The following is a 112,533-nucleotide window of genomic DNA, read 5'->3' as shown; positions in this document are numbered from 1 at the left end:
GGCCTACTTGTTCTGATGCTGTTGCCACTGTCGTCGTGCCCTCGGGCAGCGCACCTGTGCGCACGCCAGAGCTGACCGCAACGCCCGACGATTACACCGGCACGCCCACGGCTCCCGGCGGCAAAACGCCCAGCGTCATCACCAACGACAGCAGCAACGACGGCAGCACCACCACGACGCTGACGCCTACCGACATTGGCAGCAGCGTCACCGTCAAACTGGTGGGCGAAGACCCAGGCCAGTTCACCATGAACCCGGATGGCTCCATCACCGTGGGCACCTCCGTGCCGCCCGGCAACTACACGCTCACCTACGAAGTGTGTGCCGAGCCTGCGCAGACACCGGCGAACTGCAAAACCACCACGGTCACGATCCTGGTGCAGATGCCCATCGACGCGGTGGACGACGACTTCAGCGCCGCGCCCACCGAACCCGGCAAATCCACGCCTTCGGTGCTCAGCAATGACACCTTGAACGGTGCTGGCAACCCCACACCGAACACCGACGTCATCGTGCGCCCAGACACGGTGACGCCACCGCCTGCCGGCTTTACGGTCAACCCCGATGGCACGATCGCAGTAGACTCTTCCGTTCCGCCCGGCGACTACTCGGTCAGCTACAAAATCTGCGCTTCCAGCAATACGGATTTGTGCGACACCGCCGTGGCCAAGATCACCGTGGCCAACCCTGTGCCCACCACGCCGCCCACCATCCTGGCGACCGATGACGACTTCACTGGTGCACCCACCGTGCCCGGCAGCAGCACGTCATCGATCTTGGGCAACGACACGTTCAACAGCGTTGGCAACCCTTCGCCGGTGACCGATGTGGAGTTCAAAGCTATTCCTGATGTGACGGTTCCTGCAGGCTTCACGATCCAAGCTGATGGAACGATTGCGGTAGACGCCAGCGTCACCCCAGGCTCTTACGATGTGCCCTACCAAATTTGCGTACGCGGCTATTCTCCAGCGCAGTGTTCCACTGCGGTAGCCAAGATCAAGGTCAGCAACACGGTTGGCAGCGCCACCCCTGCGCCGACCATCCTGGCAAATATCGACGATTTCAGCAGCACGCCCGTGGAAGCAGGCAAACCCACGCCATCGGTGCTGAGCAACGACCAGCTCAATGGCGTGAGCAATCCGTCGGTAGGCACGGGCGGCGTTACCGTGGTGCCAGACCCGAACAAGCCCAAGGTCACTGGCTTCACGGTCAACCCGGATGGCACGATCACCGTCGACCCGAGCGTGACGCCTGGTAACTACGAGGTGCCCTATCAGATCTGCTCGGTCAGCACCACAACCCAAGTCTGCAGCGAAAACATCGCGAAGATCACGGTAACTACGCCCAACTCGGGAGGTACAACGCCTGCGATCGGTGTACCGGTGGCCAACGACGATGATTTCAGCTCCACGCCTGTCGCCCCCGGCGGCAAGACGCCGACCGTGGTGAGCAACGACGATGCCGATGGCAAAACCACGACCGCTGTGCCCGGCACCAACGTGACGGTAGAGCTGGGCGACAACCCGCCAGCAGGTTTCAGCATCAACCCCGATGGCACGATCAACGTCCCCACGGGCCTGCCCGCTGGCGACTACACGGTGCCCTACAAACTGTGCGTGTTGCCCGCCACCACGCCAGCGACCTGCGATGAGGCCAATGCCAAGATCACGGTCACCTCGCCCAATACGGGTGGTGGCACAACGCCTGCGATCGCTGTACCGGTGGCCACCGACGACGACTTCACTTCTACGCCTGTAGCGCCTGGCGGCAAGACGCCGACCGTGGTGAGCAACGACGACGCCGATGGCAAAACCACAACCGCCGTGCCCGGCACCAATGTGACGGTAGAGCTGGGCGACAACCCGCCAGCAGGTTTCAGCATCAACCCCGATGGCACGATCAACGTCCCCACGGGCCTGCCCGCTGGCGACTACACGGTGCCCTACAAACTGTGCGTGTTGCCCGCCACCACGCCAGCGACCTGCGATGAGGCCAATGCCAAGATCACGGTCAGCGCTATGACCCCGGGCGGTGGTGAGAACGGCGGAGAAAATGGTGGTCTGCCCCCTCTCACTTCGCCGGCCAATGTTCAACCGGTTCCTGGCTTGCAGACCTGGAGCCTGGCCTTGCTGAGCCTGCTGCTGGGCGCAGCCGCTGTGCGTCGCCGCAGCCGCGGTTAAAGCGTTTGCGCGCCGGGCAAACCGGTGCGCAACAGCTTGAGAGGCCTGGTTGTTTTGCAACCGGGCCTTTTTGTTTGATGGCAGAACGCTTGAGTTTCGGTAAGCGTTGGATGCTATATAAAAGATAGTGAATGCATCTTGCATACAATGCCGCTGCACTACCGCACTCGCTCTTGTTCACCGGAGAAACTGCCATGTCTGCAGGCCAGCGCCAAGCCGTTCTTGTTATCGATGTTCAACAAGCCTTGTGCACTGGCGCAGATGCAGCCTGGGATTGTGCGGGCCTGATCCAGCGCATCAACCAGGCGACAACGGCCGCGCGGGCCGCGCAGCTGCCGGTAGTGTGGGTGCAGCACGAAGAGCCAGGTTTGGAACACGGTAGCGCAGGCTGGCAATTGGCCGATGGGCTGCAGGTGGTCAGCAGCGATCTGCGCAGCTACAAAACCACGGGCGATGCGTTCTGGAAAACCGATCTGCTGCCGGTGCTGCAGCAACTGGGCGTGCAAGAGCTGGTGGTGTGCGGCATGCACACCGAGTACTGTGTGGATGTGACTACCCGCGCCGCTCTACGCCATGGTTTTCCCGTGGTGTTGCTGCAAGACGCGCACACCAGCAGCGGCAACGCCGCTCTCAGCCCGCAACAGGTCATTGCGCACCACAACATCACGCTCAGCAGCACCAGCAGCTTTGGCGTGCGTGCGCGTTTGCAAACGGCGCAGCAGTGGGCAGACAGCGTGGCTGACCAAGGCTGAAGCCGGCGTTGCTGCCAACGCGCCCGGCTGTCAAGCGCGCAGATTGCATATGCATCTGCGCAATCGGCAGTTGGTTTGCGTAAGCGGCGCGTGCACAGTTCGTTCAAGCGCTGCCGTGAGGGCAGCTTTCCAATCCCCTGGTTTTGAAGGACGAACTGCAATGAGCCATATCTCTTTTGCGCCTTGGCGCGTTTTGATCAGCACGGGCGCAGCAGCTGCGTTGTGGACAGCCGCTGCGGGCACGGCGCTGGCCAATACGCCGCAGGCCGTGCCCAGCGGTGCTTTGGTCAGCACCGAATGGTTGGCAGCCAACTTGCAGCGCCCCGATGTGCGCGTGATCGAGGTCAGCGTGAACCCGGGCTTGTATGAGCGGGCGCATATCCCCGGCGCGGTCAACTTCTCGTGGCACAACGATCTCAACGACAAGGTGCGGCGCGACATCGTCAGCAAAGAGGCGTTTGAGCAGTTGCTGTCCAAGGCTGCGGTAAGCGACAACACCACCGTGGTGCTTTATGGCGACACCAACAACTGGTTTGCCGCCTGGGGCGCCTGGGTGTTCGATGTGTATGGCGTCAAGAACGTCAAGCTGCTCGACGGCGGCCGCAAAAAGTGGGAGGCCGAAAGCCGCGCCTTGAACAACCGTGCGCCTGATTACGCGGCCACCACTTACCGCGTGGGCCAGGTCAACACCGCTTTGCGCGCCCGTTTGGGCGATGCTTTGGCCGCTGCCGAGGGCAAGAGCGGCACGCAGCTCATCGACATTCGCTCAGCTGACGAATACCAAGGCAAGGTGTTTGCGCCTGCCGGTGTGCCCGAGCTGTCGGTGCGCGCCGGCCACATTCCCGGCGCCGTCAACGTGCCCTGGGGCAAGGCGGTCAATGAGGACGGCACCTTCAAATCCAAGGCCGATCTGCAAAAGCTCTACGCCGACGTGGGCGTGGACGGCAGCAAGCCCATCATCACCTATTGCCGCATTGGCGAGCGCAGCAGCCACACCTGGTTTGCGCTGAGCAAAATTCTGGGCTACCAGGTGAAAAACTACGACGGCTCCTGGACCGAATACGGCAACAGCGTGGGCGTGCCGATCAACAACCCGGCGGGCACGATCTGGGCGGCCAAATAAGCCTCCAGCGACTGAACTCTCTTATCTCCGCATGGGCTTGCCTCGTGCTTGCAACCCGCCGTGCGCGGGTTCTTTTTTCTTCATGCCATGAACGAATCGACTTTGCGCCTGGGCGCCGCTGCGCCGCTGCCTGCCCGGTTGCAGCCTGTTGCCGCCGTGCTTTTGCTGCTGGCGCTGTGGCCACTGGCCCAGGCCCTGCAACAGCGTGATGGCGGGCGCACCTTGGTATTTGCCTTGGCCGTTGGCCTGGCGCTGGGCGTGGTGTTGCAGCGCTCGCGCTTCTGCTTTTATTGCCATGCACGCGATTGGCTGCAGCGCGACGATCCGCGCGGCATCCTTGCCATCATCGCTGCGCTGGCAGTGGGTGTGGTGGGCATGACGGTGGTGCAGGGCAGCTGGGTGCCCAACCCGCAAGCGGGCCAGTTGCCGCCGGAGATGCATATCGGCCCGGTCAGCTGGGTGCTGGTGTTGGCCGGGCTGGCTTTTGGTGCCGGCATGCTGGTGTCGGGCTCGTGCATCAGCGCGCACTGGTACCGGCTGGCTGAAGGCTCAGCCACAGCGCCCTTTGCACTGCTGGGCACGGCGCTGGGTTTTGCCTTGGGTTTCCAAAGTTGGAACCCGCTCTACAGCCTGGCCGTGGCCGATGCGCCCGTTGTGTGGTTGCCGCAGCACCTGGGTTATGGCGGCGCCTTGTTGCTGCAATTGGGCGTATTGGCTGCTTGGGCGGCGTGGATCTGGCAGCGCCACATTCAGCAGCGCCGGCGTGCCGGGCGGCCTGCCGTAGCCACCTCTAGTAATGAGCCGCGCGATCTGCGCGCACTCTGGAACAGCCTGTGGCAAGGCCGTTGGAACTATGCATTGGGCGGCGTGCTGGTGGGCTTGATTGCGGTGGCCGCGATTGTGCGCATGCGGCCTTTGGGCGTCACCGCCTTGCTCGGCAGCCAGGTGCGTGGCGCGCTGCAAACCCAAGGTTGGGTGCCAGACCGGCTCAACGGCCTGGATGGTTTTGCGGGCTGCGCCACCTTGCCCGCTGCCACCTGGGCTACGCCCAATGCGGTGGTCTTGCTGGGTTTGGTGGCCGGCTCGTTCATCGCCGCTTTGGCCAGCCGCCAGTTCAGCCCGCGCAAGCCCAGCGCGCAAGAGGCTGGGCGCGGTTTGCTCGGCGGCGTATTGCTGGGCTGGGGCGCCATGACGGGCTTGGGCTGCACCGTGGGCACCTTGCTCTCAGGCAGCATGGCTGGCGCACTGAGTGGCTGGGTGTTTGGTGCGGCGATGTTGCTGGCTCTGTGGCTGGGCTTTCGGCTGCAGTCCTGGCGCGACAGCCAGGCGTAATGGATATTGCTCAAATGTAGCTAATTGCTGGTCTTGTTGCTTTTAAAAATGTAGCAAACTCAGCGCCGCCAAGGCGCGGCAGCTTGCGCGTATAGGTGCCGCTGTCATCAGCAGCCTCGGGTTTTGGCGCTATGCTTTGGGCAACTTTGCCAACCGATGGAACCGACCATGCTTTTGGGCCTTGCCGCCAACCGCCTGCACCACCAGAACGAGGATGGAGCGCTGTTCAGTTTTCTCCGCGCCTGCGAGCCCGGCATTCGTGAGCTGGGCATCGGCTTTCACGCCGTGGGCCGTACCTACGACGCGATTGCGGCCGCCGAAATGCTCAAGGGCTACAAAGGCATCGTGCGCTACCCCTATGGCCGCGAAGGCGGGCTGATGAAGCTGGTGGCCGAGGTGGTGGGCATGCCCGGCGAAGGCCGTGCGCTCGATGGCGCCATCTACCTGACCGACCCGGTCGATCCCTCGTCCATCTTCCCCGAAGCGCTGGCGCTCAAGCGCCAGTGCGTCATCCACGGCAAGCCGTTCTTGTCGACCGTGGCCAGCGCACGCGATTGGGTGGAGATGGAGCGCATCCACGCCGGCCTGCCCAGCGACCGCAATGCCGACAGGTTGCACGACTACGAGGCGCAAACCCTGGCACTGATCGCCCACGATGCGATGAAGCCCGCGATGATGGATTTTGCGGCGAAGAACTTCGATCTGCTCTCGCGCTACCGCCGCCGCGTAGGCACCGGCACCACCGGCCAAAAGCTCAACGAAATGGCCTGGAGCAAAGGCTGGCCGGCCGACAAACCCTGGGTGGACCGCTACAACAGCGGCCCGCTTGGTGGCGATGCCCAGATTGCCGACCTGGTGCTGGAGCGCCGCTGCCAACGCGCCATCTTCTTTGAAGACCCGCACGTGGCCCGCCAACACGAGGCCGACATCCAACTGCTGGAACGCGCCGTCACCACGGTGACGCACGAGGTGGTTTGCATGACCGCACCTGGCGTGGCACAGCGCTGGTGTGATGCGGCTCTCAAGCGCAACTGATTCTTGGCTAGCACCGCGCTCGCAGAAACGACGGTGCCAATCCCGCCAGTTGCATGGAGGCACTGCGCAGAGCAGGCAATATGTCTTTAACAGCCTGCTCGCGACTGAAGTCCGAGCGAAGCAAGTTGGCACTGATTGCTGCTGCGACCTGGTTGTTCTCGTCGTAAATAGGGACGGCCAGCCCTGCGACATGGGGGTCAAATTCTCCCTCCACCCAGGCGAATCCGTCCTTGCCGACGCGATCAAGCGCGCTTAAAAGATCCTGTTCACTGGCCAGTGTTGCGGGAGTCAATGGTTTGAGCTCATGGTCATGCAAATAGCGGGTCAGGATTTCCTGTTCGCTATGTGCCAGAAGCACTCGGCCGGGGGCTGTGGCATAGGCAGGCAGCCTGCTGCCCATGCCCAGGCGCAAAGACATGATTTTGCTGGACGGAATGCGCAATACAAACACCGCTTCGCTACCGTCAAAAACGGCAACGGCACAAGATTCTTGCAGTTGGGCACAAAGGGTTTCCAGCACCCGTTGCGCATGTCCCCAAAACGGCAGGGATGTGAGATAGGTGGTGCCCAGGTTCAGTACTTTGGGCGTCAGGTGGAAGCTTTTGTCGCTGGTTCCCACGGCATAGCCTAGCTCGCACAGGGTTAACAAGATCCGGCGCACCACAGTGCGGGGCAACTCCGCGGATGCGGCAACACTGGCCACCGTATGGGGTCCATTGGTGCCGAGCACTTCGATGACGGACAAACCGCGCGCAAATGCTCGCACAAAGCCTTCGTTTTCCGGATTGGTCATGTTTTCCTTTCTGCGGCCAATGTCAGATCTATGAATCCTAGGTGAGTCCTGGTGCGACCGCCGGCTCCAATGAAGCTCCCCTTCACGATACCCAAAGAGGCAGCGGCTGCATTGTGTTGACACAACGATAAAAATGGACTTCAATAGTGTTTAAACGGATATATAAATCCGCTAGGCGGACATTATAAGCAGCCGCATCGTTAGGAGACAAAAACATGGAATTGGGTACGAGGTCTGTGCATTGCGCACGCCGTGGACTTTTCTCTGCGGAGCACCAGTTGTTTCGCGACACTGTTCGTCGCTTCTTGGAGCGCGATGTGCTCCCCTTCCACGCTGCGTGGGAGCGTGATGGACTGATCCCGCGTGAGACTTGGCGCAAAGCGGGTGCGGTCGGAATTCTCCTGCCCATGACGCCCGTGGAATACGGCGGAGGAGGGGGCGATTTCTTACACACGGCCATCGTGGTCGAAGAGATTGCGGCCGTGCTTGCGACCGGACTCACCGGCTTTTCGACCCATTCCGACATCGTCTCGCCATATCTTCTGCACTTTGGCTCAGAGGCGCTCAAACAGGAGTGGCTCCCTCGCATGGCCTCTGGCGATTGCGTAGGCTCGATTGCCATGACCGAGCCTTCGGCAGGCAGCGATCTCAAAGCGATCCGCACCACCGCAAAACGCTCCGGTCAGGGCTGGCGTATTGACGGCCAAAAGACCTTTATCACCAATGGCTACCACGCGGACCGCGTGCTGGTGGTGGCAAAGACCGACCCTCAAGCGGGTGCCAAGGGGATGAGTCTGTTCTGGGTAGATGCCAACACTCCAGGCTTCGCCAAGGGCCAGCCATTGGACAAAATTGGTCACCGGGCGCAGGACACGGTCGAATTGTTCTTTGACGGTGTTCTGGTGCCTGATAGTGACCGGGTCGGTGAAGAGAACAAGGCGTTTTCCTATTTAATGCACGAACTGGCACAAGAGCGCCTGATGATTGCATTGCGTTGTGCCATTTCGCTGGAGGCCTCTTTGGAATGGACGATCGCCTATACCAGCGAGCGCAATACCTTCGGCAAGCCGCTGATCAAAAACCAGCACATCAGCTTCCGCCTGGCAGAGATCAAGACTCTGGCCGCCGCGACGCGCGCATTTGTGGATCAGTGTGCAGAGGACCACGTGCGCGGCGAGCTGACAGCTGATCGGGCGGCCATGGCCAAGTTATGGGCGTCAGATGCCACTCGCGCCATAGATGACTTGCTCCAAATGTTTGGCGGAAACGGATTCATGCGCGAGTACCCCATTGCGCGCATGCTGACGGATATCAGAGGCAATCGCATCTATGGCGGCTCCTCCGAGATCATGAAGGAAATCATCAGCCGCACTTTGTGAGGTAGTCATGGACATCTATCTGACCCAGTCATTGCATCGAGTAGTGCAGCAGAGTCCGGCAGCGGTAGCTTGTCGATTTGCCGACAGAACCAGCACGTACAGCCAATTGAAAGAGCGAGTAGCGCGACTGGCCGCCGCCCTGATCGGCCTGGGTGTAAAGCCGGGGGACCGGGTGGCCATGTTGGCGCTGAACTCGGACCGCTATCTGGAGTACTACCTGGCCACTTGGTGGGCTGGCGCAGTGGTGAATCCCGTCAATGTGCGATGGAGTGCCAAAGAGGTTGCGTTCTCGCTGCAAGACTGTGACACACAAGTGCTTTTGGTCGATGACGGGTTCACAGCCCTGGTGCCAGAGTTGCGCAAGTTGGTTCCCGAGCTGCGCGAGGTGATCTTGCTCAGCGATTCAGACAGCGTGCCAAAGGATGTGGCGGGAGCGCATTGCTTCGAGAAGTTAATAGCCGAGTCGCACCCGGTTGAAGACTTGCGTGTGGGTGGCGATACATTGGCCGCCATTTTCTATACCGGTGGCACCACCGGCCAACCAAAGGGCGTAATGCTCTCGCATGCCAATCTGTGGGTTTCCGGGCTGGCGCGCATGGCACAAGTTTATTCATCGGCGGGCAGTACTGCCATACATGTAGCGCCTCTGTACCACCTGGCTTCTGCCGGCCGTTTGATCACGCAGCTCATTCACGGCGGTGAAAGCGTTATCTTGCCGTCTTTCCAGCCTGCTGCCCTGATAGCAGGCATTGAGCGTCATCGGGTTCAAGAGATCACGCTGGTGCCAAGCATGATCCAGATGCTGTTGAACGACCCCGCATTCGACGCTGCTCGCTTGGCGAGTTTGCGAAGAATCTCTTATGGCGCTTCGCCGATCTCCGAGGTAACGCTCGATCGCGCTCAGGAGTTGCTGCCATCGGTCGAGTTTTGCCAGTCCTATGGGCAAACCGAGGCTGCACCGATCATCACCATCAACCCGCCTGAAAACCATGTCGGAGAGGGCCGTCGCCTCGGTCGCATGCGTGCCGCAGGCCGGGCCTGTTATGCCGTTGAGGTGCGGATTGAGGACCCCGAGGGCCGCGAGGTGCAGCGTGGAGTGGTTGGTGAGATATGCGCACGGGGGCCCAATGTGATGCTGGGCTATTGGAATCGCCCTGAAGAAACTGCGCAAGCCTTGCGCGGCGGTTGGCTGCATACCGGTGATGGTGGCTATATGGACGAGGCGGGCTATGTATTCATTGTCGACCGTCTGAAAGACATGATCGTTACCGGCGGGGAGAACGTCTACTCCGCAGAGGTCGAGAACGCTGTGCGACAGCACTCTGCGGTTGCGGACTGTGCCGTGTTTGGCATCCCCAGCGAGCGTTGGGGCGAGAGCGTACATGTTGCGGTAGTGCTCAAGCCTGGGGCTGTATTGGATCTGGAGCAATTGCAGGCCCATTGCCGAAGTCTGATCGCCAGCTACAAGGTGCCCCGCGGAATGGATGTGCGAGCTGCACTGCCTTTATCGGCAGTCGGCAAGGTCCTGAAAACTGAACTCAGGCAACCCCACTGGAGTGGCTCCGGCCGCTCCGTCCACTAAATCAGAAAAGGAGGCATCCATGACCCAAGCTGTCCACGTCGTTGGCGTCGGCATGATCCCGTTTACCAAGCCCGGCGCAAGTGAGGACTATCACCTGATGGGCGCTAAAGCCGCCAAATTGGCACTTGAAGACGCAGGCCTTGACTACCGTATGGTGCAGCAGGCCTATGTTGGCTATGTCTATGGCGACTCCACTTGTGGACAAGCTGCGCTGTACGGCGTTGGCTTGAGTGGCATTCCCATCATCAACGTGAATAACAATTGCTCGACCGGATCAACAGCCTTATTCCTGGCACGGCAGGCCGTAGAGTCGGGTGCGCTTGATTGCGCAATCGCCCTGGGGTTTGAGCAGATGAACCCTGGTGCATTGAAAGGTGCCTTTACGGACCGCCCCACGCCGTTGCAGGACTTCGTCGGCGTCATGAAGTCCATTCAGGGTTTTGACGATGCGGCTCCGCGTGCAGCCCAGCTGTTTGGAGGTGCTGGGCGTGCGCACATGGAAGAGTTCGGCACCCAGGCATCCACCTTTGCCAAGATTGCGGTAAAGGCGCGTCGTCATGCTGCCAACAACCCATTCGCCATCTTCCGCGAAGCGCTGACGGAAGAGCAGATCCTTGCATCGCCGACCGTATTTGCACCACTGACGCGTTACCAATGCTGCCCGCCCACTTGCGGGGCTGCTGCGGCCATAGTTTGTTCACCGGCGTTTGCTGCGCGACATGGTCTGGATGCACGGGTAGTGATTGCAGCACAGGCGATGACTACCGATATGCCATCGACCTTCGGAGAAGCCGATATGCGAAAGCTGGTTGGCTGCGATATGACAGCGGCGGCGGCACGCCAAGTCTATGAAGCTGCAGGTGTTGGCCCGGAAGATGTGCAGGTCGTTGAGCTGCATGACTGTTTCACGACCAATGAACTGTTGACGTACGAAGGCTTGGGCCTGGTGGCGCGAGGGGAAGCTGAAAAATTCGTGCTGGACGGTGACAACACCTATGGTGGACGTGTGGTGACCAACCCCTCAGGGGGCTTGCTTTCCAAGGGACATCCGTTAGGTGCCACTGGACTGGCGCAGTGCACGGAACTGGTGTGGCAGTTGCGTGGCCAGGCACAAGGTCGCCAGGTGGAGGGTGCGCGTCATGCTTTGCAGCATAACCTGGGCTTGGGCGGTGCTTGTGTGGTGACGCTCTATCAGCGGGTTGACGGGAGCGCAGCATGATCGATCGCCGCTTCATTGGTCACGTGCTGACACCATTTACCGCAGTAGCTGAGGTCGGTCGTTTGCGCTTCTTTGCGAAAGCTGTGGGTGAAAACAACCCGATCTACTCAGATCTGTCTGCGGCACAGGCGGCGGGCCATCCCTCGCTTCCATTGCCTCCGACCTTTCTGTTCTCGATGGAATTCGAAGCACCCAACCCTGCCGAGACACAGCAGCTTTTGGGCATGGATTTGCGGCGCATTCTTCATGGGGAGCAACACTTCCGTTATCGCCGCATGGCACATGCCGGTGAAGAGCTGCGCTTTCAACCGCGAATTACCGATATCTATGACAAGAAAAACGGTGCATTGGAGTTCGTCGTGCGCGATACCGATGTGACGGATGCGAACGGCTTGCCAGTGGCTGAGCTGAGACGTGTGATCGTTCTACGCAATGCATGAGGAGTAGCACGATGCATAAGCCAATCCAGCTTCAATTGGGAGATTTGATTCCCGCATTGACTCTCCCGCCAGTCAGCCGCACCACGCTCGCATTGTTTGCAGGAGCATCAGGCGATCACAACCCCATGCACATCGACATCGACGTGGCGCGTGGGGCGGGTATGTCTGACGTCTTTGCACAAGGGATGCTGCCCATGGCGTATCTGGGTCGCTTGCTGACGCAATGGCAGCCGCAGGCACAACTGCGCAGCTTCGGCGTACGTTTTGCGGCCATGACCCAGCTGGGCGATGAGATCGTCTGTAGCGGCCAGGTTACCGAAATGATTGAGGCGGATGGCGAGACATGCGCTCGCCTCAGTATCACGGCCGTGAATCAGACAGGAGATACCAGGCTCAGCGGCGAAGCCGTTGTAGCCATCAACCAAGGAGATAGGCAATCATGAAAAAACTGGATGGAAAGGTCGCTTTGATTTCCGGCTCTGGCCGAGGCATCGGGCGCGAGATCGCACTGAAGCTGGCAAGCGAGGGCGCGCGCATTGTCGTGAACGATCTCGACCAAGAGCCCGCGATGGAGACAGTTGGCGCCCTGCGACAAATGGGGACGGAGGCGGTGGCTTGTCTGGGAAGCGTGACGGACGCGGACTTCGGCGATCGATTTGTGAAAACTGCCTTGGATAACTTCGGTGCGGTAGACATCATTGTCAACAACGCGGGCTACACCTGGGACAACGTCATCCAGCGCATGACGGACGAGCAGTGGTACGCAATGATAGATGTGCATATGACAGCCCCCTTTCGCATATTGCGCGCTGCATCGGACTACCTGCGCAATGCGGCAAAGCAAGAAGCGGAAGCTGGCGTAGAAGTGTTTCGCAAAGTAGTCAACGTGTCGTCAACCTCCGGCGTCATGGGTAATCCTGGGCAAGCGAACTACTCCTCTGCCAAGGCTGGAATCATCGGCCTTACCAAAGCGATGAGCAAGGAGTGGGGACGCTACAAGGTCAATGTGAACAGCGTGGCCTTCGGCCTGATCAAGACCCGCTTGACAGAAGCTGTAGCTGGCGACGGCGCCTCGATCCATGTCGCCGGGCATGACATCAAAGTCGGCGTCAACCCCAATCTCATGAAAAACATCGAAGCAAATATTCCGGTGGGCCGTGCAGGTACACCCGAAGAAGCTGCGGGCGCTGTCTATTTGATGTGTATCCCGGAGTCGAACTACGTCAGCGGCCAAGTCTTGATTTGTGGGGGCGGCCGTCCCTGAGCGTCTGTTCAATGAAAACGACAAGGAGACAAACATGAACAAGGTGCTGAGGACATTGGGCGTTGCCTGCTGTGCAGTGCTGACGGCTGGATTCGCAATGGCTTTTCCTGACAAGCCGGTCAGGCTCATCGTTCCTTATCCTGCGGGCGGTGCCACTGATGTATCGGCGCGCATCTTGGCAGAGAAATTGGGAGCGGCTTGGGGGCAGCCTGTCGTAGTAGAAAACAAACCGGGAGCTACCGGCGCAATCGGGACCGACTTGGTCGCCAAGAGCAAGGCGGATGGCTATACGGTGTTGCTGCAAGTGCCGATCATGATTGCGACCGAGCAGACCAAGCCATCTACCACGAGCTATCGGACTTTGCGTGACTTCGTGCCGGTCTCAACGGTTTTCACAACGCCTATTGTTTTTCTGGCCAGTGACACCGCCCCCAAGGGGGACCTGAAAGCGGTGATGGCTGCTGCCAAAGCACAACCTGGTGCGCTGAACTACGGGCACCATGGTGAAGGAACCTCGGCTAACTATCTGGGTGAGATGCTCAAGAAAGTGGCGGCTGTCGACATGACAGGAGTCCCCTACAACGGCGATGGCCCCATTCTCGCCGACCTTCTGGGGGGACATTTGAAAACCGGATTCCTCAGCGGATCGAACGCGAAAAAGGCCGCCGACAGTGGCAGAGCTCGCATGTTGGCCATTGCCAGCGCAGAGCGCTCTCCGCTCTTGCCATCGGTTCCGACCTTTGCGGAAAAAGGCTATGAAGGGATAGATCGTGGCTCATGGGGAAAGATATTTTTGCCAGCCGGAACGCCGCAGCCCATTGTTGAACAGATGGCGCGAGACGTAACGCATGCCGTCCGCTTGCCTGATGTGCAGGAGCGATTTCATGCCTTGGGCCTGGTGGGCGTTGGCGGAACTCCGCATGAGACCTTGCAGGACGTGCAAGCCGAATACGCGTACTGGAGCCGACTGATCAAAGAGTTTGGCCAGCTGGGCAAGCCATAAGCGCAAGAGCCTGTTCGAGCAACCGGGACGGGTGGTTCGAAAGCGGAAGTGCTGCAGACATGGTGCATGGCTTGGCCAGGGGCGCAGATGTCGGGCTGACTTTTGTTTGAGAAGCGCAATATTTACGACAGCTTTTTGACTGCTTCCGCGCTGCAAGGCGCTTGTCTTGTGCCTTGCTGTGTTTACAACCTTTGCTCTACCAAGGAAAAGTATGAATCTCATTCCATTTCCTCGTCAGACGGTCTTGCTGGGTGCATTGCTGGCAGCTGCGACCTGCCATGCTTTCCCCGATAAGACGGTAACCATCATTGTTCCCTTTGCCGCTGGTGGAAGCGGTGACTTGGTGTCCCGAGCTGTAGCCGATCAGCTCAGCGCCAAATGGGGGAAACCTGTCATTGTGGAAAACCGCCCTGGTGCAGGGGGACAGATTGGAACGAGCTACGTGGCTCGACAGCCTGCGGATGGTCACACCATACTGATGCAGTCTCCTGCAACCATGATTTCAGCAGAGCTTCTGCGCGACAACGCTGGCTACAAAACACTGAAGGAATTTACTGCGGTTACGGAAGTATTTTCCACCCCCGTAGTCTTGGTAGCCAGTGCGAAAACCCGAGCGCGTGACTTTAGCGGCTTCATCAATGAGGCCCGCGCCAATGAAAAGCTGAGTTTTGCCTCTCACGGACAAGGCAGCTCTACGCACTATTTTGGCGAGCAGTTCAAAGCGGCTGCCCATGCTCCTATGGTGCATGTCCCGGTGGGCGGTGAGGGGCAGATGATCACTTACATCCTCGGCGGCCATGTCAGCTCAGGTTTTGTGAGTGTCTCTGGTGCTCAGAAGGCCGTTGAAGCAGGGGGAGCCTGGGTCGTGGCTGTGTCGGGCCTCAATCGCTGGTCCTCGTTGCCGCAGGTGCCAACTTTTCACGAACTGGGCCTGGAGGGGTTGGACCGCATGTCCGGGATGAGTTATTTGGTCCGCAGCAATACTCCACCGGAAATTACTCAGAAGCTCTCTGTAGCGTTGCGATCAGCGATTGACTCGCCGAAGACCCAAGAGTCTTCGAAATCGCTGGGGGTCAAGATAGGCAGCTCAACGCCGGAAGTGGCGCAAGAGGGGTTGAAAAAGGAGTTCGCGGATTGGCAATCCTATGTCCTGAAGTTTGGAAATCTGACGGAGACAAAGTAATTGCAGCGAAGCATTGAAGGAGACGCAAAGTGAAAGCAGTAAATATTTCTCAGCTGGGGCCATTGGTACATTGCAGCATGCACGAAAGTGGTGGGCCACCGTTGTTTGTAGAGCCTCAACCAGGAGAGCTGGGCGAGTTGGACGCTTTTCTGGCTTGGGTGGAAAAGCACCGGTCTGCCATTGATGCATTGATTGTTGAATATGGAGGAATCATTTTCAGAGGTTTCCCCATACAGGAAACACAGCACTTCAATGCAGTCATCGACTTGTTTCCCAGCTACCAAGGCGACTACAAAGGTGGCGTGGCGCCACGCAAACATCTGGCTGGAAAAGTAATGGAAGCCACGCGTATAGATCACGCCGTGCTGCTGCGTCTGCATTCAGAGATGGCCTACCTGCGTGACTTTCCTGCGCGAATCGCTTTTTTCAGCAAGAAAACAGCTGAAGTCGGGGGCGAAACTATCATTGCCGATGTGCGCGGCCTTCCTGCCAGTCTGCCCTTGGAGCTGAGCCAAAAGCTGGAGCGTCATGGCGTGATGACCGTCCGTAACTATGCGCCACGCACGGAAGATTTGGAGGCCAGCGTAGCGCATATGGATCTACGAGGGTGGAATCTGGCTTTCGAGACGGATAGCCGTGCAGATGTCGAGAGCGTTTGCGAGAAAAAGGGCCTGCAGCCGATATGGAACGCTGACGGCAGCTTGACGGTTATTAATCGGACGCCTGCATTTGCCGTGCATCCGCAGACAGGTGAAAAGCTCTACCGATCCAACCTGCATTCCTACACCGCTGACTCGCACAGCAAGGGCTTGGATCCGGAATTGGTACGCAAGATCCGCGAAAGCCAAGAGCACCCTACGGGAACCTGGTTGGGCAATGGAGAGTCTTTGTCGCCCGAAGAGGTGCAGGAGTTTGACCGCTATTTTCTGGCCAATACACGCGCTTGGAAGTGGTTGGATGGCGACGTCATGGTCTTGGACAACTTGCAGACCTGGCATGGTCGTAATCCCTACGAGGGAAGCCGGGATGTGCAGGTTGCTCTGCTCGATTAAGCGTATCGGTGCAGTAGCTGAGTGGAAGGAGCAACTCTGATGAAAATTCCCGCATTGCAAGTTAAGAAAGTGGTGTCGGACAGTGAATGGTCTTTGCGTGTTGAACTGGCCGCGTGCTATCGACTCATGGATGTCTATGGAATGACCGATTTGGTATACAACCATATATCCGCGCGCATCCCAGAAACAGATTTGCTTCTTATTAACGCGTACGGCTATCTGTACAGCGAGGTGACTGCATCAAATCTGGTGACAATCGATCTTCAAGGCAACGCTGTGCTTGAGCCGGAGAACGAGCATGGCTACACCTTTAATCCGGCTGGCTCCATCATCCATACTGCCGTACACCAAAAGCGGGATGATGTGGGCTGTGTCATTCATACCCACACCCGAGCTGGAATGGCTGTTTCGGCAATCGCTGATGGCTTGCTGCCGTTGACGCAGTCTGCCATGCGCTTTGATGGGCATGTGGGTTATCACGACTATGAAGGACCGGCTCTCAACCTGGATGAGCAGGTGCGGTTGCAGCGCGATCTGGGTGATAACGAAGTGCTGATTCTTCGTAACCATGGAATGCTGGTTGTGGGGCCCTCGGTTCCAGAGGCATTCAATCGATGCTATTGGCTGGAGATGGCTTGCAAGGCGCAAGTGGATGCCATGGCTATGACAACAGACCTGGTTTTACCTTCGCCAGAGTTACGTGCACAAACGGCACGCACTTTGCGCCCCACAGGTCGGTATATAGGTGATACCGCGTGGCCCGCCATGCTCAGACTGTTGTCGGCTCGTGGTATCTCTGACTATGAGTGCTGATGAGGGCGCAGGCCGAGGCGCATGCTGTTGGCAGTTGTATTAGCAGCCAGTTCAGAATCACATTCGCGCTCTGCAATTGTCAGCAGGCTCAGCCCGCTTCGTTGGACACTTCAATCAGGTTCTCGTCCGGGTCGTAAAAGTACAGCGACTGCAGCATGGCGCGGGCGCCGGTTGCTCGCACCGGCCCTTGCACGATGGCCACTTGCTGGCGCTGCAAATGCGCCACCACGTCGGCCAGCGGTACCAGGGTGCGAAAGCACAGATCGGCTGACCCCGGCGTGGCGTGCTTCACATTCGGGTCGACCACGGTGCCCACTTCGTGCAGGTTGATTTTCTGCTGGCCAAAGTGCAGTGCAAACCGGCCGGGTTTGAACTCTTGCGCACCCATGCCCAGCACGCGCTGGTAAAACGCGATGCTGTCGGGAATGCTGCGTACGGTGAGAACGAGGTGGTCGAGCGCGTCAACCGTCACTGGGCAATGGGTGGTCATGATGGCTGTGTGGCTTGGTTTATAACGATAACTTCCAATGATCCGCTGCTGCGTGGATATGTGAGCGAATGGCGGATTCTGCAGCCAGCGGGTCGCGGCGCTCGGCGAACGGGGTAGCGACCCAGGCTTGTCAGTGGATAAAAATGCCGCTCAGGCGTTGTTCTCCATCTTGGGCGACGCCGTTCAGCATTCTCTGCGAAGTGGCAATGTCGAAATCGACGCGCAAGCCGTTGTCTACATAGTAGAGAGAGTTGTAGCGGCCGGTTTGTAACTGCTTGCCAAGGATGCGTTTGACCTCGTCCATCAGCATGTCTTCGCGCAGCCCATTGCCCAGCTGCCATTCCATGTCCTGAAATGGTGTTCGCAGGCTGAGCTCTTGTGCCACCCGCCAATCCATCAGCATGGAGGAAAGGCGCACGCCAGCGAGCTTGCCGCCGTCAAATAAGAAACCCACGGTATTGCCATACAACATCAGCGACTTGCCAGGGCTGAGTCGTACGTAGCCGATAGCGGGGCCATGGCGGGCGATGAACTGGTCTTCGGTCGTACCCAGCGGTGTGCCGAAAATCGTCTTTTTCTGCAGGTCAATCACTGGTGAGACGGCTGTGCTGGCTGCTGCTGGAAATACCTTGTTTCGCAGGTCTTGGGCATAAGTGATGCTGGTGTGAGCAAGCGCGCTGCCCATCAAACCAGCCACTATGACCGTTCGGGCAAAGCGGCCACAATGAAATTCAGACATTCAAATTTTCCCCTCGTAGTGGTGTTTTTACGCTAGCGCACATGCGCATAAGGCGCCTTGTCGCTGACCAGGTGGAGCGCGATGCCGTGTTCTAGCCAGGCTTTGCAGCCGGCGAGTACCAGCATGAAACCGCCCATGTTGTCGATGGCCTGGGCCACGCCATCATCGTCGGGGCGGAAGCCGCTGGCGTTGATGGTGGTCATGGTGGTGTTGTCGCCGAGGTCGTCAAACTGCCATTCCACCGGCAAAGGCCAGCGCAGGCGGATGAGGCGGTTGGCTTGCAGGGCATCGACTTGCGCGGGGGCGGAGACACCATATTGGTCCCAGTACCAGGTGACGGTGCTGCCCATTTGCAGTGGGCCGCTGGCGCGCGAGAACCAGAAGCGCGTGGTGATAGCGGGATCGACGAACGCCTGGTAGACCTGCGCTGCAGGGCGGCGGATCAGCATTTCGGCGCGCACGCTGGGTGCTTGCAGCAATGGGTTGGGGTGCTCGGCCATGGCAACTCCTGGAGTGGGTTGCCACAGTTTAGAACGTGGTGCGCTCTCAGGCGCGCAGCATGCGGCCAAAGGCGGCGGTGCTTTCGTCGATGGCTTGTTGCGCGCCGGTCGACCAGCGGCCCATGTCGAAGAAGGCGTGGATCATGCCGTTGTAGCGCTGCATGTCGACGGGCACGCCGGCAGCCTGCAGTGCGCGGCCATAGGCTTCACCTTCGTCGCGCAGCGGGTCGTATTCGGCGGTGATGATGAGCGCTGGCGGCAGGCCGCTCAGGTCGGGTGCTTGCAGCGGAAACAGGCGCGCATCGCTGGTGCTGCTGTAGTCGCCCACATAGTGCTGGTAGAACCATTCCATGCTGCGCTTTTCGAGCAGGTAGCCGGTGGCGTTTTCTTCGATGGAGGCGTGGCCGGCTTGCAAATGGTCGACAGCGGGGTAGATCAGAAACTGCGCTTTGAGCGCCGGGCTTTGGCCGCGCAGCACCTGGCAGACCACGGCAGAGAGGTTGCCGCCAGCGCTGTCGCCGGCAATGCCCACCACGCCGTTGCCGCCGAGCTGGCTGGCCTGCGATTGCACCCATTGCGTGGCGGCCACGGCGTCTTCCACGGCGGCCGGAAAGCGGTGCTCCGGGGCCAGGCGGTAGTCCACCGAGATGACTATGGCTTCGCTGCCTTTGCAGACGGAGCGGCACATGTTGTCGTGCGTGTTCAGGTCGCCGATGACCCAGCCGCCGCCGTGAAAGTACACCACGGTGGGGAAGGGGCCGTTGCCTTCAGGCGTGTACATGCGGGCGGCCAACGGGCCGGCCGGGCCGGGAATGCTGAGGTCGAGCACATGGGCCACGGGCACGATCTGGTCGGGCGTGCGCGTGCCGTAGGTGAAGGCGAGGTAGCTTTCGCGCCCTTCCTGGGGCGTGCCTTCCCAGCGCGGTTTGGCGTTGAGGTCTTTGACCATTTGCACCAGGGTGGCGATTCCGGTTTCGAGAGGCATGGTGTTCCTTTCTTGGACGTTGCGTTGTGGCGGCTGAGAGCGGGTGTGCGCTGTCAGCGGTAGACCAGCACGTCTTCTTGCAGGCTGGCCTGCGGCAGGGTGTCGCGGTCGTGGTCGTAATCGTGCAGGTGCGTCCAGGGTTCGCGGTCGCCGCTGCTGTGCATGCGGTGTTGCGAGCGGGTGATGTAGCCGGGGTTGAAGTTGCTGGCATCGCACCAGGGTTGCAGCACCATGTCGGCGTCTTGCGGGCGCAAGCTGGCGGTGACCGAGCGTTTGCCCGTGGCGTCCAGGTGGCTGAGCATGCGGCAGACCCAGTCGCTCACCAGCTCGACGCGCAAGGTCCAGCCAAAGCGGAAGTAGCCCATGACGTAGGCCATGTTGGGCAGGCCGTTGATCATGACGCCGCGGTAGGGCACGCGCTGGCTGAAGTCGACGCTTTCGCCGTCGACGCTGAAGGGCACATCGTCGAACAGCTTGAGGTTGAAGCCGGTGGCGCTGACGATGATGTCGGCGTCGATGCGCTCGCCCGATTGCAGGACAATGCCCTGGGCGTCGAAGCGCTCGATGCCATCGGTCACCACCGAGGCTTTGCCGCTGCTGATGGCTTCGAACATGTCGCCATCGGGCACTACCGCAATGCGCTGCTGCCAAGGGCGGTAGCCGGGGTTGAAGTGCTTCTCTACCTCAAAGCCTTCGGGCAGGCGGGCGCGGATATCGTCGAGCAGGCGCTTGCGCAGCGCCTCGGGGTCTTCGGCGCCCATGTGCGCGACTTTGGTGGATTGCGCAATATGGGCGCGGCGCAGTATTTCGTGCACCCATTCGTCGGGAATGTTCAGCTCGCGCAGCGGCTCTTCGAGCGGGTGGCGTTTGGGGCGCGAGAGAAAAAAGGTGGGCGAGCGCTGCAGCATGGTGACATGTGCGGCATCAGGCGCCATCGCCGGTATCAGCGTGGCGGCGGTGGCGCCTGAGCCGATGACTACGACGCGCTTGTCGCGGTAATCCAGGTCTTGCGGCCAGTGCTGCGGGTGCACGATGCGGCCCTGGAAAGCGTCCATGCCCGGCCAGCTGGGCATATAGGGTTTGTCGTGGTCGTAATAGCCTTGGCAGAGCCAGAGAAACTGGCAGGTGATGGTGATTTCTGCGCCGCTGTCCAGCTGCTGCACGGTCACTTGCCAGTGCTGCTCGGTGCTGCACCAGTTGGCGGCCACCATCTGGTGCCGGTAGCGGATGTACTGCGCCAGATTGTTCTCTTCGATCACGTCGGTCAGGTACTTGCGGATCTCTTGCGCCGAAGCAATGGATGCACCGCGCCAAGGCTTGAAGCGGTAGCCGTAGGTGAACAGATCGCTGTCCGAGCGGGCGCCCGGGTAGCGGTGCGTCCACCAGGTGCCGCCGTGTTCGGGGTTGCGCTCCAGCACCGCAAAGCTGCGCTCTGGGTGCTGTTGCTGCAGGTGGTAGGCCGAACCGATGCCTGATACGCCGGCTCCGATGATGAGCACATCGAGGTGCTCGGCTGCGCGCTGTGCAGTTGCCATAGTCTGTCTCCTGTTCAGGGGTTTCCGCTCAGGATAGGAAGTGCATGGCGCGTGCGATGTCGTTTGAGTGACTGGGTGCCCGCCGGGGCTGCCGTATCAGCGCGGCTTTGGCTCCAGATCACGGAGCTTGGCGTTTTTTGTGCACCAGGCGCGGGCTTGTGGTTGGGCGCTGAGAATGCGGCTGATGCGGTGCTCGCCCGCATCGGCCACCACGCGCATGCAGCCGCAGCCGTGGCCCAGGCCGTTGGGCTGGCCTACCCATTCGGCGCCGCGCACGCCGGTCCAGTCGCCGTTGGCCTGGGTGTGGCCGGGCTGGCTGATGTGCCAGGTGCTGCCGGGCTGGATCAGGCTGACCTCGGCCGGTGCCGGGTTGCTGACCCAGCCGCAGAGCTTGAAAGGCTGCGGCGCGCTGGGGCCGGCGTGGGCGTTGTGCAGCAGCGCGGCGAGCAGGAAGGCAGAGTTAAGTGCGGGGCGAAAAATGGTGGCCATGGCGGTGGAAAAGTGCGCAAAGTTTGAGGCAGCACAGACTAGACCAAGGCGCAGCGCTTGCGGAGCGAGCTTGTGGATTGCTTGATTTGGGTCAATGGCAAGCCGCAGTTCGGTGGTGTCACTGCGGCTTGCAGGCGACAGCGGTCAGCGTCGCCCGCCGTGCCTCAGGCCCGCTGCGGCTCCAGCGTTTTGCTGTAGAGCGAGGCACCTTTCAGGTCTTTGAGCACCACGGTCAGCGCCTGGCTGCGGTGGTCGATGTCGAGCTGGCCGAAGAACTGGTAACCCTCGCTGGGCGCCGAATTGGCCTGGGGCGGTGCTTTGTGGAAGACCACGTCGAGGCCAAAGGTCTTGTCGGCCTCGTTGGGGCCAAAGCCGCCGGCGTTCAGCGGGCCGGAGACAAATTCCCAGAACGGGTCAAAGTCCTGGAACTGCGCGCGCTCGGGGCTGTAATGGTGGGCGGCGGTGTAGTGCACGTCGGCGGTCAGCCAGACCACGTTTTTGATGCCCGCTTGCTTGATGCCTTGCAGCAGGCGCGCCATCTCCAGCTCGCGCCCTTTGGGCACGCCGTGCTCGCCATTGGCCACGGCTTCCCAGAGGCTGCGGCCTGCGGCGTCTTTGCCATCGGGCACGAACAGGCCGATCGGCATGTCGGCGGCAATCAGCTTCCAGGTGGCCTGGCTGGCTTTGAGGCCGGCCAGCAGCCATTCGAGCTGCGGGCGGCCGAGAAAATCCGTCTCGGCGCTTTCGCTGGTTTGCAGGTTGTAGCTGTTGGGTCCGCGGTAGCTGCGCATGTCGATGACAAAAATATCGGCCAGCGGGCCTTGCGGCAGGTGGCGGTACAGGCGCTGCTGCTCGGCCGCGCCATAGGGGCGCAACGGCGCGTATTCAAAAAAGGCGCGGCGGCCACGGGCAGTGAGCAACTGCACGTTCTTGTCGGTGTAGCGCGGGTCGTTGGCGACGCTTTTGCTGTCCGAATAGTTGTTGGTGACCTCGTGGTCGTCCCACTGCCAGATCTGCGCCACCTCGCTGCCCAGCGCTTGCACGTTGCGATCGAGCAGGTTGTAGCGGTAACGGCCACGGTATTCGTCCAGGGTTTCGGCCACTTTGGCGACTTGCGGCGTGACGATGTTTTTCCAGGTGTTGCCATCGGGGAGGGCGATGGTTTCAGGAATCGGGCCATCGGCGTAGATGGTGTCGCCGCTGTGCAAGAACACATCGGGGTTGGTTTTGCGCATTTCGTCGTAGATGCGCATGCCGCCAATGGCTTCGTTGATGCCGTAGCCCTGGCCTACCGTATCGCCGCTCCACACCAGGCGGAATGGGCGCGTGGCCGGGCCTTGGGCGGCCAGCGGCGTGCGGAAATGGCCTTGCACGGCGGGCGTGCGCGTGTTGGCGCTGGCCAGGTCGTCGAGCAGCACGCGGTAGAAAATGTCCTGCCCGGCGGGCAGGCCTTGCAGATCGACACGGCCGGTGCCGTCGGTATCGGGCAGCAGATCGGGGCCACGCACCCAGTGGCTTTGGGCAAAGTTGCTGGTGGTCGACCATTCCACGCGCATGCGGGCCTCGCGGCTGGCGCGGGCCCAGACGATGGCGCTGTTGGCCAGCACATCGCCGCTTTGCAAGCCGGCCAGCAACGGGCGGGCGGCGTCGCCGGTAATGGCGGCAGGCGCCGTCTGGGCGCGCAAGATGGCGGGAAGCAGGCCGGTGCCGGCAACGGCAGAAGAGGCCAGCAAAAAGCGGCGGCGCGGCAAGGAATCGTGGTGTTGCATGCTGGTGTTATGGCTTGTGTGACCCGCACCACCATAGAGCGCCGCTGTGACAAGCTGATGAAGCTTGCTTGGCCGCCAGCATAGGCTGGCCGGGTTTAAGGTGCTATTCGATAGATAGCACGCGGCCGCTCGACTGGGTGAGTTTGAGCTTGCCGTCGCTCAGCGCAAAGGTGGAGAACTGGTCGCTCACGCTCGTCATGCTGACGCCTTGCAGCTGCATGCTCTCGTGAACGGTGGCGCTGGCGGTGGCGCCCTTGCCGTTGGGCGTGAGGCTGATGCGGGTGTTGCTGCGCTGGTGGCTGTAGCTGTTGCCGGTGGCGGCCCAGCTCACGCGCAAGGCCGTCAGGTACTCCTCTTTGCCCAGCGTTTGCGGCGGGACGTTGGCAGCCGCGCTCATGTCGATGGTGATCTTTACCTGCGGGGCAAGCAGCTTGTCGAGCGCGTCCAGGTCTTGTTGCTGGATGGCCTGGTCGATCTGGGCCAGCGCCTGTTCGACATCGGCCTCGCTCAGCTTGGCAGAACAGCCCATGACCGAGGCAATCAGCAGTGCGCTGCCGAGGGCGCGCAGGGGAGAAACGAGAGACATGTTGGGGCTTTCCTGAACGAGTGGAGAGATGGCTGCGCCGAGGCTAGCCGCAAGCTGCGCCCCAGGCCAGGGGGTTGGCGCAAGAAGCGGCCATTTGCACAAGCAGGCTTGTCGCTGGCATTACTTGCTGAAAACCGCAAGTGAGCTTTGATATGTCAATATTTGAATAAGAAAAAAACCCGCCCACAATGGCTGATCAACCCGGGGCAGCGATGCCGTTCCAAGGAGGAAACCATGAGCTTTGTGCAGATCGACGACAAGAACGCCAGCGCAGCACTGCGCACCGATGCCGCCTGGCTGGAAGCGCACTGGATGCCTTTCACCGGCAACCGCAACTTCAAGGCCAACCCGCGCATGATCGTGGGCGGCCAGGGCGCCTATTACACCGACGGCGAAGGCCGCAAGATTTTTGACGGCCTCTCGGGCCTGTGGTGCTCGGGCATCGGCCATGGCCGCAAGGAAGTGGCCGAGGCCATTGGCAAGGCCGCGCTGCAGCTGGATTACGCGCCTGCCTTCCAGTTTGGCCACCCCAGCTCTTTTGCGCTGGCCAACAAGATCAAGGAGCACACGCCAGCGGGCCTGGATTACGTGTTCTTCACCGGCTCGGGCTCGGAGGCGGCCGACACCTCGCTGAAGATGGCGCGCGCTTACTGGCGCCTCAAAGGCCAGGCCAGCAAAACCGTGCTGATCGGCCGTGAGAAGGGCTACCACGGCGTGAACTTTGGCGGCATCTCGGTGGGCGGCATTGGCGGCAACCGCAAGATGTACGGCCAAGGCATTGCGGCCGACCACATTCCCCACACCCAGCCACCGGCAGGCACCTTCCAAAAAGGCATGGCCGATGAAGGCGGCCGCGCGCTGGCCGACAAGCTGCTCGACGTGATTGCGCTGCACGACGCCAGCAACATCGCGGCGGTGATTGTGGAGCCGTTCTCGGGCTCGGCCGGCGTGGTGATTCCGCCCAAGGGCTACCTGGAGCGCATCCGCGAGATCTGCACGCAAAACAATATTCTGTTGATTTTTGACGAGGTTATCACCGGCTTTGGCCGCTGCGGCGCCTGGACGGGCTCGGATGCCTTTGGCGTGGTGCCCGATATCCTGAACTTCGCCAAGCAGGTGACCAATGGCGCGCAACCGCTGGGCGGCTGCGTGGCCACCAAGGACATCTACGACACCTTCATGGCAGCCGGTGGCCCCGAGTACATGCTGGAGTTCGCCCACGGCTACACCTACTCGGCCCACCCTGTGGCTTGCGCCGCAGGTTTGGCGGTGATGGATATCCTGGAAAAAGAAGACATGCCCGGCCGCGTAAAAGCGCTGGCGCCTTACTTTGAGCAAGCCGTGCACAGCTTGAAGGGTGCCAAGCATGTGCTCGACATTCGCAACTACGGCCTGGCCGCAGGCTTCACCATTGCACCCGTGCCAGGCGAGCCGGCCAAGCGCCCGTACGAGATTGCCATGAAGTGCTGGGAAAAAGGTTTCTACGTGCGCTACGGCGGTGACACCATCCAGCTGGCGCCGCCCTTTATCAGCGAAAAGGCCGAGATCGACCGCCTGATCAACGCCTTGGGCGACGCGCTGGCCGAAACCAAGTAAAACCTGTTGAAACCCTGGCTGCTGGCGCGCAAGAGGCGCGCCAGCAGCGTTTTTGATTTGCATCCAAGAGAGACTGACATGAACCACGACAAGAACGTGACCGCCACCGTTGGCCATTTGATCGACGGCCAGATCGTGCACGACGGTGCCCGCACGCAGCCGGTGTTCAACCCCGCCACTGGCCAATCGACGCTGAGCGTGGAGCTGGCCAGCAAAGCCACGGTGGAAGCAGCCATTGCATCGGCTGAAAAGGCTTTCCCCGCCTGGCGCAACACGCCGCCGCTCAAGCGTGCCCGCGTAATGAGCAAGCTCAAAGTCTTGCTGGAAGAAAACGCCGACAAGATTGCCGCCCTCATCACCGCCGAGCACGGCAAGGTGCTGGCTGACGCGCACGGCGAGCTGCAGCGTGGCATTGAAAACGTGGAATATGCCAGCTACGCGCCCGAGCTGCTCAAGGGCGAACACAGTCGCAACGTGGGCCCCAATATCGACAGCTGGAGCGAGTTCCAGGCGCTGGGCGTCACCGCTGGCATCACGCCGTTCAACTTTCCCGCGATGGTGCCGCTGTGGATGTGGCCCATGGCCGTGGCCTGCGGCAACACCTTTGTGCTCAAGCCGTCAGAGCGTGACCCCAGCAGCACGTTGTTCATCGCCCAACTGGCGCTGGAAGCGGGCCTGCCCCCCGGCGTGCTGAACGTGGTCAACGGCGACAAGGAGTCGGTCGACACCTTGCTGCAAGACCCGCGCGTGAAGGCCGTGAGCTTTGTGGGATCGACCCCGATTGCCGAGTACATCTATGCCGAAGGCTGCAAGCACGGCAAGCGCGTGCAAGCCCTGGGCGGCGCCAAGAACCACGCTGTGCTGATGCCCGATGCGGATGTGGACAACGCTGTGGCGGCCTTGATGGGCGCTGCTTATGGTTCGTGCGGCGAGCGCTGCATGGCCATTCCACTGCTGGTGGCGGTGGGCGATGCCGTGGGCGACGCGGTGATCGCCGGCCTGAAGACCGAAATCGCCAAGATGAAAGTGGGCCCCGGCACCGACAACAGCAACGACATGGGCCCGCTGGTGACCAAGCCCCATTTCGAAAAAGTGAAAGCCTATGTGGACAGCGGCGTGGCCGAAGGCGCGACCTTGGTGGTGGATGGCCGCGGTGTGAAGGTGGCCGGCCATGAGGAAGGCTATTTCCTGGGCGCCTGCCTGTTTGACAACGTGCAACCCGGCATGAAGATCTACCAAGAAGAAATTTTTGGCCCGGTCCTGGGGGTGGTGCGCGTCAAAACGCTGGAAGAAGCCATGCAGCTGATCAACGACCACGAATACGGCAACGGCACCTGCATCTTCACCCGTGATGGCGAAGCTGCCCGCTACTTCACCGACCACATTCTGGTGGGCATGGTGGGCGTGAACGTGCCGCTGCCCGTGCCGGTGGCTTACCACTCGTTCGGCGGCTGGAAGCGCAGCCTGTTCGGCGACCTGCACGCCTACGGCCCGGACGCCGTGCGCTTCTACACCAAGCGCAAAACCATCACCCAACGCTGGCCCAGCGCCGGCGTGCGTGAGGGGGCGGTATTCAGCTTTCCTAGCAGCCGCTAATGGTTGTCATGCGCCTGGGCGCATGCTGACTTGGCGCAGACCCCGCTTCGGCGGGGTTTTGTTGGGTGCGACTGCAAGCTGCGACGCAAAAGTTGGTGCAATTCTTGCGAAGCAAAGGCATTGCCATTGGCCTTTTGCACCATGCCTGCTACCGACTCCGATTCCGCTCCCAACAGCCTCTACAACCTGTCTTTGGCCAAGGGCCTGCAAGTGCTGTGCGCCTTTGGCGCCGCGCACCGCAGCATGACGCTGGCCGAGATCGCCGAGCGCTCGGGCATGACCAAGGCCTCCGCCCAGCGCTCGGTGCACACCTTGCAAGCGCTGGGCTATATCGGCAAGCATGCAGCCACCCGCCGCTTTGTGCTGCAACCCAGGGTGGTGGAACTGGGCTTCAACTACCTGGAAGCGCATCCGATGATCAGCGTCGCCCATCCGTATCTGGCCCAATTGGCCCGGCAAAGTGGAGAGACTGCCACGCTGACCGAGCCCGCAGGCGACCACATGGTGTATCTGGCGCAGGTGCTGACCACGCAACATATCCCTGTGCTCACGCCGGTAGGCACGCAAGTGCCCATGTATGCGAGCAGTTGTGGCCGGGCCTACCTGAGCCAGTTGCCCAACGCGCAAGCGCTGGCTGTATTGCAAATGGCAGAGAGGCCGGCCAGAACCCGAGCCACCTTGACAACGCTTGAGCAGCTGGAAGGGCGCTTGCAACGCTGCCGTGATACCGGCTTTGCCACCAATTGCGAAGAGCTGTTCATCGGCGACATGGGCATTGCAGCGCCCGTCTTCAACACCCGTGGGCGCGTGGTGGGTGCTATCCATTTGGCTCCACCCATCAGCCGCTGGAGCCTGGCTGACGCAGAGCAGCAGCTGGCTCCTTTGGTGATTGAATGTGCTCGCGCCGTCTCGAAATTGTTGCCGGCGGATTAGGCTGGAGCTGGCGCGTTACGCCACTTGCGGCGCTTCGCAGGGAAACAGGCTTTGCAAGCGCATCTGCAAAGTCTCGACACTGTCCCACACAGGCGCGCCAGTGAGTTGTCGCACGCGCGCGCCCATGCCGGCCAGACCGGCGCCGCCCAACACAATGGCATCAGGGCGCTGCTCTTGCATGGCGAGTTGGCTGGCTTGCGCAAGCGCGTGTGCGGCTGCCTCTGGCGACTGCATCATCTGCGCTCCTGAGGCTGGCAACGCCAGCACTTGTTGGATGCGGATATCGCCTGCAACGGCTGGCGTGGCGTAGCCATGGCTGCGGCTCCAGCGCTCCAGCATGGTGGCCCAGACCGGGCCGCCGGTGATCAGCACCACGCTTTGCGCTCCCAGCGCCCGCAAGCTGTGCATGGCCGTCTCGGCCAGCCCCAAAACGGGGCAGGGCGTTGACTCTTGCAAAGCCTCCAAGCCAGGGTCGCCAAAGCAGGCCACCACGGCGGCATCAAAGCCACCAGTTGGCGCGGTGTGCCGGGCTCGCTCCCAGACATCCAACACGGCATGGCCGGCTATGCAGTAACTGCGTTCGTCGGCAATGTAGGGCGCACCAAACGCGGCCGTTGCACCTTGCACTTGGACCTGCGCAAGCTGGGGCGAGAGGTGCTGGAGCAAGGCCTGTGTGACCGCGCCCGATGTATTGGGATTGATGAGCAGAACGTGGGGCATGGGTGGTACTCGTGGAGTGGAAGTGAAAGCGGGCGCGGGTCAGGCCACGCCAGCGCGTTCCAGCATGGCGTGCAGCAAGACGTTGCAGCCAGCGGCCAGATGCTCGGCCTTGGCGTCTTCAATCTCGTTGTGGCTGATGCCGTCCTTGCAAGGCACAAAGATCATTGCCGAGGGCGCAACGCCATGCACATACACGGCATCGTGGCCCGCGCCGCTGACCACATCCATGTGCGCGTAGCCCAGGCTGGTGGCTGCGCTGCGCACGCTTTGCACGCACTCTTCATGGAAGATGCAGGGCTCAAACTTCACCACCTGCTCAATCTCCACGCTGCACTGGCATTGCCGGGCCAACTGCTCAAACTCAGCGCGCATGGCCTGGTCCATGGCATCCAGCCCGGATTGCGAGAGATTGCGGAAATCGACCGTGAACTTCACCTGCCCCGGAATGACGTTGCGCGAGTTGGGCAACACTTGCACATGGCCGACGGTGCCTCGCCCGTGTGGAGCCTGGCTGAGCGCAATGCGGTTGACCGCATCCACCATGCGTGCGGTGGCCAGCATGGCGTCGTGGCGCAGCTCCATCGGCGTGGGGCCGGCATGCGCGTCCATGCCGTTCACGGTCACGTCATACCACTGTTGGCCCAGAGCGCCGCTGACGATGCCAATCGGTTTGTCGTAGGCCTCCAGCACCGGGCCTTGTTCAATATGTGCTTCAAAGTAGGCAGCAAATGGGCCGTTGGGCACAGCGCCGCAAGCGACCTCGCCCAGATAACCGATGCGCTGCAACTCTTCACCCACGCTGATGCCCGCACCATCTTGTTGCGATCGGATGTCGGCTGCACCAAAAACTCCCGCGAATGCACCAGAGCCCATCATCACCGGCGTAAAGCGCGTGCCTTCTTCGTTGGTCCAGAACGCTACCTCCAGCGGCGCGCGGGTCTGGATGCCGTGGGTGTTGAGTGTGCGCATCACTTCCAGGCCGGCCATGACGCCGTAGTTACCGTCGAATTTTCCGCCCGTGGGCTGGGTGTCGATATGGCTGCCGGTGGCCACGGCGCGGGCCTGCGGATCGGTGCCTGCGCGGCGGCCGAACACGTTACCTACCTCGTCGATGCGAACCTCCAGGCCGGCATCGCGGAACCATTGCACGACCTGGTCTCGGCCTGCGCGATCTGCGTCTGTCAAGGCGATGCGGCAGACGCCGCCCTTGGGCGTGGCGCCTATTTCCGCCAGGTCCATCAGCGATTGCCAGAGGCGCTTTTCATCAATGCGCAGGCGGTTGGTGTCAGTGCTGTTCATACCCGTTACTCCTCATGTTTGGATGCCTGGGAATCGCACGAACCATGCCAAAAAATATCGAAATATCAATGCTTTGTATCGATAATCGATATGTCTGATATGGCACGCCCCTTGCTTTGAGATGGGTATCTCGCAACCCACTTGGAAAGGTCTCCGATGCCTGTGTCTTCCGGTTTCTCCACTTCCCGTCCTGCCCTCAAAAGCCTCGCGCTGGCCGTTGCCTTGGCACTGTCTGCCGGTGCCGCAGCGGCCCAAGAAAAAGTGCTGCGCATTGCCATGACGGCTGGCGATATTCCGCGCACCTCGGGCCAGCCCGACCAGGGTTTTGAAGGCAATCGCTTCACCGGCATTCCGCTGTATGACGCGCTCACGCAATGGGACCTGAGCAAGTCCGACAAACCCAGCGAAATGGTGCCGGGCCTGGCGCTGTCCTGGGAGGTGGATGCCAAGGACAAGACCAAGTGGGTGTTCAAGCTGCGCCCGGGTGTCAAGTTCCACGACGGCAGCGATTTCAATGCCGATGCCGTGGTGTGGAATGTGAACAAGGTCTTGGACAAGGAGGCCGAGCAGTTCGACCCGGCCCAGGTGGGTGTGACTGCATCGCGCATGCCCACGCTCAAATCGGCGCGCAAGATAGACGAGCTGACGGTGGAGCTGACGACCTCGGAGCCCGATTCGTTCTTGCCCATCAACCTGACCAATCTGTTCATGGCTTCGCCGGCGCACTGGGCCAAGAAGCTGGCGGCGGTGCCTGCTTCCGTCACCGCCAAGGCTGAGCGCAGCAAGGCCGCCTGGACGGCGTTTGCTGCCGACCCTTCGGGCACCGGCCCGTTCAAGGGCTCGCGCTTTGTGCCGCGTGAGCGCTTTGAGATGGTGAAGAACACGGCTTACTGGGATCCCAAGCGCAAGCCCAGCATCGACAAAGTCGTGCTGCTGCCGCTGCCCGAAGCCAACTCGCGCACTGCCGCCTTGATGAGCGGCCAGGTGGACTGGATCGAGGCGCCGGCACCAGATGCGGTCGATGCCATCAAGGCCAAGGGCTTCAAGGTGTATTCCAACCTGCAGCCCCACATCTGGCCTTGGCAGTTCTCGTTTGTGGAAGGCTCTCCATGGCTCGACAAGCGGGTGCGCCAGGCCGCCAACCTGTGTGTGGACCGCGCTGGCATGAAGCAACTGCTCAATGGCCAGATGGAGCCGGCCACCGGCATCTTCGAGCCTGGCCACCCCTGGCGCGGCAACCCCAGTTTCCAGATCAAGTACGACGTGAAGGCCGCACAGGCGCTGATGCAGCAAGCGGGCTTCAGCGCCAGCAAGCCGATCAAGGTGAAGATCCAGACCTCGGCATCGGGCTCGGGTCAGATGCAGCCTTTGCCGATGAACGAGTTCATCCAGCAAAACCTCAAGCAGTGCTTCTTTGATGTGGAGTTTGACGTGGTGGAGTGGAACACGCTGTTCTCGGGCTGGCGCCTGGGCGCCAAGGACCCCGGTGCCAACAAGGCCAGCGCCACTAACGTGACGGCTGCCACCATGGATCCGTTCTTTGCCATGGTGCGTTTTGTCAGCACCAAGTCTTTCCCGCCGCTGTCCAACAACTGGGGCTTCTACAGCAACAAGCAGGTCGATGCGGTGGTGGACAAGGCGCGTACCACCTTCGATGCGAAGGAGCGCGACAAGGCGCTGGCCGAGCTGCACACCTTGGTAGTGGATGAGGCACCGTTCCTGTTCGTGGCGCACGACGTGGGCCCGCGCGCCATGTCGGCCAAGCTGGGCAATGTGGTGCAGCCACAGAGCTGGTTCATCGACATCGCGACGATGACGCTCAAGTGATGCCGCGCAGCGTGTCGGCGCTGTGCAGACAGCGCCCACGCTGCCCCCGACAGGAGGCTTTGCTGCCGCGAAAACCTGTCACGCCGGAGGCCGGCGGCGCGTCTGTCGTGCTGCTGGCTGGTGCGAACCCGCATGGTCCGCTTTTCCCCACGAACCCTTGATCCACCATGCTTGCCTATCTGTTGAGACGCATTCTTTACACCCTCCCCATCATGCTGGGCGTGGCCCTGCTGTGTTTTGCGCTGGTGCACATCGCCCCTGGCGACCCGCTGGTATCGGTGCTGCCGGCCGATGCATCGGCCGAGCTGCAAGCGCAGATGCGGGAGCTCTACGGCTTCAATCAGCCTCTGCCCGAGCAGTTTCTGCGCTGGGTCTGGCGTGCCTTGCACGGCGATCTGGGGCAGTCGATTGCCAGCAGCCGCCCGGTGAGCAGCGAGGTGTTCACCGCTGTGCTCAACACCTTGCGCCTAGCGGTGGTGGCTACGCTGATCGGCTTTGTGCTGGGCAGCTTGTTCGGTTTTGTGGCCGGCTACTTTCGCAATTCCTGGGTCGATCGGCTGTGCTCCACCTTGTCGATGCTGGGCGTGAGCGTGCCGCATTACTGGCTGGGTATGGTGATGGTGATCATCTTCTCGTCGCAGCTGATGTGGCTGCCGGCCACCGGTGCCGGGCCGGGCGGCTCGGAGAGCTGGGCTTGGGATTGGGAGCACATCCAGTTCATGCTGCTGCCGGCCATCACCATGTCGGTGATCCCGATGGGCATCATCGCGCGCACGGTACGGGCGCTGGTGTCGGAGTTGCTGGACCAGGAGTTCATCCTGGGCCTGAAAGCCAAGGGTCTGACCCACCTGGGCATCTTTCGCCATGTGCTGAAAAACGCAGCACCCACCGCGCTGGCGGTGATGGGCTTGCAACTGGGTTATTTGCTGGGTGGCTCCATCCTGATCGAGACGGTGTTTTCCTGGCCGGGCACGGGCTTTTTGCTGAACCAGGCCATCTTCCAGCGCGATCTGCCGCTGCTGCAAGGCTCCATCCTGGTGCTGGCTGTTTTCTTTGTGCTGCTGAACCTGTTGGTGGATGTGGTGCAGACCCTGCTGGATCCCCGTATTGCCCGCTGATCTCGTTCTGGAGGAGTTTTGTATGACGACTGTTTCCCTGCCTTCCAGCGCCGCAGTGCTGAGTGTCTTGCCGGTGCAGCGCTCACGCGGTTATTGGGCTTCTGTGTTGCAGCGCTTTTTGCGCGACCCGGTGGCCATGGGCGCTGCTGCCGTCGTGCTGTTGCTGATTTTGGTGGCGCTGCTGGCGCCCTGGATTGCGCCCAGCGATCCGTACGCCACTTCCATGCTCAAACGGCTCAAGCCGATTGGCACCGAAGGGCTGCCGCTGGGCAGCGACGAGCTGGGCCGAGACATGCTCTCGCGCCTGATGGTGGGTGCGCGGCTGTCGCTCTTCATGGGCATCACACCGGTGCTGATGGCCTTTGTCATTGGCACGGGCATCGGCATTGTGGCGGGCTACGCCGGAGGCTACGTCAACACGGTAATCATGCGCACGATTGACGTGTTCTACGCTTTCCCCTCAGTGCTGCTGGCGATTGCACTGTCCGGCGCCTTGGGGGCGGGCATCTTCAATTCGCTGGTGTCGCTCACCATTGTTTTCATCCCGCAGATTGCCCGTGTGGCCGAAAGCGTGACAGCCCAGGCCCGCAACCGCGACTATGTGGAGGCGGCGCGTGCTACCGGTGCCAGCGCTTTCACGATTGTGCGTGTGCATGTACTGGGCAATGTGCTCGGCCCCATCTTTGTCTACGCCACCAGCCTGATCGCGGTGTCGATGATTCTGGCTTCCGGCTTGTCCTTTCTGGGCCTGGGCGTGAAGCCGCCCGAGCCCGAGTGGGGCCTGATGCTCAACACCTTGCGCACGGCCATCTATACCCAGCCTTGGGTGGCGGCCTTGCCGGGCTTGATGATTTTCATCACCTCCATCTCGTTCAATCTGCTCTCGGACGGCCTGCGCACGGCCATGGATAACAAGGGGTAAGCACATGTCGATGACAACAACACTGGCTGATGTGGGCGGGCCTGCGCAACCGCTGCTCACGGTACGTGGCCTGAGCAAATACTTCCCGCTGAAAAATGGCGCTACCGTGCGCGCCGTGGATGGTGTGGATTTTGAGGTGCTCAAGGGCGAAACGCTGGGCGTGGTGGGCGAGTCCGGCTGCGGAAAATCCACCACCGCCCGCTTGCTGATGCACCTGATGGACCCGACCCGCGGTGAGCTGGTTTTCGATGGCCGCACCGTGGGCTCTCGTGATCTGCCGCTCAAGGAGTTTCGCCGCCAGGTGCAGATGGTGTTCCAGGACAGCTATGCCTCGCTCAACCCGCGTTTGACGATTGAAGACTCGATCGCCTTTGGCCCGCAGGTACACGGCGTATCACGCAAGGAATCGGTCGCCCGTGCCCACCATTTGATGGACCGCGTGGGCCTGGCTCCGTCTCGTTTTGCCGAGCGCTATCCGCACGAACTCTCGGGCGGCCAGCGTCAGCGTATCAATATCGCCCGGGCCCTGGCACTGCAGCCGCGCATGGTGATCTTGGACGAAGCGGTGTCGGCGTTGGACAAATCGGTGGAAGCGCAGGTGCTCAACCTGCTCTCCGAGCTCAAGCGCGAGTTCGGGCTGACCTATGTTTTCATCAGCCATGACCTGGGCGTGGTGCACTACATCAGCGATCGCGTGATGGTGATGTACCTGGGCCAGGTGGCGGAGATCGGGCCTTCGGATGCGCTGTTCCAAAAGCCCGCGCATCCCTACACCGAAGCCTTGCTGTCTTCCGTTCCGTCAATGGATCCGGCACATCGCACGCAGGTGGCACCGCTGGCAGGCGATCCGCCCAACCCGATCCAGCCGCCTTCGGGCTGCCGCTTTCACCCCCGCTGTGCGCAAGCTGCGCCCGTGTGCTCGCAACGAGCGCCTGCTTTCTCCACGGTGCAGTTGCACCACCACGTGCACTGCTTGATGCACGAGGCCGGCAGCGGGCACCCATTGGCGCCCGCCGCCAGCAGTTTGGCTGTTGCGGCCTGATTTGGAGCTGACCATGAATCCCTCTCCCTCCCAACCGCTGGTGCGGATTGAAGAGCTGAACATCCAGTTCAGCAGCGGCAAGAAGACGGTGCAAGCCGTAAGCGGCGTCAGCCTGTCGGTGCAGCGCGGCGAATCGGTGGCGCTGATTGGCGAATCAGGCTCGGGCAAAAGCGTGACCTTGCGCACGCTGCTGCGCTTGCACCCCGAGCGAAAAACCACGATGAAAGGCCAGGTGCAGGTGGCCGGCCACGATGTGCTGCAACTGCAAGGCAAGGCGCTGAATGATTTTCGCGGCAAGACCTGCGCCATGATTTTTCAGGACCCGCTGCTGGCGCTGGACCCGGTGTACCCGGTAGGCGCGCAGATCGTTGAGGCCATTCGCCGGCACGAGGCGGTGAGCAAGGCAGAGGCCCAGGCGCGCGCGCTGCAGTTGTTCGAGCGCGTGCGCATTCCCAGCCCGGCGCAGCGCCTCAACGCCTACCCGCACGAAATGTCTGGTGGCATGCGCCAGCGCGCCATGATTGCGCTGGCGCTGGCCTGCAAGCCGCAGGTGTTGCTGGCTGATGAGCCCACGACCGCCTTGGATGCCACCGTGCAGATCCAGATTCTGTTGCTGTTGCGCGAGCTGCAACGCGAGCTGGGCTTGGGCATTATTTTTGTGACGCACGACATCGGCGCCGCAGTGGAGGTGGCCGACCGCATTGCCGTGATGTATGCCGGCCGCATTGTGGAAGAAGGCACGGCCGAACAGCTGATTCGCAGCCCGCGCCACCCCTACACCATGGCGCTGCTGCAAAGCCGCTCGCATGACGCAATGGAGCGCGGCCAGCCTTTGCAGACCATTGGTGGCGCGCCGCCTGATCTGACCGCGATTCCGCCTGGCTGCGCGTTTGCGCCGCGCTGTCGGCTGGCTCAGGAGGCGTGCCTGCAGGCGGTGCCCAGCGCTGTCACTTTGGCGCCCGGCCACAGCGCTCGCTGCATTCGCACCGATGCAGCTGCAGCGCTGGCGCCGCAACTGCTGGCTGCCTGACACAGCTGCCATCTCAAGACTGTAAAGCGGGCTCGCAACCTACGGGGCTTGGCGCCCCTGGGGTTCAGCCCGGATGGACATACCCGAGCGCTTGCTGCTTTACTTCGTACTTTTCTCGTTTCTCTTCCTATCACCTGCCATGCCATTGAACGACCCTGCCCACGCTTTTGTTCCCTATCCCGATGTCCCTGTGCGCCATGCCAGCACCGGCCCTTTGAGTGGGCTGTACTTTGGTGTCAAAGATCTGTTTGACGTGGCCGGCTACCCTACGGGTGGAGGCAATCCGTTGCTGCTGGCTATGTCCGGCATCAAGAGCACGACGGCGCCCACGGTGCAAAAGCTCTTGAATGCGGGCGCGGCCTTGGCTGGCAAAACGGTGACGGACGAACTGGCCTTCTCGATGAACGGCAACAACGCCCACTTTGGCGCGCCCCTCAATGGCGCGGCGCCGGACCGCATCAGCGGTGGCTCCTCGTCGGGCTCGGCCTCGGCGGTCTCCAACCAGTTGTGCGACTTTGCGCTAGGTACCGACACGGGTGGCTCTGTACGCGCGCCCGCCAGCCACTGCGGGCTGTATGGCATTCGGCCAACGCATGGCCGAGTCAGTTTGGAAGCGGCCCTGGCGCTGTGCCACAGCCTCGATACCTGCGGCTGGTTTGCGCGCGATGCCCACACTTTTGCCCGTGTGGCTGATGTGCTGCTGGAGGCAGACACTGCCCCGTTGCCAGCGCAGCCCCGGTTGTTGTCGCCCACCGATGTTTGGAGCTTGGTTGCGCCCGCTGTGCGCCCTGCCTGGGACGGCGCTTTGCAGCAGGTGGCGCGCAGTTTTGGTCCTAGCACCGAAACGAAGGTGGTGCTGGAATCCATGGACGCCATGTACTGGGCCTTCCGCTATATCCAAGGGCGCGAAGCCTGGATGACCGATGGCGCCTTTATCGAGCGCTATGCGCCGGTGCTCGGCCCGGGTGTGAAGGAGCGCTTTGCCTGGTCCCGAAGCGTTACCGATGCGCAGTTCAGCCCTGCCACCCAGTTTCGCGCACAGTTCCGTCAGCACCTGGCGGCCTTGTTGGGCACGGACGGCGTGCTGGTCATGCCCACCATGCCGGATATTGCGCCGCTGCGCAGTACCAGCGAGGCCGAGCTCGAAACCTACCGCAACAGCGCCGTGCAAATGCTGTGCATTGCCGGCTTGTCCGGCTTTCCGCAAATCTCGCTGCCACTGGCTGGGCGCGAGGGTGCACCGCTGGGGATTTCGCTGCTGGGCCCGGCGGGCAGTGACCGCAGTCTGATCGCCATGGCCGAGCAGTTGGCGCGCGCCGCGCAGTAAGCGCATAGGGCGATCAAGCCCTGTTTGCGACTGGTGCACGCCCTGGGCGTGCATTTTTTTGGCGCATTACAGCACCAGCTCTATGGCCTCTGCCATGGTGCAAAGCTCGCAATCCATGGTACTGGCCTTGCGTTCGATGACCGCAAAATCGCCGCCATCCACCGCCAGCAAGGCGTGGTGCCAAGTGCCGGGCGCGAGCACGACGCCCTGGCGGCCATTGGTGACAAAGGCGTGCAGTTCGCACGCTTGCGGTGCCGAGCCAGGGCGGGCAACCACCACGACAAAACGCTGCGTGCCCAGCGGCACAAAGCTTTGGCTGCCGAGCGCATGGCGTTCCATGGCGGTAATCGGTAGGGGGAACTGGCGCGCCTGTGCGCGAAACAGTGCGAGCATGGGGCGCCCGCCAGCGGCGGTGAGCTGCATGTCACTGAGTAGATCCATGCGTTGCGCATTGCCGCCGTTGATGCTGGTTGCGGGCAAATCGCTGGCACCGATCACGCTGCCGAAGGCACTGAAGTTTTGCGCTTGAAGAGCTTGCGGTCGCAACACCAGCGGCGTGGAGACAGGGGAAGATGTGTTCATCCCCCTTGTCAAGCAAGGACAGTGCCCGGTTGCTGCCGCAGGCGCGGCCTACTTCCCATCCCCGTCATGTTGCGCGCCTTTGCTGTCGGTCACGGCTGCGGCCATGCCTGCGGCGGGGTTGACGCCACCGCCATCGGCGCTGCCGCCGCCAGCGGATGGTGCTGCGGCTTGGGCGCTGGGCAGGGGTACTGCGGCTGGCAAGGGAGTCTTGGTGTCGGCCTTGGCGGGGGGCAGCACATCATGCGCTTTGATGATGGCTGCGCCGAACAGTGGTTTTTCCGGCACGGGTTGCAGTTGTGCGGCCACTGTGTCTTTGGGGGCGGCGGAGCTGCGGATGGGGGGCTGCTTGTCGCAAGCGCTGAGCAGGGTGGCGCTTGCCAAGGTGGCGGCTGTGAAAACGGTGGTGCTAAAGCGTGGCATCGGGTTCCCCTTTCTTTGATTGCTGGGCGCTCCAACTCGGAGTCCATCAGGGAACATTCTGCAAGCCGCACCGCAGCCGCTGTGTCAGCCGAAGGCGGCAATCGCTTGGGTTGAGCGCTGCTCAGCGCGAGCCGATCAAGGCCAGGTAGGCGTTGCGGGTGGCGGGCGAGACGCTGTTGACCACCTGCTCGTAGCTGGTCTGGTTGCGCAGTTGCATGCGGGCCGAGGCCACGGCCTTGGATTTGCAGTACCAGTGGCAGGTGTGCTGCATCAGATACAGCTCGGCCAGCAAAGTGAAGGCCCGCTCTTTGGGGCTGCGGCCTTCGGCGTTGGCCACCACGGCGGCAATGCCGTCGGCGTGGATGCGGATGGCGGTGCGCAGGTCAAAGCCGCGCGGGCTGCCTTGCAGCTTGTCGATCAAGCCGCTGAAGGGAAAGCCGAAAGCCTGGGTGCTGATGCGAAAGCTGGCACCGTTGCTGGGCTCGGGCGCCTGGGCCAGGGCCTGGGCAAAGTTGGCGAACTGGCTCACCAGGCTGTTCTCCACCGGTTGCTGCAGCTCCCAGATCTGTTGCTGGCGGGCCGGGTCTTTTTCGTCCAGCGCGCGCATATAGCTGCCCACCAGGCGTTCCATCAGCTTTTCGATGTCGTAATTACGCAAAAAATGCGCCAGCACCGCAATGCGCTGCTTTTGGGCCTTGGTGCGCAGCACAAAGCTCAGGCCCAAGACAAGTACAACCAGCAGCAGCAAATCCATGACAAACGGGGCCTGCAAAGGCCCAAGAGCGCAAACCCGGCCATTTTATCGGGCTTCGGTCTGCCAAACCTGGCCGCTGCGCCTTTGCGCGACTGGCTTACAAAAGGTCATAGCTCTTTTTCCCTGAGCCCCGTAGGTGCGCAGATGCGGCATGATGGGCGCTGAGCCTACAATGCTTTTCCGCTGGTTTTGCCGTGCAGGGGCGCGGCAGACCTAGTCCCTGAATGCTGAGTGATGCCGGAGATCGCTATGACTGAGAAGAATTCGACACCGACCGCGGTGGATAAACGTGCCCTTTTGCGCCAGTCCGCACTGGAGTATCACCAGTTCCCTCGGCCCGGCAAGGTGGCGATTGCGGCCACCAAACCCATGGCCAACCAGCACGATCTGGCGCTGGCGTACTCGCCCGGTGTGGCCGCGCCCTGTGAAGAGATTGTCAAAGACCCGGCCGCTGCCTTCAAATACACCAGCCGCGGCAACCTGGTCGCCGTCATCTCCAACGGCACGGCCGTGCTGGGCCTGGGCGATATTGGCGCACTGGCCTCCAAGCCGGTGATGGAAGGCAAGGGCGTGCTGTTCAAAAAGTTCGCCGGCGTGGATGTGTTTGACATCGAAATCAACGAGAAAGACCCGCAAAAGCTGGTCGATGTGATCGCGGCGCTGGAACCCACCTTTGGTGCCATCAACCTTGAAGACATCAAGGCGCCCGAGTGCTTTTTTGTTGAGCGCGAGCTGCGCAAGCGCCTGAACATCCCCGTTTTCCACGACGACCAGCACGGCACGGCCATCACCGTGGCGGCCGCCATGATCAGCGCCTTGAAGGTGGCCGGCAAGAAGATCGAAGAGGTCAAGCTGGTGGCTTCGGGCGCTGGCGCTGCGGCATTGGCCTGCTTGAACCTGTTGCTGGAAATCGGCCTGAAGCGCGAAAACGTGATGGTGACCGACATCGCCGGCGTGGTCTACAAAGGCCGTACCGAGCTGATGGACGAAGATAAGGCCTTGTTCGCGCAAGAAACCGACATGCGCACCTTGTCGCAGGTGATCGACGGCGCCGATATCTTCCTCGGCCTGTCCGCTGGCGGCGTGCTCAAGCCTGACATGGTGCAGCGCATGGGCCCGCGCCCGATCATTTTTGCGCTGGCCAACCCCAACCCCGAGATCACGCCGGAAGACGCCAAGGCGGTGCGTGACGACATCATCATGGCCACGGGCCGTTCGGACTACCCGAACCAGGTCAACAACGTGCTGTGCTTCCCGTACATCTTCCGCGGTGCGCTCGACTGCGGTGCCACCACCATCACCACCGAGATGGAGATTGCCGCCGCCCACGCCATTGCCGACCTGGCGCAGGCCGAGCAGACTGAAGAGGTGGCCAATGCCTATGCCGGCCAAGATCTGTCGTTTGGCCCCGAGTACCTGATTCCCAAGCCTTTCGATCCGCGCCTGATGATGAAGATCGCGCCGGCCGTGGCCCAGGCTGCGGCCGAATGCGGTGTGGCCGAACGTCCGATCCAGGACATGGACGCCTACCGCGAGCACCTGCAAACCTTTGTCTACGCCTCGGGCACAGCGATGAAGCCGATTTTCGTGGCCGCCAAAAAGGCCGCGAAAAAGCGTATCGCCTATGCTGAGGGCGAGGAAGAGCGCATTTTGCGGGCCGCGCAAATTGTGGTGGACGAGCGCATTGCCCGCCCCACCTTGATCGGCCGCCCCAGCATCATTGCGCAGCGCATCGAGAAGTTTGGCCTGCGCCTGAAGGAAGGAGCCGACTACGATGTGGTGAACGTCGAACATGACGACCGTTACCGCGATTTTTGGCAAACTTACCACCAGATGACCGAGCGCAAGGGCATCACCGTGCCTATCGCCAAGATCGAGATGCGCCGCCGCCTGACCCTGATCGGCAGCATGATGCTGCACAAGGAGCAGGTGGACGGCCTGATCTGCGGCACCTGGAACAACACCGCCATCCACCTGCACTATGTGGACCAGGTGATTGGCAAGCGCGCTGGCGCTGCCACCTACGCTTGCATGAACGGCCTGTTGCTGCCCGATCGCCAGGTTTTCCTGGTCGACACGCACGTGAACTACGACCCGAGCGCCGAGCAGCTGGCCGAGATCACCATCATGGCGGCCGATGAGCTGACCCGCTTTGGCATCAAGCCCAAGGTGGCGCTGCTCTCGCACAGCAATTTTGGCTCGAGCAACCAGCCCAGCGCGCTCAAGATGCGCCAGGTGCTGGAGCTGCTGAAGGTGCAAGCCCCTTGGCTCGAAGTGGATGGCGAGATGCACGGCGATGTGGCGCTGGACCCCAAGCAACGCGCGGCCATCATGCCCAACAGCCCGCTCACCGGCGGTGCCAATTTGCTGGTGTTGCCGAACATCGACGCTGCCAATATCAGCTACAACCTGCTCAAAACCGCTGCAGGCGGCAACATCGCGATTGGTCCTATCTTGCTGGGTGCAGCCAAACCGGTACACATTCTGACGCCGAGTGCTACCGTGCGCCGTATCGTCAATATGACCGCAATTGCCGTGGCAGATGCGAACTATGCGCGCTGATAGCGACTGATAGCCGCTGGCGCGCCAGGCGTGTCCAGAGGTAAAAGGCCGAGACGCTTGCTCAAATTTTGGGCAGGCGTCTTGCATTTTGGGGGCCAATCCGTCACACTCGTTGGCTGAATTTTCGGGAAAACCCGTAATTCCGAAAGGTGTCGTGATGTTCAATGCGCTGGCTTCGGTAGCGCGCCGGTCCCTGATAACTTGTGTGGCGAGTGCCAGTGTGCTGCTGGCGCCCGCGCTTGTGCATGCGCGGGGCAGCCTGGCGGGCAGCGATGGGCTGGAGACGGTCGCCGTGGCCGATTTGCCGGCCCAGGGCCGCAAAACCTATGCCCTGATTTTGGACGGCGGCCCGTTTCCGCACGACAAGGACGGCGTGGTCTTTGGCAACCGCGAGCGGATTTTGCCCAAGCAAAAACGCGGCTATTACCGTGAGTACACGGTCAAGACACCGGGTTCGCGTGACCGTGGGGCGCGCCGCATTGTCTGCGGCGGCCAGGTGCCCACCACGCCCGATGCTTGCTACTACACCAGCGACCACTACAGCAGTTTTCGCCGTATTGTGAATTAGTGAGTAAGACTCGTCCTATGTCGCTTTTCCGCAAGAAACGGCTTGCGCTGAGCGAACCGGTGGATCAACAATGCCAATGGAACCCCCAGTGGGGCATGGTTTTATAAGATGCTAATGGAAAGAGCAACGGAGATGGACAATCCACTTCGTCAGGTACAAGATACACCGCTGCGTTTTGTGCGCCCGAATATCGTGCAGGCCATCCGCGCCTACCGCCTCGAGGATTTGCGCGACGCCGCCCAGGCGCTGGGGCAGCACTTTTTGTATGCCAATCTGGCGCACGCCTTGTCCAAGGCCGATGTGCTGGAGCTGATCGGTATGCAGTTCTATTTTCCGCCGCACTACGGCAAGAACTTCGACGCGCTCTACGACTGCCTGACCGATCCGCTGCACAAAAGCGGGCCACAGCCCGGTTTTGTCGTGGTGCTGGACCAGATTCCCACGGCGATGAAGTTTGACCGCGAGGCCCGCGAGCAGTTGCTGGACGTGTTCCGCGATGCGGCCGAGTACTGGGCCGAGCGCAAAGTGCCTTTCCGCTGCTTTTACTCCTTCCTGTAAGCATCGCCTTCCAACAAAAGCCCGGCCAGACCGGGCTTTTTGCATGATCAGGTGTCAAATTGACTGCTGACTCGCGCATCGGTGCGCAGCAGCAGCTGAACAATCAAGGCAAACCTGCTCAGGACAGGGCTGCCGCCGCGGCTTCGTACTCGGCCACGGGCACTTCTTCGGCGCGGCGCTGCAGGTCGAATTCGCCGGCAAAGCCTTTTTCATCGAGCCACTTGCCCAAGGTGTTGCGCAAAATTTTGCGGCGCTGGCTGAAGGCCACCTGCACCAGCTCTTCGAGCAGCTTGGGGTTGAGCCGGGCGGGTTGCTCGCGCGGCACCATGCGCACCACGGCGCTGTCCACCTTGGGCGGCGGGTCAAAGCTCTCGGGTGGCACAAAGAGCACGTTTTCCATGGCGTAGCGCCACTGCAGCATGACCGTCAGGCGCCCGTAGTCCGAGGTGGCGGGCTGGGCCACCATGCGGTCGATCACCTCTTTTTGCAGCATGAAGTGCTGGTCTTGCACCACATCCACCTGTTCGAGCAGGTGGAACAAGATGGGGCTGGAGATGTTGTAGGGCAGGTTGCCGACCACGCGCAGCTTGGGCACGCCCAGGCGCTGGGCGATGGCGCGGAAATCGACTTTCAGCACATCGGATTCGACCACGTCCAGCTCGGGGCGCAGGCGCAGGCGCACGGCCAGGTCGCGGTCGAGCTCGATCACGGTGAGTTTGCCCAGGCGTTCGACCAGCGGCTGGGAGAGCGCCATCAGGCCCGGGCCGATCTCGACCATGGGCTGGCCGGGCTGCGGATGGATGGCTTGCACGATGGCGTCGATGACGCTGCCGTCGGTCAGAAAGTTCTGGCCAAAGCGTTTGCGGGGAATGTGTTTCATCAGTAAAAACGCAGCTGGCGGAGCAGCTGCGTGAGCAGGCCTGCCGCGCCAGGCGGCAGACCGGGTGTGAGTGGATGCTTACTGCGGTGGTTCGCGCATTTCCACATAAGCGCGCGCGCGGGCTTCCTGGGCCCAGGTGTTGAAGGCGGTTTCGAGCTTTTTCTCGCGCACGATGTTGCGCACCATGTCGCGTTGCTCGCGCTGGTTGAGCTTGGCTTCGCGGCGGTCGACCAGCTCGATCAGGTGGATGCCAAAGCGCGAGGCGATGGGCTGGCTGATCTCGCCGGGGCGCAGCGCGTTCAGGGCTTCCTCGAACTCGGGCACGAACTGGTGCGGGTTGGACCAGCCCAGATCGCCGCCGTTCTTGGCGCTGCCGTCTTCGGAGTAGCGGCGGGCCAGCTCTTCGAAGCTGTCTTGCTTGTCGACGGCGCGGCGGCGGTAGTCTTGCAGACGTTCCACAGCCTCGGCTTCGCTCAGCTTGGGACCGGGTCGCAGCAGAATGTGGCGCGCATGGTTCTGGGTGACCATGGCCGGCACTTCGCCCGAGCTTTTCTCGATCACTTTGAGGATGTGGAAGCCAGCGGGTGAGCGCACCGGGCCGGCAATGCTGCCCACGGGCGTGGACTGGGTGGCGCTGATGAACAGATCCGGGTAGCGGTCAGCCGGGCGCATGCCGATGGCGCCGCCCCCTTGGCCCAGCGGCACGTCGGAGAACTCTTGCACAGCGGAGTCAAAGGCCTGGCCGGCACGGATCTTGTCGGCCGCCTGCTGGGCCTTGGCCTGCAGCTTTTGCACTTGCTCGGGCGTGGCGTTTTCTGGCACGGCTACCAGCAGGTGGCCCAGGTTCAGCTGCACCACCGCGTTGGCCATGCCGGCTTTGGCTTTTTGCTCGCGCAGGTACTGGTCTACTTCGAGGTCGTTGACGCGCACCTTCGAATCCACCTCGGCTTCGCGCAGCTTTTGGATGGTGAGTTGTTTTTTCAGGTCGGCGCGGAAGGCGGGGAGCGCAATGCCTTCTTGCTGCAGCCGGCGGTGCATTTGCTCCACGCTCAGGCTGTTTTGCCGGGCCACGTTTTCTTCGGCCTGTTGCAGTGCCAGGTTGTCGATGGTGATGCCGCGTTCGGCCGCCATCTGCAGCTGGATTTTTTGGGCAATCAGCAGATCGAGCGCCTGGCGGCGCAGCGCGTCTGCGGGCATGCCGCCCGCCTCGGGCTGGGCGCGCAGGCGTTCGTACTGCTGCTGCACTTCGACATTGGTGATCGGCTCGGAGTTGACCACCGCCACGATAAAGTCGGCCGAACGGGGAGCGCTCAACTGCGTGCTGCCGGCAGCCACTGCCGGGCTAGTGCTTTTGAGGCGCATGCCGCCCGCGCCTTGGTCGGCGGCCTTGAATCCCTGTGCCGAGCTGGCCGAGGCCAGTACGAGCAGGCTGCAAGCCGCGCCCCAGGTAAGAATGCGTTGTTTCATGGTTCGAGGATGGCGTCAATCGTAGTTGCTGAAACGGCTGGGCGGTGTGCTCCCGCGGCCGTTGGGCAGCATTTGGTAGCCGGGTACGTTCTCGCGCATGCTGACCAGCGGGTCTGCACCCAGGGTCAGCTTGGTCAGGCCGGTGAATTCCACCTGGAACAGCAAGCGGGTGTTGGATTGCACCAGCGAGTTTTGCAGGCGCTCCAGCACCACGCGGCTGCTCCAGCAGCAACCGCTGTATTCCAGGCCGACCACCGAATCCACCAGCTTCTTGTCGCGCACGCTGTAGTTCAGGCGGCCCACAGTGTACCAGCGGCCTTCGCCCTTGGCCTTTTTGCTGCTGCCGCCCAGAATCTGGTCAATCGGCCATTGCCAGCCAAAGTCCCACTGCTCGCTGGTTTTGGCCTGGTAGCGGTAGGCCACGGCCAGGGTTTTGTAGTCGCCGGGCTTGTAGCGGGCCGACATGGTTGAGCGCACCGAGCGGCCGTCGTCGGGGTTGAACTGCACCGTGGTGTCAAAGCCCCACTTGGGCGTCCAGTTGATGCCGGCGCCCAGCATGATGTCCGACCAGCGCTCGGTAGCAGGGTCGGCATTGGGCATGGTGACCTTCTGGTCGGAGAAGCGCAGGCGCTGCGCAATGCCAAAGCGGGCCGCCTCGGCGCCGGTGTCGGCATCGAGAAAGCGCGTGGTGGCACCCACGGTCAGCATGTTGTTGTCGGCAATGCGGTCGTAGCCGCTGAACGAGTTGGAGCTGAAGATGGTGGCAAAGCTGAAGTCGTACGGCGCCGTGTCGTACACCGGGACCATGCTCTGGTTGTAGTAGGGCGTGTAGGTGTAGAAGGCGCGCGGCTCCAGCGTCTGGATCAGCTTGCGGCCCCACAGCTGGGTGTCGCGCTCGAAGACCAGGCCGCTGTCGAGGCTGAAGGTCGGGATCGTCAGGCTTTTGCTGCTGACCGTGGTGTAGGGCGAGCTGTCAAAGCTGTAGTTGCGCGAGTTGAGCATCAGCTTGGGCGTGATAAAGCCCTGCGGCGCAATGAAGGGGCGGCTCAGCTCGGCCTGCACATAGCTGCGGTCGGCGTTGGGCTGTTTGAGCAGGCGCTCGTTGGCGCGGAAACGGGTGAAATCCGCTTCCAGCGATGCTTCCAGGCCGTAAGGCAGCTGCTGCGGCGTGTATCGGTACTGCAGCTGCGGCATGCGGTCGTACGGCGGCACGATCGGCGAGAGCGGGTCTTGCAGCGTTTGCCATTTCTGGGCGCGTAGCAGCAGGCTGTGGTTGTCGCGGTTCCAGGTGGCGGTGGCGTCGCTGTTGAGCAGGCGCTCGTTGAGCTTGTAGGCGTTGCTCTGGAAATCGCGCCAGTAATTGGCATCGCTCACGCGCTTGATATTGATGCCCAGGCCCAGGCCGCCAATGGGCGAATCCACCAGGCCGTTGTGCTGCCATAGCCAGGACCAGCGGTTGCTGTCGCGCAGGCTGTCGTTGGGCATGTACAGGCCGGCGATCATGCCTTTGTAGCTGGGCTCCAGGTAGCGGAACTCGCCCGCTGCCGCCAGGCCGCGCTTGACCATGCCGGTGGTGGTGATGGTGGCATCGCGGTTGGGCGCAATGTTCCAGTAATAGGGCTGCGAATAGGTGAAGCCGCTGTCGCTGTCGAGCGACATGGTCGGCGGCAGCAGGCCGGACTTGCGCTTTTCCGACAGCGGAAAGCTCATGCTCGGGATCGGCAGAATCGGCACGCCTTTGAACTCGAGCACCGCGTTCTCGGCATGGCCGACTTCTTCGAGGGTGTCGATATTGATCTTGTCGGCGCGGATCATCCAATCCGGCTTCCAGCTCTCTTCGTCGGTGCGCTGGCAGGTGGTGTAAGTGCCCTGGTGCACCAGCGAGCGGTCGCGGTCGATGAAATCCACCTGCTTGGCCACGCCATAGGCGTTGTTCTCGATCAGGCGGTAGTTGGCGTCCTTGAAATAGCCTTCAAAAGAATCGAGCTGCAGCTTGAGCTCGTCGCCATCGAACACACTGCCCGCGCGGTTGATGTGCACATTGCCTTCGGCATAGGCGATGTTGCTGGGCTCGTGAAAGCGCAGCTTGTCGGCGCGGATCATGGTGTCGGCGCGGCGCAGCTCGGCGTTGCCGGTGACCGTGGTCATGCCCGCCGTCTGGCCCACCAGGTTGTCGCCTTCCACAAACACCGGCATGCGGCCGCGCTGGGCCGAATTCAGCGTTTCCTGCAGGCGCGGGCTGCTGCGCAGCACCAGGCCGGCCTCATCGGCTTCGGCGTTGGCAGCGCTTTGCGCAAAGCCGGCGACAGGCGTTGCCCACAGCAAGGCCATGCACAGTCGGGCGATGGCCGTGGTGGCAAAACGGGCAGGTGCAGCCGCTGAGCGGCGTGCAGGGCGCGGCGCTACGGGCGCCGCATCGGTCAAAGCTTGAATATCCATGGAAATTGCCACTGGCTCGCATGGCCCAGGGCATGCGGGCGGGTCAGCGCCCTCTCGGGGCGAGCGGGCTTTGTAGAATCTGCATTATCCATGAGCCATTCTATTTCCCCCATGTCTGAGCATATTGCTGCCCCTTCCGCTGCGGCCACCACGGCTGACACCACCGCGCAACCTTTACAGGCGGTTACCTGGGCAGACCCGGCCCGCCAGGCCCAATTTGCGCCCTGGTTGCAGGCCATGGCGGCCGAGCACGGCCTGCTGGCGGAGAGCCTGCGCCCGGCCTCGGCCGATGCCAGCTTTCGCCGCTATCTGCGTGTGGACGACAGCCAAGGCGGCTCGCGCATCGTCATGGATGCGCCGCCAGACAAGGAAAACAGCGCGCCTTTTGTGGCCGTACAGGCCTTGCTGGCGCAAGCCGGCCTGAATGTGCCGCAGATCCAGAACTGGGACGAGCCGCATGGCTTCATGCTGCTGTCCGATTTGGGTTCGCAAACCGTCATCGAAAAGCTCAATCCCCAGGATCCGGGCGCTGCTTACGCCTGGTATATGCAGGCGGTCGATATCCTGATCGACTGGCAAAAAGCCTCGCGTGAAGGTGTGCTGCCCGTGTATGACGAAGCCGTGCTGCGCCGCGAGCTTCAGCTTTTCCCCGATTGGTACATTGCCCAACATCGCCAAAAACAGCTGAGCGACAAGCAGCAAGCTGTGCTCAAGGGCGCATTTGACGCCATCGTCGCGCAAAACCTGTCGGTGCCGCGCGTGTTTGTGCACCGCGACTTCATGATGCGCAACCTGATGGTGCCGCGCCAAGAGGGCACGCCGCTGGGCGTGCTGGACTTCCAGGACGCGCTCTACGGCCCCATCACCTACGACATTGCCAGTCTGCTGCGCGACGCCTTCATCAGCTGGGAGGAAGACTTTGTCATCGACATCACCATCCGCTACTGGGAAAAAGCGCGCAAGGCCGGCCTGCTTGGCGCCAGCAGTGCCAGCGGTTTTGGCGACGACTTTGGCGATTTCTACCGCGCCGTCGAGTGGATGGGCATCCAGCGTCACCTCAAGGTGGCTGGCATCTTTGCCCGCCTGACCTTGCGCGACGGCAAGCCCAAATACCTGGCGGACTCGCCGCGCTTCATTCACTACATTCGTGCCACGGCGGCCCGCTACCGCGAGCTCAAGCCGCTGCTGCGTCTGGTCGACGAGATCGAAGGCATCGAGCAGCAAGACGGCTGGGTGATCGGCCGCGGCTGATCACCGTTACCTGAGACTGCTCGTACCACCTGTCAGCGCTTGAAACATTGTTATATAAGCGCTGGCAGCTACTGAATTGATAGTGATTGACTGACTATGCCCCGCTTTTACTGCCCTGTTGACCTGCGCGTTGGCGCTGAATTGGACCTGCCCGCCGAGGCGGCGCGCCATGTGCAGGTGTTTCGCATGCAGCCGGGCGATGGCATCAGTCTGTTCAACGGCATTGCTGGCGGCGCGCCTGCGGGCGAATACGCCGCCACCATCTTGCAGATGGGGCGCAGCCATGTGACGGTACGCGTCGACAGCCACAGCGCTACCGAGCGCGAAGCGGCTGTGGCCGTGCATCTGCTGGCCGGTATCACGGCGGGCGAGCGCATGGAATGGCTGGTGGAAAAAGCCACCGAACTGGGCGTGGCCAGCATCACGCCGCTGGAGGCGGAGCGCTCGGTCATGCGCCTCAAGGGCGAGCGCGCCACCAAGCGCCAAGAGCGCTGGCAAGCCATTGCCGCCAGCGCCTGCGAGCAATGCGGCCGCAACCAGGTGCCCGTCATCCATGCGCCCGTGGATTTGGCGCAGTGGATTAAAAGCGGCTCCCTGCCCGAAGCCCAGCGCCTGGTGCTCTCGCTTGCCGAAGGCACGCAGCCGCTGCCGCAGGCTTTGCAAGCGCGTGCGCCTGCGCAGCCGCTGGTCTTTCTCTCCGGCCCCGAAGGCGGCCTGAGCCCCGCCGAAGAAACCCTGGCCCGCGCCCATGGTTTTGCGCCCGTCACCTTGGGCGCCCGCGTCTTGCGCGCGGAAACCGCGCCGCTGGCAGCGCTTGGTTACCTGGCCATTCTTTAAGCATTTTTTAGCCTTTCCCTAAAAAGTTGGCACATGCCCGCTAGCCGGGCAGGCCGCGCTGCGCCTGTGCGGTGTTGGGCAGGGCGTTGCACCACTGTTACAACTTTTATTCCCATTGAGTGGGAATGAATTAAAGCGGTTGAATTCCGCCTAGGGTTTGCACTAATAGGTCTGTAAGAGAGGGATTTCACAATCCTGGCATTGAACTTGCTCTATCGATGCCATCACTGATCCCAATAAATGGGAATTTCGCATGAACGCCCCTGATGCCCTTGTAACTGCCAACCCGGAAAGCGATGCGCAAGCAGCCGCCGCCGATGTGTCGGCTGCCGAAATTTCGGCGGCCGACCGCGTGTTGCAGGTGCTGGCGGTGCTGGCTTGTGCGGGGCGTCCGCTGTCGGCGAGTGAGCTGATGCAAAGCACCGGCTTGCCGCGCAGCAGCCTGTACCGGCAGCTGGCCCGGCTCAAGCGCTTTGGTTTTGTGGCCGAAAGCGGCTCGCTGTATGCACCCGGCCCGCTGGGTTTGCAGCTGGCGCGTGGTTTTGACGATGGCTCGCATTTGGTGCATGTGGCGCGCCCCGTTCTGGTGCAACTGGCGCAGCAGACCCAAGAGAGTGCAGGCCTGCTGGTGGCCGCCAATGGCCAGGCCGTGTGCCTGGACATGGAGGAAAGCCCGCTGTCACTGCGCTGCTCTTTTGCCAAGGGCCGCAGCGTGCCGCTGAAGGTGGGCGCTTCTGCCAAATGTGTGCTGGCCTATTTGCCCGCGGTGCAGCGCGATGTGCTGCTGGCCCAGGCTTATGGCGCTGATGCCGCTGCACGCAGCATGGCGGCGGCCGAGCTGCAGGCGCTGCGCGAGCGCGGTTACATCACCACCGTGAGTGAGGTGGATGTGGGCGTGTGGGGTTGCAGCACGCCGGTGTTCGCCAGTGGCCGCCGTGCCGTGGCGGCGCTGACGCTGATGGCGCCTTACCAGCGCGCGCAACCGCAGGAAGCGCAGCTGGTGCAGGCCACGCTGGCAGCGGCGGCGCGCATTTCCCGTAGTTTGGCCGAGTGATGGTTTCGATTTTTTGTCTGTATTCAGTCTGTCTAGAAAGGACTTCCCCATGAACTTCCGTCGTACCGTATTGAAAGCTTCTCTGGTGGCCCTGGCCTGTGGCGCAGGTGCCGTGTATGCCCAAAGCAATGTGCTGCGCGTTGCCACCGACGCTACCTTCCCGCCCATGGAATTTGTTGAAAACGGCAAGAAGACCGGTTTTGACGTCGAGCTGGTCGAGGCCGTGGCGGCCAAGATGGGCAAGAAGGTGGAATGGGTCGATATCGACTTCAAGGGCCTGGTGCCCGGTCTGGTGGCCAAGCGCTACGACATGGCGGTCTCGGCCATCTACATCACCGACGAGCGCAAGAAGGTGGTGGATTTCACCCAGCCTTACTACGCCGGCGGCCTGGTGGCCATGGTCAAGGAAGGCAGCCCGATCGCCAAGCTGACCGATCTGGATGGCAAGAAGGTCTCGGTGCAAGTGGGTACCAAGTCGGTCGGCTACATGACCGAGCACTTCCCCAAGGTGCAGCGCGTCGAAGTCGAGAACAACCAGGAAATGTTCAACCTGGTGGACATCGGCCGCGCCGATGCTGCCGTGACCGGCAAGCCCGCCGCCTTCCAGTACATCCGCACCCGTGGCGGCATGAAGGTGCTGCCCGAGCAGATCACCACCGAGGAATACGGCATGGCCATCCGCAAGGACATGCCCGAGCTGACCGCTGCCGTGAACAAGGCGCTGGAGCAGCTCAAGGCCGATGGCGGCTACAAGGCCATCGTGGAAAAGTGGTTCCCCAGCAAGTGATGTGGTGATGTGCTCCACAGCGCGTGGCCTGTGCCGCGCGCTGTACTGACACGACAGGATAGATTATGGAATTGGATTTTTCGCCCGTCTGGGCAGGCTGGCCGGATCTGCTGCGCGGCGCAGCCGTCACGGTCGAGATCACCGCATGTGCGCTGATCCTGGGTTGCGTGATGGGTTTGCTGGTGGGCGTTGGCCGCCTCAACCCCAAGAACCGGCTGGTGTACGGCATTTGCACGGCCTATGTGGCGGTGATTCGCGGCACGCCGCTGCTGGTGCAGCTGTTCATTTTGTTCTTTGGCCTGCCGCAGTTCGGCATCATGCTGCCGGCGTTTGCCTGCGGCGTGCTGGGCTTGGGCATTTACTCGGGCGCTTATGTCTCTGAAGTGGTGCGTGGCGCTATCCAATCCATCGACAAGGGCCAAATGGAAGCGGCGCGCTCCATCGGCATGTCTTCCGGCCAGGCCATGATCTCGGTGATTCTGCCGCAGGCCGTGGTGCGCATGATTCCGCCGCTGGGCAATGAGTTCATCGCGCTGATCAAAAACTCCGCACTGGTGTCGCTGCTGACCATTCACGACGTGATGCACCAGGGCCAGAAGATCATCAGCGTCTCCTACCGCTCGCTGGAAGTGTATTTGGCGATTGCCGTGATTTATTTTGTGTTGACCGGCGTGACCACCTTGGCACTGCGCCACTTTGAAAAGCGCATGCGCGCTGGAGGCATGGTGCAATGACCGCCGCTACCCCATCCCAAGAATCCATGATCCGCATCCGTGGCCTGCGCAAGGCCTACGGCGACCATGTGGTGCTCAACGGCATCGATTTCGACGTGCAACCCCAGCAGGTGGTGGTCGTCATCGGCCCCAGCGGCTCGGGCAAGAGTACTTTCCTGCGCTGCTGCAATGGCCTGGAAGAGCCGCAAGGCGGCCGCATCGACATCTGCGGCCGCACCCTGGTCAACGAAGGCCAGATGATGGGCGACAAAGAGCTGAACGCGCTGCGCGAAGAAGTGGGCATGGTGTTCCAGTCGTTCAACCTGTTCCCGCACCTGTCGGTCATCGACAACGTCACGCTCGGCCCGCGCAAGCTGCACAACATGAGCCGCAAGGACGCCGACGCGCTGGCCCACGACCTGCTGAAAAAAGTGGGCCTGGGCCACAAGGCCGAAGCCATGCCCGCCAGCCTCTCGGGCGGCCAAAAGCAACGTGTGGCCATTGCCCGCGCGCTGGCCATGCGCCCCAAGGTCATGCTGTTTGACGAGCCCACTTCCGCGCTCGACCCCGAGCTGGTTGGCGAAGTGCTGCAAGTGATGAAGATGCTGGCCGCCGAAGGCATGACCATGATGGTGGTGACCCACGAAATGGGCTTTGCCAAGGAAGTGGCCGACGTGGTGGTGGTAATGGACGGCGGCGGCATCATCGAAGCCGGCGACCCGAACACCATCTTCAGCAACCCCAGCAAAGAGCGCACGCGCAACTTCTTGCAAGCGGTGCTGACCAAGCAATAAGCATAGAGCGCAGAGACTCCGATGAACATGCATTTTTTCAGCAGCGCCGCGCTGCCCGCCACGCCATGGAAAAACGGCGGCGGCACCACGCAAGAAGTTGTGTGCTGGCCGCAGGGCGCAGGCTTTGACAGCTTTGACTGGCGCATCTCCATTGCGCAAATTGCCAGCAACGGGCCTTTCTCGGCCTTCGCGGGCATTGACCGTGTCATCACCTTGCTCTCGGGCGCTGGCGTGCACTTGAGCAGCCAGGACGGCAGCGTTAACCACCAGCTGAACCAGGCCTTGCAGCCTTTCGCTTTCTCTGGCGATGTGGCGCTCGATTGCAGTCTGCTCGGCGGCCCTTCGCAAGACTTCAACGTGATGACGCGCCGTGGCCGCATCCGCGCCAACGTCAGCATCCACCGCGCTGGCGTGGTGCAGTTGCGCTCGCCGCACGGCTTGCTGCTGGCGCGCAGTGGCCGCTGGCAATTGGTTGGCCGCAGCGATGTGTTGCAAGCAGACGCTCAAGACGGCGTGTACTGGGCGGCCCAGCCCGGCCAGCATGTGGAAGCCGAAGCTTTGGACGATGGCGCCACGCTGATTGCCGTGGCCTTGCAGGAGGTGGCTGCTGGCGCTTGACGCGCCGCCACGCAGACGATGAACCCAAACAAGACTTTGTTTGCAGCCCATGCGCTGTTGCCCGGTGGCTGGGCACGCAATGTGCTGCTGCAGTGGAACGAGCAAGGCAGCCTGACTTCGGTGCAAGCCGATGCCCAGCCCGCTGCCGGCGTGCCGCATGCCAACGGCCCGCTGCTGCCCGGCGTGCCCAACCTGCACTCGCATGCTTTCCAGCGCGGCTTTGCCGGCCTGTCCGAGTTTCGTGGCCAGGCGCAAGACAGCTTTTGGAGCTGGCGCACGCTGATGTACCGCTTTGCCGCCAAACTCGGCCCGCAGCACCTGGAGGCCATCGCCACCTGGCTGTATGTGGAAATGCTGGAGGCGGGCTACACCAGCGTGTGCGAGTTCCACTACCTGCACCACCAGCCCGACGGCCAGCCCTACACGCCCGACAGCGAGCTGAGCCTGGCGCTGCTGCGTGCCGCCAAGAACGCCGGCATCGGCATCACCTTGCTGCCCGTGCTCTACCAGAACAGCGGCTTTGGCGCCCAAGCGCCCAACGATGGCCAAAAGCGCTTTATCCGCAGCACCGACAACATGCTGCGCCTGCTGGAGGCACTGGCCCCGGCTTGCGCTGCCCAAGGCGCTGCGCTGGGCCTGGCGCCGCACTCGCTGCGCGCTGTGGCGCCCGAAGCCTTGAAGGAAGCGGTGCAAGGCTTGCACGCGCTCAATGCTGCCGCGCCCGTGCACATCCACATTGCCGAGCAAATGGCCGAGGTCAACGCCTGCCTGCAGTGGAGCGGCCAGCGCCCGGTGGCCTGGTTGCTGGACCACATGCCGGTCGACGCGCGCTGGTGCCTGGTGCATGCCACGCACATGGACGATGAGGAATACGCAGGCGCTGCCGCCTCGCAAGCCGTGGCCGGCCTGTGCCCGTTGACCGAAGCCAATCTGGGCGACGGCATTTTCGATCTGCCGCGCTGGGAAGCCGGTGGTGGCCGCTGGGGTGTGGGCTCGGACAGCCACATCGGCGTCAACGCCGCCGAAGAGCTGATGGTGCTGGAATACAGCCAGCGCCTGCAGCGCCAGCAGCGCAACGTCTCCGCCAGCGCGCAACAACCGCATGTGGCCAGCCATATGCTGTTGTCTGCCGTGCAAGGCGGCGCACAAGCTGCGGGCCGCAACATTGCCGGTTTGGCCGCCGGCCAGCAGGCGGATTTTGTGGTGCTGGATGGCGGGCACTTTGCCCTGGCCGGCCTGGCCGCGCCCGAGCAACTGGACGCCCATGTCTTTGCCAGCAGCCGCAGCAATGCGGTGGCCCAGGTCTGGGTCGCCGGCCAGTGCCAGGTGGCCGAAGGCCGCCACGCGCTGCACCAAAGCGCGCAGCAAGGCTTTGTCGCCGCGCGCGCCGAACTACTCCAGGAGAACTGAGCATGCATTTTGAAACCGACCGTCCGGCCTTTGAATTCCGCCAAGGCACAGCGCCGCTGCTGATCTCTTTCCCGCACGTGGGCACCTATGTGCCGCCCGCGCTGGCCGAGCGCTTCACGCCTGAGGCGCGCGAGGTGCACGACACCGACTGGCACCTGCCCATTCTTTACGCTTTCGCGCAAGAAATCGGCGCCTCCACCCTGGTGGCCACGCACTCGCGCTTTGTGGTCGACATGAACCGCCCGCCCGATGGCGCCAGCCTCTACCCCGGCCAAAGCGTCACCGGCCTGTGCCCGACCGACACCTTTGCCGACACGCCGATCTACCGCAGCCCCGAGCTGGCGCCTGACGACGCCGAAATCGCCCAGCGCCGCGACATCGTCTGGAAGCCTTACCACGAGCAACTGGCCGCTGAGCTGGCGCGCATCAAAGCGCAGCATGGCGTGGCCGGCCTGTGGGATGCGCACTCGATCCAATCCGTGCTGCCGCGCTTTTTCGAAGGCAAGCTGCCCGACCTGAACCTGGGCACCAACAAGGGCGCGAGCTGCGGCGCAGGTCTGGGCGAAGCCCTGCTGGCCGAAGCCCAGAAAAGCGCTGCAGACGGCTTTACCGCCGTGCTCAACGGCCGCTTCCAGGGCGGCTACATCACGCGCCACTACGGCCAGCCCGAGCAAAACGTGCACGCCATCCAGCTGGAGATGACGCAAAGCAGCTACATGCAAGAGCACATGCCTTTCGACTACCTGCCCGAAGTGGCCGCCAAGATCCAGCCGCACGTGCGCCGCATGGTCGAGACGCTGCTGCAGTACGTGCAAAAGCAGGCGCGCTGATCGCACTGGTCTTGAAAAAGGGCTGCTGGCGCTTGTAAATCAAGCGCCAGCAGCTTTGTTTTTTATAGCGCAACGCTGCACCTGCACGACAGGTTTTGCCCGCTGCGGACAAGCTATGCCGCACATTCCGCCCGACAATAGCGGGCTATGAACACCTCTTGCCACGACAACGCAGCGGCTGCGCCCAGCGCCGCTTTCTGGACCGATCTTGAACAAGCCCTGGGCGCGCAAGGCTTTGTGCGCGGCGACATCCCCGAGAAGTACTGGACCGACTGGAGCGGCATGCCGCCCGTGCAGCCGCTGGCGCTGGTGCGCCCGCGCAGCACCGACGAGGTCAGCGCCTTGCTGCGCGTCTGCCACGCGCACCGCATTCCCGTGGTGCCGCAAGGCGGTTTGACGGGTTTGGCTGGCGCGGCTGTGCCCGTGCAAGGCTGCGTGGCACTGTCGATGGAGCGCATGAACGCGATTGAAGAGGTAAATGCCCGCACCGGTTTGATGACGGTGCAAGCCGGCGTCACCTTGCAAACCGTGCAAGAAGCGGCGGTGGCCGCTGGCCGCGTGTTTGGTGTCGACCTGGGCGCGCGCGGCAGCTGCCAGATTGGCGGCAATGTCTCCACCAATGCGGGTGGCAACGGCGTGCTGCAAAACGGCATGATGCGCGAGCAGGTGCTGGGCCTGGAAGTGGTACTGGCCGATGGCACGGTGCTGCCCATGCTGCGCCCCATGCTCAAGAACAACACGGGCTACGACCTGAAGCAATTCTTCATTGGCGCGGAAGGCACCTTGGGCGTCATCACCCGCGTACTGCTGCGCCTGCGCCCCGCCCCCCAAGCCAAGGCCACTTGCCTGGTGGCAATGCCTGATTTTGACAACGCCCTGGCCGTGCTGGCACGCATGCAAAGCCGCTTTGGCAACAGCGTGGCCGCGTTCGAGCTGATGTGGAACGACTTTGTGCAAACCTCGATGCAGTGGCAAAAACTGCAGCCGGCTTTTGCCGAGCAGCACCCGCTGCTGGCGCTGATCGATGTGGATGGCAAAGACGAAGCCGAGCTGCGTGAAGCCGTGGAAGCCGCGCTGGGCGAGGCCATGGAAGTGGGCGAGGTGGTGGATGCGGTGATCGCCCAATCGAGCGAACAGGCCAAGAGCCTGTGGAAGCTGCGCGAAGCCCCGGCCGAGATGACGGCCCACATGCACCCGCCGGTGAACTTTGATGTGAGCCTGCCGCAAGTCGACATTGGCCGCTTTGCCGCTGCTTGCCGCGCTGCTTTTGATGCGCGCTGGCCCGGCCACCACAGCCTGTTTTTCGGCCATGTGGGCGACGGCAACTTGCACGTCACCACCGACAGCAAAACCATCAACGGAGAAGACGAGCAGCTCGAAGCCGTGCTCTACGGCCTGGTGCAGCAGTTCCATGGCAGCGTCTCGGCCGAGCACGGCATCGGCCTGCACAAAAAGCCGTACCTGCCTTTCAGCCGCACGCCGCAAGAGTTGGCAGCGATGCGCGCCATCAAGGCCGCGCTGGACCCGCTGAACCTGATGAACCCTGGCAAGGTTTTCTGATGCCGCGTGGCGCCTAGGCGCTGCGCGCCTGGCCTTGCGCGGCCAGCAACTTGCGGTCCCACAGCACCACGGCCAGGCAGAGCAGGCCGAGCGCGGCGCCCGTCAGGCTGGTGCCGCCCCAGCCATGGTGCAGCCAGGCCCAGGAGCCGAGCGCCGAGCCAATGGCAGCGCCCAGAAAATACGTGGTCATGTACACCGCGTTGATGCGCGAACGCGCCTGCGGTGCCAGCGCGTAGACCACGTTCTGGTTGCTGATGTGCAGCGCTTGCAGTGCGGCATCCACCACCAGCAGGCCCAGCACAAACCACCAGATGTTGCTGCCGCCCAGCCACAGGCAAAGCCAGCCCAGCAGCATGAGCGCGGCACCGGCCAGGGTTGTGGACTGCTCCAGCCCTTTGTCGGCCAGGCGCCCGGCGACATTGGCCATCAGCGCACCGGCAATGCCGGCGATGCCGATCAGGCCGATCACCACATCCGAATAGCCAAAACCCGGCCCGGCCAACAGCAGCGCCATGCTGGAGAACAGCACGCTTACCGTGGCAAAGCCGGTGCCGCCAATCAGGGCGCGGCTGCGCAGGCGTGGGTACTGGCGCAGCAGCTGGGCGAGCGATTGCATGATCTCGCCATAGCCCACGTGCGCTGCGGGCGGCGCTTTGGGCAGGGCGCGGGCCAGCAGCAAGGCCATCAGCGCCGTGCAGATCGCACCCACCCAGTACACCGTGCTCCAGCCGCCCAGACCCGACAGAATGCCGGCCACGCTGCGCGAAGCCAGAATGCCGACCAGCAAGCCGCTCATCACCAAACCGACAGCACGCCCACTGGTGCCGGGCGCGGCAAAAGTGGCGGCCATCGGCACCAGCACCTGGGCGGCGACCGAGAACACGCCGGCCATCAAGGTGCCTGCGGCCAGCAAGCCAAAGCTGTTGGCCGTGCCGCTCAGGCCCGACAGCAACATGCCGCAGGCGGCCAGCAGCATCAGGACAACAACCAGGCGGCGGCGCTCCAGCATGTCGCCCAGCGGCACCAACAGCAGCAGTCCCAGCCCGTACGACACCTGGGCCATGGTGACGGTGCTGGCCGCCTGGGCATCGCTGATGCGCAAATGCTGCGCCATCGAATGCAGCAGCGGCTGGTTGAAGTAGTTGGCCCCGGCGCACAGGCCGCAAGCCACGGCCATGAGCACCAGGGTGGAGGTGGACAGGGCGGTGGGGCGGGGGGAAGTCGTCATGAGAAATCTGGCAGGCAAAAAAGGCGGGCAGCGCGCTTGGCCCATGTGCGGAAAGCGGCTGCCAGTCTCTGAGCATAGCGATTGGTCGCACAAAGCGCTTGCAATGCCGCTGCAGGCCCGTTGCCCGGTGCGGCTTTGCGCAGCCTGTGGCACTGGCACAGAACCTGCTACGTTTTGAAACAAAACAAGTTCTACAACGGCGAAGCAAGGGGATTGCATGCAAATGGTGCAGATGTCGGCCATCGACAAGGCGGATACAGCATGGCTGCTGGTGTCTACGGTTCTGGTGTTGTTGATGACGCTGCCCGGCGTGGCCTTGTTCTATGCCGGGCTGGTGCGCCGCAAGAACGTGGTCAACACGCTTGCGTCGGTGTTTGCCGTGGCTTGCGTGGTGACGCTCACCTGGTTTGCCTTGGGCTATTCGCTGGCCTTCAGCCAGGGCTCCAGCTGGCTGGGCGGCCTGGCGCGCGCCGGTTTTGCGGCCATGCGTCTGGATGGTGCAGCGGGCACCGTTTCGGTGAGCCACTTGGCGCCGCATGTGCCCGAGGCGGTGTATGCGCTGTTCCAGATGGCGTTTGCAGTGATCACCACTTGTTTGATTGTGGGCGCGGTGGTGGAGCGCATGCGCTTTGCCGCGCTGCTGCTGTTTGCGGCCCTGTGGAGCGTGCTGGTGTACGCACCGGTCGCGCACTGGGTGTGGGAGGCCGATGGCTGGCTCAACAAGCTGGGCGCGCTGGACTTTGCCGGTGGCGCGGTGGTGCACGTCAACGCTGGCGTGGCTGCCTTGGTGTGCGCGGCCATGCTGGGGCGGCGCCAAGGTTATGGCCGCCAGGCTTTTGAGCCGCACAGCCTGGGCTGGACGGCCATTGGCACCGCCTTGCTGCTGATTGGCTGGTTTGGCTTCAACGCCGGCTCGGCCTTGGCGGCCGACGGCCGCGCCGCGCTCGCCATGCTGGTGACCATGGTGGCCGCTGCGGCGGCAGGCTTGTCATGGATGTTCGTGGAATGGCTGGTGCGCGGCGCGCCTACGTTGCTGGGTGTGTTGTCGGGCGTGATTGGTGGCCTGGTGGCCATTACGCCGGCCGCCGGTTTTGTGCAGGTGAGCGGCGCCGTGGCGATTGGCCTGATCGCTGGTGTGGCTTGCTTTTGGGGCGCTACCTGGCTCAAACGCCAGTTGGGTGTGGACGATTCGCTCGACGTCTTTGGTGTGCACGGCGTGGGCGGCATTGTCGGTTCGGTGCTGACGGCCTTGTTCGCCGAGCGCAGCATCAGCGGGCAAGACACCACGGTGATCAACCAGCTGATCGCGGTAGTGGCTGTCATGGTGTACAGCGGCGCGATGACGGCGCTGCTGCTGGCGCTGATCCGCCTGCTGCTGCCGCTGCGGGTCGATGCCCAGCAGGAGGTCGACGGGCTCGATGTCAGCTTTCATCTGGAGCGGCAGAACTGAGCCTGCCGCCCCTTCCCCGGCGCTGCGTGCCCGGCTGCCGCAGCGTTCATCAGGTTCTGCCACCGAGGAGCTTGTATGTACGACAGTGAGCGTTTGGCCCTGGCCGCGCATTTGCATGTGGCGCTGCGGCGCAAGACCGGCCGCGTGACCGATACCGAATGGATGGCCAGCGACACCGGCTACGCCCAGGCCATGGTGGATTACGCATTGCAGCACGCCAAAGAGAACGACGACGCTGAGCTGGCGCGCCTGGCCGAGCGCTTTGGCGCCGGGCTCAAAGCCGCCAGCCCGGCTGCGGCAGTGGTGACCGAGCCCGCGCCGCGCCCGGTGAGCCTGGTGCAATCGGCCCGGCGCTATGTGGGCGGGCTGCGCTAGCGGGCTGTAGCAAGCGGCTGCGCCATGTCGTGCGAGGGACAGCGCCTTGCCAAGCGGCGGGCGTGGCACGAGCGCAGTGGAATCTGTCGGATTGAACGCACTGGCCTGTTTGAATGCGGTTGCGCTGTAGCTTTTGCGCTCCAGTATCGATAGCAAAAAGCATAAGGCTGCTTGCGCATCTGCTCTCGCGCGGGCCAGGGCGCAGCGAGCGGCTGCTGTCACAATCGGCCGCATGAATCCTTCTATCGCCTGGCTGGCGCTGTGCCAAGGCCTGTTTCTGACCAATAACGTGGTGTTCATTGCCATCAACGGCCTGGTGGGCCTGCACCTGGCGCCTGCGCCGTGGATGGCCACCTTGCCGGTGATGGGTTATGTGGTGGGCGGCGCGCTCTCCACCCCGCTGGTAGCGCGCAGCCAGCGGCGTCTGGGGCGGCAAGGCTCGTTCCAGCTGGGCTTGCTGGTGGCGCTGGTGTCGGCAGCCATGTGCGCGGCAGCCGCGTACTGGCAGCAGTTTGCGCTGCTCTGCCTGTCCACCCTGGTGGCTGGCTACTACAGCGCCAACGGCCAGCTCTACCGTTTTGCTGCCGCCGAACTGGTGCCAGCGCCGCAGCGCGAAAAGGCCATTTCGCTGGTACTGGCCGGCGGCCTGATCGGCGCCGTGCTGGGCCCGGGCCTGGCCAGTGCCACGCGCACCATGTTTGCCACACCGTTTCTGGGCGCGTATCTGGCGCTGATGGTGGTGGCGCTGTTGTCGATGGCGCTGATGCGGCTGGTGCGCTTTGCACCGCAAGCAGCCAGTGCGGGCGGCGCCAGCTTGCCGCAGCGCTCGGTGGGCGAGCTGCTCAAGCAACCCGGCTTTGCCGTAGCCACTTTCTGCGCGGCCAGCAGCTACGGCATCATGAACTTGCTGATGGCGGCCACGCCACTGGCCATGGATGTGTGCGGCTTCGATTTCAGCGCCGCTGCCGGCGTTTTGCAGTGGCACGTGGTGGGCATGTTTGCGCCGGGCTTTGTGACGGGCCATTTGATCAAGCGCTTTGGCGTGCTGCAGGTCATGTTTGTGGGCGTGTTGCTCAACGCCCTGTGCGTGGCCATTGCGCTCTCGGGCCAGACGGTGATGCACTTCACCTTGTCGCTGGCGCTGCTGGGCGTGGGCTGGAACTTTTTGTTTACCGGCAGCACCTCGCTGGCTGTGCAGAACTACCGCCCGGAAGAGAAAGACCGCGCCCAGGCTTGCATCAACTTCTGCGTTTTCGCCACCATGGCGGTGACCTCGTTCGCCTCGGGCGCGCTAGTCACCAGCAAGGGCTGGGAGATGCTCAACATGGGCTCCATCGTGCCCCTGGGGCTGACCGCAGCAGCCCTGGTGTGGTTGGGGTTGCGCCGGCCGGTGGCGCGCTGAAAAGGCTGAAAATACCAGTCTCAGCGTTAGCAAGCAGCTATCGAAACGATAGTTGTTTGAAACAGAATCGGATCATTTGTTCCGAATTATTTTGATAAATAACAAATGATCCGTATACTATGCGCCATGGCAGCTGGCGCAGGGCCGGCCACCGCATCGCAAAGGAGTGCTCGAGCATGAGCCACGTCATCCATCGTTCTTTGGCCAAGGTTCCTCTGGTCGCCGTCGGCGGCAAAGGGGTGGAGTTGTTCGACAAGGCGGGCAAGGCCTATATCGACGCCAGCGGCGGTGCGGCAGTCTCCTGCCTGGGCCATGCCCAACCCGATGTGATGGCGGCCATGCACCGCCAGATTGACCAACTCGCCTACGCCCACACCAGCTTTTTCACCACCGATGTGCAAGAAGAGCTGGCTGACCACTTGGTGGCCCACGCGCCCGCTGGCATGAGCGATGTGTATTTTGTCTCGGGCGGCTCGGAAGCGGTGGAAGCTGCGCTGAAAATGGCGCGCCAGTATTTTGTGGAAATCGGCCAGCCTGAGCGCACGCATTTTGTAGCGCGCCGCCAAAGCTACCACGGCAACACCCTGGGCGCGCTGGCGGTGGGCGGCAACGAATGGCGTCGCAAGCAGTTTGCCCCGATCCTGATGGACGTGGGCCGCGTGGCCCCTGCTTACGAATACCGCGACCGCCAGGCCGGCGAAAGCTCCGAAGCCTATGTGGCCCGTTTGCTGGCCGAGGTGGATGCCAAGTTCCAAGAATTGGGCCCCGACAAGGTCGTCGCCTTTGTGGCCGAGCCCGTGGTGGGCGCCACCTTGGGCGCCGTGGCGGCACCAGCCGGTTACTGGAAAGGCCTGCGCGCGCTGTGCGACCGCTATGGCATCTTGCTGATCGCTGACGAGGTGATGTGCGGCATGGGCCGCACCGGCAGCCTGCACGCGGTAGAGCAAGAAGGCATCAGCCCCGACCTGATGACCATCGCCAAAGGCCTGGGCGGCGGCTACCAGCCGATTGGCGCGGTACTGGCGCAAGACAAGATTGTGGAAGCCATGCGCAAGGGCAGTGGCCTGTTCCAACACGGCCACACTTACATTGGCCACCCCATGGCCGCTGCGGCTGCGCTGGCGGTGCAAAAAGTGATCCAACGCGACAACTTGATGCCTCAAGTGCTGGCGCGTGGCGCTTACCTGCAAAAGCAATTGCATGCCCGTTTCGACAGCAACCCGCATGTTGGCGACATCCGTGGCCGCGGCCTGTTCTGGGGCGTGGAGCTGGTGCAAGACAAGGCCAGCAAGGCGCCCTTTGACCCGGCTCTCAAGCTGCACGCGCAGATCAAGGCGCAAGCCATGCAAAACGGCGTGCTGTGCTACCCCATGGGCGGCACGATCGACGGCCGCAATGGCGACCATATCTTGCTGGCACCGCCCTTCATCATCAGCGAGGCTGAGCTGGACCAGGTGGTTGAGCGCCTGGGCGATGCGGTGGACAGCGTGCTGGCCAAGAACGGCGCAGCGGTTGCGGCTTAAATTCTTAAAAATGGCTTGGTGTGGTTGAGGTATTCAGAACATCAAGCTGGTCTTCGCTTCGTCGCTGCGCTGGCGCTGCCCGAATTTCTTCCAAAGTTAAAAAAAGACCCAAGTGATGACATCTCCTGACGACCGCATGCCTCCTCTGCCTCAGGCTGAGTGGAACGAAGAACAACGCCGCTATGCGCAACCCATCATCGACGGCCCGCGTGGCGCTTTGATCTCGCCTTTTGTGCCGCTGCTGCGCAGCCCCGAGCTGATGGACCACACCCAGCGCCTGGGCGAATACCTGCGCTACCGCAGCGCTATCGGCGTGCGCCTGACGGAGCTGGCCATTCTGGTAACTGCGCGTCAATGGACGCAGCAAGTGGAATGGGCCATTCATGCGCCCATCGCGCTGCGCGAAGGCGTGGCTCAAGCCACCATCGATGCGGTGGCCGCCGGCCAGCGCCTCACATCCATGCCTGAAGACGAAGCTGTGGTGTATGACTTCTGCGTTGAGTTGCACCAGCAGCGCCAGGTAAGCGACGCCACCTGGGCCAAAGCGCAGCAGTTGTTTGGCGACAAGGGCGTGATGGACCTGATCGGTATCAACGGCTACTACAGCCTGTTGTCGATGGTGATGAATGCGGCCCGCACGACTGTGCCAGCTTCCACGCAAGCGCCACTGCCCGCGCTGTAAATCGCAGCACCAGCACCCGAAAAAGCGCATCGCCGACAATCCGGCGATGCGCTTTTCTTCTTTGTCCCCGGAACCCGAATGGCAGATCCGCCCGCTGACGCTGGCCGATCTCGATGGCCTGATGCAGGTGCAAGAGGCCTGCTACGGCGCGCAATACATGGAAAGCGCCGATGTCTACCGTGCCCGCATTGCCTGCGCTGCGCAATGCTCGTTGGTGGCGGTGCAAGCGGGATCGGTGCTGGCCTATCTGGCCGCTTACCGCTCCAGCCTGGGCTGCATCACGCCCTTGCACGGCTTGTTTGAGGGCGCTGCAGCGCCAGACACGCTGTATTTGCACGACATGGCCGTCAACCCCGCCTGCGCCGGCCAGGGCTTGGCATCGGCGCTTTTGCAAACCTTGTGGCGCGATGCGCAGCGCTGGACGCCGCGCTATTCAGCCCTGGTTTCCGTACAAGGCTCGCAAGAGTATTGGCAACGCAAAGGCTACGCGCTGCATGCCGCACTGTCGCCCGAGAACGCGGCCGCCTTGCGCGGCTATGGGGACGATGCGGTGTATATGGTGCAGCCGTATTTGGCTTAGTTTTTCGTCCGTGCTGGCGGTCTTTTGCATCCGCCAAGTTGGAATGCACTGCTCTGAGTCTTGCATGTTGATGCAAAAAAAGCGACAATTGACGCCTTAAATGAATCAATATCTCGCTGCTGTGCTGTTGCCGGAATACCGGCGCCAAGTGTTGGGTTTGCTGTTGCTGCACCCCGATGAGCAGCTGCATGGGCGTGAGATTGCCAGACGCACCGGCTTGCCTGCGGGCACCATCACGAGAGAATTGGGCAAGCTGGTGGCGGCTGGTCTGCTGCAGCGAGAAAAGCGCGGCAACCAGCAGCTGTACCGGGCAGACAAAAGCTGCCCCGTGTTTACAGAGCTGGCCAGCATTTTGCGCAAAACTTCGGGCGTGGCCGATGTGCTGGCAACCGCGCTGGAGCCTGTGGCGGAGCAAATCGACCTGGCTTTTATCTACGGCTCGGTTGCGCGGGGGCAAGAGACAGCCGGCAGCGACATTGACCTGATGCTGGTGGGCAGCATAGGCTTTGACGAGGCGGTGTGCTTGCTGTGGCCTTTGCAGGCAGAGCTCGGCAGAGAAATCAATCCACAGTTGTTGAGCCGCCAGGAGTTCGCTGCGCGTGCACAAGAGCCGTTCATGCGCGACGTGCTGTCCAAACCCAAGATCTTTGTGATGGGGACTGAGGATGAGCTTGCAGAATTTGCTGGGGGTCAGCCTTGAGACCGTCGAGCCCGGCGCGCAACAAGTCGCGCTGTTGCTGGCTGCAGCGGACCGCAATATCGCAGATGCACAGATTGCGGGCCTGAGTGAAGAAAACCAGTTTGACGCCGCCTACAAAGCCATCATGCAACTGGCCATGCTGAGCCTTCTGGCCAATGGTTATCGGACCTTGACCAGCAAGCCCGGCCATCACCAAACCGCGATTCAAACCCTGGCGCTGACGGTGCAGTGGCCTGCCGAGAAAATTTGGCCTCTCGATGCTTTGCGCAAGCAGCGCCATTTGACGGACTATTCCGGTGAGCCGGTCTCCAAAGCAACCGTAGAAAGCTGCTTGAGCAATGCCAAGGCTTTACGGGCTCATGTGCATGGCTGGTTGCAGGCCCATCGCGCGGATTGGCTGTCTTGAGCGTTGGCCAGTGAGCACGCCGTTAGTCAATGCACATTGGGTAATCGATCCACCAAGCGCCGATGACATTGCACGAAAAAGGCCGGTGACAAACCGGCCTTTGCACAGCTTGAGGCGGTAGTGCTTACTGCTTGATCGTGCCGTCCACAGCGTTCACGCGCACTTCGACTTGTTTGTTGTTGGCGTCGATGATCTTCACGTCGTAGGTGAGCACGCCCAGGTGGTCGTCCAGATCCACTTCTACGGCGCGGCCCGAGGTGTGCTTGAGGGCGGTGGCGATGGCGTCGTTGATGCCCACCTTGGCGGCGGCCAGGCGGTCCAGGTACTTTTTGTTGGCTGCGCCCTCGGTCTTGTTCTCTACCACCTGCGCGGCATCGGTGCCGCTGAACTTGAGCTTTTGCTCCTGGTTCTGGGCGTTCACGCCCTTGAACTCGAACACGGGTTGCTTTTTCTTCAGGTCAATCTCGGCCTCCAGCACCTTCAGGCCGTGCTGGCTTTGGGCGGCGCTGATGGCCTGGCTCAAATCCATTTTGGCGGCTTGCGTAGCGGCCAGCTTGTCGGCGGTGCTGGCAAAAGCGGCCAGGCTGCCCAGACCCAGGGCGATAGCGATGCTGGTGTTGCGAATGCGGTGTTGCATGACAATTCCTTTCATGGATGCTAAGTCAGCGCGTAAAGCGCGCAAGGCCTGGGCGCGTCTGGTTCTTGCTGTGCCGCGCCGGCCAAAAGCCCAGTTTCGGCCGCAGTAGCGACTGCCCACGTAGGCGTAGGCCCACTATCCCCGTACGGCAAAGTGCGGAAGGCCGCGCAGCCTTGCTGGCACGCCGCTAAAATGCCGGCTTTGTCGCTCTTTTTCCCCTCCACTCCCATGGTCAACACACAGAATATGGCGAATGCGATCCGCGCACTCGCAATGGATGCCGTTCAACAAGCCAACTCCGGTCACCCCGGCGCCCCGATGGGCATGGCAGACATGGCTGTGGCGCTGTGGAGCAAGCACCTCAAGCACAACCCCAGCAACCCCAACTGGATCAACCGCGACCGTTTCATTCTCTCGAACGGCCACGGCTCGATGCTGATTTACGCACTGCTGCACCTGAGCGGTTACGACCTGCCGATGTCGGAGCTGAAGAACTTCCGCCAGCTGCACAGCAAGACCCCTGGCCACCCCGAAGTGGGCGTGACCCCCGGCGTGGAAACCACCACCGGCCCGCTGGGCCAGGGCATCACCAATGCCGTGGGCTTTGCGCTGGCTGAAAAGCTGCTGGCTGCCGAGTTCAACCGCCCCGGCCATGACGTGGTGGACCACTTCACCTATGTTTTCCTGGGCGATGGTTGCCTGATGGAAGGCATCAGCCACGAAGCCTGCGCTCTGGCCGGCGCCTGGAAGCTGGGCAAGCTGATTGCTCTGTACGACGACAACGGCATCTCCATCGACGGCAAGGTGCAGCCCTGGTTTGTGGACAACTCGGCCGAGCGCTTCAAGGCCTACGGCTGGGATGTGATTGGCCCTATTGACGGCCATGACGCCAAGGCCGTTAGTGACGCTATCGCCAAGGCCAAGAAGGTCGGCGACAAGCCTTCGTTCATCATCTGCAAGACCCATATTGGCAAGGGCAGCCCCAACCGCCAAGACACCAGCAAGGCCCACGGCGAGCCTCTGGGCGCTGAAGAAATTGCACTGACCCGCGCAGCGCTGGGCTGGGACTACGGCCCGTTCGAGATCCCTGGCGACGTGTACACCGCCTGGGACCACAAGGAGCTGGGCGCCAAGGCCGAAAAGACCTGGGACGCACAGTTTGCCGAATACGCCAAGGCTTTCCCCGCGCTGGCTTCCGAGCTGCAACGCCGCATGGCCGGCGATCTGCCCAAGAACTTTGCCCAAGTGGCCGTGGAAACCGTGGCCAACGCGCACGCCAAGGGCGAGACCGTGGCCAGCCGCAAGGCCAGCCAGCTGGCGCTGGAAGCCTTCACTGCGGCTCTGCCTGAGCTGCTGGGCGGCTCGGCCGACCTGACCGGCTCCAACCTCACCAACACCAAGTCGACCCCCGCCTTCCGCGTGGACGACAAGGGCGACGTGGTCAAGACCGAAGACGGCCAGATCGGCCGCCACATCAACTACGGTGTGCGCGAGTTCGGCATGGCTGCCATCATGAACGGCGTGGCGCTGCACGGCGGCTACATCCCTTACGGCGGCACCTTCCTGACCTTCAGCGACTACAGCCGCAACGCCATCCGCATGGAAGCGCTGATGAAGCTGCGCGTGGTGCACGTGTTCACGCACGACTCCATCGGTCTGGGTGAAGACGGCCCGACGCACCAGTCGATCGAGCACGCCGCCAGCCTGCGCATGATCCCCAACGTCGACGTGTGGCGCCCTGCCGATACGACCGAAACCGCTGTGGCCTGGAGCGTGGCACTGACCAACCGCAACAAGCCTACGGCCATGCTGCTGTCGCGCCAGAACCTGCCTTACGCACCGAAGAACGGCGAAGCTATCGGCAACATCAGCCGCGGCGCCTACGTGCTGTCCGAGCCTTCGGACATCGGTCTGAAGAAAAAGGCCCAGGCCGTGATCATCGCTACCGGCTCCGAAGTGCAGCTGGCCCTGAAGGCACAACGCCTGCTGGCCGAGCGCAAGATCGCCGTGCGCGTGGTCTCCATGCCCAGCACCACGACCTTCGACAAGGAAGACGCCAAGTACAAGACCAGCGTGCTGCCCGCCGGCCTGCCCCGCGTGGCGGTCGAAATGGGTGTGACCGATTTCTGGTGGAAGTACGGTTGCGCCGCTGTGGTGGGCATCGACACCTTCGGTGAGTCGGCACCCGCTGGTGTGTTGTTCGAGCACTTCGGTTTCACCGCCGAAAACGTGGCCAACACCGTGCAAGTGGCTCTGCAGAAACGCTAAGTTTCACTTTCGGACTTTCCATTGTCATAGGTTCTGGCTATATTGGCCAAGCCTATAACAAGCACCTCCTGAGGGGAGGAGAAGGAAAGTCCTATGAATTTCATCCTCGGCTATGCGCGATACCTGCTGCTTGCAGGTATCGCGCTTTTGGGTTTTGGTGGCTATCTGCTCTACCAATCGGCCACGGGTGGCGGCATTCCGCAAGAGTCGGCGCTGACCAAGGTCAGTGGCGATATGGTGCAGGCCACCTTGGTGACGGTGACGAAAAAACGCCGCCGCGGTGGCGAATCCAAGTCGCACTATTACGAGCTCGACATCAAGCCCAAAACCGGTGAAGCGCTCAAGGTGCGCCTGACCAGCCTGGTGCCCGAATCGGCCGTGCAAGCCATGGCCAATGCCGACGTGGTGGAGATTGAGTACGACGCCACCAGCTCCAACAAGGACACCTACGAGGTCAAGGGCGATGGCAAGGAAATCCTGTCCTACGCCCAGATGGCCAAGTACATGCAAGACGATGCCGACCGCAGCAGCGCTGAAGCTCCGATGATGATGGGCGGCGGCGTGCTGCTGGCCATCATTGGCGGCTTGGGCATGTGGTGGCGCCGCCAGCGCATCCAGGCGCAAGAAGCCGCCATGGCTTGAACCTGAACCCGCTACAACCCGCACGGCCCCGTATCTCGGGGCCTTTTTCATGCCAATCGCTGGGCAATGTCGGCCAGCTTGTCGCCGGCGGCTCAGCGGGCAGGGCGTTGGCCTGCGGTGGCAATGGCCCACAAAAGCGCCGTCCTCCGGCGCGCCTCTACAATATGCCGCGTGATTGACGCGCCACGGCAGCTACACAGGGCCGGGACGCTTGTGCTTTGTCGCTCCGACGGTTTGCAGGGCAGCGAATACCGTGGCCTGCGCTGCAACCGGATGGGCATCCAGAATTTCTATTTACTTGGAGAAAACCATGGCAATCAAGGTAGGCATCAACGGCTTTGGCCGTATCGGCCGCAACGTGCTGCGCTCGGCAGTGCAGAACTTTTCCGACATCGAGATCGTTGCCATCAACGACCTGCTGGAGCCTGATTACCTGGCTTACATGCTGCAGTACGACAGCGTGCACGGCCGCTTCCAGGGCACCGTGGCCGTGGAAGGCAACACCCTGATCGTCAACGGCAAGAAGATCCGCCTGACGCAAGAGCGCGACCCCGCCAACCTGAAGTGGAACGAAGTGGGCGCCGATGTGGTGATCGAGTCGACCGGCCTGTTCCTGACCAAGGAAACCGCACAAAAGCACATCGACGCTGGCGCCAAGAAGGTGATCCTGTCGGCTCCCTCCAAGGACGACACCCCCATGTTCGTTTACGGCGTGAACGACAAGACCTACGCTGGCCAAGCCATCATCTCCAACGCTTCGTGCACCACTAACTGCCTGGCTCCCGTGGCCAAGGTGCTGAACGACAAGTGGGGCATCAAGCGCGGCCTGATGACCACCGTGCACGCAGCCACTGCTACGCAAAAGACCGTGGACGGCCCTTCGAACAAGGACTGGCGCGGCGGCCGTGGCATTCTGGAAAACATCATCCCTTCGAGCACTGGCGCTGCCAAGGCCGTGGGCGTGGTGATTCCTGAGCTGAACAAGAAGCTGACCGGCATGTCCTTCCGCGTGCCTACCTCGGACGTGTCCGTGGTCGACCTGACCGTGGAACTGAACAGCGAAGCCACCTACGAAGAAATCTGCGCCGAAATGAAGGCCCAGTCGCAAGGTGCTCTGAAGGGCATCCTGGGTTACACCGAAGACAAGGTTGTGGCCACCGATTTCCGCGGTGAAACCTGCACTTCGGTGTTCGACGCCGAAGCCGGTATCGCCCTGGACAAGACCTTTGTGAAGGTGGTGTCCTGGTACGACAACGAGTGGGGTTACTCGAACAAGTGCCTGGAGATGGTGCGAGTGATCGCCAAGTAAGGGGCGGTGGCAGCGGATGTGCTGCCGAGCTCTTCAAAAATGGCGCCTTGCGAGGCGCCATTTTTTATGGTCCGTCGCGGCTGCTGGCAGGGTGTTTTTCTAACTGGCGTTGGCTGCTTTGCATGCTGCAGTTGGCCGGGTCTCGCCCCGGCAGGCGACCTCCCTTTTTGCCCAGCCAAAAATGGAGGCGAAAAATCTGCCCTACATCCAGCGTCCCCGACCGCCCCGCGTAGCGGGGCAATCGGGGCAACCTGCGATCGGAGTAAACGCCGGCGTGCGTCATAACTCTCTCCGCGCCAAGGCGCTGCGTTCAAACAGATGACGCAAGTCAGAGCACGAAGTTTGGCTGTCCTGCGGCAGCCAAACCGCCGGCGTTTGCTGCGTCCGCAGGCGCTGGCTGAAAGGTGTGGGAGAACATCCTGGACAGCCAACAGCCTGCGAGAAATGCGCGGGTGACGGGGCGGTAGCTTGAGCAGATGCGAAGCTGCAGACACGCAGGGGCAAACGACCACGCGCTGCAGTGCGCTTTGACCGACAGCCACGCCGAGCCACGCAGGCTACAGTGAACGGTTGAGTCAACCGTTTTTGCAGAAAGAGACAGCATGAGCCAACAAGCCAAAGCCTTTACCCAAAGCACACCAACGCCTTACCGCGTGACCCTGAGCAATCCGCAAGGCCACCATTGGCCTGCGGATGAGCCGGTGGAGTTGGGTGGCGGCGATACCGCGCCCACGCCGATGGAGCTGTTGTTGTCCGCTTTGGGTGCTTGCACCTCGATTACCTTGCAGATGTACGCTGCGCGCAAGCAGTGGCCGCTGACAGGCGTGAAGGTGGATTTGGCGTTGAACCCGCAAGGCGTGCCTGGAAAGGGCAGCGACATTGTGCGCAGCATCACGCTGCAAGGTGATTTGAGCGACGAGCAGCGCAAGCGCCTGCTGCAAATTGCAGAGGCTTGCCCGGTGCACAAGTTGTTGGAAGGGGAAGTGCGGGTGGCTACGGCGCTGGCGTAAGCAGAGGCTGGTCTGCCAGCTTCACCCGTGAGAGCAGGCCGCTGCGGCGGCTTGCGGGGGGGCGTGAGGCGTTGGCGGCAGTGGCCTGCAGCCAAGTGCCTGGCGGTTTTCAGGCCACGACGATATTGCCGTTCTCGACGTGGTATTCGAACTCGGGCTTGGACAAGGTGATGGTCACCGGCTGGCCTTCCGAAGTCCACGACAGCACGAAGCTGGCAATGGCGGTGCCCACATCCACATCCAAAGGCGCGGGAATCGTCTCCAGCTGGCCATCGCCAATGCGGTGCTGCACTTCGCCCACCACGCGGGCCTGGAAGTTCTCGGGGTATTGGTGTTCGGTCGTCATAGGTAGTCTCTCCTTATTGGTTGAGGCGCACCCGGCAGGCGCTGACACGACAAAAATGCGGCTGTGCTACCGGTTGGTAGCTCTAGCCGCCTTGGTTATTTTTACCACAGAGATTTGGCGTAGACATGTAAGAGCATGCAAAGCCAGCGGCAGTCTCGCCGCTGTCCTACACACATGCGAGGTGTTTTTCTTGCTCCAGCTCAAGCGTAGCTGCGGGCATCTTCGATCACTTTGCCGTCGTTGGGCAGCTCGCCGGGCATCAGCAAGGCCACATCGGCGCGCAGTTTGGTCACCTCACGCACGGCATCGGCAATCTGCTCGGCCAGGCCGGCACCGAGCTCGCGCGTTTCCACCTGCAAGGTCATCTGGTCGTTGGCCATGGCGCCGGTGACAACCAGGCGCGCCTTCTCCACCTGCGGAAAGCGTTTGACGACTTCGGCCACCTGGCCGGGGTGGACGAACATGCCACGCACCTTGGTGGTCTGGTCGGCGCGGCCCATCCAGCCCTTGATGCGGGTGTTGGTGCGGCCGGTCGGGCAGGCGCCGGGCAGCACGGCCGACAGGTCGCCGGTGCCAAAGCGGATCAGCGGGTAATCGGGGTTGAGCGTGGTCACGACCAGCTCGCCCACTTCGCCTTCAGGCACCGGGTCGCCGGTGCCAGGACGGACGATTTCGACGATCACGTCCTCATCGAGCACCAGACCTTCGCGGGCGCTGGTTTCGTAGGCGATCAAGCCCAGATCCGCCGTGGCATAGCACTGGTAGGCGGCCACGCCGTGGCTGGCAAACCAGTCGCGCAGCGAAGGCGGGCAGGCTTCGCCCGACACCAAGGCTTTGGTGACGGAGGCAATTTTCTGGCCCTGAGCCTCGGCCTTTTCGAGGATGATTTTCAGAAAACTGGGCGTGCCGATGTAGCCGTGCGGCTTCAAATCGCTCATCGCTTGCACTTGTTGCTCGGTCTGGCCCGTACCTGCCGGGAACACCGTGGCACCCAGCGCCTGTGCGCCCGATTCCATCATCGAACCCGCAGGCACAAAGTGGTAGCTGAAGCTGTTGTGCACCAGCTCGCCCGCACGAAAGCCGGCGGCGTAAATGGCGCGCGCCATGCGCCAGTAATCAGGGCGCTTGCCTTCGGGCTCGTAAATCGGGCCGGGGCTGGCAAACATGCGTGGCATGCCCGAGCCAAACGGCACGGCGTTGAAGCCGCCAAAAACGCCGCTGCCCGTGGCTTTGCTGCGTTCGGCCTGCTGGCGCTCCAGCAGCTCGTACTTGCGCGTCACCGGCAAGGCCGCCAGCGCTTCGCGGCTGGTGATGCTGGCCGCATCCACGCCTTGCAAAATGGCGGCGAAGGCGCGCGAGTTTTGCTGCGCATGGGCGATCTGCTGGGGCAGGCGGGCCATCAAATCGGCTTCGCGCTCCGCACGGCTGCGGGTTTCCCGATCTTCATAAAAATTGTTCATGGCTGGTCCTGTGAAAAATGGGGCAGATGCAACAGAGAGTTTTCGAGGCTCACCCCGTGGGCGAGTGCTGGCAACTGGCGCGGCCCAAGGCAAGGACACCGAGGAAGGGCCGCCCCGCACCGAGGGTGTCGTCCCCCTTCGGGGGGATGGCGCGCAGCGCCTCAGGGGGGTTAGGCCAACCAGCGCTTGCGGCGCTTGTAGCTCTTGACATCTTTGAAACTCTTGCGCTCGCCGCCACCCATGCCGAGGTAGAACTCTTTCACGTCCTCGTTGTTGGCCAGGTCGCTGGCGGCGCCGTCCATCATGATGCGGCCGCTCTCCATGATGTAGCCGTAATCAGCGTACTTCAGCGCCATATTGGTGTTCTGCTCGGCCAGCACGAAGGTCACTTTTTCCTTCTGGTTCAGGTCTTGGACGATGTTGAACACTTCTTCGACGATCTGTGGCGCCAGGCCCATCGATGGCTCGTCTAACAACACCATGCGCGGGTTGCTCATCAGCGCGCGGCCAATGGCGCACATTTGCTGCTCGCCGCCCGAGGTGTAGGCGGCCTGGCTGGTGCGGCGCGTTTTGAGGCGCGGGAAATAGTTGTAGACCTTTTCCAGGTTGGCCGCGATCTCGGCCTTGCTGGTGCGGGTGTAGCTGCCGGTGAGCAGGTTTTCTTCAATGGTCAGGTGGGCAAAGCAGTGGCGGCCTTCCATGACCTGCACCACACCGCGTTTGACCAGGTCGGACGGCGACAGCGCCTCGATGCGCTCGCCTTCGAGCTCGATACTGCCCTTGGTGACCTCGCCGCGCTCGCCCTTGAGCAGGTTGGAGATGGCGCGCAAGGTGGTGGTTTTGCCTGCGCCGTTGCCGCCGAGAATGGCCACGATCGATTCGCGCGGCACCGACAGCGACACCCCCTTGAGCACCAGGATCACATGGTTGTAGATCACCTCGATACCGTTGACGACCAAGAGCGGCGCAGCGGCGGCAGAGGCAGTGGATGGGGTTTGCGGAGAAGCGGTCATGCCGTCACCTAGATCTCAAAATTGATAGCTGGTAGCGCTTGTTTCACAAGCATTACAGGCGATGTCTGGGGAAAACAGACCGGGTGCCCGCCATGCGGGCCGGCACCCGGCCGGGCAGGGTTTAGCTGCAGGAACGTGGGGTCACGTTTTTCTCTTTAGCGTACTTTTCGGCGTATTCCTTGACCAGCGGTGCGATCAAGGTTTTGTCCGATTGGTACCAGTCCGAGTTCACATTGAACTTGCTGCCGTCCCAGGTGGCGATACGGGCCCAGTCAGCGCCCAGGTGGTTGTCGCAGCTGGTCTTGAAGGGGCGAATGATCTTGCCAAAGCCCAGCTCGTTCAGGCGCTCTTGCGTCAGGTTCAGGTTTTCCAGGCCCCAGCGCACTTGCTCGGGGTTCATCACCTTGCCCTTGCCGAACTTCTCTTGCGCGGTGCGGATGGCTTCAACCTGCAGCATGGCAATCATCATGCCGCGGGTGTGGGCCAGCTGGCCCAGTTCGGCGGCGTCCTTGGCGGTGCCCTGGCCCTTGTCGTACAGCGTGGCCTTGACTTCGTCATGCACCTTGTCGCGGTCGGCCGTGTTGTGGATGGTCACGGTGTTGTAGCCCTTGGCGCCGGCACCGATGTCCTTCACGTCGTGGTCTGAGCCGCCCCACCAGATGGCGTACATCTTCTCGCGTGGGTAGCCGGTGGCCTGGGCTTCGCGCACGGCGGTGGGCGTCATCACGCCGGCCGACCACAGCAGCACGTAGTCAGGGCGGTTCTGGCGGATCTGCAGCCAGGTGGATTTTTGCTCCACGCCAGGCGCGGTCACTGGCAGCTTCATCAGCTCAAAGCCTTCTTTGGCGGCACGCTTTTCCAGCAGTGGGATGGGCTCTTTGCCGTAAGGCGAATCGTGGTAGACCAAGGCGATCTTCTTGCCCTTGAGGTTGCCCTTTTCCTTTTTCAGGATGTCCTGGATCATCGAGTCAGCCGCCGTCCAGTAGTTGCCCAGCAGCGGGAAGTTCCACTCGAAGACCTTGCCGTCGGCCGATTGCGACAGGCCATAGCCGGGCGTGACCACGGGCATCTTGTCGCCAGCGGCCTTGTCGGTCACGGCAAAGGTAATGCCGGTCGATTGCGTGTCAAAGCCCGAAGCACCGCCGCCCTTGCCTTTGAGGCGCTCGTAGCATTCCACGCCCTTGGCCGTGTCGTAAGCGGTTTCGCACTCTTCGAACGCGATCTTCACGCCGTTGATGCCGCCCTTGGCATTGACCAGCTTGAGGTAATCCTGCTTGCCGTCACCCCATGGAATACCCAGCGGTGCGAACTGGCCGGTGCGGTACACCAGCAGCGGCACAAACTGCTCTTGGGCTTGCGCGGCGGGGGCGGCAATCAGTGCCCCCATACCCAGTGCTGCGGTAGCAGCGGCGATCACAGCTTTTTTGAAAGACATGGTTCTATCTCCTTTGGGATGTATGGGGCTGATGACCCCGCTTACGAACACTCTGCGTTGCTCTGGAAAAAATCAATGAGGGAACGGCCACAGACGCAGCTTCTGGCGGGCCGTTGCCCACAGCTTGGCCAATCCGTGCGGCTCGACAATCAGGAAAAACACGATCAGGGCGCCAAACACCATGTGCTCCAGGTAGGTGGCGGTGGCGGTGGAAATCGGCAGGCCCAGCCAGTGCGGCACCTGGGTCAAAAAGATCGGCAGCAGCACGAAGAAGGCGGCGCCAAAAATGCTGCCGACGATGGAGCCCAGGCCGCCGATGATGATCATGAACAGCAGCTGGAACGAGCGATCCAGGCTGAAAGCGGCCGGCTCCCAGGCACCCAGGTGGACAAAGCCCCACAGCGCGCCGGCCACGCCGACGATGAAGCTGCTCACCGCAAAGGCCGAGAGCTTGGCGTACATGGGGCGGATACCGATCACGCTGGCAGCCACGTCCATATCGCGCATGGCCATCCACTCGCGGCCCACGGCGCTGCGCACCAGGTTCTTGGCCAGCAGGCCCAGCACGCACAGCACGCTCAGGCAGAACAGGTACTTTTGCACGGGCGTCTCAATGGCCAGGCCAAAGAAGGACAGCTTGCCAGCGCTCACCGAACCCGACGAGGAGTTGTTGGTGACCCAGGCGGCGCGGCTGGTGAGCCAGTCCACAAAGAACTGGGCGGCCAGCGTGGCCACGGCCAGGTACAGGCCGCGAATGCGCAGGCTGGGCAGGCCGAACAGCACGCCGATCAGCATGGCCACCAGGCCGCCACCGATCAGCGAGAAGATCAGCGGCATGCCTTCAAAGCGCACATGGAAGTTGTAGGCCGCATAAGCGCCCGCTGCCATGAAGGCGCCGGTGCCGAGCGAGATCTGTCCGCAGTAGCCCACCAGGATGTTGAGGCCGATGGCGCCCAGCGACATGATGAGGAAGGGAATCAGCACCGCCTTGAAGGTGTAGTCGCTGAAGCCGAACGGCACCACCAGAAAGGCCACCAGCAAGATGGCGATGATGGCCCACTTGTCCTGCAGCACCGGGAAGATTTGCTGGTCGGCCGCGTAGCTGGTTTTGAACTGGCCATTTTCACGATAAAACATAGGTCAGAGTCTCCAGTTGCCAGTTACACGCGGTCGATGATCTTGTACACAGGGGCGCTGCCTGCGGCAGCCAAGTGCAGCGGCATAGCGCCGCACTTGCAGTCTTTGCGGCGCAAAGCCTGCGCCGATTTCGCAAAATTCTTGTACTCGTATTTCATACGCGGTCAATAATTTTGTCCCCAAACAATCCTTGGGGTCTGAACAAGAGGAAGCACAGAGCCAGGCCGTAAGCGAACCAGGTTTCGATGCCGCCGCCGACCATGGGGCCGAGGTAGACCTCGGACAGCTTCTCGCCGATGCCGATGATCAGGCCGCCCACAATCGCGCCGGGCACCGAGGTCAGGCCGCCCAGAATCACCACCGGTAGCGCCTTCAAGGCCACCAGTGACAGCGAGTACTGCACGCCCAGCTTGCTGCCCCAGATGATGCCGACCACCAGGGCCACGCAACCGGCCACCGACCAGACGATGACCCAGATGCGCGAGAGCGGAATACCGATCGATTGCGCGGCTTGGTGGTCGTCGGCCACCGCACGCAGGGCGCGGCCGGTCTTGGTTTTTTGGAAGAACACGCTCAGGCACACCACCAGCACGGCGGCAATGGCGGCGGCATACAGGTCTTCCTGGCTGATCAGCACGCCGCCCTGGAACATGCCCTCCAGCACGAACATCGGATCTTTGGGCATGCCCACGTTGATGCTGTACACGGCCGAGCCGAAGATCAGCGGGCCCAGGCCGTCGAGGAAGTAGGCGATACCCAGCGTGGCCATCAAGAGCGAAATCGGCTCTTGGTTCACCAGGTAGCGCAGCGCAAAGCGCTCAATGCACCAGGCCACCACCACCATGATCAGCATCGACACGATCAGCGCCAGCGTGATCGAGAGAAAGCCTGGCGTCATGCCCAGCCACTGCGGAATCCATTCCGAGAAACGGGCCATCGCCAGCGCGGCAAACAGCACCATCGCGCCCATGGCGAAGTTGAAAACGCCCGAGGCCTTGAAGATCAGCACAAAGCCCAGCGCGATCAGCGCGTAGAGCATGCCTACCATCAGGCCGCCAAACAGAGTTTCGAGAAAAAATGCCATTGCTTGTCTCCTGCTGCTCTGCTTTTAGTGGCCTGCGCCGAGGTAGGCGCGGATCACGTCTTCGTTGCTGCGCACCTCATCGGGGGCGCCGTCGCCAATCTTCTTGCCGTAGTCGAGCACCACCACGCGGTCGCTGATGTCCATCACCACGCCCATGTCGTGCTCGATCAGCACGATGGTGGTGCCGAACTCGTCGTTCACGTCGAGGATGAAGCGGCACATGTCCTGCTTTTCCTCCACGTTCATGCCCGCCATCGGCTCGTCGAGCAGCAGCACCTGCGGCTCCATGGCCAGGGCGCGGCCCAGGTCAACGCGCTTTTGCAGGCCGTAGGGCAGTTGGCCGACCGGCGTTTTGCGGAAGGCCTGGATTTCCAGAAAGTCGATGATGTGCTCAACAAACTCGCGCTGCGCCATCTCTTCGCGCTGGGCCGGGCCGATGCGCAGGGCCTGCATCAGCAGATTGCTTTTGATCTTCAGATTGCGGCCGGTCATGATGTTGTCGATCACGCTCATGCCCTTGAACAGCGCCAGGTTCTGGAAAGTACGGGCCACGCCCATCTCGGCCACCTGGCGGCTGTTCATGTGGTCAAAAGTCTGGCCACGGAAGGTGATCGAGCCCTCGGACGGCGTGTACACGCCGTTGATGCAGTTGAGCATGGAGCTCTTGCCCGCGCCGTTGGGGCCGATGATCGAGCGGATCTCGTGCTCGCGCACATTGAAGGAGATGTCGGTCAAGGCCTTCACACCGCCAAAACGCAGGCTGATGTTCTTGATGTCCAGAATGACGTCGCCGATTTTTTTAGTCGTCATGGTGTGGTCTTTCCTGTCAAGCGGCCGACTTCACGGGCGTGAAAGTCTTGCTGTCATCGATCTTCAAAGTGGCGCTGACAGAGCCGGTGCGGCCGTCTTCAAACTTCACCTGGGTTTCGATGAACTGCTCGCTGCGGCCGGCGTACAGCGCCTCCACCAGCACGCCGTATTTATCGGCAATAAAGCCGCGACGCACCTTGTTGGTACGGGTCAGCTCGCCATCGTCGGCGTCCAGCTCTTTGTGCAGCACCAAAAAGCGCGTCACCTGGCTGCCAGCCAGCATGGCGTCGGTGGCCAGATCGGCGTTGACTTTTTCCACGCAGTCCTTGATCAGCGCGTACACCTGCGGCTTTTGAGCCAGGTCGGTGTAGCCGGCGTAGGGCAGGTTCTGGCGCTCGGCCCAGTTGCCCACGGCTTCGAAATCGATGTTCACCATGGCGCAAACCTTCTCGCGCCCGTCGCCCAGTGCCACCGCTTCCTTGATGAAGGGGAAGAACTTGAGCTTGTTCTCCACGTACTTGGGCGCGAACATGGCGCCGTCGTTGGGCCCGCCCTTCAGGCGGCCCACGTCCTTGACGCGGTCGATGATCTTGAGCTGGCCGCTCTTGTCCATGAAGCCGGCATCGCTGGTGTGGTACCAGCCGTCCTCGCTCAGCACCTCGGCCGTAGCCTTGGGGTTTTTGTAGTACTCCTTGAGCAGACCGGGCGACTTGACCAGGATCTCGCCGTTGTCGGCCATCTTGATCTCCACGCCCCGGATCGGGTTGCCCACGGTATCGGCGAACACCTGGTTGTCGGGCTGGATGCAGACGAACACCGCCGTCTCGGTAGAGCCGTACAACTGCTTGAGGTTGATGCCGATGGAGCGGAAAAACGTGAACAGATCGGGGCCGATCGCCTCGCCCGCCGTATAGGCCACGCGCACGCGGCTGAAACCCATGTTGTTGCGCAGCGGGCCGTAAACAAACCAGTCGCCCAGCTTGTACTGCAGCTTGTCCAGAGCGCCCACGGCCTTGCCGTCGCGCAGCGCCGGGCCCACGCGCTTGGCCACGTCCATGAAGTGGTGGAACATCTTGCGCTTGAGCGTGCCCGCGTCTTCCATGCGGATCATCACGCTCGTCAAAATGCCTTCAAACACGCGGGGCGGCGCAAAGTAATAAGTGGGGCCGACTTCCTTCAGGTCGATGTTGACGGTGCTGCTCGACTCGGGGCAGTTCACCACATAACCGCAGGCCAGCCATTGGGCGTAGCTGAAAATGTTCTGCCCGATCCAGGCGGGCGGCAGGTAGGCCAGCACCTCTTCCTTGTCGGTCAGCTTCTCGAACTCGGCGCCCGCGCTGGCGCTTTGCAGCAGCGAGCTGTGCGTGTGCACCACGCCCTTGGGGTTGCCGGTGGTGCCCGAGGTGAAGAACATGGCGGCCACGTCTTCATTCTTGGTGGCGTGCACCTGCTCCTCGAACCACTTGGGGTGGTTGTTGGCGTATTCCTTGCCAGCGGCAATCAGGCTGTCGAGCGAGCCCAGGCCGGGTTCGCTGTAATTGCGCAGGCCGCGTGGGTCGTCGTAGACGATGTGGCTGATCAGCGGGCACTGCTCGCGCAGCTCCAGCAGCTTGTCCACCTGCTCCTGGTCTTCCACCAGGCAAAAGCGCACCTCGGCGTTGTTGAGCGGGAAAACACATTCCGCCGCCACAGCATCCTGGTACAGCGGCACCGGAATCGCCCCCAGCGACTGCACGGCCAGCATGGTGGCGTACAAGCGGGGGCGGTTGGCGCCAATCAGCACCATGTGCTCGCCGCGCACCAGGCCCGCTTGCGCCAGGCCGGCTGCAATATGCGACACCAGCGTGGCCAGTTCTTGCCAGTGGTAGGTCTGCCAGATGCCGTATTCCTTCTCGCGCAAAGCAGCGTCATGCGGCCGGCTGGCGGCGTGCTGCAGCAAGAGCTTGGGAAAGGTAGTGGACATGCGCTGTCTCCTCAGCCGTTTTTTATGGATCGGAACCGCCGTTAGCGGCAGCCCGTCGTCTTGACACGGAATGTAGAAGCTACTTTGACGCTATTTTGTCTTTATGACGACAATCCTAGGGTAAGCACTCTCGGTGTTTTCCTGCGCTGATACGGCGCTTGTCGTCCGCGCGATACGAAATTTGCATGTTGCAATACAGCATTGATTTCGCGCAATAAAAAACGGCCCGCAGGCCGTTACACGCATGGGCGCGAGGGGTGGCAGCGGGCCGTCACTCCAGCGATTCCACCAGATCGATGTACTGCTGCTTGGCATCCTCTTGTGCCAGGCCCTTGAGCTGGTTCCAGGCGTTCCACTTGGCCGAGGCCACAAAATCGGTAAAACCGGGCTTGGGCTCGTTGTTGTCGCCCACCGCGCCCTGCTTGTACAGGCCATAGAGCTTGAGCAAAGTCTGGTTGTCGGGGCGCTCGCTCAGGTTCATCGAAGCGGCCTTGGCAGCCTCGAAAGCAGCGTTCAGATCGGTCATGGTGTCTCCTGCAAAAAAGTGGCAACCAGTGTAGCTGCCCCCAAAGCGACAGCGGGCGGCCGCCCCTCAGTGGCTTCCCTATTTGCAGAGGCGGCTGCCTGGGGCAACCTTGCGGCCCATGAACCAAGTTGCCAGTCTGTACCACCGCCGCCGAGCCGCCTATGCCGATGAGCTGGCGGACATTCCGTGGCTGCGCGTGCTGCAGCCAAGCGAGCGCGAATACGCGGTACGCAAGCTGGTGGTGACCGATGCCGAGGCCGGCGAATACGTGTGCCGCGTGGGCCGCCCGGTCACCTACTGGTTTGGCGTAATCGAAGGCTTGCTGAAAATGAGCGCCGAGGACAGCGAAGGCCGCACCATGACTTTTGCCGGCCTGCCGCGCACCGGCTGGTTTGGCGAAGGCACGGCGCTCAAGCGCGAAATCTACCGTTACGACATCCAGGCGCTGCGCAAAAGCGTGGTGGGCGGCATACCGGTGGAAACCTTCCACTGGCTGCTCGACCACTCGCTGGGCTTCAACCGCTTTGTCATGTACCAGCTCAACGAGCGGCTGGCGCAGTTCATCAGCGCCCGCGAAATCGACCGACTCAACCGCCCCGAAGAGCGCGTGGCGCGCACCTTGGCCGCCTTGTTCAATCCCGTGCTCTACCCCGGCGTGAGCGACGTGCTGCGCATCACCCAGCAAGAGCTGGCGTACCTGGTGGGCCTTTCGCGCCAGCGGGTGAACGAGGCGCTGGCCGCGCTGCAGCAGCAAGGCTCCATTCGTATCGAATACGGCGGTCTGCGCGTGATCGACCTGCCTGCGCTGCGCGGCCGCGGCTGGCATGGCCATACGGGTGCGGAATCGGTGCCTGCGTCGGAATAGCTGTAGCCGCGCTGGCACCGCCCCCAGAATGCCCCTGAAAGCGGCTCTGGCGCTGGCTTGCTGCCTATAGGCACCAGGGCATTCCGCGCGACAATAGCGGGCTATGCCAAATGCACCTGCCCCCGAATCGTCCGGAAACTCCGCCCCCGAAGGCGAAGGCCGTAAAAAACTGAGCCTCAGCCGCAAGCCCGCCCCTGCGCCCCAGCCCGCCTCGCGCGATGCCGGCCGCAGCCGGCCCGCCGGCGGTGGTGCTGCGCGCTCGGGCTCTGACCGTGGCGGTGCTGGCGCTCGCTCGGGTGGTGGCCGCCCAGGCGCTGGTCGCCCCAGCTCGGACCGTGCTGGCTATGGCGACCGTGGCTTTGCCGGTGGTGACCGCCGCGAAGGCAGCCGTGACGGCCGCCCAGGTGGTGATCGCCCCAGCTATGGCCGCCCTGGTGTAGACCGAGGTAGTGACCGTGGCGGTTACGGCGACCGTGGTTTTGCCGGCGGTGACCGCCGCGAAGGTGGTCGTGACGGCCGCCCAGGTGGCGATCGTCCCAGCTTCGGTCGCCCTAGTGCGGACCGGGGAGATCGTCCCAGCCGTGATGGCGACCGCTTTGACCGTGGCAATCGCCCAGAACGCGGCGATCGTGGCGACCGCGGTGCGGCACGCCCCGGTGGTGCACAGCGCCCCACGCCAGCCAACGTCTGGCGCGCAGATGAGACGCCTCGCACCATGCAAACCGCTGCTGCGCAGGCGCAAAACGTACAACTCAAGGCCGAAGGCCAGCTGCGCGTGAACAAGCGCCTGTCTGATCTGGGCCTGTGCTCGCGCCGCGAAGGCGATGCCTGGATCGAAAACGGCTGGGTGCTGGTGAACGGTGAAGTCGCCACCATGGGCCAGCTCGTGAGCGTGACCGACAAGATCGAAATCCAGCGCGAAGCGCAAGAGCAGCAGGCGCAGCAAGTCACCATCTTGCTGCACAAGCCCATGGGCTACGTCAGCGGCCAGGCCGAAGACGGCCACGAACCCGCCGTGGTGTTGGTCAACCCACCCAACCACTGGCGCGAAGACCACAGCAAAACCCGTTTCAACTTCAGCCAGCTCAAGGGCCTGGCGCCTTGCGGCCGTCTGGACATCGACTCCGTCGGCCTGCTGGTGCTCACCCAGGACGGCCGCGTGGCCAAGCACATCATTGGCGAAGACTCCGAGGTCGACAAAGAGTACCTGGTGCGCGTGGTCTACGACAACATTGAAAAAGACGTGCAAGCGCACTTCCCCGCCGACAAACTGGCCCTGCTGCGCCACGGCCTCTCGCTCGACGGCGAAGCCCTGCTGCCCGCCGAAGTCGATTGGCAAAACCCCGAGCAACTGCGCTTTGTGCTGCGCGAAGGCAAAAAACGCCAGATCCGCCGCATGTGCGAAGCCGTAGGCCTGCACGTGGTGGGCCTCAAGCGCATCCGCATCGGCAAGGTCGTACTGGGCAACCTGCCCGTAGGTCAGTGGCGCTACCTGGGCCCGAACGAATCGTTCTGAGCCCGGCCATAACGGCCAAGCAACCAGCTGATAAAAAAGGCCGCCTTCTGCGATGAAGGCGGCCTTTTTTGGCTGAGAGAACTGCTGCTCGTGGATGCCACCTCGGTTGATAGCCAGCACCGGCCAACTGTCGATGGTCACATTTGCTGATCGCTAAACGATTGCTTCCCAGCGACCGCTTTGGAACAGCAATGCTTTAGTGCATCAGTAGGTCAGCTGCTACAAGATTTCAGCTGGGCAGTCCTCTGAAATCCACTCGCCTGTTTCGCAGAGCCTTTGGATTTCGAGTATTTTTGGACCAAGCTCATGACCTTGTGATGCCAGCCATACATCGTCATAGTAGGTATCAAGATATCGGTCACCGCCATCGCAGGCCAGAAAGACCAAAGAGCCGGTTTCTCCTGCCTTTTCCATTTCACAGGCAAGTTGGAGTGCTCCATAAAAATCCGTTCCGGTAGAGCCTCCGTAACGTTTCCCGGTTAGCTTTGCCAAATACTGCATCGCGGCATAGGAGTCAACGGTGCGCACAAGCATCATTCGATCAACGACACCGGGAATAAAGGATGGTTCGACTCTGGGGCGGCCAATACCCTCGACGCCAGATGATTCGGTGTTGGCCAGCGTGATGTCTCCTGTGCGGTGGTAGTCCAGAAAAACTGAATTTTCTGGGTCTACAACGCACAGCTGGGTGGAGTAACCATGGTATCGAATGTAACGTCCTATCGTTGCAGAAGTGCCGCCGGTGCCAGCTCCCGTCACAATCCAACGCGGAACAGGGTGGACCTCGTCAGCTAGCTGGCTGAAGATAGATTCGGCAATATTGTTGTTGCCGCGCCAGTCTGTTGCCCGCTCTGCGTAAGTGAACTGATCCATGTAGTGACCGCCGGTTTGCATCGCAAGCTTCGCTGCCTCCTCATACATTTGATCGCCACGATCAACAAAATGGCATTGACCGCCATAGAATTTGATCAGATCTATCTTTGCCGGGGAGGTTGAGCGCGGCATGACCGCAATAAACGGAAGTCCGAGCATGCGTGCGAAATAGGCTTCCGACACTGCAGTGCTCCCCGATGACGCTTCAATGACGGTCGTTCCTTCACGCACCCAGCCATTGCACAAGGCATACAAGAATAGTGAGCGAGCAAGTCGATGCTTGAGGCTGCCTGTAGGATGGGTAGACTCATCTTTGATATACATCGAGATGTTCTGAAACCCAGGCAAGTTCAGCGGAATGATATGGGTATCGGCTGAGCGACAGAAGTCACGGGAAATGCGTTGGACAGCGTCCGATGTCCAGGAGTTTGGAAGATGCACTGTGCTTATTCCTGTTGGGTGGGAAGCGCCAAAATTGCTTCTATTTCAATTTGTGCAGATTTGGGGAGTCCAGCAACTTCGACGGTGGCGCGTGCAGGATAGGGTGCAGTCAACATGGATGTCATTACCTCGTTGACTTTGGCAAAGCCACTCAGATCAGTCATATAAACGGTGAGCTTGATGGCATCCTTTACCGTGCAGCCCATGCTGCGGCCGATTCCTTCAATGTTTTGCAGTGACAAGCGTGCCTGATCGCCAATGTCAGCGGGCATATCTTTGCCATCCAGTGACAGCGGAAGCTGGCCAGACACGTAAAGTAGATCGCCGATTGCAATGGCTTGTGAATATGGACCAATAGCGGCCGGGGCGTTGCTTGTGCTGACGGCATTGAACTTGCTTTTGCACGCCAAAGCTTGATCGCGAGAAGACTTCATTTTTTCCTATTTTGTATATAGGGCACATTTCTCAGTCAACGACCAATGTGAGTGTTTCCCAAGTATCGTGAACGTCGTGATGCTTGCCTGCTCCGCTTTTGGGGCAGAGCTTTTTCTCTGGAAATGTGCCTTTAGCAAGAGCACTTCATCTACTGGCATTGACGCGGGTTAGCAAGCCGCTGACGGATTCCGCGGGCAGTCGCAGCGCAAAAATCAAATCGTTCATCGCAGTGAAGTCTTCGCCGACGATCAGGCCTGCCATGGCTGCAGTTGCTTCAGTAGCCGGAGCAGGAACTTGGGCAACATGGCTCAACGCGAGTGTGAACACGAGTCCGTATGGAATATCTTCCGATAGGAAGCGCGTCTGGGTATCTGTGGGGCCAGGCGGGCCACCACGCATGCGATGCAGTTCAGATGCGATATCGGAGAGCTGCTCAGACTCCGTATTAAAGGACTGGGCAAAATGCCGCTCGATCGTTCTCACCTGTAATCCGAACGCATTGGCCACCGCCCGGCGCTCGCTGTCGAGCTGTGTAATCACCGCTGCAACACGAGGGGTCATGAAATGGTATTGAGGCCAGTTTTCTCCGCGCTCAATTCTTGTCCAATTGAAAAGCGCCAAAGGACCATGAGCGACGGGATTGATATTGGTCAGCGCAGACGCCAGTGCGTTCTCGTCAAGGGTAAATCCGCTGCCGAACAGTGCTTCGCAAGCTGCAAGTGCAGCATCTTGTGATGAACGAGGCAGACAAGAAACGCCGAGCGATGTGCGCCTGGTCATGATCTTCACATTGGCACCGTCTTGCCGGCGTGCCGTGAGAACTGTGGTGCCGAAACTAGCCACGGAGATAGGAATACCTCGCTCCAATGCTGCCTCATACAGATAGAGGGCCGAAAGTGAGCTCATGGAGCTGACAATAACCAGCTGTCCCGCCTTCAAGTGAGGGACTAGCGAATCCATTACGGTGCGATGCCAATTGACTGGGACTGCAATCAGCAGCACATCCTTGCCCAGCGTGAGTTCCTCTGCAGTACTTGCAACCTCGACGTGTACGCTGGCTTCAAGAACACCAGTGGAATTCAGAGCTTGCTCGCGCAGTAAGTCGGCACCCCCACCACGCGGGGACCAAAGCGAAACATCATGGCCACGATGAAACATCCACACTGCGCTACCTAACGCGATGCCGCCGGTTCCAACAATTCCTACTTTCATATATTTCTTTATTCGCTCTTGATGTTGCCGCGCTTGACGACGTCCGACCAACGTTGTGAGTCCTCTGCGATGAGTTGAGCAAACTCTTGGCTTCCAACGCAGCTCACTTCTGCTCCTGCATCCTGAAGACGTTTCTTGGTCTCGGGTAGCTGGCAGACTTTCAGGGTTTCTTCGGTGAGACGGGCAATTGTTGCTTGAGGTGTTTTTGCAGAAGCCATGACTCCGACCCATACCGGTATCGCTAGACCAGTAAGGCCTGTAGCGCTTTGTACGGTTGGAGTACCTGGCAGGCTTTGCAGGGGCGCATTGGTAAAGGTGCCGAGAACCCGAGCTTTCCCGCTCTGCACCATGGGTTCGATAGATGCGGCGCTCGTCACGATGGCATCTACATTTCCACTGATGAGATCGATGATGGCTGGGGCTGCGCCACGATAAGGAACATGTGTCAACTTCACTTCGGCGCCCTGGGCTAAGAGTTCGCCAGTCAAGTGAGATACCGTTCCTGTACCTGTGGATGCGTAGGCAAGCTTGTCTGGTGCGGCTTTTGCTGCTTTGAGTAAATCGGCCAAAGAGCGAAAGTGGCTCTGAGTCCGAACGCCAATGACCATTGGCGTGTCTGCCACCATCGCGACAGGTACCAGATCTTGTTGCGCCTTGTATGGCATTTTGGACATCAGGTGCGGAGCGATCGTGATGGAACCACCCGTTGCCAAAAGCAGTGTGGAGCCATCCGCTGGCGCCTTGACTACTGCATCGGCTGCAATTACGCCGCCTGCACCGCTCTTGTTTTCAACAATCATCGGGCCCGGGAGACGCCCCGCCAGCTGTGATGCTAGATAGCGACCAATAATGTCTTGCGAGCCTCCAGGCGCGAAAGGAACCAAAAGGCGGATTGGCTTGGACGATTCCTGTGCGATGGCGGTATTGAATGGCGCGAAGGTGTGCGCAATCAGAGCGATGACCGCGCCATATCTCGCAGCGTGGTTGTGAAGAACAGTCAGGCGTCTCATCGAATTTTTTCTTTAGTTGGAGATGAGCCGATTATTCTGAGAGCAGACTTCGAAATAAAGTCCTGAAAATAGATGACAGATATCTACTGCATGCAGGGCTGATCAGGGGTTCTAGGGGCGGCGAGACGCTAAGATTACATAGCCATTTCGACGAAGCCGGTTAACTTGCCGTGCTGCCGGGTGGCACTACCTGCCATGTCGAATGAACACGCGAATTCTGCAAACTTTCCTGATGGTCGCTGAATCTGGCGGCTTGTCCAGTGCTGCCAGTGTCTTGGGAATTCCACAATCACAAGTGAGTCGGCATATCAAGGAGCTAGAAGAGATCTGCGGCACCCCACTGTTGTACCGACATGGTCGCGGTGTCAGCCTGACGCTTGCTGGCGATCGCTTACAGAGCACTTTGCGTCCGGCATTGTTGCAATTGGAAGAGGCGCTGAGCGCGGCTGGAGACCAGGGTCGCGAACCATCAGGTCCGGTAGACATTGCTCTGTCGCCTTCGTTCATGCATGCGGCGGGTCTTAGACTTTTAGATGCTGTTCAGGAAAAATACCCTCACGTTCAGGTGCGGCTGATCAGTGGCAACTCGCGTTACGTGTACGAATGGGTGCTGCATGCGCAGGTTGACATTGGTGTACTGAGCGATATAGGCATGTCGTCACAGTTGTTGCTCGACGAGCTGGGATCGGCCAAGGTAGTTCTAGCCGCTCATCCCGACTTCACATTGCGGTTCAGCAGAGATTCCATTCCTGATCTCAATGGGGTTCCGCTACGACTTCCTAGTCCGGGGCAGGGCCTTCGCCGGCAAATTGATATTTGGGCTGCCAAACATCAGCTAGAACTAAATGCCGCATATGAAATTGACGATATTGAGATCACCAAGGAGATCATTGCGACACAACGTGCAGCGGCGATCGTCTCCAAATTGTCAATCTACCGAGAGTTGGCCGCAGGAAGCATCGTCGGGCACACGCTAGGGGCAGATTTTCGCATTCGCTCGGTAATGGCTACTGCACGCAATCGTCCCATTACACCTGCCATGAAGGTTGTGATCAAAGAGCTCAAACAGATATCTGCCACACTATTCGAAGAAGTAGTGGCCTAATTCTCAACCTTGCACCGTCAACGAATAGCAGCCACCTTCTTAGGGGAAGGTGGCAGTTTTTATCTCATCGACATGGCCCGCGCCGAGGCCAAACGCATCCTGCCTCGGAAATGGGTGTTGCGGGTTTAAAGCTTGCCAACCCCGTCCACATAAGCGCTACATCGCAGGCCCCAAGCCCCAAGCACCCATCAACCGCCAGGCGACCACAGCTCTGCGTCGCTGCTTGATACTGCGCATGCGCCGGAGCGCAAGGCCAGGGCGACTTGTTCCTGGTTGCAGATGAAGCCGGAGGCCACGATGGGGGGCATGGCTTGTTTTTCTGCTTCGGTGATGTGGGCCAGCATGGGCGCGGGCATGATCTGTACGAGGTTTGGATCGCTTTGCTCGATGGCCTTGATGCTGCGCGGCCAGGTGGAGCGGTCGGTCACGAAGACTTTGAGCATGGTCAGCAGGCCGGCCTTGTTGGCGCGCTGGACGGTGGCCATGCGCGTAGACAGCAGGCTGCTGGCGCCGATGTCGACCAGGTAGTCGACGGCGCCTTTGTCCTGAGAGATGCCGTCGCAGCTGTCGATGTTGACAATGGCCAGCTTGTCGGCCTTGGTGATGGTCGAGACCACCAGCCGCAACTTGCGCAACTCGATATTGGCGACGATGGCCACTTCCGCCTTGCTGGCCAGGAACGCTCCCATCTGGTCTGCACCATAGAGGGTTGCCATGACGGGGTGCCGGGCAAGCCTTGCACCAAGGGAGCGGTCCATACTAGCAGTCCTTGCCGTTAAGGCGTGATGTCGTCAGACAGGCCGAGCTTGCCGGGGTTGAGCAAGTTCTTGGGGTCGAGCATCTTCTTGGTGGTTTGCAACAAGGAGAATGCCGTGCCCAGCGATTCCGCCATGTACGGTGCGCGCAGCAGACCGACGCCATGGTGGTGGCTGAGCGTCGCATTGTATCTAAGCAAAATCGCATTCGCTGCATCCCAGGCGGCACGGTACCACTCGGCACGCTTGCTCACTTCCACTTCGCCACGCAAAGAGAAGTACAGGCAGGCGCCGTCCACATAAGCATGCGATTGGTGCGCCGAGCCGGCCAGCGTTCCTGGTACCGAAGCAATGGCCTTGACCACCTCGTCGTAGATGGCTGGCAGGTCACGCCAGCGGCCCGACATTTCCAGGGTGTCGGCCACAAAGCCGGGGCTCTTTTTAAAGCCTTCGGCGCTCTTGCCGGTGAGGTAGCGGGTGTCCAGCCAGCGCTCCAAAATGGCTGCGCCGTCCAGCTCGGTGCCGGTTGCTTTGCACACGCGCTCGCAGATGCTCATCACCGCGTCCACCATCTCGGGCGCGCCTTCATCGGCAATCATCAAGACGTTGGTGGTGGGGCGGTTGAACTGCACGCCGCTTTCGAGCTCGTCGTACAAACGCAAAGCCGCCGGGTTGGCGCCTTGCTGCATGATCTGGCGGCAGGCTTCCAGGCCTTCTGCAAAGGTATTGAACTCGTAGGCGATGGCCTTGCCGTAATCGGGCAGGCGGTGCAGCTTGAAGCGAACGCGAACAATGATGCCCAGCGTGCCTTCCGAGCCGATAAAGAGCTGCTGCAGATCGGAGCCCACGGCCGCACGCGGGTAGCCGCCCACGGTGATCAGGCTGCCATCGGCCAGCACCACGTCCATGCCGTAGACCATGTCTTCGATCTTGCCGTAACGGGTGGAGAGCTGGCCCGCGCCCCGGCAAGCCACCCAGCCGCCCACGGTGCTGATGCCGAAGGACGAAGGCCAGTGGCCCATGGTCATCTTGAACTTGCCTTGGATGGTTTCTTCAAAGACATCGCCGAACATGCCGGCTTCCACGTTCACGATCTGGCTGGCTTCGTCAAAATCGATCAGCTGGTTGAGCTGGCAGACGTCTAACACAATGCCACCGCGCACCGGCAGTGCTGCGCCGGTGACGTTGCTGCGGCCCGCAGACACGGTAACTGGAATGGCGTGCTCGTGGGCGATGCGCATCACCGCCTGGATTTGCTCTACCTTCGAGGCGTGCACGATCACCGCATCCGGCGTGGCCGGGCGGCCCGAGGTCTCGGCCACCATGGTGCGAGCCCACCAGTCGCGGGTGCGGGCAATGACAGCCTCGCGGGCGGTTTCCACCTTGTCTGCTACTTTTTTGAGCGCATCAATTTGCGCCTCGCTCACGGCGACCGGCTGGCGCTGCAGATCGGCAGGGCCATCGAAGTTGCTGATGCTTGCTGCATAGCCTGGCGGAGTGTGGGCGCCAACCACGTAGTTGCGGCGGTTGTAGCCACGTTTGATTGCGTCTTTGCTCAGCATTGCGTATCTCCCATAAGAATCGACTTTTCACGTTCTGCAGACTGGCGGTAAGCGGCCACCTGCTCCAAGACTTCAGACTCGCTCAGGCCGAGCTCTGTCTGCAAGATTTCTCCCACCCGCGCGGCAGCTTGCGATGAGGCATCACGGGCCATCAAGCGGGCTCGCATGCGCCGCGACAACACGTCTTCCACGGTTCTGGCCATTTCATGGCGAGCGGCGTAGATCACTTCCGCTTCGGTATAAGGCAGGCCGGCGACGATGGGTTGCAGCGATGCAGGCTGGGCCTGCATGATGTCGCTCACAAACCGGGCCTCGGTGCCATAACGCTCGCCCAGGTGTGCGGAAAGCCCGCCGGTGGCGGTAATGGCCTGCGCGTCGTAGCCAGCGGCGCCCAACAAAAAGGCCGAAGTGGTGGAGCAGCTCTTGCGCCGGCCCAGCAGCTTGGCCACCGTGTCCACGGTTTGCTCTGCCATGTGGCGTGAGGTCGTCAGCTTGCCGCCCACAATGGTGACCAGGCCGTCGGCGGCCACGTGAATTTCGTGGTTGCGCTTCATCTCTACCGTCTTGCCGCCTGCAGGGCCTACCAAAGGCCGGCAACCGGCGATGCTGCCCACCACGTCTTCCGGTTGGAGATCGGTTTTGAGCGCGGAGCGGGCGCCTTCCAGCAGAAAATCAAGCTCCTTGCGCGTGCAATGCACATCGTCCAGGCTGCCTTCGTAATCCTCGTCGGTGGTACCCAGGTACGAGACATTGCCCCAGCGGGTAATGGTGGCGCGCCTGCTGCGCCCAGGCACTGGAATGGTGACGGTGCAATCGTTGCGGATCTTGAGCCAGGGAATGGCCACGTGCACGCCCTTGGCGGGCCGCACATGCAGCTGTGGCTCCTGGCCGGCTTTGCGGCCATCCCAATCGCGCAGCCACACGCCGGTGGCCATGACCACCGCTTGGGCTTTGATGCGGATTTCTTTGCCATCCGCCTGCACCATGGCGCCATCCACCTTGCCATGCTCGTTGCGCGTCAGGGTGCTGGCTTTGCAATGGTTGGCGATGGCCGCGCCGTGGAAGGCGGCAGTGCGCGCAACGGTCAAGGTCAGGCGGGCATCGTCCACGCGGGCATCAAAGTACATGAAGCCGCCCATCAGATAGTCTTCGCGGAAAGTGGGGCAGTGCGACAAGACCTCGGCCTTGGACAGCTTCTGGTGCAAGATGCCCTCGCGCCAACCACCGGCCAGGTCATAAGTCCAGAGCAGGCTGTTAAAGGCCTTGGCCAGCTTTTTGTCGAACACGCCTTCGCGCTCCATCACCGGGAACAGAAAGGGCAGGCGGTGCACCAGGTGCCGGGCGTTGCGGCGCAGGCGCTGCCGCTCCAGCAGCGAATGGCGCACCAGGCCCAGATTGCCTTGTTCGATATAGCGCAAGCCGCCGTGCACCATCTTGGAAGACTTGGACGAGGTGCCAGAAGCAAAATCATCCTTCTCGATCAGCGCCACCCGGTAGCCGCGCAAGCTGGCGTCCAAAGCCACGTAAGAGCCGGTGATGCCACCGCCGATCACCAGCAGATCGAAGTGCTCGTCGCCCAGGCGGGTGAGCTGCTCTGCTCTGGCAATTTTCAGGGGCTCGGTCAAGGTCAGCTGCGCGCTGTCTTTGCCATATAGGTTTGTTGGCCAACCTATCATGCTGCTTTCTCCGTTTGTTCCTTACGGGTGTACTGGCGTGCGTGTGCCAATTCGTCTGCTACGCGGGCGTGCCAAATGGCACGCCGTTGCTCACGCTCGCCTGCGGCCATGCGGGGCTCAAAGACGGCGTCGGTTTTCAAGGTGGCACAGGCCTGCTCCAGCGAATCCCAGAGCAAGCCAGAGCTGCCCGCCAGGAAGGCTATGCCGCGCAAACTGGCCTTGTCGGTTTCGGCCAGACGGCGCACCGGCATGCCCATCAGGTCGGCCTGTATTTGCAGCAAGGTATCGCTGCCGGCCAAACCGCCACCTACCAAAAGCTCGGCCACTTGGGTGTGCGATGCCTGCTGGTTGGCTTCCATGCAAGAGGTCACTGCGTGCGCAATGCCTTCCAAAATCGCCTTGGCCAGTTCGGCTTTGCTGGTGGCCATGGAGATGCCCAACACCGAGGCTCGGGCGGCTGGCTCCATGGCTGGAATGCGCAGGCCGGTGAGCCCCGGTACAAACAGCAGATCGGGCGAAGTCGTGGCCCGGCTGGCCAGTTCGCTGATCTGCTTGGGGTCGCTGAACCATTCCAGCTTCTCGCAAATCCAGTTCAGCGCCGAACCGGTGGTGGGCACATAGGTTTCGATGGCGAAGTGAGACACACCGCCGGTGCGCCGAGCCGTCATGGTGAGCGAGCTCTCGTGCGCCGCATCATGGGCCGCCAACCGGGTGCCGGTCAGCACATCCACAAAGCTGCCTGTGCCGTGCACACACATGGCTTGCCCGCGCTCCAGGCAACCCAAGCCAATGGCGGCAGCGTGCTGGTCGCCAGCGCAGGCGAGAATGGGCACCTCGATGCCCAGCAAGTCAGCGCGGGTCCGCCCAAAGTCATCGGCGTCCTCTCTCAGCTGGGGCAGCAACTGCTGCGGAAACTCCAACGCCTCCAGCCAATCGCTGAGGTAGCGGTGCTCTTGCAACACGTAGGCGTTGCCCGAAGTCACATTGGTAGGGGTGGTCACCAGTTCGCGGTTTTGCGACAGATGCCAGAGCAGCCAGGTGTCGATGGTGCCAAAGGCCAGGCGTTTTTGGCGCAATGCCTCGGCAATCTCGGGTACCTCCTGGATCTTGTGCTTGGCCCACAGGTACGGCGAGCGCACACCGGCCGGCCTGCCGGCGTATTGCACCAGCGTTGCATCCCAGCGCGGGGAGAGCAAGGCAATCTCATCGCGGTGTCTGGAGTCTTGCCACACCATCACCGGCGCCAGCGATTTTCCGGTACTGGTATCCCACAAGACGGCCGAGCAACGCTGGTTGGCAATGGCCATGGCCACAATGTGTTGGCCTGCTGCTCGGGCGCTTTCGATGGTCTTGCGGCAGACCTGCAGCGTCTTCTCCAGCAGCACATCGGCATCTTGCTCTACCACGCCAGGCCGCGGGCAGCTGACATCGAGCGGAATATAGTTCTGCTCGGACACCAAACCATCGCGGGCGACCAAGGCCGCACGCGTACCCGAAGTGCCTTCGTCTATAGCCAGAATAACTTCGTTATGGACCATTGCCTCTTTCCTCGTTTTTCTATCAGCTGGCTTGGCGGGCCGGTACCGCCTTGATGGCGTCTTCCTCGAACTGCGGCGCATCGGGTTCGTTGTCCGGGTTGATTGAGCTGCGGGTTGGATCCCACTTGATGGTGAAGCAGATGATGCTGGCCACCAATGGAACCACGGACAGGATCAGGAACGTGGTCTCCAGCCCATACTGCTGGCGGAACAGCGGGAAGACCAGCAAACCAAGTGCCGCACCCATGGCGCCCAGTGCACCAATAACGCCATTGGCACCGGCGCGCAGCTCGCTGCGGAACGATAAGGTCGACAGGCTCTTGCCATTGGCGCCCGGGCCGCCCGAGTGGAAGAGAATGAACAGCGAAGGCACCGCCACAGCCGCCCAGACAGGCATCTTGCCGTTGAACAGGCCCAGTATCAGCAGCATCAGAAACACCAGGGCAAAGCCGAATGCCGATGCACGGCGCAGGCCGAGAACGCGGCCGATGGTGGGTGACAAAAAGCCGCCGATGATGCCGAAGATATTGAAGACCAGCGCACCCAGCGTGGCTTCGCGGAAATCCTTGCCGAACAGCGATGCGCTGATCAATGGCAGGTACCAGCCCACGGCAAAGTACTGGATGGATTGGCCAATTTGCACGGTGGCAGCCAAGATGGTGCGAGGCAGGTAAATGCCACGGAAAATCAGCAGAACATTGGCCAAACCACGCTTGGCCAGGTTGAGTACCGGGAGCCTTTCCGCTACGGGAGCAGCTACAAACGGCTGACCGTAAATGCGTGTCATGGCTCGGGCCGCGTCTTCAATGCGCTCTTTGCGTGCCAGCCAGGTGGGGCTCTCCACCAGCAGCGACAGCTGCAGAACCAAGATGAGGCAACCAAAGACGGCGGTTGCTGCTACCGAGTAGCGCCACAGCGAATCGCCAACGCCCCAGGAGTTGAACCACAAAGCCAGCACCAGATTGGTACAGACGGCCATGTACCACATGCCCTGCCAAACGTTGAGCCGGCTCTTCAACTTGGCGGGAGTGAACTCGGCCAACACCGCCATGGCAATGGCGAAATCAATACCGTAAGCGGCACCGACAAAAAAGCGGCCAAAGAGAATGGTGGAGTAATCAGGCGCAAAAGTTACCAGCAGCGCGCCCACCACGGCCAGCCCCTTGGCAATGATGAGAGGGCGCATGCGGCCCCAGCGGTCGGCCATCCAGCCGCCAATGGGGTTGAAGGCGATAGAGACCCACGAAGCGAGCGATGTCATCCACGCCACTTCAGCAGCGGTCAACTGCTGATCGCGTGTCATCGGCCCGAGGCCTACGCTGAGTGCTGAGTTGGAGAAAGCATCGAGAAAAAGGCCACCTAGTGCGAGCCACCAGATCACGCCCGCTCGGCCTTTGATACCCTGGCATCCGTCAATAAAGGATATGACATCCTGGACACCGCGAATCTTGATAGCGCTGGTTTGCATCATTGCCTCCTTTGTGTACTGCGAGAGGCGGATACAAACCCTATAGGCGCGACGAAGCCATCTCACAGATGGTCTTCAAATCTGAACCTGTATGCGCCCATTGTAGGGCGCCGGTTTGGGGTGTGACTCAGGACAAACCAGTAAGCGGCTCTTTTGCTGTCGCCAAGGTGCGACGCCAGAAAGGTGCTGCGCTGAGCCGTTGTGTCAATGGCTTAAAGCTTGCAAACCCCGTCCACATAAGCTTTGCGCCAACGGGTGATCTTGACGTTGGCGAACAGGCCGACTTTGAAAAATGGGTCTTTTTCGATGAAGGCTTGCGCTGCTTCGCGGGTGTCCAGATCGACGATGTAGAGGCCGCCGCCTTGGTCGCTGCCGTCGTCATTGAGCTTGGCGCCGCAGGCAATCAGCAGCGCTTTGTTGTCGTCGAGAAACTGCAGGTGCTCGTTGCGGTGTTCTTTGCGCAGCGGCAGGCTGTCGGGTTTGTCGAAGGTTTCGATGATGTAAGGCATGGCATGGTGCTCCGTGGTTGAAATGCGCTGAGCGTAGCGCACCCGGGCAGCGGTTTGCTGATGCGGAGTTGACAGCCCCTAGCTTGGGCGTTTGGGTGTACTGCAGTGCAAAGTACATGCGAGCCCTAGTCTCTGCACTGCCAATACCTCGTACACCAGCACTCACTCCAACACAATCTTCTCCCGTTTCACCACCTCGGCGTAGGAGGCGCTTTCTTTGCTGATGCGGGCGGCAAACTCTTGGGGGGTGGGCAGGGTGACGGCGCCTTGGGCGCTCAGGGCGGTGAGTACGGCGGGGGCGGTCATGGCGGTTTTGGTGGCGGCGTAGAGTTGGTCTACTAAGGCTTGCGGCAGGCCGGGCGGGGCCAGAAAGCCGAGCCAGAAGGTGGAGTTGATGCCGGGGTAGCCGGACTCGGCCATGGTGGGTACATCGGGCAATTGCGCAATGCGCTCGGGCGTGGTGACAGCCAAGGCTTTGAGTTTGCCTCCCTGTATTTGCGGCACGCTGACCAAGGTGTCGAAAACCGCATCCAGCTCACCGGCCAACACGCCCATGCTCGCTTGTGCGCCTGATTTATAGGGTACGTGGTTGGCTTCGAAGTGGGCGGTATTGCTGAGCATCATCATGGCCAGGTGCGCAATATTGCCAACACCGGTCGATCCGTAGTTCAGCTCGCCTGGTTTGCGCTTGGCGTAGTCCACCAGATCTTGCACGGTGTTGATGTTGTTCTTCTGCGCCCAACCCGGGTGTACGTTCAGCACGAAAGCCGCATCCAGCAAAACGGTAATGGGCGTCAGGTCTTTCGATTGGTAGGGTGAGTTTTTGTATACCGAGGGGTTGATGACGATGCTGCTGCTGTTGGTGGCCAGCAGCGTGTAGCCATCGGGTGTAGCACGTGCCACTTCGGCCACGCCGATGGAGCCATTGGCGCCGCCCTTGTTGTCCACAATCACTGTCTGCCCCAAGGTTTTGGTCAGCCCGTCGGCCAGCAAGCGGGCCGCGTTGTCGGTGATGGAGCCTGCGGTAAAGGGCACCACAATGCGGATCATCTTGGTGGGCCACTTGCTGCCCTGGGCATGGGCCGCTGCAGGTGCCAGTGTCAGCGCGGAAGCCCCGGCAACGCTGGCCGAGGCCAGCAGAAAATCGCGGCGCGATGGGTGGTGGTTCATGGCTTGTCTCCTCGTCTTGGGTAAAGGTGGGGTTCAGCCCTGGGCTGCGTTGGCCGGGCCGGTTTTTTTCATGCGTGCTTCGGTGCCGCTGATGCCGTTGCGCTTGAGCGTGGCAATCTGCTCTGCAGACAGGCTCAGTACGCGCTCGAAAATTTCTGCACTGTGTTGGCCGAGCGTGGGCGGTAAATGGCGCAAGGGCGCGGCTTGTCCGTGCTCGCGGAACCAGGGCGTGCTGCTCAGGTAGCGGCCCAGGTATTCGCGCTGCACGGGCTGAAAAAAGCCGGTGCTCAAAAAATGCGGGTCTTCCAACACCGCCCAGATGGGTTTCACCACCCCCGCGCTCACGCCTGCCGCTTGCAGCATGCGCATGGCCTCGGCGGCCTTGTGTTGCTGGGTCCAACTGGTAATGGCCGCGTCAATTTCTGCGCGGCGCTGCATGCGGGCAGCAGGTTCGTTGAGCGATGCATCGCTGCTGAGTGCTGGCAGTTGCATCACCTGTAGCAAGGCTTGCCATTGCTCTGGCTGGCTGACGCTGATGACCAGCCAGGTATCTTGCCCCGCGCAAGGGTAGATGTTGTGCGGCGTGTGCACCGGGTGCTGGTTACCGGCCCTGGGGCTGGTTTGGCCCAGCAGCGATTGCTCAACGAGGAAGGGCGAAACCATGGGCAACATGGCTTCCACCTGCGACAGGTTGACGTGGCGGCCTTTGCCGGTGCGCGCCTGCACCAGCAGCGCGAGTAGCGCCGCAGCACCGCCGTTCCAGCCGCCAATTGGGTCGCCGTAAGCGTACGAGGTGAGCGATGGCGGGTTGTGCGCAAACCCCGTGTGGTGCGGCAAGCCGCTGGCTTGCTCCAAGGTGCCGCCATAGGCGCGCACTTCGCTCCAGGCATTGCCTGCGCCAAAGGCCGGCATCGAGAGCATTACCAGGCGCTCGTTCACGGCAGACAGGGCGGCGTAATCCAGGCCCAGCTTGGGCAGCACCTCGGTGGAGTAGTTCTCTACCACGATGTCGGCGCCGCGCACCAGCTCCAGCAGCAGGCTGCGCCCTTCGGGCCGGGTCAGGTCGAGCGTGATGCCGAGCTTGTTGCGGTTGAGCCAGGCGAAGTTGGAGTTTTTCTCGTACAGGCGATCGCGGTAAAACGCTTCGGTGTAGTGGATGCCGCGCCACCAATCCGGGTACTGTGTGCCTTCCACCTTGATGACTTCGGCGCCCAGGTCGGCCAGCGTGCGCGCTGCCAATGGCCCGGCCCAGCCCATGCTGAGGTCGATGACGCGGATTTTTCGCAGCGGCGCCAAACCTTTGGCAGCTTTGGGTAGCGCTTTGCTTGCGCTCAGTGCTGCAGCGCTGCGGTAGTACGCATCGTCCGCGCCTTTGGCTGGCACCGAGCCGCCCGCCAGCGGGCCGGCATCGCCCAACGGGTAAGGCGCAGCAATGCCTTCGAACTGGGCGGTGCTGGTGCGTACCGGCACAAACGTGCCACGCTCGCGGTGCACTTGTTGCTGCAGCAGCTCTGCCATCGTGGGCACCAGCACAGCGGGAAACTTGGCTTGCGTCAGTACTTCGAACCATTCTTGCGCGGTCTTGCCAAGCAAGGCGGGTTGCAGAAAGCCGTCTATTTCGTCGGCGTGTTGCATGCGCAGTGGCCCGCTCTCAAAACGGGCATCGCTGGCGTATTGCGGCAAGCCAATGGCTTGGCACAAGGCCGCCCATTGCGGCAAGGTGTGGGCGAAGATGCCAATCCAGCCGTCTTTGCTGCGGTAGATGCCGCCCGGGTGCGTATTGCAAAAGCGGTTCACGCCCAGCCGTGCCAGCGGGTGGCGCTGGTCTTGCACCATGCCGGCTTCCATCTCCACCACCGAGAACGCGGTTTCGTGGATGCTGATCACATAACGCCGGCTGCCGTCGGCCTGGCCCAGCAAGGCCGCCAGGGCGCAGGAGAAAGCGGCTATGCCCGCCACAATGCCGGTTTGCAAATCGTGCGGCATATGCGGTGGCCCTTCGGCCGCGCCGCTGCCAAACACGGCACCAGCCATGGCGCGGCATACCGCTTCAGAGCCCACGTAATTGGCATACGGCCCGTCTTCGCCAAACCAGGTCAGGCAAACCTCAATGGGCGCCAGCTGGTCGTCAGTGTTTGCAAATACGGCTTGCTTCAAAGCGGCAAGGCCTTGCTTCAAGGCGCGGGCGTCCAGCACTACGTCGCAGCTTCTGGCCAAGCCGGTCAGCCATTCACTTTCTTGCGGGCTGGAGGGGTGCAGGGTAACGCTGCGCTTGTTGGTGTTCAACCAGGCGTTCAACGCGCTTTGCGTTTCTGCCTCGCTTGTCTCCAGCAAGGGCGGAAAGTGGCGGAGTGCATCGCCTGCTTCGTCTTCCAGCTTGATGACTTCGGCACCAAAGTCGGCAAGCAATTTGCCGGCGTAGGCCAGTGCCGGGCCGGTGCCGATCTCTAGCACCCGGATGCCGGTCAGGGCGAGTGGTTTTTGTGCAGAGCTGTTGTTGGGCATGGCTGCTCCTTACCAGGTGTCGACAAAGGAGCGGCGAGCACGGCTGGCGCGCATGCTGGCCGTGGCAATGCCTTGGCGGATCCAGGTGCGGGTTTCAGCCGGGTCGATCACCGCATCAATCTCGGTGGCGGATGCCACGTTGATGGCGTGGCCGCGTTCGTAGGCGCGGGCCACCAATTGGTCGTACAGCGCCTTGCGCTCCGGGCCTTCGGGCACGCCCTCCAGCTCTTTTTTGAAGCCCAGCTGAATCGAGCCTTCGAGGCCCATCGCGCCAAACTCTCCGGTGGGCCAGGAGACCGTGCAGCTGGTGGTACGAAAGCCGCCGCCGGCCATGGCCATGGCACCCAGGCCATAGCCTTTGCGCAGTGTTATGGCCAAGATGGCAACACGCAGCTTGGCCGCAGTGACAAACATGCGCGATACGTGGCGCACCTGGGCCTTGGCTTCTTCGTCCGGGCCCACCATGAAACCGGGTGTGTCTATGAGCGAGATGATCGGCAGGCCATGCACATCGCACAGGTTCATGAAGCGCGCCGCTTTGTCGCCCGCTGCTGCATCTATAGCGCCGCCCAAGTGGAAAGGGTTGTTGGCCATGATGCCCACCGGCTGGCCTTCGATGCGGGCAAGCGCGGTGTGGATGCCGTGGCCAAAGCCGGCGCGCAGCATCAGCACCGAGCCGGTGTCGGCAATGCCTTCAATCACTTTGCGGCTGTCGTACACGCGCAGGCGGTTCTCTGGCACCACATGGCGCAGAGCCAGCGGGTTGGGTGCAGACCAGTCACGCACCCTGCCTTGGAACATGGACAGATAGTGTTTGGCCGCCTGCACCGCCTCGGCCTCGTTCTCCACCAGAATGTCGATCACGCCGTTGCTGTACTGCACCGGCGCCGGGCCCACTTCTTCGGGCTGGAAGATGCCCAGCCCGCCGCCTTCAATCATGGCCGGGCCGGCCATGCCGATATTGGCGCTTTTGTCGGCAATGATCACGTCGCACACGCCCAAAAAGGCGGCGTTGCCGGCAAAGCAGCGGCCCGACACAATGCCCAGCAGCGGTACCTCGCCGCTCAGCTCTGCCAGGGCAGCGAACGAGGGCTGGTACAGACCGGAGACAAACGGAAAATCCACATCACCCGGGCGCCCACCGCCGCCTTCGGCAAACATGATGAAGGGCAGCTCGTCGCGCTGCGCGCGCTCCACCAGGCGGTCGGTTTTGATGTGGCTGCGCTTGCCTTGGGTGCCCGCCAAAACAGTGGCGTCGTAGGCCATCACGGCGGTGAGCGATTTCTCGTAGCCGAACTCCGCGCCGTTGACATTGCCCACGCCGGTGACGATGCCGTCTGCCGGCGTATTGGCGATCAGGTCGTCTTTGCTGCGGCGGCTGGCTTGGGCGGCAGTTACCAGGGCGCCGTATTCGACAAACGAGTCTGCGTCGCACAAATCTGCCAGGTTCTCGCGGGCGGTGCGCTGGCCGCGTGAGCGGCGTTTGGCCACCGCATCTGGCCGGGCTGCGTCGTACAGCACCGCGTGCCTGTCCAGCACGGCTTGCAGATCGGGGCGAATGGTGTTCAGGTCGACAGCCTGCTCCGCCACCTCAGCCGTTCCATGGCCGCTTTCGGCAGCGAGCACCAGCAAAATATCGCCTTCTGCGGCTTGCTCGCCAGCGCGGGCGCGGATTTCGAGCACGCGGCCGTGGCTGTCGGCGGCGATGGAATGCTCCATCTTCATCGCCTCAATCACAGCCACTGATTGGCCCTTGTGTACGGTGTCGCCCACCGCCACTGCAATCTCCACCACGCGCCCGCTCAAAGGTGCGTAGCTGCCCAACTGGCCTGCTGGCAGTGTTTGCCGCAGGGCAGGCGCGGCCTGAGGCGTGTTGGCTGTTTGCTGGCCGGGGCCTTCAATCAGCTCGGCCTTTTGTGCTTGCTGCTGGGCCAGCACATCGGCTTCGGCCAAGAGCTCTGGCAGGATCGATTCGAAATAGCGCGTGTGGTTCTTCTGCTGCGCGAAATCATCCCGGTTGATGAGCGCTTGCAGCAAGTGCAGGTTGCTAGGGATGCCAACAATGCGGAACTCCGCCAGGCTGCGGCGCAGCCTTTGCACCACGCTGGCAAAGTTGGCCTCCGGGCTGGAGACGATGAGTTTGGCCAGCAGCGTATCGAAAGCTGGCGCCGGCGCGTAGCCGCTGTAGGCATGCGTATCCACGCGCACATCGGGGCCTGAAGGCGGGTCAAAGCGCTGCAAACTGCCGTGGGCCGGGCGGGCCATGCCTTGGGCATCGGTGGACTCTGCGGTCACCCGCACCTGGATGGCGTAACCCTGGCTGCGCGGCGGATCTTGCGGGTTGATGCCCAGCGCTGCCAGGTTTCTGCCACTGGCCAGCTGTATTTGCAGCGCCACCAAATCCAGGCCGGTCACCTGCTCGGTAATGGTGTGCTCTACCTGCAGGCGCGGATTGGCTTCGATAAAGACAAAGCGGCTTTGCGTGCCGTCTTCCTCTTCTTCCACCAAAAATTCAAAAGTGCCCAGGCTTTGGTAGCGCACCTGGGCCGCCAGCTTTTGCGCGGCTTGCAAAATCTCTGCGCGCAGTTCGGGCCGCAGCACCGGGCTGGGCGCAATCTCCACCACTTTCTGAAAGCGGCGTTGCAACGTGCAATCGCGCTCGCCCAAGGCTACCACCTGCTGGCCGTCGCCCACAATCTGTACTTCGATATGGCGTGCCCGGTTCACCAGCCGCTCGGCGTACACGGTGTCCAGACCAAAAGCGGACAAAGCTTCGGAGCGGCAGCGGGCGTACAGCTCGGGGATCTCGGCCTGGTTCTTGACCACCCGCATGCCCCGGCCGCCGCCGCCGCCAACGGCTTTGATCACAATGCCGGCGCCACCTTGGGCTTGGAAAAAAGCCTGAACTTCTTCCAGGCTGGCGCCGCCTGCTGTGGCGGGCATGACTGGAACGCCGCATTCACGTGCCAACACCAAGGCAGAACCCTTGTCGCCAAACAGTGCCAGTTGCGCGCTGCTGGGCCCGATAAAGCAGATGCCGGCCTCTTGGCAGGCCTGGGCAAAATCTGCGCGCTCGCTGAGAAAGCCGTAACCGGGGTGAATAGCGTCGCACTGCGTGCTCTGCGCGGCGGCGATGATGGCCGCGATATCTATATACGCTGCCGGCCCGGCGTTGGCCAAAGCAACAGCCTCATCTGCCAGAACGCGGTGGCGCGAATGGGCGTCATCGCTGGAGAAAACGGCAACACTGCTGATGCCCAAATCGCGAGCAGCGCGAATAACGCGAATAGCAATTTCGCCGCGATTGGCGACCAGTATCTTCTTCATGGTGATCCTCGGGGTTGTCGGTGGGCGCCGGCAGCATGGCGCTGGCGCTTGAGTAGCTGGCGTGCCTTGTTGAGCGCTCAGGGCTACGCCTGGCCCGGCTTTACTGCGCGGTAATCTGGGCCTTGCTGACCACTTGCTGCCACTTGTCCAGCTCGGCATGAACGAAGGCGGTCATCTGCGTTGGCGTCAGATTGGCAGGGATGGCGTTGTTGTCGTAAAGCCATTTGGCGTTGGCGGCCTCCGCATTGCTGTCGAGCACCAGGCGACTGAGCCGGTCGACAATGGCTGGCGACATGCCGGCCGGCCCGAACAAGCCCACCCAGGCTTGCGATTCGTAGCTGGGGTAGCCCGACTCGGCAATGGTGGGCACGTCGGGCAGCGACGGCAGCCGCTCTTGGGATGTGACGGCCAGCGCCCGCAGCTCGCCACTGCGGATAAAAGCAGCTGCCGAGGTGGCATCTTGAAACACCGACGGGATTTGCGAGCCGATCAGGTCTGCCAAGGCCGGTGACGCGCTTTTGTAAGGCACATGACGCAGGTTGACGCCTGCCGTCAGCTTGAACAGCTCGCCCGACATGTGGGCTGAGCCTCCTATGCCGCTGGAGCCAAAGGCCATGCCGCCCTCTTGCTGCGCTGCAAGCTCGACGAACTCTTGCAAGTTGCGAGCCGGAGACTTGGCTAGCACCAAGAGCAGATTGGGGGCATAGCCAAGAATGGCGATTTCGGAAAAATCCTTACGCGGGTTGTAAGGTAGCTTGCTTTGTATGGCCGGGTAGATCACGTGCTGGGTTGCACTGACCAGGAGCGTATAGCCATCGGGCTTTTCGCGTGCAACATAGGCCGTGCCAATTTGACCGCTGGCGCCGACCTTGTTCTGCACGACGACCGTAGCCTTCAATGCCGTACCCATGCTGTTGGCCAGCCGCCTGGCCGCCAAATCGGTAAAGCCACCGGGAGCAAAAGGCACGATGATGTTGATGGGTTTCTCATCGGGCCAGGCAGCCGCCATGGAGGGCATGGGTGCCAGCCATGCCATGGCAACTAACCAGGCAGGAGAGAGCGATATGAATCGGCGGACACGCCGCTGCCTTTGCTGCATGTTTGTCTCCTGAATATGTATTCTTCTCACCACCGGCACGTTGTTATTTGCGTAGCGGTACAGCGGCTTGTGGCAAGTTGGTGCGACATTGAGGCGCTACAAGAACTGAGCCAAATCGCACCGCACAAGCTGTTGTTGGTCCATAGTAGGCCGCCAGGTTTTGCGAGACAAATCACATTTTTCTAGAGTAGCTATAGCGGTTGGGCATAGCTGCCGTGCACAGGAGCGGTTATGGAAATTCGACAACTGCGAACCATCTTGGCCATCGCAGAAACAGGCAGCTTGACGCGAGCCGCCGAGTTGCTGCACGTGGTGCAGCCAGCACTGTCGCGGCAACTCAAACAGTTGGAAGACGAGCTGGGCACAAGCCTGTTTGAACGCAACCGCTCCGGCATGTTATTGACCGAGCCGGGCCGCCGCTTTGTAGACCAGGTGCGGGTGTCGCTGCAAGGCTTGTACCAAGCCAAAGCGGAGATTGGTGCGGCTGCAGAAAACCTGATGGGATCGGTCTCGATAGGCATGCTGCCTGGCTTGGGCGCTGCACTGTCGGGCACCATCGTGACATCGCTGCGCAAGCAATACCCGGATTTGAAGGTGCGTTTGCTGACCGGCTTTACCGACGTTCTGCAAGAAGGATTGGAACGCGGCAAGATCGATATCTGCCTGATGGGCGATTACCTGCAATCCGCCTTATTGCATACCGCGCCTGTTTACAGAGAACCTTTGTACGTGGTGGGCCTGCCATGCTCTGGCTTGCAAGCCTCGCAACCCTGGACTTTGGCCGATGCGGCCAAACTACCATTGGTGATACCCGAGGCACGTAGCCTGCGCAACGTGATCGATCAGGCCTGCACCATCATCGGCGCCGATCTGAACTTGGTGGCCGAATCGGACAGCACCTCCATCGTCATGCAGCTGGTAGAGAGCGGCGTGGGCTACACCATCTTGCCCGTCATGCCGATACGCCCACTCTTGCTGGAAGGCAAGCTGGTAGCCGCCCCCATCGTCTCGCCCACCCTGCGCCGCACCATCAAAATCTGCAGCCCCGTCATCGCCAAAGACCAGCACGTCATCAACGTCCTGCGCGCCGAACTCCTGACCATGCTGGAGCCCTTTGTGGCGAGCTTTGCGCCTTGGGGGGTGGAGTGGTTGATGGGGGATTGATTGCGCTATGCAGCGACTGAGTAGCTATTGATGCTTACCGCTCTGCTTCTACCGACAACTTAAAGCCGTCGGGCCAAGTCGTGCGATCCAGGAGCATCGAAAATATCTCGTCGCTTTCTCCGTCGGGCAGGTCGTTCGGTGTACCGTGAGCCATGAGCATGATTTCGCTCCAAGAAAATGTACGAGCCAGAGCAAGGATTTGCTCGTCCCCCTCGTGCATTTTTGCCACAACCTCTGCTTCGAGGACAGCTTTCTCCTTTCCACTTGTCTTCTCTTCAGCATCTACGACCAGTTGGCAAAGGTTTGGCAGAGAAACAGCAATCGCGTACTGGCTAGGAAGCTCAATCCGGACACGTTTATTGAGCAGCGCTCCCCAGAGGTTGACATAGACTTTGTAGCGAGCTAACCGCTCGGTGTACTCAACTCTGCTGGCTTCCAGTTGCTGTTCCACTTGGTCGCACGGCCAAGCATCCTTTTTGGGATTCAACCAAACTGGTCCGATGAGAACGGGAAGTTGTTTCTCCAGTGCCAGAGTCACCAAATTTTGGCGAAGAGACGTCAAGGTCTCTTCGTAGTGTGCTCTGCTGAATTCTATGCAAAAGTAATTGCCTTTGCGCTCAAAGGCTTCACCAATAGATTCCCCAAACGTTTCGGCCGGCAAAAGCCAACACACCGAGTTTTTCGTCAACTGGATTGCGCAAGATTCGAAAATTCCCGCACAGGCAGCTGTGCCGCAACTGCATGTAAATAAATCCATTTCTTCCAGCTCGAAGGCACCCATCGCCACTACGGTGCTGACATCAAACTCGCCAAGCTTCGACACGCTCCGTCCATTGACCAAAGGTGAAACAGCAATCGACAAGACGCTATCTTCTGCGACCAGCTTGTGTACAACAGCGAATGAGAGAATATTCATGACGGTGATTGATGCTTGTTTAAAGCAGCAGCTGGTTGCTGCAGCATGAGTTGGGGCAATCATCCAAGCAACCGAACCGGTTGCGCACTACTAGCTCTTTGCTTTTATGTACAGAACAGATTGTGTTTGGCCCGCAGGCACGACTTCTTTGGTCTCAAAGATCTCTGTCTTCGCTCGGACCAGATCAGATAGTTTCTTGAATCCGTAGATGCGGGAGTCAAAGTCTGGCTGTAGTTTGGTCAGATAGCCACCAAAAGTACCGAGATGCGCCCAGCCCGAGTCGTCGCTGGACTGTTCCAGTGCCTGCAACACGAATTGTCTGGGGAACGGTTGAACAGCAGGAACAGGTGTCGCTGAAGCTGGCTTTGTGATGGCAGGAGAAGTAGGTGCAGCCGTAACTAGGGGCTGCACCTTCACTTCTGCTGCCAAGGCGGGAGCAGCATGGGTAGGCCGAAGCACTTCTGTAAAGACAAATTTATGACAAGCACTACGGAAAGCTTCTGGTGTTTTTTGCTCGCCAAACCCTAACACCGTCAGTCCTTCTTCACGAATGCGAGTGGCGAGACCTGTGAAATCGCTATCGCTGGTTACCAGGCAAAATCCATCAAATTTGCGGGTATAGAGCAGGTCCATAGCATCAATGATGAGCGTGCTGTCGGTGGCATTTTTACCTGTCGTGTACGCAAATTGTTGAATTGGCTTGATAGCGTGTTTTTGGAGAACTTTCTTCCAAGAGGCGCTTGTGGGGGAGGTGAAGTCGCCATAAATTCTTCTCACCGTGGCTTCGCCAAAGCGGGCAACCTCTGCCAGCAATCCTTCAATCACGGCTGCCTGCGCGTTGTCTGCGTCAATAAGCACAGCAAGCCGCATCGTTGGCTCTTCCGATTCAATTTTTGCGATTAAACGGGGTGACACCATGCCAGTCCAAGCTCCTCATTGGTTTTATCGATACCAAGGGATTGTAGAGAGTCAAATCCGAATGCTGAAGTTTTTCACTACTGACGATGATTGCCTATTGCATAGCCTCAAAGCAGCTATTTTTGCGCTTGCCAAACGCTTGGCTCCTGGGGGAAAACGCAGGCAAGCCCTTGAATGATGCTGTGTAATAAGCATGTCTAGTAGATGACTATGTGCACTGGAGCAATCTAGACGTGGCGCATTAGGCTGCTAGATGGCAGTCGCCAGTGACTGCTATACGGGTGCTCGGTGATTCCCACTCACAACTCACGGGTGACTTAGGATTCCGTGCCGATTTGTCGCAGCAGAGACGTCGAAGAGGTTGTGCCTCTCCGATGTAGGTAAACTCCACGTACTTGGCCGCTCGAGCGCCAGGGCTTGAAAGGGGGAGGTGGAGTGCAAGCGCCCATAAGCGAGGCCTCCAAGGCAATGGCGACGTCAGCATCTGTGCCGCGCAAGCCGCGGAAGAATCGCTTTGAAGTGAAGCGTGGGACGGTGCCCCCGTCTTCGCTTGTTCTTCATTTTTCCCCAGACCAGTGGGAGAAGTTCATTGAAGAAGCATGTAGGCAGCGCAAACTATCAAATGGGGGCTCGTACGCTGTTGTGAAACAGCTTGGTGGCGCTGGCGACGGTGGTCGCGACGTTGAGGCCCGACTTGTTCCGACGCTGACAGCCGGCCAGTGGGACCTTTACCAAGCGAAGCACTACAACGCAGGCATCAGGCCCTCGGAGTTCTTCCCGGAGCTGGCCAAGTTTTTCCTTCAGCTTGTGGCAGGCACCTACCCTGCACCGCGCCAATACCTCCTTTGTGCACCGCTAGGCGTTGGAAATGATTTGCATAACCTCCTCAGCAAGCCAGCGGAGTTCAAGCAGCGCTTCTTTGACGACTGGATCGCGGGCAAGTCTGGCTTGCAGGGGCGCAGTGCAGAGTTGACGCCAGCGGTAAGAAGCCTCATTGGTGCCTACGACTTCTCAACCATTGTTGAATGTCAGTTGCGTGACCTTCTGGCGTGGCATGCCGTCAACCGAGCACGGCACTTCGAACTCTTTGGCATCGAGGCGGAACGCGGCGACGACCCTTCTGCTCCTTCCCTTCCGACAGCAGCAGAGCAGATTTACGTCGAAGAGCTGCGGCGTCTCTATGAGGAGCATGCTGGGCAGCCGATGACTCTTGACGATGTACTTAGAGCGCAGCTTTACGAGGAGCACTTGCAGGTACATCGTGCTCTCTTCTATTGCGCAGAGGGGTTGAAGATATTCAGTCGAGACCTCTATGGCGAAGAGGAATTCAACGCCTTGCTTGAAATGGTGCTAGTTGGCGTTCGCCCGAGCGTTAATAGTTTTAAGCACAAGTCCGGAGAAGAGCGCCTTGACGCGAGTCTGTCTGCGGTTGCGGGGCTCAAAGTTAACGATAGCGTCCTGTCGCCTCGGCTGCGCCCGGGGGACCTTCCTGGGACTTGTCATCAATTGGCTAACCAGGGAAAGCTGAAATGGGTCAAATGAAGCCGGCCAAACGTCGTATCCTTCCTGTATTCAATTCACCATTTGAGTTGGGCATTCGTATGGTTTACCTGCTGCAGTCGCTGGGGCCAAGAGGTGCCGATATACAAAAGCTCGTTCTCTTGGACTACGCCATCGTTTACTCAGCCGATTTGGATGGGCCTAGTAGCTTGCATACCCCAGTGCCATTTCGCGGGGCTGAGCTGCTGAGTCGCCGAGAGCTCATCGAGCAGGGTCTCTACCTGATGAGTACTCGAGGCCTTGTATCAGCCTCGTGGGATGAAGACGGCATCACATATCACGCTGGCGAGTTCTCAAGGGCGATGACATCTTCTCTTACCTCGAAATACCTACGAAAGCTGGAGATGCGATGTAACTGGGTCGCTGAGCATTTCGGGAGCGCGGATTCCGCGAAGTTAACTAAGCAGTTTGCGGAGAGCGGTCACCTCTGGGGCGCTGAACTCGAGACAGTGGCAACAGGTTTGGAGGTTTCGTGGCAATTGTCTTAAAGCGTCTCAAGTCCACTGGTCCGGATAGGGAGGATGCAGTACTCGACTTCGGCAAGAAGCGGACGCTCATCCGTGGGCCGAGCGATACAGGAAAGTCATACATCCGTGATTGCCTTTGGTTCTTGCTTGGTGGAGACAAACTCCCCAAAACCTTCCCTCTCTCGGCAGGCTATCAAGAGCTGCAACTGCATTTTGAAAGCGATGACATTGAGTACCAAGTCCGTCGGGCATTAATTGGTGGGCAGCCGAAGGTGTACTGCAGAGCTAAGGGCAATGAAGAGGAATTGGCCTTTGAACCACTTGAGGACGACCTCAGTGAACTGTTGGTGAAGCTCAGTGGCGCCATTGGCAAGCAAATTATCCGTTCGTTAAGCGACCGTGGTGCAGTGACTGGCGACGATATTCGTCATTGGGCTCTTTGGTCGCAAACAGCTATCTTGAGCGAGAATCCAACCAGCGGCGAGGGATTCGCAGTCACAAAAAGAACTGCTTCGTTCAACTTATTTCTTACCGGCGTTGATGACTCGAAGGTCGAGTTGCGAAAGAAAACGTCCGAAGTCGAGCGAATCAAGGGGCAGCTGTCGTCTGCGGAGGACGCGTTGACGCGCGTACAGGCGGGGCTTTCGAAGGATGCCAAGCGAGACGACGTTGCAAATGCGCTCGAACGTGTCGACGAGGTCCTAGTGGCGATGTCGTCGCAGTATGACCAAAGGGCTGCCAAACTGCGTGCGGTGCGTCGCGAAATTGTAGAGGCCTCGCAGCAGTTGGCACGTGCCACAAACGGCCGGAATCACGCTCAATCCATGGTTAGTCGATTTGAGTTGTTGGAGCAGAAGTATTCGAACGACTTGGAACGGCTTGGTGCGGCCAATGAGGGCGTAGCGTTCTTCGAAGAGCTTCCCGCCGTGCCGTGCCCGCTTTGCAGAACACCAACGAATGCTCAGACGGAAGCACAGGAGGTTAAGCCTGAGGCAGCCGCGCGATACAAGGCGGCCATCAATGCGGAGGCGAGCAAGATTCGAGGACTTCGCACCGGTCTGTTGACGGCTTTGGAGGGAGAGCGTCGGCGCTTGCAGTCTTGGCAAATCGATGTGGACCAACTGGGCAATGTGTTGAATACGCTGCAGAATCGTGAAACCCAGGCGATGCAGAGCACACGCATTGAATTTTCCGCCGACCCCAAACAAATGGCAATCCGCCGCACGGAACTGTCTGCTCAGCTTGCCATCTTTGATGAGATGGAGCGCCTTCGTGTCGAGATTGAACGGCTCAAGAAGCAGAAGCTGCGCCCGAAGATTCAGGTGAATCGCGATGGCGGCGCCTCAGGGCGTTCTGTCGCGGATACCGCACTGAGCTACTTGAAGTTGTGGGGGTTCAATGACATCGAAAATATTGCACTCGACGCAGAAGTATGCGACCTAGTCCTCAATGACCGTACGCGATTGAGCTTCGGCGCGGGGCTACGCGCCCTGTACTTGTCCGCGCTTGTCATTGCGCTCATGGAACACGCACTTAAGAAGGGCCATCCTCATCTCGGTGTAGTTGTCCTTGACTCGCCGTTGAAAGCCTATGCGGACCCTGATTCAGATGAAACGCATAGTGTTCCAGTTGCAACTGTCACCGACAAATTCTACGAGTGGCTAGCAGATTTTTCAGGTCTCGGCCAAATCATCGTGCTGGAGAATGAGCGAATCTCCGCAGCGACTGCTAATAAGCTGAAGCCAATTCAGTTTACGAAGAAACCTGGCATGGGTCGGCCTGGCTTCTATCCTCATCGCGAAGTTGGACCGTCCCAACTGCCTACACCGATTGAGGGTGACGGCCTTGACGTGGCTGAGGGCTGAGGAGGCTCCATTTCCGTCTACGTCTAATGATAGGGCGCGCTTGGTAGCACTCCTTGGTGAGGTTCAACCCGCGGCGTTGTCTCAAGGTTACCCGACCTTTTCTGGCAACAGTTTCGGCGAATCGATAATCCGCAGCCAGAAGCTGCCGGTGACTACGAGAATAGGCAGTCCTCAATGCTTACGCGCAGCGGGCGATAAGTCATGCTCTGGACGACCGGTTGCCCATCAGCTTCACGAAACAGGTGGAACATTAATTTGTGTTCATTTTCGGAAAAAATGAGTGCATTCGGCCTAAAGTTGAATTGAGGGGCGTGCCGTCGTTAGACTGCGTGCCTCATCAAATAAAAGGCTCGGGAGGGTCTGAAAACTCGATTTTGAATTTCTGCGCAATGAGTTCGCTGGACAGCTGAAGCGGCGAATGGTAATTTGGAGCCGACGGTGGACTCAAAAATTCGTTTCGCCCGCGCCTTTCATGGGCCTTTGGCTCTTTGCGGGCGCACCCTAGACACCAAGTTTTCGTTTAATGGCGTTTGCAATTTCTGGAAGTCCTTTCCCATCATTCCAGTCTAGGTAGCGATATGCCTTCATCATTGAGTGAATTTTCTCTGGGGCGATACCAGCATTGACCATTAGCACCTTTTTGTTATTCTTCATGAGTTCCATGAAGAAGGTTGAAAACTCTGTAAGTGGCCATCCACTGGAACCGTCAAAGAAATTTTCTGTGAGAATGAAAACTCCGACATTTGCATTCTCAATTCCTTCATTCACCTTCAGGTAGGCGTTGTTGCATAAATCGATTTCAGGCCAAGCTCCCCCAAACCCCAGCCGTGGCTATGCCACGGCTGCCGTCTGAG

102 protein-coding genes (1 of these 102 only partly in view) are annotated in these 112,533 nt (G+C 61.2%); 56 read left to right on the top strand and 46 right to left on the bottom strand.

Features of this window, described 5'->3' with window-relative positions:
* From ACFIQF_RS05370 to ACFIQF_RS05350, 5 genes are all read left to right on the top strand, one after another.
* On the top strand, positions 1-2,180 hold the 3' portion of the coding sequence (locus ACFIQF_RS05370) for an IPTL-CTERM sorting domain-containing protein (protein ID WP_393940858.1). 1,129 nt of this gene lie to the left of the window's left edge; the window shows 2,180 of its 3,309 coding nt (coding positions 1,130-3,309); its start codon lies beyond the left edge, outside the window; it ends in the stop codon at positions 2,178-2,180.
* A 194-nt stretch (positions 2,181-2,374) separates the two neighbouring features.
* Positions 2,375-2,932 (top strand): isochorismatase family protein, encoded by a 558-nt coding sequence (locus tag ACFIQF_RS05365; protein WP_393940857.1) that lies wholly within the window; start codon positions 2,375-2,377, stop codon positions 2,930-2,932.
* A gap of 160 nt (positions 2,933-3,092) precedes the next feature.
* Positions 3,093-4,055, top strand: a complete 963-nt coding sequence (locus ACFIQF_RS05360; protein ID WP_393940855.1) for a sulfurtransferase — start codon at positions 3,093-3,095, stop codon at positions 4,053-4,055.
* An 87-nt stretch (positions 4,056-4,142) separates the two neighbouring features.
* Positions 4,143-5,387 (top strand): YeeE/YedE family protein, encoded by a 1,245-nt coding sequence (locus ACFIQF_RS05355; RefSeq protein ID WP_393940853.1) that lies wholly within the window; start codon positions 4,143-4,145, stop codon positions 5,385-5,387.
* Positions 5,388-5,555: 168 nt separating this feature from the next.
* The gene (locus tag ACFIQF_RS05350) at positions 5,556-6,422 is read left to right on the top strand and encodes a methylglyoxal synthase (protein WP_393940852.1); all 867 of its coding nucleotides are present in this window, start codon (positions 5,556-5,558) and stop codon (positions 6,420-6,422) included.
* A gap of 7 nt (positions 6,423-6,429) precedes the next feature.
* Here ACFIQF_RS05350 and ACFIQF_RS05345 read toward each other — a convergent pair whose 3' ends face one another.
* Positions 6,430-7,215: an IclR family transcriptional regulator domain-containing protein gene (locus ACFIQF_RS05345; protein ID WP_393940850.1), complete on the bottom strand. Its 786-nt coding sequence runs from the start codon at positions 7,213-7,215 to the stop codon at positions 6,430-6,432.
* 215 nt (positions 7,216-7,430) lie between these two features.
* Here ACFIQF_RS05345 and ACFIQF_RS05340 point away from each other — a divergent pair, with 215 nt between their 5' ends.
* From ACFIQF_RS05340 to ACFIQF_RS05295, 10 genes are all read left to right on the top strand, one after another.
* Positions 7,431-8,594: an acyl-CoA dehydrogenase family protein gene (locus ACFIQF_RS05340; RefSeq protein ID WP_393940848.1), complete on the top strand. Its 1,164-nt coding sequence runs from the start codon at positions 7,431-7,433 to the stop codon at positions 8,592-8,594.
* A 13-nt stretch (positions 8,595-8,607) separates the two neighbouring features.
* On the top strand, positions 8,608-10,176 hold the full coding sequence (locus tag ACFIQF_RS05335) for a long-chain-fatty-acid--CoA ligase (RefSeq protein ID WP_393941192.1): 1,569 nt from the start codon (positions 8,608-8,610) through the stop codon (positions 10,174-10,176).
* Between the two features lie 19 nt (positions 10,177-10,195).
* On the top strand, positions 10,196-11,395 hold the full coding sequence (locus ACFIQF_RS05330) for a lipid-transfer protein (RefSeq protein WP_393940846.1): 1,200 nt from the start codon (positions 10,196-10,198) through the stop codon (positions 11,393-11,395).
* A complete protein-coding gene (locus ACFIQF_RS05325; RefSeq protein ID WP_393940844.1) occupies positions 11,392-11,835 on the top strand; it encodes a MaoC family dehydratase N-terminal domain-containing protein in 444 nt (147 codons plus the stop codon). Before ACFIQF_RS05330 ends, ACFIQF_RS05325 begins: the two co-directional genes overlap by 4 nt.
* An 11-nt stretch (positions 11,836-11,846) precedes the next feature.
* Entirely contained in the window at positions 11,847-12,278 is a 432-nt protein-coding gene (locus ACFIQF_RS05320) for a MaoC family dehydratase (RefSeq protein ID WP_393940842.1), read from the top strand.
* Entirely contained in the window at positions 12,275-13,099 is an 825-nt protein-coding gene (locus ACFIQF_RS05315; RefSeq protein WP_393940841.1) for an SDR family NAD(P)-dependent oxidoreductase, read from the top strand. Before ACFIQF_RS05320 ends, ACFIQF_RS05315 begins: the two co-directional genes overlap by 4 nt.
* 34 nt (positions 13,100-13,133) lie before the next feature.
* Entirely contained in the window at positions 13,134-14,102 is a 969-nt protein-coding gene (locus ACFIQF_RS05310) for a Bug family tripartite tricarboxylate transporter substrate binding protein (RefSeq protein WP_393940839.1), read from the top strand.
* Between the two features lie 211 nt (positions 14,103-14,313).
* Positions 14,314-15,285 (top strand): Bug family tripartite tricarboxylate transporter substrate binding protein, encoded by a 972-nt coding sequence (locus ACFIQF_RS05305; protein WP_393940837.1) that lies wholly within the window; start codon positions 14,314-14,316, stop codon positions 15,283-15,285.
* Positions 15,286-15,314: 29 nt separating this feature from the next.
* Complete coding sequence (locus tag ACFIQF_RS05300) at positions 15,315-16,337, top strand: TauD/TfdA family dioxygenase (protein WP_393940835.1); 1,023 nt, start codon at positions 15,315-15,317, stop codon at positions 16,335-16,337.
* 39 nt (positions 16,338-16,376) lie between these two features.
* Complete coding sequence (locus ACFIQF_RS05295) at positions 16,377-17,150, top strand: class II aldolase/adducin family protein (RefSeq protein WP_393940834.1); 774 nt, start codon at positions 16,377-16,379, stop codon at positions 17,148-17,150.
* Positions 17,151-17,238: 88 nt separating this feature from the next.
* Here the strand turns inward: ACFIQF_RS05295 and ACFIQF_RS05290 are convergent, their stop codons facing one another.
* The 8 genes from ACFIQF_RS05290 to ACFIQF_RS05255 all read right to left on the bottom strand — a co-directional run bounded on the left by ACFIQF_RS05290 (position 17,239) and on the right by ACFIQF_RS05255 (position 24,243).
* Positions 17,239-17,640: a VOC family protein gene (locus tag ACFIQF_RS05290; RefSeq protein WP_393940832.1), complete on the bottom strand. Its 402-nt coding sequence runs from the start codon at positions 17,638-17,640 to the stop codon at positions 17,239-17,241.
* 130 nt (positions 17,641-17,770) lie between these two features.
* On the bottom strand, positions 17,771-18,379 hold the full coding sequence (locus ACFIQF_RS05285; RefSeq protein WP_393940831.1) for a hypothetical protein: 609 nt from the start codon (positions 18,377-18,379) through the stop codon (positions 17,771-17,773).
* Between the two features lie 32 nt (positions 18,380-18,411).
* A complete protein-coding gene (locus tag ACFIQF_RS05280) occupies positions 18,412-18,879 on the bottom strand; it encodes an SRPBCC family protein (RefSeq protein WP_393940829.1) in 468 nt (155 codons plus the stop codon).
* Between the two features lie 46 nt (positions 18,880-18,925).
* Positions 18,926-19,864: an alpha/beta hydrolase gene (locus tag ACFIQF_RS05275; RefSeq protein ID WP_393940827.1), complete on the bottom strand. Its 939-nt coding sequence runs from the start codon at positions 19,862-19,864 to the stop codon at positions 18,926-18,928.
* A gap of 53 nt (positions 19,865-19,917) precedes the next feature.
* A complete protein-coding gene (locus tag ACFIQF_RS05270; RefSeq protein ID WP_393940825.1) occupies positions 19,918-21,399 on the bottom strand; it encodes a flavin-containing monooxygenase in 1,482 nt (493 codons plus the stop codon).
* A gap of 96 nt (positions 21,400-21,495) precedes the next feature.
* The gene (locus tag ACFIQF_RS05265; protein ID WP_393940824.1) at positions 21,496-21,888 is read right to left on the bottom strand and encodes a DUF4087 domain-containing protein; all 393 of its coding nucleotides are present in this window, start codon (positions 21,886-21,888) and stop codon (positions 21,496-21,498) included.
* Between the two features lie 164 nt (positions 21,889-22,052).
* Complete coding sequence (locus tag ACFIQF_RS05260) at positions 22,053-23,657, bottom strand: alkaline phosphatase D family protein (protein WP_393940822.1); 1,605 nt, start codon at positions 23,655-23,657, stop codon at positions 22,053-22,055.
* A gap of 103 nt (positions 23,658-23,760) precedes the next feature.
* Positions 23,761-24,243 (bottom strand): nuclear transport factor 2 family protein, encoded by a 483-nt coding sequence (locus tag ACFIQF_RS05255; protein WP_393940821.1) that lies wholly within the window; start codon positions 24,241-24,243, stop codon positions 23,761-23,763.
* A 234-nt stretch (positions 24,244-24,477) separates the two neighbouring features.
* Between ACFIQF_RS05255 and aptA the strand changes: the two genes are divergently transcribed.
* The 3 genes from aptA to ACFIQF_RS05240 all read left to right on the top strand — a co-directional run bounded on the left by aptA (position 24,478) and on the right by ACFIQF_RS05240 (position 28,368).
* Positions 24,478-25,839: an omega-aminotransferase AptA gene (aptA, locus tag ACFIQF_RS05250; RefSeq protein WP_393940820.1), complete on the top strand. Its 1,362-nt coding sequence runs from the start codon at positions 24,478-24,480 to the stop codon at positions 25,837-25,839.
* A 78-nt stretch (positions 25,840-25,917) separates the two neighbouring features.
* Positions 25,918-27,435, top strand: a complete 1,518-nt coding sequence (locus ACFIQF_RS05245; protein ID WP_393940819.1) for a CoA-acylating methylmalonate-semialdehyde dehydrogenase — start codon at positions 25,918-25,920, stop codon at positions 27,433-27,435.
* A 141-nt stretch (positions 27,436-27,576) separates the two neighbouring features.
* Entirely contained in the window at positions 27,577-28,368 is a 792-nt protein-coding gene (locus tag ACFIQF_RS05240) for an IclR family transcriptional regulator (RefSeq protein WP_393940818.1), read from the top strand.
* A 15-nt stretch (positions 28,369-28,383) separates the two neighbouring features.
* Here the strand turns inward: ACFIQF_RS05240 and ACFIQF_RS05235 are convergent, their stop codons facing one another.
* Both ACFIQF_RS05235 and ACFIQF_RS05230 read right to left on the bottom strand, forming a co-directional pair.
* On the bottom strand, positions 28,384-29,088 hold the full coding sequence (locus tag ACFIQF_RS05235; RefSeq protein WP_393940816.1) for an aspartate/glutamate racemase family protein: 705 nt from the start codon (positions 29,086-29,088) through the stop codon (positions 28,384-28,386).
* A 39-nt stretch (positions 29,089-29,127) separates the two neighbouring features.
* Positions 29,128-30,387 (bottom strand): Zn-dependent hydrolase, encoded by a 1,260-nt coding sequence (locus ACFIQF_RS05230; protein WP_393940815.1) that lies wholly within the window; start codon positions 30,385-30,387, stop codon positions 29,128-29,130.
* Between the two features lie 156 nt (positions 30,388-30,543).
* Between ACFIQF_RS05230 and ACFIQF_RS05225 the strand changes: the two genes are divergently transcribed.
* The 6 genes from ACFIQF_RS05225 to ACFIQF_RS05200 all read left to right on the top strand — a co-directional run bounded on the left by ACFIQF_RS05225 (position 30,544) and on the right by ACFIQF_RS05200 (position 37,653).
* Entirely contained in the window at positions 30,544-32,214 is a 1,671-nt protein-coding gene (locus tag ACFIQF_RS05225; protein ID WP_393940814.1) for an ABC transporter substrate-binding protein, read from the top strand.
* Positions 32,215-32,381: 167 nt separating this feature from the next.
* Positions 32,382-33,332 (top strand): ABC transporter permease, encoded by a 951-nt coding sequence (locus ACFIQF_RS05220; protein ID WP_393940812.1) that lies wholly within the window; start codon positions 32,382-32,384, stop codon positions 33,330-33,332.
* A 22-nt stretch (positions 33,333-33,354) separates the two neighbouring features.
* Complete coding sequence (locus ACFIQF_RS05215; protein WP_393940810.1) at positions 33,355-34,254, top strand: ABC transporter permease; 900 nt, start codon at positions 33,355-33,357, stop codon at positions 34,252-34,254.
* 10 nt (positions 34,255-34,264) lie between these two features.
* Positions 34,265-35,296, top strand: a complete 1,032-nt coding sequence (locus tag ACFIQF_RS05210) for an ABC transporter ATP-binding protein (protein ID WP_393941190.1) — start codon at positions 34,265-34,267, stop codon at positions 35,294-35,296.
* A gap of 13 nt (positions 35,297-35,309) precedes the next feature.
* A complete protein-coding gene (locus ACFIQF_RS05205; RefSeq protein ID WP_393940809.1) occupies positions 35,310-36,326 on the top strand; it encodes an ABC transporter ATP-binding protein in 1,017 nt (338 codons plus the stop codon).
* A gap of 139 nt (positions 36,327-36,465) precedes the next feature.
* A complete protein-coding gene (locus ACFIQF_RS05200) occupies positions 36,466-37,653 on the top strand; it encodes an amidase (protein WP_393940807.1) in 1,188 nt (395 codons plus the stop codon).
* A 66-nt stretch (positions 37,654-37,719) separates the two neighbouring features.
* On the opposite strand, the gene ACFIQF_RS05195 is transcribed toward ACFIQF_RS05200, so the two are convergent.
* From ACFIQF_RS05195 to ACFIQF_RS05185, 3 genes are all read right to left on the bottom strand, one after another.
* Positions 37,720-38,235, bottom strand: a complete 516-nt coding sequence (locus ACFIQF_RS05195) for an ureidoglycolate lyase (protein WP_393940806.1) — start codon at positions 38,233-38,235, stop codon at positions 37,720-37,722.
* A gap of 48 nt (positions 38,236-38,283) precedes the next feature.
* On the bottom strand, positions 38,284-38,655 hold the full coding sequence (locus ACFIQF_RS05190; RefSeq protein WP_393940804.1) for a hypothetical protein: 372 nt from the start codon (positions 38,653-38,655) through the stop codon (positions 38,284-38,286).
* Between the two features lie 121 nt (positions 38,656-38,776).
* Positions 38,777-39,409 (bottom strand): hypothetical protein, encoded by a 633-nt coding sequence (locus ACFIQF_RS05185; RefSeq protein ID WP_393940802.1) that lies wholly within the window; start codon positions 39,407-39,409, stop codon positions 38,777-38,779.
* Between the two features lie 249 nt (positions 39,410-39,658).
* Between ACFIQF_RS05185 and ACFIQF_RS05180 the strand changes: the two genes are divergently transcribed.
* The 3 genes from ACFIQF_RS05180 (at position 39,659) to ACFIQF_RS05170 (ending at position 43,097) form a co-directional block, all read left to right on the top strand.
* Positions 39,659-41,971 (top strand): NADP-dependent malic enzyme, encoded by a 2,313-nt coding sequence (locus ACFIQF_RS05180; RefSeq protein ID WP_393940801.1) that lies wholly within the window; start codon positions 39,659-39,661, stop codon positions 41,969-41,971.
* 157 nt (positions 41,972-42,128) lie between these two features.
* Positions 42,129-42,539 (top strand): guanyl-specific ribonuclease, encoded by a 411-nt coding sequence (locus tag ACFIQF_RS05175; protein ID WP_393940799.1) that lies wholly within the window; start codon positions 42,129-42,131, stop codon positions 42,537-42,539.
* 132 nt (positions 42,540-42,671) lie between these two features.
* Positions 42,672-43,097, top strand: a complete 426-nt coding sequence (locus tag ACFIQF_RS05170; RefSeq protein WP_393940797.1) for a barstar family protein — start codon at positions 42,672-42,674, stop codon at positions 43,095-43,097.
* A gap of 118 nt (positions 43,098-43,215) precedes the next feature.
* On the opposite strand, the gene rsmA is transcribed toward ACFIQF_RS05170, so the two are convergent.
* The 3 genes from rsmA to ACFIQF_RS05155 all read right to left on the bottom strand — a co-directional run bounded on the left by rsmA (position 43,216) and on the right by ACFIQF_RS05155 (position 47,883).
* Positions 43,216-43,977 (bottom strand): 16S rRNA (adenine(1518)-N(6)/adenine(1519)-N(6))-dimethyltransferase RsmA, encoded by a 762-nt coding sequence (rsmA, locus tag ACFIQF_RS05165; RefSeq protein ID WP_393940795.1) that lies wholly within the window; start codon positions 43,975-43,977, stop codon positions 43,216-43,218.
* Positions 43,978-44,055: 78 nt separating this feature from the next.
* Positions 44,056-45,444 (bottom strand): peptidylprolyl isomerase, encoded by a 1,389-nt coding sequence (locus tag ACFIQF_RS05160; protein ID WP_393940793.1) that lies wholly within the window; start codon positions 45,442-45,444, stop codon positions 44,056-44,058.
* A gap of 15 nt (positions 45,445-45,459) precedes the next feature.
* Entirely contained in the window at positions 45,460-47,883 is a 2,424-nt protein-coding gene (locus ACFIQF_RS05155) for an LPS-assembly protein LptD (protein WP_393940791.1), read from the bottom strand.
* A gap of 111 nt (positions 47,884-47,994) precedes the next feature.
* Here ACFIQF_RS05155 and ACFIQF_RS05150 point away from each other — a divergent pair, with 111 nt between their 5' ends.
* From ACFIQF_RS05150 to ACFIQF_RS05105, 10 genes are all read left to right on the top strand, one after another.
* On the top strand, positions 47,995-49,134 hold the full coding sequence (locus ACFIQF_RS05150) for an aminoglycoside phosphotransferase family protein (protein WP_393941189.1): 1,140 nt from the start codon (positions 47,995-47,997) through the stop codon (positions 49,132-49,134).
* A gap of 96 nt (positions 49,135-49,230) precedes the next feature.
* On the top strand, positions 49,231-49,971 hold the full coding sequence (locus tag ACFIQF_RS05145; protein WP_393940789.1) for a 16S rRNA (uracil(1498)-N(3))-methyltransferase: 741 nt from the start codon (positions 49,231-49,233) through the stop codon (positions 49,969-49,971).
* Positions 49,972-50,224: 253 nt separating this feature from the next.
* Positions 50,225-51,025 (top strand): IclR family transcriptional regulator, encoded by an 801-nt coding sequence (locus ACFIQF_RS05140; protein ID WP_393940787.1) that lies wholly within the window; start codon positions 50,225-50,227, stop codon positions 51,023-51,025.
* Positions 51,026-51,074: 49 nt separating this feature from the next.
* Entirely contained in the window at positions 51,075-51,812 is a 738-nt protein-coding gene (locus ACFIQF_RS05135; RefSeq protein WP_393940785.1) for a transporter substrate-binding domain-containing protein, read from the top strand.
* Positions 51,813-51,877: 65 nt separating this feature from the next.
* Positions 51,878-52,546 carry an amino acid ABC transporter permease gene (locus ACFIQF_RS05130; RefSeq protein ID WP_393940784.1) on the top strand — a complete coding sequence of 223 codons (669 nt, stop codon included), beginning with the start codon at positions 51,878-51,880 and terminating at the stop codon, positions 52,544-52,546.
* Positions 52,543-53,319: an amino acid ABC transporter ATP-binding protein gene (locus ACFIQF_RS05125; RefSeq protein WP_393940782.1), complete on the top strand. Its 777-nt coding sequence runs from the start codon at positions 52,543-52,545 to the stop codon at positions 53,317-53,319. Before ACFIQF_RS05130 ends, ACFIQF_RS05125 begins: the two co-directional genes overlap by 4 nt.
* A gap of 21 nt (positions 53,320-53,340) precedes the next feature.
* Positions 53,341-53,937, top strand: a complete 597-nt coding sequence (locus ACFIQF_RS05120) for a HutD/Ves family protein (RefSeq protein ID WP_393940780.1) — start codon at positions 53,341-53,343, stop codon at positions 53,935-53,937.
* Between the two features lie 18 nt (positions 53,938-53,955).
* Positions 53,956-55,347, top strand: coding sequence for a formimidoylglutamate deiminase (locus ACFIQF_RS05115; protein ID WP_393940779.1), 1,392 nt, complete (start codon positions 53,956-53,958; stop codon positions 55,345-55,347).
* A gap of 2 nt (positions 55,348-55,349) precedes the next feature.
* On the top strand, positions 55,350-56,177 hold the full coding sequence (gene hutG, locus ACFIQF_RS05110; RefSeq protein WP_393940777.1) for an N-formylglutamate deformylase: 828 nt from the start codon (positions 55,350-55,352) through the stop codon (positions 56,175-56,177).
* A 147-nt stretch (positions 56,178-56,324) separates the two neighbouring features.
* The gene (locus ACFIQF_RS05105) at positions 56,325-57,737 is read left to right on the top strand and encodes an FAD-binding oxidoreductase (protein WP_393940776.1); all 1,413 of its coding nucleotides are present in this window, start codon (positions 56,325-56,327) and stop codon (positions 57,735-57,737) included.
* 13 nt (positions 57,738-57,750) lie between these two features.
* Here ACFIQF_RS05105 and ACFIQF_RS05100 read toward each other — a convergent pair whose 3' ends face one another.
* Positions 57,751-58,965, bottom strand: a complete 1,215-nt coding sequence (locus ACFIQF_RS05100) for an MFS transporter (RefSeq protein ID WP_393940775.1) — start codon at positions 58,963-58,965, stop codon at positions 57,751-57,753.
* Between the two features lie 217 nt (positions 58,966-59,182).
* Here ACFIQF_RS05100 and ACFIQF_RS05095 point away from each other — a divergent pair, with 217 nt between their 5' ends.
* From ACFIQF_RS05095 to ACFIQF_RS05060, 8 genes are all read left to right on the top strand, one after another.
* Positions 59,183-60,415, top strand: a complete 1,233-nt coding sequence (locus ACFIQF_RS05095; RefSeq protein ID WP_393940774.1) for an ammonium transporter — start codon at positions 59,183-59,185, stop codon at positions 60,413-60,415.
* Positions 60,416-60,490: 75 nt separating this feature from the next.
* Complete coding sequence (locus tag ACFIQF_RS05090) at positions 60,491-60,790, top strand: hypothetical protein (protein WP_393940773.1); 300 nt, start codon at positions 60,491-60,493, stop codon at positions 60,788-60,790.
* A 232-nt stretch (positions 60,791-61,022) separates the two neighbouring features.
* Positions 61,023-62,192: an MFS transporter gene (locus tag ACFIQF_RS05085; protein WP_393940771.1), complete on the top strand. Its 1,170-nt coding sequence runs from the start codon at positions 61,023-61,025 to the stop codon at positions 62,190-62,192.
* Between the two features lie 176 nt (positions 62,193-62,368).
* The gene (locus tag ACFIQF_RS05080) at positions 62,369-63,715 is read left to right on the top strand and encodes an aspartate aminotransferase family protein (protein ID WP_393940769.1); all 1,347 of its coding nucleotides are present in this window, start codon (positions 62,369-62,371) and stop codon (positions 63,713-63,715) included.
* A gap of 115 nt (positions 63,716-63,830) precedes the next feature.
* On the top strand, positions 63,831-64,397 hold the full coding sequence (locus ACFIQF_RS05075; protein ID WP_393940768.1) for a carboxymuconolactone decarboxylase family protein: 567 nt from the start codon (positions 63,831-63,833) through the stop codon (positions 64,395-64,397).
* A 61-nt stretch (positions 64,398-64,458) separates the two neighbouring features.
* Complete coding sequence (locus ACFIQF_RS05070) at positions 64,459-64,977, top strand: GNAT family N-acetyltransferase (protein ID WP_393940766.1); 519 nt, start codon at positions 64,459-64,461, stop codon at positions 64,975-64,977.
* 100 nt (positions 64,978-65,077) lie between these two features.
* Positions 65,078-65,677, top strand: coding sequence for a MarR family transcriptional regulator (locus tag ACFIQF_RS05065; RefSeq protein WP_393940764.1), 600 nt, complete (start codon positions 65,078-65,080; stop codon positions 65,675-65,677).
* Positions 65,643-66,083, top strand: a complete 441-nt coding sequence (locus ACFIQF_RS05060) for a DNA-binding protein (RefSeq protein ID WP_393940763.1) — start codon at positions 65,643-65,645, stop codon at positions 66,081-66,083. Before ACFIQF_RS05065 ends, ACFIQF_RS05060 begins: the two co-directional genes overlap by 35 nt.
* Positions 66,084-66,207: 124 nt before the next feature.
* On the opposite strand, the gene ACFIQF_RS05055 is transcribed toward ACFIQF_RS05060, so the two are convergent.
* Positions 66,208-66,720, bottom strand: coding sequence for a PepSY domain-containing protein (locus tag ACFIQF_RS05055; RefSeq protein WP_393940761.1), 513 nt, complete (start codon positions 66,718-66,720; stop codon positions 66,208-66,210).
* A gap of 228 nt (positions 66,721-66,948) precedes the next feature.
* On the opposite strand from ACFIQF_RS05055, the gene tkt reads away from it, so the two are divergent.
* The 4 genes from tkt to ACFIQF_RS05035 all read left to right on the top strand — a co-directional run bounded on the left by tkt (position 66,949) and on the right by ACFIQF_RS05035 (position 71,949).
* Positions 66,949-68,988 (top strand): transketolase, encoded by a 2,040-nt coding sequence (tkt, locus tag ACFIQF_RS05050; RefSeq protein WP_393940759.1) that lies wholly within the window; start codon positions 66,949-66,951, stop codon positions 68,986-68,988.
* 93 nt (positions 68,989-69,081) lie between these two features.
* Positions 69,082-69,630, top strand: coding sequence for a hypothetical protein (locus ACFIQF_RS05045; RefSeq protein ID WP_393940757.1), 549 nt, complete (start codon positions 69,082-69,084; stop codon positions 69,628-69,630).
* Between the two features lie 310 nt (positions 69,631-69,940).
* Complete coding sequence (gene gap / locus ACFIQF_RS05040) at positions 69,941-70,939, top strand: type I glyceraldehyde-3-phosphate dehydrogenase (protein WP_393940755.1); 999 nt, start codon at positions 69,941-69,943, stop codon at positions 70,937-70,939.
* A gap of 602 nt (positions 70,940-71,541) precedes the next feature.
* Positions 71,542-71,949, top strand: a complete 408-nt coding sequence (locus tag ACFIQF_RS05035; RefSeq protein WP_393940753.1) for an OsmC family protein — start codon at positions 71,542-71,544, stop codon at positions 71,947-71,949.
* Positions 71,950-72,058: 109 nt separating this feature from the next.
* On the opposite strand, the gene ACFIQF_RS05030 is transcribed toward ACFIQF_RS05035, so the two are convergent.
* The 10 genes from ACFIQF_RS05030 to ACFIQF_RS04985 form a co-directional block, all read right to left on the bottom strand.
* Positions 72,059-72,295 carry a hypothetical protein gene (locus ACFIQF_RS05030; protein WP_393940751.1) on the bottom strand — a complete coding sequence of 79 codons (237 nt, stop codon included), beginning with the start codon at positions 72,293-72,295 and terminating at the stop codon, positions 72,059-72,061.
* A gap of 200 nt (positions 72,296-72,495) precedes the next feature.
* Positions 72,496-73,755 carry a phenylacetate--CoA ligase family protein gene (locus ACFIQF_RS05025; RefSeq protein WP_393940749.1) on the bottom strand — a complete coding sequence of 420 codons (1,260 nt, stop codon included), beginning with the start codon at positions 73,753-73,755 and terminating at the stop codon, positions 72,496-72,498.
* 170 nt (positions 73,756-73,925) lie between these two features.
* Positions 73,926-74,768, bottom strand: a complete 843-nt coding sequence (locus tag ACFIQF_RS05020; RefSeq protein WP_393940747.1) for an ABC transporter ATP-binding protein — start codon at positions 74,766-74,768, stop codon at positions 73,926-73,928.
* 121 nt (positions 74,769-74,889) lie between these two features.
* Positions 74,890-76,203, bottom strand: a complete 1,314-nt coding sequence (locus ACFIQF_RS05015; RefSeq protein ID WP_393940746.1) for an ABC transporter substrate-binding protein — start codon at positions 76,201-76,203, stop codon at positions 74,890-74,892.
* 72 nt (positions 76,204-76,275) lie between these two features.
* Positions 76,276-77,340: a branched-chain amino acid ABC transporter permease gene (locus tag ACFIQF_RS05010; protein WP_393940744.1), complete on the bottom strand. Its 1,065-nt coding sequence runs from the start codon at positions 77,338-77,340 to the stop codon at positions 76,276-76,278.
* A 23-nt stretch (positions 77,341-77,363) separates the two neighbouring features.
* The gene (locus ACFIQF_RS05005; protein WP_393940743.1) at positions 77,364-77,498 is read right to left on the bottom strand and encodes a hypothetical protein; all 135 of its coding nucleotides are present in this window, start codon (positions 77,496-77,498) and stop codon (positions 77,364-77,366) included.
* On the bottom strand, positions 77,495-78,424 hold the full coding sequence (locus ACFIQF_RS05000; RefSeq protein ID WP_393940741.1) for a branched-chain amino acid ABC transporter permease: 930 nt from the start codon (positions 78,422-78,424) through the stop codon (positions 77,495-77,497). The genes ACFIQF_RS05005 and ACFIQF_RS05000 overlap by 4 nt, the downstream gene beginning before the upstream one ends.
* Positions 78,425-78,448: 24 nt before the next feature.
* Positions 78,449-79,234: an ABC transporter ATP-binding protein gene (locus ACFIQF_RS04995; RefSeq protein WP_393940740.1), complete on the bottom strand. Its 786-nt coding sequence runs from the start codon at positions 79,232-79,234 to the stop codon at positions 78,449-78,451.
* Between the two features lie 16 nt (positions 79,235-79,250).
* Complete coding sequence (locus ACFIQF_RS04990) at positions 79,251-81,197, bottom strand: AMP-dependent synthetase/ligase (protein WP_393940738.1); 1,947 nt, start codon at positions 81,195-81,197, stop codon at positions 79,251-79,253.
* 271 nt (positions 81,198-81,468) lie between these two features.
* Entirely contained in the window at positions 81,469-81,723 is a 255-nt protein-coding gene (locus tag ACFIQF_RS04985) for an acyl-CoA-binding protein (protein ID WP_393940737.1), read from the bottom strand.
* A 118-nt stretch (positions 81,724-81,841) separates the two neighbouring features.
* On the opposite strand from ACFIQF_RS04985, the gene ACFIQF_RS04980 reads away from it, so the two are divergent.
* Together ACFIQF_RS04980 and ACFIQF_RS04975 are read left to right on the top strand one after the other, a co-directional pair.
* Positions 81,842-82,588: a Crp/Fnr family transcriptional regulator gene (locus tag ACFIQF_RS04980; RefSeq protein ID WP_393940736.1), complete on the top strand. Its 747-nt coding sequence runs from the start codon at positions 81,842-81,844 to the stop codon at positions 82,586-82,588.
* A 103-nt stretch (positions 82,589-82,691) separates the two neighbouring features.
* Entirely contained in the window at positions 82,692-84,104 is a 1,413-nt protein-coding gene (locus tag ACFIQF_RS04975) for a pseudouridine synthase (RefSeq protein ID WP_393940735.1), read from the top strand.
* A 219-nt stretch (positions 84,105-84,323) separates the two neighbouring features.
* Here the strand turns inward: ACFIQF_RS04975 and ACFIQF_RS04970 are convergent, their stop codons facing one another.
* The 4 genes from ACFIQF_RS04970 to ACFIQF_RS04955 all read right to left on the bottom strand — a co-directional run bounded on the left by ACFIQF_RS04970 (position 84,324) and on the right by ACFIQF_RS04955 (position 88,075).
* Complete coding sequence (locus tag ACFIQF_RS04970; RefSeq protein ID WP_393940734.1) at positions 84,324-85,301, bottom strand: PLP-dependent cysteine synthase family protein; 978 nt, start codon at positions 85,299-85,301, stop codon at positions 84,324-84,326.
* Between the two features lie 122 nt (positions 85,302-85,423).
* Complete coding sequence (locus tag ACFIQF_RS04965) at positions 85,424-85,852, bottom strand: Rid family detoxifying hydrolase (protein WP_393940733.1); 429 nt, start codon at positions 85,850-85,852, stop codon at positions 85,424-85,426.
* Positions 85,853-85,997: 145 nt separating this feature from the next.
* Positions 85,998-87,065 carry an NAD/NADP octopine/nopaline dehydrogenase family protein gene (locus ACFIQF_RS04960; RefSeq protein WP_393940731.1) on the bottom strand — a complete coding sequence of 356 codons (1,068 nt, stop codon included), beginning with the start codon at positions 87,063-87,065 and terminating at the stop codon, positions 85,998-86,000.
* Positions 87,066-87,073: 8 nt separating this feature from the next.
* Complete coding sequence (locus ACFIQF_RS04955; RefSeq protein WP_393940729.1) at positions 87,074-88,075, bottom strand: Bug family tripartite tricarboxylate transporter substrate binding protein; 1,002 nt, start codon at positions 88,073-88,075, stop codon at positions 87,074-87,076.
* Between the two features lie 202 nt (positions 88,076-88,277).
* On the opposite strand from ACFIQF_RS04955, the gene ACFIQF_RS04950 reads away from it, so the two are divergent.
* A complete protein-coding gene (locus ACFIQF_RS04950) occupies positions 88,278-89,180 on the top strand; it encodes a LysR family transcriptional regulator (RefSeq protein ID WP_393940727.1) in 903 nt (300 codons plus the stop codon).
* Positions 89,181-89,368: 188 nt separating this feature from the next.
* Here the strand turns inward: ACFIQF_RS04950 and ACFIQF_RS04945 are convergent, their stop codons facing one another.
* The 10 genes from ACFIQF_RS04945 to ACFIQF_RS04900 all read right to left on the bottom strand — a co-directional run bounded on the left by ACFIQF_RS04945 (position 89,369) and on the right by ACFIQF_RS04900 (position 104,726).
* Complete coding sequence (locus ACFIQF_RS04945) at positions 89,369-89,938, bottom strand: glycerol-3-phosphate responsive antiterminator (protein WP_393940725.1); 570 nt, start codon at positions 89,936-89,938, stop codon at positions 89,369-89,371.
* 17 nt (positions 89,939-89,955) lie between these two features.
* Entirely contained in the window at positions 89,956-91,497 is a 1,542-nt protein-coding gene (locus ACFIQF_RS04940; RefSeq protein WP_393940723.1) for an FAD-binding oxidoreductase, read from the bottom strand.
* Entirely contained in the window at positions 91,491-93,173 is a 1,683-nt protein-coding gene (locus tag ACFIQF_RS04935; RefSeq protein WP_393940721.1) for a glycerol-3-phosphate dehydrogenase/oxidase, read from the bottom strand. The genes ACFIQF_RS04940 and ACFIQF_RS04935 overlap by 7 nt, the downstream gene beginning before the upstream one ends.
* Complete coding sequence (locus tag ACFIQF_RS04930) at positions 93,170-94,711, bottom strand: FGGY family carbohydrate kinase (protein WP_393940719.1); 1,542 nt, start codon at positions 94,709-94,711, stop codon at positions 93,170-93,172. The genes ACFIQF_RS04935 and ACFIQF_RS04930 overlap by 4 nt, the downstream gene beginning before the upstream one ends.
* Positions 94,712-94,733: 22 nt before the next feature.
* A complete protein-coding gene (locus tag ACFIQF_RS04925) occupies positions 94,734-96,179 on the bottom strand; it encodes an MFS transporter (protein ID WP_393940717.1) in 1,446 nt (481 codons plus the stop codon).
* A 212-nt stretch (positions 96,180-96,391) separates the two neighbouring features.
* Complete coding sequence (locus tag ACFIQF_RS04920; RefSeq protein WP_393940715.1) at positions 96,392-96,688, bottom strand: YciI family protein; 297 nt, start codon at positions 96,686-96,688, stop codon at positions 96,392-96,394.
* Positions 96,689-96,850: 162 nt separating this feature from the next.
* A complete protein-coding gene (locus ACFIQF_RS04915; RefSeq protein WP_393940714.1) occupies positions 96,851-97,858 on the bottom strand; it encodes a Bug family tripartite tricarboxylate transporter substrate binding protein in 1,008 nt (335 codons plus the stop codon).
* Between the two features lie 33 nt (positions 97,859-97,891).
* Positions 97,892-100,363: a CaiB/BaiF CoA-transferase family protein gene (locus ACFIQF_RS04910; protein ID WP_393940712.1), complete on the bottom strand. Its 2,472-nt coding sequence runs from the start codon at positions 100,361-100,363 to the stop codon at positions 97,892-97,894.
* A 9-nt stretch (positions 100,364-100,372) separates the two neighbouring features.
* Complete coding sequence (locus ACFIQF_RS04905) at positions 100,373-103,690, bottom strand: acetyl-CoA carboxylase family protein (RefSeq protein WP_393940711.1); 3,318 nt, start codon at positions 103,688-103,690, stop codon at positions 100,373-100,375.
* A 100-nt stretch (positions 103,691-103,790) separates the two neighbouring features.
* Positions 103,791-104,726: a Bug family tripartite tricarboxylate transporter substrate binding protein gene (locus ACFIQF_RS04900; protein ID WP_393940709.1), complete on the bottom strand. Its 936-nt coding sequence runs from the start codon at positions 104,724-104,726 to the stop codon at positions 103,791-103,793.
* Between the two features lie 294 nt (positions 104,727-105,020).
* On the opposite strand from ACFIQF_RS04900, the gene ACFIQF_RS04895 reads away from it, so the two are divergent.
* Positions 105,021-105,953: a LysR family transcriptional regulator gene (locus tag ACFIQF_RS04895; protein ID WP_393940708.1), complete on the top strand. Its 933-nt coding sequence runs from the start codon at positions 105,021-105,023 to the stop codon at positions 105,951-105,953.
* A gap of 34 nt (positions 105,954-105,987) precedes the next feature.
* Here the strand turns inward: ACFIQF_RS04895 and ACFIQF_RS04890 are convergent, their stop codons facing one another.
* Positions 105,988-106,932, bottom strand: coding sequence for a hypothetical protein (locus ACFIQF_RS04890; RefSeq protein ID WP_393940707.1), 945 nt, complete (start codon positions 106,930-106,932; stop codon positions 105,988-105,990).
* Positions 106,933-106,959: 27 nt separating this feature from the next.
* Entirely contained in the window at positions 106,960-107,787 is an 828-nt protein-coding gene (locus tag ACFIQF_RS04885; protein WP_393940706.1) for an NYN domain-containing protein, read from the bottom strand.
* 468 nt (positions 107,788-108,255) lie between these two features.
* Between ACFIQF_RS04885 and ACFIQF_RS04880 the strand changes: the two genes are divergently transcribed.
* Genes ACFIQF_RS04880 through ACFIQF_RS04870 form a run of 3 tightly spaced genes read left to right on the top strand, consistent with a single transcriptional unit; the run spans position 108,256 to position 111,679 of the window.
* Complete coding sequence (locus ACFIQF_RS04880) at positions 108,256-109,329, top strand: ABC-three component system protein (RefSeq protein ID WP_393940705.1); 1,074 nt, start codon at positions 108,256-108,258, stop codon at positions 109,327-109,329.
* A complete protein-coding gene (locus ACFIQF_RS04875) occupies positions 109,317-109,835 on the top strand; it encodes an ABC-three component system middle component 2 (RefSeq protein WP_393940703.1) in 519 nt (172 codons plus the stop codon). Before ACFIQF_RS04880 ends, ACFIQF_RS04875 begins: the two co-directional genes overlap by 13 nt.
* Positions 109,820-111,679: an AAA family ATPase gene (locus ACFIQF_RS04870; protein WP_393940702.1), complete on the top strand. Its 1,860-nt coding sequence runs from the start codon at positions 109,820-109,822 to the stop codon at positions 111,677-111,679. Before ACFIQF_RS04875 ends, ACFIQF_RS04870 begins: the two co-directional genes overlap by 16 nt.
* 501 nt (positions 111,680-112,180) lie before the next feature.
* Here the strand turns inward: ACFIQF_RS04870 and ACFIQF_RS04865 are convergent.
* Entirely contained in the window at positions 112,181-112,447 is a 267-nt protein-coding gene (locus ACFIQF_RS04865) for a TIR domain-containing protein (RefSeq protein ID WP_393940700.1), read from the bottom strand.
* Positions 112,448-112,533: the final 86 nt, after the last annotated feature.

The sequence above is a fragment of the Comamonas trifloxystrobinivorans genome, assembly GCF_043359985.1.
GTDB classification, from domain to species: Bacteria; Pseudomonadota; Gammaproteobacteria; order Burkholderiales; family Burkholderiaceae_C; genus Comamonas; species Comamonas trifloxystrobinivorans.
The sequence above is the reverse complement of the archived record's forward strand: the minus strand, read 5'-3'. Positions and strand labels throughout refer to the sequence as shown.

What these genes read in the sequence shown, in the direction of transcription:
- ACFIQF_RS04985 (WP_393940737.1), bottom strand. Translation starts at nt 81,723, where the DNA reads ATGACCGATCTGAACGCTGCTTTCGAGGCTGCCAAGGCCGCTTCGATG.
- ACFIQF_RS04895 (WP_393940708.1), top strand. Translation starts at nt 105,021, where the DNA reads ATGGAAATTCGACAACTGCGAACCATCTTGGCCATCGCAGAAACAGGC.
- ACFIQF_RS05065 (WP_393940764.1), top strand. Translation starts at nt 65,078, where the DNA reads ATGAATCAATATCTCGCTGCTGTGCTGTTGCCGGAATACCGGCGCCAA.
- ACFIQF_RS05135 (WP_393940785.1), top strand. Translation starts at nt 51,075, where the DNA reads ATGAACTTCCGTCGTACCGTATTGAAAGCTTCTCTGGTGGCCCTGGCC.
- ACFIQF_RS05235 (WP_393940816.1), bottom strand. Translation starts at nt 29,088, where the DNA reads ATGCCCCACGTTCTGCTCATCAATCCCAATACATCGGGCGCGGTCACA.
- ACFIQF_RS04930 (WP_393940719.1), bottom strand. Translation starts at nt 94,711, where the DNA reads ATGGTCCATAACGAAGTTATTCTGGCTATAGACGAAGGCACTTCGGGT.
- ACFIQF_RS05010 (WP_393940744.1), bottom strand. Translation starts at nt 77,340, where the DNA reads ATGTTTTATCGTGAAAATGGCCAGTTCAAAACCAGCTACGCGGCCGAC.
- ACFIQF_RS05345 (WP_393940850.1), bottom strand. Translation starts at nt 7,215, where the DNA reads ATGACCAATCCGGAAAACGAAGGCTTTGTGCGAGCATTTGCGCGCGGT.
- ACFIQF_RS04925 (WP_393940717.1), bottom strand. Translation starts at nt 96,179, where the DNA reads ATGCAAACCAGCGCTATCAAGATTCGCGGTGTCCAGGATGTCATATCC.
- ACFIQF_RS05030 (WP_393940751.1), bottom strand. Translation starts at nt 72,295, where the DNA reads ATGACGACCGAACACCAATACCCCGAGAACTTCCAGGCCCGCGTGGTG.
- aptA (WP_393940820.1), top strand. Translation starts at nt 24,478, where the DNA reads ATGAGCTTTGTGCAGATCGACGACAAGAACGCCAGCGCAGCACTGCGC.
- ACFIQF_RS04880 (WP_393940705.1), top strand. Translation starts at nt 108,256, where the DNA reads ATGGCGACGTCAGCATCTGTGCCGCGCAAGCCGCGGAAGAATCGCTTT.
- ACFIQF_RS05355 (WP_393940853.1), top strand. Translation starts at nt 4,143, where the DNA reads ATGAACGAATCGACTTTGCGCCTGGGCGCCGCTGCGCCGCTGCCTGCC.
- ACFIQF_RS04995 (WP_393940740.1), bottom strand. Translation starts at nt 79,234, where the DNA reads ATGACGACTAAAAAAATCGGCGACGTCATTCTGGACATCAAGAACATC.
- ACFIQF_RS05350 (WP_393940852.1), top strand. Translation starts at nt 5,556, where the DNA reads ATGCTTTTGGGCCTTGCCGCCAACCGCCTGCACCACCAGAACGAGGAT.
- ACFIQF_RS04875 (WP_393940703.1), top strand. Translation starts at nt 109,317, where the DNA reads ATGGGTCAAATGAAGCCGGCCAAACGTCGTATCCTTCCTGTATTCAAT.
- ACFIQF_RS04885 (WP_393940706.1), bottom strand. Translation starts at nt 107,787, where the DNA reads ATGGTGTCACCCCGTTTAATCGCAAAAATTGAATCGGAAGAGCCAACG.
- ACFIQF_RS05055 (WP_393940761.1), bottom strand. Translation starts at nt 66,720, where the DNA reads ATGCAACACCGCATTCGCAACACCAGCATCGCTATCGCCCTGGGTCTG.
- ACFIQF_RS05330 (WP_393940846.1), top strand. Translation starts at nt 10,196, where the DNA reads ATGACCCAAGCTGTCCACGTCGTTGGCGTCGGCATGATCCCGTTTACC.
- ACFIQF_RS05325 (WP_393940844.1), top strand. Translation starts at nt 11,392, where the DNA reads ATGATCGATCGCCGCTTCATTGGTCACGTGCTGACACCATTTACCGCA.
- ACFIQF_RS04960 (WP_393940731.1), bottom strand. Translation starts at nt 87,065, where the DNA reads ATGAAAGTAGGAATTGTTGGAACCGGCGGCATCGCGTTAGGTAGCGCA.
- ACFIQF_RS04905 (WP_393940711.1), bottom strand. Translation starts at nt 103,690, where the DNA reads ATGAAGAAGATACTGGTCGCCAATCGCGGCGAAATTGCTATTCGCGTT.
- ACFIQF_RS04920 (WP_393940715.1), bottom strand. Translation starts at nt 96,688, where the DNA reads ATGCCTTACATCATCGAAACCTTCGACAAACCCGACAGCCTGCCGCTG.
- ACFIQF_RS05285 (WP_393940831.1), bottom strand. Translation starts at nt 18,379, where the DNA reads ATGTCTGAATTTCATTGTGGCCGCTTTGCCCGAACGGTCATAGTGGCT.
- ACFIQF_RS05160 (WP_393940793.1), bottom strand. Translation starts at nt 45,444, where the DNA reads ATGAAACAACGCATTCTTACCTGGGGCGCGGCTTGCAGCCTGCTCGTA.
- ACFIQF_RS05025 (WP_393940749.1), bottom strand. Translation starts at nt 73,755, where the DNA reads ATGAACAATTTTTATGAAGATCGGGAAACCCGCAGCCGTGCGGAGCGC.
- ACFIQF_RS05305 (WP_393940837.1), top strand. Translation starts at nt 14,314, where the DNA reads ATGAATCTCATTCCATTTCCTCGTCAGACGGTCTTGCTGGGTGCATTG.
- ACFIQF_RS05140 (WP_393940787.1), top strand. Translation starts at nt 50,225, where the DNA reads ATGAACGCCCCTGATGCCCTTGTAACTGCCAACCCGGAAAGCGATGCG.
- ACFIQF_RS04935 (WP_393940721.1), bottom strand. Translation starts at nt 93,173, where the DNA reads ATGATAGGTTGGCCAACAAACCTATATGGCAAAGACAGCGCGCAGCTG.
- ACFIQF_RS05265 (WP_393940824.1), bottom strand. Translation starts at nt 21,888, where the DNA reads ATGGCCACCATTTTTCGCCCCGCACTTAACTCTGCCTTCCTGCTCGCC.
- hutG (WP_393940777.1), top strand. Translation starts at nt 55,350, where the DNA reads ATGCATTTTGAAACCGACCGTCCGGCCTTTGAATTCCGCCAAGGCACA.
- ACFIQF_RS05005 (WP_393940743.1), bottom strand. Translation starts at nt 77,498, where the DNA reads ATGAAATACGAGTACAAGAATTTTGCGAAATCGGCGCAGGCTTTGCGC.
- ACFIQF_RS04940 (WP_393940723.1), bottom strand. Translation starts at nt 91,497, where the DNA reads ATGCTGAGCAAAGACGCAATCAAACGTGGCTACAACCGCCGCAACTAC.
- ACFIQF_RS05245 (WP_393940819.1), top strand. Translation starts at nt 25,918, where the DNA reads ATGAACCACGACAAGAACGTGACCGCCACCGTTGGCCATTTGATCGAC.
- ACFIQF_RS05120 (WP_393940780.1), top strand. Translation starts at nt 53,341, where the DNA reads ATGAACATGCATTTTTTCAGCAGCGCCGCGCTGCCCGCCACGCCATGG.
- ACFIQF_RS05175 (WP_393940799.1), top strand. Translation starts at nt 42,129, where the DNA reads ATGTTCAATGCGCTGGCTTCGGTAGCGCGCCGGTCCCTGATAACTTGT.
- ACFIQF_RS05080 (WP_393940769.1), top strand. Translation starts at nt 62,369, where the DNA reads ATGAGCCACGTCATCCATCGTTCTTTGGCCAAGGTTCCTCTGGTCGCC.
- ACFIQF_RS05315 (WP_393940841.1), top strand. Translation starts at nt 12,275, where the DNA reads ATGAAAAAACTGGATGGAAAGGTCGCTTTGATTTCCGGCTCTGGCCGA.
- ACFIQF_RS05195 (WP_393940806.1), bottom strand. Translation starts at nt 38,235, where the DNA reads ATGAACACATCTTCCCCTGTCTCCACGCCGCTGGTGTTGCGACCGCAA.
- ACFIQF_RS05090 (WP_393940773.1), top strand. Translation starts at nt 60,491, where the DNA reads ATGTACGACAGTGAGCGTTTGGCCCTGGCCGCGCATTTGCATGTGGCG.
- ACFIQF_RS05100 (WP_393940775.1), bottom strand. Translation starts at nt 58,965, where the DNA reads ATGACGACTTCCCCCCGCCCCACCGCCCTGTCCACCTCCACCCTGGTG.
- ACFIQF_RS05190 (WP_393940804.1), bottom strand. Translation starts at nt 38,655, where the DNA reads ATGCCACGCTTTAGCACCACCGTTTTCACAGCCGCCACCTTGGCAAGC.
- ACFIQF_RS05225 (WP_393940814.1), top strand. Translation starts at nt 30,544, where the DNA reads ATGCCTGTGTCTTCCGGTTTCTCCACTTCCCGTCCTGCCCTCAAAAGC.
- ACFIQF_RS05095 (WP_393940774.1), top strand. Translation starts at nt 59,183, where the DNA reads ATGCAAATGGTGCAGATGTCGGCCATCGACAAGGCGGATACAGCATGG.
- ACFIQF_RS05045 (WP_393940757.1), top strand. Translation starts at nt 69,082, where the DNA reads ATGAATTTCATCCTCGGCTATGCGCGATACCTGCTGCTTGCAGGTATC.
- ACFIQF_RS05185 (WP_393940802.1), bottom strand. Translation starts at nt 39,409, where the DNA reads ATGGATTTGCTGCTGCTGGTTGTACTTGTCTTGGGCCTGAGCTTTGTG.
- ACFIQF_RS05085 (WP_393940771.1), top strand. Translation starts at nt 61,023, where the DNA reads ATGAATCCTTCTATCGCCTGGCTGGCGCTGTGCCAAGGCCTGTTTCTG.
- rsmA (WP_393940795.1), bottom strand. Translation starts at nt 43,977, where the DNA reads ATGAAACACATTCCCCGCAAACGCTTTGGCCAGAACTTTCTGACCGAC.
- ACFIQF_RS05255 (WP_393940821.1), bottom strand. Translation starts at nt 24,243, where the DNA reads ATGTCTCTCGTTTCTCCCCTGCGCGCCCTCGGCAGCGCACTGCTGATT.
- ACFIQF_RS05145 (WP_393940789.1), top strand. Translation starts at nt 49,231, where the DNA reads ATGCCCCGCTTTTACTGCCCTGTTGACCTGCGCGTTGGCGCTGAATTG.
- ACFIQF_RS04975 (WP_393940735.1), top strand. Translation starts at nt 82,692, where the DNA reads ATGCCAAATGCACCTGCCCCCGAATCGTCCGGAAACTCCGCCCCCGAA.
- ACFIQF_RS04955 (WP_393940729.1), bottom strand. Translation starts at nt 88,075, where the DNA reads ATGAGACGCCTGACTGTTCTTCACAACCACGCTGCGAGATATGGCGCG.
- ACFIQF_RS04910 (WP_393940712.1), bottom strand. Translation starts at nt 100,363, where the DNA reads ATGCCCAACAACAGCTCTGCACAAAAACCACTCGCCCTGACCGGCATC.
- ACFIQF_RS05240 (WP_393940818.1), top strand. Translation starts at nt 27,577, where the DNA reads ATGCCTGCTACCGACTCCGATTCCGCTCCCAACAGCCTCTACAACCTG.
- ACFIQF_RS04990 (WP_393940738.1), bottom strand. Translation starts at nt 81,197, where the DNA reads ATGTCCACTACCTTTCCCAAGCTCTTGCTGCAGCACGCCGCCAGCCGG.
- ACFIQF_RS05105 (WP_393940776.1), top strand. Translation starts at nt 56,325, where the DNA reads ATGAACACCTCTTGCCACGACAACGCAGCGGCTGCGCCCAGCGCCGCT.
- ACFIQF_RS05270 (WP_393940825.1), bottom strand. Translation starts at nt 21,399, where the DNA reads ATGGCAACTGCACAGCGCGCAGCCGAGCACCTCGATGTGCTCATCATC.
- ACFIQF_RS05035 (WP_393940753.1), top strand. Translation starts at nt 71,542, where the DNA reads ATGAGCCAACAAGCCAAAGCCTTTACCCAAAGCACACCAACGCCTTAC.
- ACFIQF_RS05170 (WP_393940797.1), top strand. Translation starts at nt 42,672, where the DNA reads ATGGACAATCCACTTCGTCAGGTACAAGATACACCGCTGCGTTTTGTG.
- ACFIQF_RS04965 (WP_393940733.1), bottom strand. Translation starts at nt 85,852, where the DNA reads ATGAAGTCTTCTCGCGATCAAGCTTTGGCGTGCAAAAGCAAGTTCAAT.
- ACFIQF_RS04980 (WP_393940736.1), top strand. Translation starts at nt 81,842, where the DNA reads ATGAACCAAGTTGCCAGTCTGTACCACCGCCGCCGAGCCGCCTATGCC.
- ACFIQF_RS05320 (WP_393940842.1), top strand. Translation starts at nt 11,847, where the DNA reads ATGCATAAGCCAATCCAGCTTCAATTGGGAGATTTGATTCCCGCATTG.
- ACFIQF_RS05230 (WP_393940815.1), bottom strand. Translation starts at nt 30,387, where the DNA reads ATGAACAGCACTGACACCAACCGCCTGCGCATTGATGAAAAGCGCCTC.
- ACFIQF_RS05180 (WP_393940801.1), top strand. Translation starts at nt 39,659, where the DNA reads ATGACTGAGAAGAATTCGACACCGACCGCGGTGGATAAACGTGCCCTT.
- ACFIQF_RS05360 (WP_393940855.1), top strand. Translation starts at nt 3,093, where the DNA reads ATGAGCCATATCTCTTTTGCGCCTTGGCGCGTTTTGATCAGCACGGGC.
- tkt (WP_393940759.1), top strand. Translation starts at nt 66,949, where the DNA reads ATGGTCAACACACAGAATATGGCGAATGCGATCCGCGCACTCGCAATG.
- ACFIQF_RS04950 (WP_393940727.1), top strand. Translation starts at nt 88,278, where the DNA reads ATGAACACGCGAATTCTGCAAACTTTCCTGATGGTCGCTGAATCTGGC.
- ACFIQF_RS04945 (WP_393940725.1), bottom strand. Translation starts at nt 89,938, where the DNA reads ATGGACCGCTCCCTTGGTGCAAGGCTTGCCCGGCACCCCGTCATGGCA.
- ACFIQF_RS04915 (WP_393940714.1), bottom strand. Translation starts at nt 97,858, where the DNA reads ATGAACCACCACCCATCGCGCCGCGATTTTCTGCTGGCCTCGGCCAGC.
- ACFIQF_RS04890 (WP_393940707.1), bottom strand. Translation starts at nt 106,932, where the DNA reads ATGATTGCCCCAACTCATGCTGCAGCAACCAGCTGCTGCTTTAAACAA.
- ACFIQF_RS05215 (WP_393940810.1), top strand. Translation starts at nt 33,355, where the DNA reads ATGACGACTGTTTCCCTGCCTTCCAGCGCCGCAGTGCTGAGTGTCTTG.
- ACFIQF_RS05020 (WP_393940747.1), bottom strand. Translation starts at nt 74,768, where the DNA reads ATGACCGCTTCTCCGCAAACCCCATCCACTGCCTCTGCCGCCGCTGCG.
- ACFIQF_RS05340 (WP_393940848.1), top strand. Translation starts at nt 7,431, where the DNA reads ATGGAATTGGGTACGAGGTCTGTGCATTGCGCACGCCGTGGACTTTTC.
- ACFIQF_RS05015 (WP_393940746.1), bottom strand. Translation starts at nt 76,203, where the DNA reads ATGTCTTTCAAAAAAGCTGTGATCGCCGCTGCTACCGCAGCACTGGGT.
- ACFIQF_RS05310 (WP_393940839.1), top strand. Translation starts at nt 13,134, where the DNA reads ATGAACAAGGTGCTGAGGACATTGGGCGTTGCCTGCTGTGCAGTGCTG.
- ACFIQF_RS05075 (WP_393940768.1), top strand. Translation starts at nt 63,831, where the DNA reads ATGACATCTCCTGACGACCGCATGCCTCCTCTGCCTCAGGCTGAGTGG.
- ACFIQF_RS04900 (WP_393940709.1), bottom strand. Translation starts at nt 104,726, where the DNA reads ATGGCATGGCTGGCACCCATGCCCTCCATGGCGGCTGCCTGGCCCGAT.
- ACFIQF_RS05000 (WP_393940741.1), bottom strand. Translation starts at nt 78,424, where the DNA reads ATGGCATTTTTTCTCGAAACTCTGTTTGGCGGCCTGATGGTAGGCATG.
- ACFIQF_RS05060 (WP_393940763.1), top strand. Translation starts at nt 65,643, where the DNA reads ATGAGCTTGCAGAATTTGCTGGGGGTCAGCCTTGAGACCGTCGAGCCC.
- ACFIQF_RS05210 (WP_393941190.1), top strand. Translation starts at nt 34,265, where the DNA reads ATGACAACAACACTGGCTGATGTGGGCGGGCCTGCGCAACCGCTGCTC.
- ACFIQF_RS05200 (WP_393940807.1), top strand. Translation starts at nt 36,466, where the DNA reads ATGCCATTGAACGACCCTGCCCACGCTTTTGTTCCCTATCCCGATGTC.
- ACFIQF_RS05280 (WP_393940829.1), bottom strand. Translation starts at nt 18,879, where the DNA reads ATGGCCGAGCACCCCAACCCATTGCTGCAAGCACCCAGCGTGCGCGCC.
- ACFIQF_RS05365 (WP_393940857.1), top strand. Translation starts at nt 2,375, where the DNA reads ATGTCTGCAGGCCAGCGCCAAGCCGTTCTTGTTATCGATGTTCAACAA.
- ACFIQF_RS05220 (WP_393940812.1), top strand. Translation starts at nt 32,382, where the DNA reads ATGCTTGCCTATCTGTTGAGACGCATTCTTTACACCCTCCCCATCATG.
- ACFIQF_RS05275 (WP_393940827.1), bottom strand. Translation starts at nt 19,864, where the DNA reads ATGCCTCTCGAAACCGGAATCGCCACCCTGGTGCAAATGGTCAAAGAC.
- ACFIQF_RS05125 (WP_393940782.1), top strand. Translation starts at nt 52,543, where the DNA reads ATGACCGCCGCTACCCCATCCCAAGAATCCATGATCCGCATCCGTGGC.
- ACFIQF_RS05205 (WP_393940809.1), top strand. Translation starts at nt 35,310, where the DNA reads ATGAATCCCTCTCCCTCCCAACCGCTGGTGCGGATTGAAGAGCTGAAC.
- ACFIQF_RS05150 (WP_393941189.1), top strand. Translation starts at nt 47,995, where the DNA reads ATGTCTGAGCATATTGCTGCCCCTTCCGCTGCGGCCACCACGGCTGAC.
- gap (WP_393940755.1), top strand. Translation starts at nt 69,941, where the DNA reads ATGGCAATCAAGGTAGGCATCAACGGCTTTGGCCGTATCGGCCGCAAC.
- ACFIQF_RS05260 (WP_393940822.1), bottom strand. Translation starts at nt 23,657, where the DNA reads ATGCAACACCACGATTCCTTGCCGCGCCGCCGCTTTTTGCTGGCCTCT.
- ACFIQF_RS05290 (WP_393940832.1), bottom strand. Translation starts at nt 17,640, where the DNA reads ATGACCACCCATTGCCCAGTGACGGTTGACGCGCTCGACCACCTCGTT.
- ACFIQF_RS05130 (WP_393940784.1), top strand. Translation starts at nt 51,878, where the DNA reads ATGGAATTGGATTTTTCGCCCGTCTGGGCAGGCTGGCCGGATCTGCTG.
- ACFIQF_RS05115 (WP_393940779.1), top strand. Translation starts at nt 53,956, where the DNA reads ATGAACCCAAACAAGACTTTGTTTGCAGCCCATGCGCTGTTGCCCGGT.
- ACFIQF_RS05155 (WP_393940791.1), bottom strand. Translation starts at nt 47,883, where the DNA reads ATGGATATTCAAGCTTTGACCGATGCGGCGCCCGTAGCGCCGCGCCCT.
- ACFIQF_RS04970 (WP_393940734.1), bottom strand. Translation starts at nt 85,301, where the DNA reads ATGTATATCAAAGATGAGTCTACCCATCCTACAGGCAGCCTCAAGCAT.
- ACFIQF_RS05295 (WP_393940834.1), top strand. Translation starts at nt 16,377, where the DNA reads ATGAAAATTCCCGCATTGCAAGTTAAGAAAGTGGTGTCGGACAGTGAA.